The organism is Lysobacter sp. Root983 (assembly GCF_001429345.1).
Taxonomy (GTDB): domain Bacteria; phylum Pseudomonadota; class Gammaproteobacteria; order Xanthomonadales; family Xanthomonadaceae; genus Lysobacter.
The window spans coordinates 691,966-803,820 of record NZ_LMJO01000016.1 but is presented as its reverse complement, the minus strand read 5'-3'; the positions used below and the strand labels follow the sequence as shown (position 1 = coordinate 803,820).

Annotated in this window: 102 protein-coding genes and 2 pseudogenes (2 of these 104 cut by a window edge); 55 read left to right on the top strand and 49 right to left on the bottom strand. The window is 67.8% G+C overall.

All coding sequences use genetic code 11. The annotated features are described in order from the left end of the window. The 3 genes from gpmI to ASE43_RS15750 form a co-directional block, all read left to right on the top strand. Positions 1–1,489 carry the 3' portion of a 2,3-bisphosphoglycerate-independent phosphoglycerate mutase gene (gene gpmI, locus ASE43_RS15760; protein WP_056181199.1) on the top strand. 80 nt of this gene lie to the left of the window's left edge, so 1,489 of the gene's 1,569 nt are visible here — the last part of the coding sequence; its start codon lies beyond the left edge, outside the window; the stop codon is at positions 1,487–1,489. Beyond that, positions 1,489–2,739 (top strand): peptidoglycan DD-metalloendopeptidase family protein, encoded by a 1,251-nt coding sequence (locus tag ASE43_RS15755; RefSeq protein ID WP_057161108.1) that lies wholly within the window; start codon positions 1,489–1,491, stop codon positions 2,737–2,739. The genes gpmI and ASE43_RS15755 overlap by 1 nt, the downstream gene beginning before the upstream one ends. 268 nt (positions 2,740–3,007) lie before the next feature. Then, positions 3,008–4,366 carry a S41 family peptidase gene (locus tag ASE43_RS15750; RefSeq protein ID WP_057161107.1) on the top strand — a complete coding sequence of 453 codons (1,359 nt, stop codon included), beginning with the start codon at positions 3,008–3,010 and terminating at the stop codon, positions 4,364–4,366. A gap of 121 nt (positions 4,367–4,487) precedes the next feature. Here the strand turns inward: ASE43_RS15750 and ASE43_RS15745 are convergent, their stop codons facing one another. From ASE43_RS15745 to ASE43_RS15735, 3 genes are all read right to left on the bottom strand, one after another. Further along, positions 4,488–5,135, bottom strand: coding sequence for a hypothetical protein (locus ASE43_RS15745; protein ID WP_057161106.1), 648 nt, complete (start codon positions 5,133–5,135; stop codon positions 4,488–4,490). A gap of 210 nt (positions 5,136–5,345) precedes the next feature. Beyond that, positions 5,346–5,666 carry a DUF1820 family protein gene (locus ASE43_RS15740; protein WP_055901988.1) on the bottom strand — a complete coding sequence of 107 codons (321 nt, stop codon included), beginning with the start codon at positions 5,664–5,666 and terminating at the stop codon, positions 5,346–5,348. A gap of 142 nt (positions 5,667–5,808) precedes the next feature. Beyond that, entirely contained in the window at positions 5,809–6,501 is a 693-nt protein-coding gene (locus ASE43_RS15735; protein ID WP_056181188.1) for a rhomboid family intramembrane serine protease, read from the bottom strand. A 243-nt stretch (positions 6,502–6,744) separates the two neighbouring features. On the opposite strand from ASE43_RS15735, the gene ASE43_RS15730 reads away from it, so the two are divergent. From ASE43_RS15730 to ASE43_RS15710, 5 genes are all read left to right on the top strand, one after another. After that, the gene (locus ASE43_RS15730) at positions 6,745–8,106 is read left to right on the top strand and encodes a porin (protein WP_057161105.1); all 1,362 of its coding nucleotides are present in this window, start codon (positions 6,745–6,747) and stop codon (positions 8,104–8,106) included. 359 nt (positions 8,107–8,465) lie between these two features. Continuing rightward, positions 8,466–10,124 (top strand): SprB repeat-containing protein, encoded by a 1,659-nt coding sequence (locus tag ASE43_RS15725; RefSeq protein WP_200956272.1) that lies wholly within the window; start codon positions 8,466–8,468, stop codon positions 10,122–10,124. 717 nt (positions 10,125–10,841) lie between these two features. Next, entirely contained in the window at positions 10,842–11,018 is a 177-nt protein-coding gene (locus ASE43_RS22175) for a hypothetical protein (RefSeq protein ID WP_157489488.1), read from the top strand. Between the two features lie 163 nt (positions 11,019–11,181). After that, positions 11,182–11,667 carry a hypothetical protein gene (locus ASE43_RS21925; protein WP_157499982.1) on the top strand — a complete coding sequence of 162 codons (486 nt, stop codon included), beginning with the start codon at positions 11,182–11,184 and terminating at the stop codon, positions 11,665–11,667. 432 nt (positions 11,668–12,099) lie between these two features. Further along, positions 12,100–12,513: a hypothetical protein gene (locus ASE43_RS15710; RefSeq protein ID WP_057161102.1), complete on the top strand. Its 414-nt coding sequence runs from the start codon at positions 12,100–12,102 to the stop codon at positions 12,511–12,513. 172 nt (positions 12,514–12,685) lie between these two features. Here ASE43_RS15710 and putA read toward each other — a convergent pair whose 3' ends face one another. After that, positions 12,686–15,895, bottom strand: coding sequence for a bifunctional proline dehydrogenase/L-glutamate gamma-semialdehyde dehydrogenase PutA (gene putA, locus ASE43_RS15705; protein ID WP_056181172.1), 3,210 nt, complete (start codon positions 15,893–15,895; stop codon positions 12,686–12,688). 455 nt (positions 15,896–16,350) lie between these two features. On the opposite strand from putA, the gene coxB reads away from it, so the two are divergent. The 5 genes from coxB to ASE43_RS15685 all read left to right on the top strand — a co-directional run bounded on the left by coxB (position 16,351) and on the right by ASE43_RS15685 (position 20,764). Next, a complete protein-coding gene (gene coxB, locus ASE43_RS15700) occupies positions 16,351–17,283 on the top strand; it encodes a cytochrome c oxidase subunit II (protein WP_057161101.1) in 933 nt (310 codons plus the stop codon). A gap of 27 nt (positions 17,284–17,310) precedes the next feature. Further along, entirely contained in the window at positions 17,311–18,930 is a 1,620-nt protein-coding gene (ctaD, locus tag ASE43_RS15695) for a cytochrome c oxidase subunit I (RefSeq protein ID WP_056181166.1), read from the top strand. A gap of 150 nt (positions 18,931–19,080) precedes the next feature. Beyond that, positions 19,081–19,227, top strand: a complete 147-nt coding sequence (locus ASE43_RS22380) for a hypothetical protein (protein ID WP_200956271.1) — start codon at positions 19,081–19,083, stop codon at positions 19,225–19,227. After that, positions 19,224–19,829: a cytochrome c oxidase assembly protein gene (locus tag ASE43_RS15690; RefSeq protein ID WP_056181163.1), complete on the top strand. Its 606-nt coding sequence runs from the start codon at positions 19,224–19,226 to the stop codon at positions 19,827–19,829. The genes ASE43_RS22380 and ASE43_RS15690 overlap by 4 nt, the downstream gene beginning before the upstream one ends. 56 nt (positions 19,830–19,885) lie before the next feature. Next, positions 19,886–20,764 (top strand): cytochrome c oxidase subunit 3, encoded by an 879-nt coding sequence (locus tag ASE43_RS15685; RefSeq protein WP_056181161.1) that lies wholly within the window; start codon positions 19,886–19,888, stop codon positions 20,762–20,764. A 127-nt stretch (positions 20,765–20,891) separates the two neighbouring features. On the opposite strand, the gene ASE43_RS15680 is transcribed toward ASE43_RS15685, so the two are convergent. Then, positions 20,892–21,116, bottom strand: a complete 225-nt coding sequence (locus ASE43_RS15680; protein ID WP_057161100.1) for a twin transmembrane helix small protein — start codon at positions 21,114–21,116, stop codon at positions 20,892–20,894. Positions 21,117–21,182: 66 nt separating this feature from the next. Here ASE43_RS15680 and ASE43_RS15675 point away from each other — a divergent pair, with 66 nt between their 5' ends. The 4 genes from ASE43_RS15675 (at position 21,183) to cyoE (ending at position 24,610) form a co-directional block, all read left to right on the top strand. Then, positions 21,183–21,902, top strand: a complete 720-nt coding sequence (locus ASE43_RS15675) for an SURF1 family protein (protein ID WP_057161099.1) — start codon at positions 21,183–21,185, stop codon at positions 21,900–21,902. Beyond that, entirely contained in the window at positions 21,899–22,468 is a 570-nt protein-coding gene (locus tag ASE43_RS15670; RefSeq protein WP_057161098.1) for a hypothetical protein, read from the top strand. The genes ASE43_RS15675 and ASE43_RS15670 overlap by 4 nt, the downstream gene beginning before the upstream one ends. Positions 22,469–22,532: 64 nt before the next feature. Beyond that, positions 22,533–23,681, top strand: a complete 1,149-nt coding sequence (locus ASE43_RS15665; RefSeq protein ID WP_056181148.1) for a COX15/CtaA family protein — start codon at positions 22,533–22,535, stop codon at positions 23,679–23,681. A 2-nt stretch (positions 23,682–23,683) separates the two neighbouring features. Then, positions 23,684–24,610 (top strand): heme o synthase, encoded by a 927-nt coding sequence (gene cyoE / locus ASE43_RS15660; protein ID WP_057161097.1) that lies wholly within the window; start codon positions 23,684–23,686, stop codon positions 24,608–24,610. A gap of 22 nt (positions 24,611–24,632) precedes the next feature. On the opposite strand, the gene ASE43_RS15655 is transcribed toward cyoE, so the two are convergent. Next, positions 24,633–25,523 (bottom strand): PD40 domain-containing protein, encoded by an 891-nt coding sequence (locus tag ASE43_RS15655; protein WP_057161096.1) that lies wholly within the window; start codon positions 25,521–25,523, stop codon positions 24,633–24,635. A 115-nt stretch (positions 25,524–25,638) separates the two neighbouring features. On the opposite strand from ASE43_RS15655, the gene ASE43_RS15650 reads away from it, so the two are divergent. From ASE43_RS15650 to ASE43_RS15640, 3 genes are all read left to right on the top strand, one after another. Beyond that, positions 25,639–26,085 (top strand): RidA family protein, encoded by a 447-nt coding sequence (locus ASE43_RS15650; protein WP_200944023.1) that lies wholly within the window; start codon positions 25,639–25,641, stop codon positions 26,083–26,085. A gap of 130 nt (positions 26,086–26,215) precedes the next feature. Continuing rightward, positions 26,216–27,352 (top strand): membrane dipeptidase, encoded by a 1,137-nt coding sequence (locus ASE43_RS15645; RefSeq protein WP_057161095.1) that lies wholly within the window; start codon positions 26,216–26,218, stop codon positions 27,350–27,352. A gap of 44 nt (positions 27,353–27,396) precedes the next feature. After that, positions 27,397–28,530, top strand: a complete 1,134-nt coding sequence (locus tag ASE43_RS15640) for a membrane dipeptidase (RefSeq protein ID WP_057161094.1) — start codon at positions 27,397–27,399, stop codon at positions 28,528–28,530. A 315-nt stretch (positions 28,531–28,845) separates the two neighbouring features. Here ASE43_RS15640 and ASE43_RS22845 read toward each other — a convergent pair whose 3' ends face one another. From ASE43_RS22845 to rpsU, 5 genes and pseudogenes are all read right to left on the bottom strand, one after another. Beyond that, positions 28,846–29,400, bottom strand: coding sequence for a hypothetical protein (locus ASE43_RS22845; RefSeq protein ID WP_255356397.1), 555 nt, complete (start codon positions 29,398–29,400; stop codon positions 28,846–28,848). Then, positions 29,377–30,615 (bottom strand): annotated as a pseudogene (dnaG, locus tag ASE43_RS15635) (DNA primase); the annotation flags it as partial. The pseudogene dnaG and the gene ASE43_RS22845, both read right to left, overlap by 24 nt. Positions 30,616–30,644: 29 nt before the next feature. After that, positions 30,645–31,037, bottom strand: coding sequence for a hypothetical protein (locus tag ASE43_RS15630; protein WP_056181130.1), 393 nt, complete (start codon positions 31,035–31,037; stop codon positions 30,645–30,647). Positions 31,038–31,043: 6 nt separating this feature from the next. Next, positions 31,044–31,490, bottom strand: a complete 447-nt coding sequence (locus ASE43_RS15625; protein ID WP_057161092.1) for a GatB/YqeY domain-containing protein — start codon at positions 31,488–31,490, stop codon at positions 31,044–31,046. Between the two features lie 213 nt (positions 31,491–31,703). Beyond that, entirely contained in the window at positions 31,704–31,919 is a 216-nt protein-coding gene (rpsU, locus tag ASE43_RS15620; RefSeq protein ID WP_056181125.1) for a 30S ribosomal protein S21, read from the bottom strand. Between the two features lie 125 nt (positions 31,920–32,044). Here rpsU and tsaD point away from each other — a divergent pair, with 125 nt between their 5' ends. The 4 genes from tsaD (at position 32,045) to ASE43_RS15600 (ending at position 35,200) form a co-directional block, all read left to right on the top strand. Then, positions 32,045–33,067, top strand: coding sequence for a tRNA (adenosine(37)-N6)-threonylcarbamoyltransferase complex transferase subunit TsaD (tsaD, locus tag ASE43_RS15615; RefSeq protein WP_056181122.1), 1,023 nt, complete (start codon positions 32,045–32,047; stop codon positions 33,065–33,067). A gap of 235 nt (positions 33,068–33,302) precedes the next feature. Further along, positions 33,303–33,662: a dihydroneopterin aldolase gene (gene folB, locus ASE43_RS15610; RefSeq protein WP_056181119.1), complete on the top strand. Its 360-nt coding sequence runs from the start codon at positions 33,303–33,305 to the stop codon at positions 33,660–33,662. Between the two features lie 58 nt (positions 33,663–33,720). After that, a complete protein-coding gene (folK, locus tag ASE43_RS15605) occupies positions 33,721–34,209 on the top strand; it encodes a 2-amino-4-hydroxy-6-hydroxymethyldihydropteridine diphosphokinase (protein ID WP_056181115.1) in 489 nt (162 codons plus the stop codon). Between the two features lie 160 nt (positions 34,210–34,369). After that, a complete protein-coding gene (locus tag ASE43_RS15600) occupies positions 34,370–35,200 on the top strand; it encodes a DUF6159 family protein (protein WP_056181112.1) in 831 nt (276 codons plus the stop codon). 510 nt (positions 35,201–35,710) lie between these two features. Here ASE43_RS15600 and ASE43_RS15595 read toward each other — a convergent pair. Further along, positions 35,711–36,463 carry a pteridine reductase gene (locus ASE43_RS15595; RefSeq protein ID WP_057161091.1) on the bottom strand — a complete coding sequence of 251 codons (753 nt, stop codon included), beginning with the start codon at positions 36,461–36,463 and terminating at the stop codon, positions 35,711–35,713. Between the two features lie 130 nt (positions 36,464–36,593). On the opposite strand from ASE43_RS15595, the gene ASE43_RS15590 reads away from it, so the two are divergent. From ASE43_RS15590 to ASE43_RS15580, 3 genes are all read left to right on the top strand, one after another. Beyond that, complete coding sequence (locus tag ASE43_RS15590; RefSeq protein ID WP_057161090.1) at positions 36,594–37,808, top strand: SAM-dependent methyltransferase; 1,215 nt, start codon at positions 36,594–36,596, stop codon at positions 37,806–37,808. Beyond that, the gene (locus tag ASE43_RS15585; RefSeq protein ID WP_157489487.1) at positions 37,805–38,245 is read left to right on the top strand and encodes a VanZ family protein; all 441 of its coding nucleotides are present in this window, start codon (positions 37,805–37,807) and stop codon (positions 38,243–38,245) included. Before ASE43_RS15590 ends, ASE43_RS15585 begins: the two co-directional genes overlap by 4 nt. Positions 38,246–38,375: 130 nt before the next feature. Continuing rightward, on the top strand, positions 38,376–40,889 hold the full coding sequence (locus tag ASE43_RS15580; protein ID WP_082576584.1) for a TonB-dependent receptor: 2,514 nt from the start codon (positions 38,376–38,378) through the stop codon (positions 40,887–40,889). A gap of 458 nt (positions 40,890–41,347) precedes the next feature. On the opposite strand, the gene ASE43_RS15575 is transcribed toward ASE43_RS15580, so the two are convergent. The 4 genes from ASE43_RS15575 to ASE43_RS15560 form a co-directional block, all read right to left on the bottom strand. After that, on the bottom strand, positions 41,348–42,568 hold the full coding sequence (locus ASE43_RS15575) for a multifunctional CCA addition/repair protein (RefSeq protein ID WP_057161089.1): 1,221 nt from the start codon (positions 42,566–42,568) through the stop codon (positions 41,348–41,350). Positions 42,569–42,592: 24 nt separating this feature from the next. Beyond that, positions 42,593–42,970 (bottom strand): PH domain-containing protein, encoded by a 378-nt coding sequence (locus tag ASE43_RS15570; protein WP_056181099.1) that lies wholly within the window; start codon positions 42,968–42,970, stop codon positions 42,593–42,595. Positions 42,971–43,470: 500 nt separating this feature from the next. Next, complete coding sequence (locus ASE43_RS22170; protein WP_056181331.1) at positions 43,471–44,391, bottom strand: complex I NDUFA9 subunit family protein; 921 nt, start codon at positions 44,389–44,391, stop codon at positions 43,471–43,473. Next, the gene (locus ASE43_RS15560) at positions 44,388–46,409 is read right to left on the bottom strand and encodes a lytic transglycosylase domain-containing protein (RefSeq protein WP_082607316.1); all 2,022 of its coding nucleotides are present in this window, start codon (positions 46,407–46,409) and stop codon (positions 44,388–44,390) included. Before ASE43_RS15560 ends, ASE43_RS22170 begins: the two co-directional genes overlap by 4 nt. A 176-nt stretch (positions 46,410–46,585) precedes the next feature. Between ASE43_RS15560 and ASE43_RS15555 the strand changes: the two genes are divergently transcribed. Beyond that, positions 46,586–47,386, top strand: a complete 801-nt coding sequence (locus tag ASE43_RS15555; RefSeq protein ID WP_235567251.1) for a sulfite exporter TauE/SafE family protein — start codon at positions 46,586–46,588, stop codon at positions 47,384–47,386. A gap of 333 nt (positions 47,387–47,719) precedes the next feature. Continuing rightward, the gene (locus tag ASE43_RS15550) at positions 47,720–50,617 is read left to right on the top strand and encodes a TonB-dependent receptor (protein ID WP_056181093.1); all 2,898 of its coding nucleotides are present in this window, start codon (positions 47,720–47,722) and stop codon (positions 50,615–50,617) included. A gap of 373 nt (positions 50,618–50,990) precedes the next feature. Here the strand turns inward: ASE43_RS15550 and ASE43_RS15545 are convergent, their stop codons facing one another. From ASE43_RS15545 to ASE43_RS15510, 8 genes are all read right to left on the bottom strand, one after another. After that, positions 50,991–51,446 carry a cupin domain-containing protein gene (locus ASE43_RS15545; RefSeq protein ID WP_082607315.1) on the bottom strand — a complete coding sequence of 152 codons (456 nt, stop codon included), beginning with the start codon at positions 51,444–51,446 and terminating at the stop codon, positions 50,991–50,993. A gap of 21 nt (positions 51,447–51,467) precedes the next feature. After that, positions 51,468–52,226: a 2-dehydro-3-deoxy-D-gluconate 5-dehydrogenase KduD gene (kduD, locus tag ASE43_RS15540; RefSeq protein WP_057161086.1), complete on the bottom strand. Its 759-nt coding sequence runs from the start codon at positions 52,224–52,226 to the stop codon at positions 51,468–51,470. Positions 52,227–52,236: 10 nt separating this feature from the next. Then, complete coding sequence (kduI, locus tag ASE43_RS15535) at positions 52,237–53,082, bottom strand: 5-dehydro-4-deoxy-D-glucuronate isomerase (protein ID WP_057161085.1); 846 nt, start codon at positions 53,080–53,082, stop codon at positions 52,237–52,239. A 174-nt stretch (positions 53,083–53,256) separates the two neighbouring features. Further along, positions 53,257–54,285: a LacI family DNA-binding transcriptional regulator gene (locus ASE43_RS15530; RefSeq protein WP_057161157.1), complete on the bottom strand. Its 1,029-nt coding sequence runs from the start codon at positions 54,283–54,285 to the stop codon at positions 53,257–53,259. A gap of 187 nt (positions 54,286–54,472) precedes the next feature. Beyond that, positions 54,473–55,753, bottom strand: a complete 1,281-nt coding sequence (locus tag ASE43_RS15525; protein ID WP_056181083.1) for a TRAP transporter large permease — start codon at positions 55,751–55,753, stop codon at positions 54,473–54,475. Continuing rightward, positions 55,753–56,268: a TRAP transporter small permease gene (locus ASE43_RS15520; protein ID WP_056181322.1), complete on the bottom strand. Its 516-nt coding sequence runs from the start codon at positions 56,266–56,268 to the stop codon at positions 55,753–55,755. Before ASE43_RS15520 ends, ASE43_RS15525 begins: the two co-directional genes overlap by 1 nt. A 43-nt stretch (positions 56,269–56,311) precedes the next feature. Beyond that, positions 56,312–57,304 carry a TRAP transporter substrate-binding protein gene (locus ASE43_RS15515; protein ID WP_057161084.1) on the bottom strand — a complete coding sequence of 331 codons (993 nt, stop codon included), beginning with the start codon at positions 57,302–57,304 and terminating at the stop codon, positions 56,312–56,314. Beyond that, on the bottom strand, positions 57,301–58,128 hold the full coding sequence (locus ASE43_RS15510) for a fumarylacetoacetate hydrolase family protein (RefSeq protein ID WP_057161083.1): 828 nt from the start codon (positions 58,126–58,128) through the stop codon (positions 57,301–57,303). Before ASE43_RS15510 ends, ASE43_RS15515 begins: the two co-directional genes overlap by 4 nt. A gap of 154 nt (positions 58,129–58,282) precedes the next feature. On the opposite strand from ASE43_RS15510, the gene ASE43_RS15505 reads away from it, so the two are divergent. Next, entirely contained in the window at positions 58,283–59,620 is a 1,338-nt protein-coding gene (locus tag ASE43_RS15505) for a pectate lyase (RefSeq protein ID WP_157499980.1), read from the top strand. Positions 59,621–59,630: 10 nt separating this feature from the next. Here the strand turns inward: ASE43_RS15505 and ASE43_RS15500 are convergent, their stop codons facing one another. The 3 genes from ASE43_RS15500 to ASE43_RS15490 form a co-directional block, all read right to left on the bottom strand. Continuing rightward, complete coding sequence (locus ASE43_RS15500; protein ID WP_082607314.1) at positions 59,631–60,410, bottom strand: rhamnogalacturonan acetylesterase; 780 nt, start codon at positions 60,408–60,410, stop codon at positions 59,631–59,633. An 8-nt stretch (positions 60,411–60,418) separates the two neighbouring features. Further along, the gene (locus tag ASE43_RS15495; RefSeq protein ID WP_057161082.1) at positions 60,419–61,522 is read right to left on the bottom strand and encodes a pectinesterase family protein; all 1,104 of its coding nucleotides are present in this window, start codon (positions 61,520–61,522) and stop codon (positions 60,419–60,421) included. A gap of 103 nt (positions 61,523–61,625) precedes the next feature. Beyond that, positions 61,626–64,442, bottom strand: coding sequence for a TonB-dependent receptor (locus tag ASE43_RS15490; protein WP_057161081.1), 2,817 nt, complete (start codon positions 64,440–64,442; stop codon positions 61,626–61,628). A 190-nt stretch (positions 64,443–64,632) separates the two neighbouring features. On the opposite strand from ASE43_RS15490, the gene ASE43_RS15485 reads away from it, so the two are divergent. Further along, positions 64,633–65,652, top strand: coding sequence for a sugar kinase (locus tag ASE43_RS15485; RefSeq protein WP_057161080.1), 1,020 nt, complete (start codon positions 64,633–64,635; stop codon positions 65,650–65,652). Positions 65,653–65,666: 14 nt separating this feature from the next. Here ASE43_RS15485 and ASE43_RS15480 read toward each other — a convergent pair whose 3' ends face one another. The 5 genes from ASE43_RS15480 to ASE43_RS15460 form a co-directional block, all read right to left on the bottom strand. Then, positions 65,667–66,428: an endonuclease/exonuclease/phosphatase family protein gene (locus ASE43_RS15480; protein ID WP_056181063.1), complete on the bottom strand. Its 762-nt coding sequence runs from the start codon at positions 66,426–66,428 to the stop codon at positions 65,667–65,669. A 22-nt stretch (positions 66,429–66,450) separates the two neighbouring features. Then, on the bottom strand, positions 66,451–67,320 hold the full coding sequence (locus ASE43_RS15475; protein WP_082576579.1) for a thiol:disulfide interchange protein DsbA/DsbL: 870 nt from the start codon (positions 67,318–67,320) through the stop codon (positions 66,451–66,453). 150 nt (positions 67,321–67,470) lie between these two features. Continuing rightward, positions 67,471–68,157, bottom strand: a complete 687-nt coding sequence (locus tag ASE43_RS15470; protein ID WP_057161079.1) for a thiol:disulfide interchange protein DsbA/DsbL — start codon at positions 68,155–68,157, stop codon at positions 67,471–67,473. Positions 68,158–68,315: 158 nt separating this feature from the next. After that, positions 68,316–69,122, bottom strand: coding sequence for a thiol:disulfide interchange protein DsbA/DsbL (locus tag ASE43_RS15465; protein WP_057161078.1), 807 nt, complete (start codon positions 69,120–69,122; stop codon positions 68,316–68,318). A gap of 160 nt (positions 69,123–69,282) precedes the next feature. Further along, positions 69,283–70,155: a c-type cytochrome gene (locus ASE43_RS15460; RefSeq protein ID WP_056181054.1), complete on the bottom strand. Its 873-nt coding sequence runs from the start codon at positions 70,153–70,155 to the stop codon at positions 69,283–69,285. Between the two features lie 186 nt (positions 70,156–70,341). Here ASE43_RS15460 and yihA point away from each other — a divergent pair, with 186 nt between their 5' ends. After that, on the top strand, positions 70,342–70,965 hold the full coding sequence (gene yihA / locus ASE43_RS15455; protein WP_057161077.1) for a ribosome biogenesis GTP-binding protein YihA/YsxC: 624 nt from the start codon (positions 70,342–70,344) through the stop codon (positions 70,963–70,965). A 637-nt stretch (positions 70,966–71,602) separates the two neighbouring features. On the opposite strand, the pseudogene ASE43_RS22690 reads toward yihA, so the two are convergent. From ASE43_RS22690 to ASE43_RS15440, 3 genes and pseudogenes are all read right to left on the bottom strand, one after another. Beyond that, a pseudogene (locus ASE43_RS22690) lies at positions 71,603–71,797 on the bottom strand (DUF2007 domain-containing protein); the annotation flags it as partial. 57 nt (positions 71,798–71,854) lie between these two features. Then, on the bottom strand, positions 71,855–72,772 hold the full coding sequence (locus ASE43_RS15445) for an ABC transporter permease subunit (RefSeq protein WP_056181047.1): 918 nt from the start codon (positions 72,770–72,772) through the stop codon (positions 71,855–71,857). Beyond that, a complete protein-coding gene (locus ASE43_RS15440; RefSeq protein WP_157499978.1) occupies positions 72,769–74,361 on the bottom strand; it encodes a peptide ABC transporter substrate-binding protein in 1,593 nt (530 codons plus the stop codon). The genes ASE43_RS15445 and ASE43_RS15440 overlap by 4 nt, the downstream gene beginning before the upstream one ends. A 212-nt stretch (positions 74,362–74,573) precedes the next feature. On the opposite strand from ASE43_RS15440, the gene ASE43_RS15435 reads away from it, so the two are divergent. Next, a complete protein-coding gene (locus ASE43_RS15435) occupies positions 74,574–75,911 on the top strand; it encodes a glutamate--cysteine ligase (RefSeq protein ID WP_157499293.1) in 1,338 nt (445 codons plus the stop codon). A gap of 354 nt (positions 75,912–76,265) precedes the next feature. Here the strand turns inward: ASE43_RS15435 and ASE43_RS15430 are convergent, their stop codons facing one another. Beyond that, positions 76,266–77,030, bottom strand: coding sequence for a tetratricopeptide repeat protein (locus tag ASE43_RS15430; RefSeq protein ID WP_056181041.1), 765 nt, complete (start codon positions 77,028–77,030; stop codon positions 76,266–76,268). Between the two features lie 174 nt (positions 77,031–77,204). On the opposite strand from ASE43_RS15430, the gene ppc reads away from it, so the two are divergent. The 4 genes from ppc to fghA all read left to right on the top strand — a co-directional run bounded on the left by ppc (position 77,205) and on the right by fghA (position 82,454). Next, positions 77,205–79,943, top strand: coding sequence for a phosphoenolpyruvate carboxylase (gene ppc, locus ASE43_RS15425; RefSeq protein ID WP_057161154.1), 2,739 nt, complete (start codon positions 77,205–77,207; stop codon positions 79,941–79,943). Between the two features lie 214 nt (positions 79,944–80,157). Then, the gene (frmR, locus tag ASE43_RS15420; RefSeq protein ID WP_056181038.1) at positions 80,158–80,433 is read left to right on the top strand and encodes a formaldehyde-responsive transcriptional repressor FrmR; all 276 of its coding nucleotides are present in this window, start codon (positions 80,158–80,160) and stop codon (positions 80,431–80,433) included. A 79-nt stretch (positions 80,434–80,512) separates the two neighbouring features. Next, positions 80,513–81,622 (top strand): S-(hydroxymethyl)glutathione dehydrogenase/class III alcohol dehydrogenase, encoded by a 1,110-nt coding sequence (locus ASE43_RS15415; protein ID WP_057161153.1) that lies wholly within the window; start codon positions 80,513–80,515, stop codon positions 81,620–81,622. A gap of 1 nt (position 81,623) precedes the next feature. After that, positions 81,624–82,454, top strand: a complete 831-nt coding sequence (gene fghA / locus ASE43_RS15410) for an S-formylglutathione hydrolase (RefSeq protein ID WP_056181035.1) — start codon at positions 81,624–81,626, stop codon at positions 82,452–82,454. A 338-nt stretch (positions 82,455–82,792) separates the two neighbouring features. Here fghA and ASE43_RS15405 read toward each other — a convergent pair whose 3' ends face one another. Beyond that, complete coding sequence (locus ASE43_RS15405) at positions 82,793–83,137, bottom strand: hypothetical protein (protein ID WP_057161152.1); 345 nt, start codon at positions 83,135–83,137, stop codon at positions 82,793–82,795. Between the two features lie 236 nt (positions 83,138–83,373). After that, positions 83,374–86,832, bottom strand: a complete 3,459-nt coding sequence (locus ASE43_RS15400; protein WP_082607312.1) for an amidohydrolase family protein — start codon at positions 86,830–86,832, stop codon at positions 83,374–83,376. Between the two features lie 616 nt (positions 86,833–87,448). Here ASE43_RS15400 and ASE43_RS15395 point away from each other — a divergent pair. After that, complete coding sequence (locus tag ASE43_RS15395; RefSeq protein ID WP_057161075.1) at positions 87,449–88,900, top strand: Hsp70 family protein; 1,452 nt, start codon at positions 87,449–87,451, stop codon at positions 88,898–88,900. 225 nt (positions 88,901–89,125) lie between these two features. Here ASE43_RS15395 and ASE43_RS15390 read toward each other — a convergent pair whose 3' ends face one another. The 4 genes from ASE43_RS15390 to ASE43_RS15375 all read right to left on the bottom strand — a co-directional run bounded on the left by ASE43_RS15390 (position 89,126) and on the right by ASE43_RS15375 (position 91,969). Further along, complete coding sequence (locus tag ASE43_RS15390; protein WP_056181030.1) at positions 89,126–90,073, bottom strand: DegV family protein; 948 nt, start codon at positions 90,071–90,073, stop codon at positions 89,126–89,128. A 109-nt stretch (positions 90,074–90,182) separates the two neighbouring features. Further along, positions 90,183–90,812: a 2-hydroxychromene-2-carboxylate isomerase gene (locus tag ASE43_RS15385; RefSeq protein ID WP_057161074.1), complete on the bottom strand. Its 630-nt coding sequence runs from the start codon at positions 90,810–90,812 to the stop codon at positions 90,183–90,185. An 11-nt stretch (positions 90,813–90,823) separates the two neighbouring features. Then, complete coding sequence (locus tag ASE43_RS15380) at positions 90,824–91,228, bottom strand: DUF1761 domain-containing protein (protein WP_056181025.1); 405 nt, start codon at positions 91,226–91,228, stop codon at positions 90,824–90,826. Positions 91,229–91,261: 33 nt separating this feature from the next. Continuing rightward, a complete protein-coding gene (locus tag ASE43_RS15375) occupies positions 91,262–91,969 on the bottom strand; it encodes a hypothetical protein (RefSeq protein ID WP_157499976.1) in 708 nt (235 codons plus the stop codon). A gap of 102 nt (positions 91,970–92,071) precedes the next feature. On the opposite strand from ASE43_RS15375, the gene ASE43_RS15370 reads away from it, so the two are divergent. The 5 genes from ASE43_RS15370 to ASE43_RS15350 all read left to right on the top strand — a co-directional run bounded on the left by ASE43_RS15370 (position 92,072) and on the right by ASE43_RS15350 (position 96,252). Then, positions 92,072–93,721, top strand: a complete 1,650-nt coding sequence (locus ASE43_RS15370; protein WP_082607311.1) for a diguanylate cyclase — start codon at positions 92,072–92,074, stop codon at positions 93,719–93,721. Between the two features lie 699 nt (positions 93,722–94,420). Then, positions 94,421–94,771, top strand: a complete 351-nt coding sequence (locus ASE43_RS15365; RefSeq protein WP_255356393.1) for a S24 family peptidase — start codon at positions 94,421–94,423, stop codon at positions 94,769–94,771. Positions 94,772–94,782: 11 nt separating this feature from the next. Beyond that, complete coding sequence (locus tag ASE43_RS15360; protein WP_057161071.1) at positions 94,783–95,160, top strand: hypothetical protein; 378 nt, start codon at positions 94,783–94,785, stop codon at positions 95,158–95,160. Between the two features lie 89 nt (positions 95,161–95,249). Beyond that, complete coding sequence (locus tag ASE43_RS15355; protein ID WP_056181004.1) at positions 95,250–95,693, top strand: hypothetical protein; 444 nt, start codon at positions 95,250–95,252, stop codon at positions 95,691–95,693. Between the two features lie 40 nt (positions 95,694–95,733). Further along, entirely contained in the window at positions 95,734–96,252 is a 519-nt protein-coding gene (locus ASE43_RS15350) for a hypothetical protein (RefSeq protein ID WP_056181001.1), read from the top strand. A gap of 69 nt (positions 96,253–96,321) precedes the next feature. On the opposite strand, the gene ASE43_RS15345 is transcribed toward ASE43_RS15350, so the two are convergent. Then, positions 96,322–97,770, bottom strand: coding sequence for a serine hydrolase domain-containing protein (locus tag ASE43_RS15345; protein ID WP_057161070.1), 1,449 nt, complete (start codon positions 97,768–97,770; stop codon positions 96,322–96,324). Between the two features lie 337 nt (positions 97,771–98,107). Between ASE43_RS15345 and ASE43_RS15340 the strand changes: the two genes are divergently transcribed. The 3 genes from ASE43_RS15340 to ASE43_RS15330 all read left to right on the top strand — a co-directional run bounded on the left by ASE43_RS15340 (position 98,108) and on the right by ASE43_RS15330 (position 99,761). Continuing rightward, on the top strand, positions 98,108–98,635 hold the full coding sequence (locus ASE43_RS15340) for a hypothetical protein (RefSeq protein ID WP_157499974.1): 528 nt from the start codon (positions 98,108–98,110) through the stop codon (positions 98,633–98,635). Between the two features lie 22 nt (positions 98,636–98,657). Further along, the gene (locus ASE43_RS15335; protein WP_057161068.1) at positions 98,658–99,224 is read left to right on the top strand and encodes a hypothetical protein; all 567 of its coding nucleotides are present in this window, start codon (positions 98,658–98,660) and stop codon (positions 99,222–99,224) included. A 99-nt stretch (positions 99,225–99,323) separates the two neighbouring features. Further along, entirely contained in the window at positions 99,324–99,761 is a 438-nt protein-coding gene (locus tag ASE43_RS15330) for an Hsp70 family protein (RefSeq protein WP_162258800.1), read from the top strand. 6 nt (positions 99,762–99,767) lie between these two features. Here ASE43_RS15330 and ASE43_RS15325 read toward each other — a convergent pair whose 3' ends face one another. Then, positions 99,768–100,442 carry a hypothetical protein gene (locus ASE43_RS15325; RefSeq protein ID WP_157499972.1) on the bottom strand — a complete coding sequence of 225 codons (675 nt, stop codon included), beginning with the start codon at positions 100,440–100,442 and terminating at the stop codon, positions 99,768–99,770. Positions 100,443–100,628: 186 nt separating this feature from the next. Here ASE43_RS15325 and ASE43_RS15320 point away from each other — a divergent pair, with 186 nt between their 5' ends. Next, positions 100,629–100,964: an antibiotic biosynthesis monooxygenase family protein gene (locus ASE43_RS15320; protein WP_057161065.1), complete on the top strand. Its 336-nt coding sequence runs from the start codon at positions 100,629–100,631 to the stop codon at positions 100,962–100,964. 36 nt (positions 100,965–101,000) lie between these two features. Here the strand turns inward: ASE43_RS15320 and ASE43_RS15315 are convergent, their stop codons facing one another. Beyond that, positions 101,001–102,185, bottom strand: a complete 1,185-nt coding sequence (locus tag ASE43_RS15315; protein WP_057161064.1) for an FAD-binding domain — start codon at positions 102,183–102,185, stop codon at positions 101,001–101,003. A gap of 933 nt (positions 102,186–103,118) precedes the next feature. On the opposite strand from ASE43_RS15315, the gene ASE43_RS21915 reads away from it, so the two are divergent. Then, positions 103,119–104,135: an ATP-binding protein gene (locus ASE43_RS21915; RefSeq protein ID WP_157499970.1), complete on the top strand. Its 1,017-nt coding sequence runs from the start codon at positions 103,119–103,121 to the stop codon at positions 104,133–104,135. 215 nt (positions 104,136–104,350) lie between these two features. Here the strand turns inward: ASE43_RS21915 and ASE43_RS21365 are convergent, their stop codons facing one another. Together ASE43_RS21365 and ASE43_RS15305 are read right to left on the bottom strand one after the other, a co-directional pair. After that, entirely contained in the window at positions 104,351–106,075 is a 1,725-nt protein-coding gene (locus ASE43_RS21365) for an AAA family ATPase (protein ID WP_082607309.1), read from the bottom strand. Positions 106,076–106,179: 104 nt separating this feature from the next. Beyond that, positions 106,180–106,419 carry a helix-turn-helix transcriptional regulator gene (locus tag ASE43_RS15305; protein ID WP_057161150.1) on the bottom strand — a complete coding sequence of 80 codons (240 nt, stop codon included), beginning with the start codon at positions 106,417–106,419 and terminating at the stop codon, positions 106,180–106,182. A 161-nt stretch (positions 106,420–106,580) separates the two neighbouring features. Here ASE43_RS15305 and ASE43_RS15300 point away from each other — a divergent pair, with 161 nt between their 5' ends. Continuing rightward, positions 106,581–106,985, top strand: a complete 405-nt coding sequence (locus tag ASE43_RS15300) for a hypothetical protein (RefSeq protein WP_057161062.1) — start codon at positions 106,581–106,583, stop codon at positions 106,983–106,985. Positions 106,986–107,057: 72 nt separating this feature from the next. Here ASE43_RS15300 and ASE43_RS15295 read toward each other — a convergent pair whose 3' ends face one another. Then, positions 107,058–107,354 (bottom strand): hypothetical protein, encoded by a 297-nt coding sequence (locus tag ASE43_RS15295; RefSeq protein WP_057161061.1) that lies wholly within the window; start codon positions 107,352–107,354, stop codon positions 107,058–107,060. Between the two features lie 304 nt (positions 107,355–107,658). Here ASE43_RS15295 and ASE43_RS15290 point away from each other — a divergent pair, with 304 nt between their 5' ends. The 6 genes from ASE43_RS15290 (at position 107,659) to ASE43_RS15265 (ending at position 110,714) form a co-directional block, all read left to right on the top strand. Beyond that, the gene (locus tag ASE43_RS15290) at positions 107,659–108,114 is read left to right on the top strand and encodes a hypothetical protein (RefSeq protein WP_057161060.1); all 456 of its coding nucleotides are present in this window, start codon (positions 107,659–107,661) and stop codon (positions 108,112–108,114) included. A gap of 73 nt (positions 108,115–108,187) precedes the next feature. Continuing rightward, a complete protein-coding gene (locus ASE43_RS15285) occupies positions 108,188–108,772 on the top strand; it encodes a hypothetical protein (protein ID WP_057161059.1) in 585 nt (194 codons plus the stop codon). 118 nt (positions 108,773–108,890) lie between these two features. Then, positions 108,891–109,271 (top strand): VOC family protein, encoded by a 381-nt coding sequence (locus ASE43_RS15280; RefSeq protein ID WP_057161058.1) that lies wholly within the window; start codon positions 108,891–108,893, stop codon positions 109,269–109,271. Between the two features lie 61 nt (positions 109,272–109,332). After that, entirely contained in the window at positions 109,333–109,707 is a 375-nt protein-coding gene (locus tag ASE43_RS15275; RefSeq protein WP_057161057.1) for a VOC family protein, read from the top strand. A 128-nt stretch (positions 109,708–109,835) separates the two neighbouring features. Continuing rightward, positions 109,836–110,267 (top strand): hypothetical protein, encoded by a 432-nt coding sequence (locus ASE43_RS15270; protein ID WP_057161056.1) that lies wholly within the window; start codon positions 109,836–109,838, stop codon positions 110,265–110,267. Between the two features lie 96 nt (positions 110,268–110,363). Next, positions 110,364–110,714 carry a hypothetical protein gene (locus tag ASE43_RS15265; RefSeq protein WP_157499968.1) on the top strand — a complete coding sequence of 117 codons (351 nt, stop codon included), beginning with the start codon at positions 110,364–110,366 and terminating at the stop codon, positions 110,712–110,714. Positions 110,715–110,774: 60 nt separating this feature from the next. Here ASE43_RS15265 and ASE43_RS15260 read toward each other — a convergent pair whose 3' ends face one another. Then, positions 110,775–111,855, bottom strand: the 3' portion of a protein-coding gene (locus ASE43_RS15260) for an amidohydrolase family protein (RefSeq protein ID WP_235568763.1). 209 nt of this gene lie beyond the right edge of the window; the window shows 1,081 of its 1,290 coding nt (coding positions 210–1,290); its start codon lies beyond the right edge, outside the window; its stop codon occupies positions 110,775–110,777.

The window sequence follows — 111,855 nt, the reverse complement described above, 5'->3', positions numbered from 1 at the left end:
CAACGCCCTGGCCCAGGCCGAGCTGCCGCAGTGGCATGCGCTGCTGGCCAGCCAGCCGCACACCCTGATCCATACCGAGGGCCGCCACGTCGGCCTGCCGGACGGCCAGATGGGCAATTCCGAGGTCGGCCACATGAACCTCGGCGCCGGCCGCATCGTGTACCAGGATCTGACCCGGGTCGACGCCGCGATCGAGGACGGCAGCTTTTACGCCAACGACGAGCTGCGCGCGGCCTGCGCCGCGGCCAAGGCTTCCGGCGGGCGCCTGCACGTGATGGGCCTGCTCTCGCCCGGCGGCGTGCACAGCCACGAGCAGCACATCTTCGCGATGCTGGAACTGGCGCGTCGCGAAGGCGTGGCCGAGGTCGCCGTGCACGCCTTCCTCGACGGCCGCGACATGCCGCCCAAGTCGGCCGCGCCCAGCCTGGCGCGCCTGCAGGAGGTCTGCGACCGGGTCGGCAATGCCCGCATCGCCTCGGTCAGCGGCCGCTACTACGCCATGGACCGCGACCAGCGCTGGGACCGCCAGCGCCGCGCCTGGGACGCGATCGTAGAAGCCGCCAGCGATCACCACGCCGGCGACGCCCAGACCGCACTGGCGCAGGCTTACGAACGCGGCGAGACCGACGAGTTCGTCGCGCCGACCGTGATCGACGGCGCGCGCCCGATCCAGGACGGCGACGCGGTGGTGTTCATGAACTTCCGCGCCGATCGCGCGCGCCAGCTCACCGCGGCGTTCGTGGATCCGAATTTCTCAGGTTACGAGCTGCGTCAGCCGCGTCTGTCGCGCTTCGTCTGCCTGACCGAGTACGACGCCAAACTGCCGGCGCCGGTCGCGTTCGCGCCCGACGACCTGCGCCACACCCTCGGCGAGCTGCTGGCCGAGCACGGCCTCACGCAGCTGCGCATCGCCGAGACCGAGAAGTACGCGCACGTGACCTTTTTCTTCAGCGGCGGCCGCGAGGATCCCTACCCGGGCGAGACCCGCATCCTGGTGCCTAGCCCCAAGGTCGCCACCTACGACCTGCAGCCGGAGATGAGCTGCCCGGAAGTCACCGCCAAGCTGGTCGAGGCGATCCGCTCCGGCGCGATCGACGTCGCCATCTGCAACATCGCCAACCCCGACATGGTCGGCCATACCGGCGACCTGGGCGCCGCGATCCAGGCCGCGCAGGCGGTGGACGTGGCGATCGGCGCGATCGCCCAGGCCGTGCGCGACAGCGGCGGCGCGCTGCTGATCACCGCCGACCACGGCAACCTCGAAATGATGCGCGACCCATCCACCGGCCAGCCGCACACCGCCCATACCGTCGGCCCGGTGCCGCTGGTCTACCTGGGCCCGCGCCGCGCCAGCCTGCGCAGCGGAGGCGCCTTGCGCGATGTCGCGCCGACCATCCTCGACCTGCTCGGCCTGCCGCAGCCGGACGAGATGACCGGCAAGAGCCTGTTGGTTTCGGACGGCGCGATCGAAGGCGGGTCGGTCGCCTGATGCCGTCCTTGCGCGCGTTCGCCGTGGCGCTGCTGCTGTCGCTGCTGGCCTGCGCGCCGGCGGCGGCGCAGAACAGCAGCCGCGATGCCGAACGCAAGCTCGAACGCATCAAGAGCGAACTCAAATCGGTCGCCGACGAGCGCCGCAAACTCGAAGGCCAGCGCGGCGCCGCCTCGCGCGAACTGCGCGAGGTCGACGAAAAGGTCGGGCAATCCAACCGCAGCCTGCGCGAGACCGAGCAGCGCCTGGCGCGCGAGCAATCCTCGTTGGCGCAGCTGCAGCAGCGGCGCGAAACCTTATTGGGGACTCTGGGCGCCAAGCGCGAGGAGCTCGCGCAGCTGCTGCGCGCCGCCTACGCCCAAGGCGGCGATGCGCCGCTGAAGGTGATGCTGGCCCAGGACAAGGTCGCCGACGCCAATCGCATGCTCGCCTACCACGGCTACGTGCAGCGCGACCGCGCGCGCCGGATCGAACAACTGCGCGGCGAACTGGCCGAACTCGACGCGGTCGAGCGCGACATCGCGACGCGCCGGTCCGAACTCGATAGCGCGCGCAAGCAGCAGCGCGCGCAGCTGGGCCAGCTGCAGAACGACCGCCAAAGCCGCGCGGTCGTGGTCGAGCAGATCAACCGCAAATACCAGGACCGCAGCAGCCGCGAACGCGCGCTAGGCCGCGACGCCAAGGGGCTGGAGGATCTGCTGAAGAAACTGCGCCAGGCCGCCGCGCGCGCCGAGGCCCAGCGCAAGGCCGCCGCCGTGGCCAAGGCCGCGCGCGAGGCCCGCGAAGCGCGTGCCGCCCAGAACAGCGGCAAGCCCGCGGGCAGCACGCCCACGCGCAAGCCGGTGGTGGTCGCCAGCGCGGCGCCGCTGCAGGTCGGCGGGCTGGGCTGGCCGGTCTCGGGCGCGCTGCTGGCCGGCTACGGCGGCACCATGCCCGACGGGCGCGGCAGCGAAGGCCTGCTGATCGGCGCCAGCGCCGGCGCCACGGTCAAGGCGGTCGGCGACGGCCAGGTGGTCTACGCCGAATGGATGACCGGCTACGGCCTGCTGCTGATCGTCGACCACGGCAACGGCTACATGAGCCTGTACGCCCACAACGACGCCCTGCTGCGCAACGTCGGCGACCGCGTCAAACGCGGCGACCCGGTCGCCACCGTCGGCAGCTCCGGCGGCAACGGCCGCCCGGCGCTGTACTTCGAGTTGCGCCGCAACGGCCAGCCGGTGAATCCGGCGACCTGGTTGCGGCGCTGAGGGGAAGGGCAAATCCCCCTTAATCCCTCTTTTGAAAAGGGGGGAGACCGGCCGGGCGGCCCTGCTTTCTCCCCCTTTGGAAAGGGGATTAAGGGGGATTTGCTTCACCCGTCACCCGCCCCGCCACATGGCGCCTGAATGCGTCCGCCGGGCGTTAACGAAAGCTTCCCGCCGCCCTGCCTAACGTGTTCCTATTCGAACCACACGCCGCGACCGAACCTCGATCGCGCCGCGCGGTCCAACCGGTATCCGTTACGGAGTTCCATGCATGCGCCTGCGTCATCCGCTGTCCTCCCGTCCTGGCCTGACGCGAGCCCTGCTGCTGGGGCTGGCGCTGGCCGGCGCGGCCCTGCCCGTCGCGGCGCAGGAACCGCCCGCGCCCGCCGAGGCCAAACCGGCCAAGGCCGAGGCCAAGGACGACAAGTCCGAGTCCAAGGTGCCGCTGGACGAGATCCGCCGCTACGTCGCGGTCTACAACGCGGTCAAGCAGGCCTATGTCGAACCGGTCGACGACCGCAAGCTGATGCACTCGGCGATACGCGGCCTGTTGTTCGATCTCGACCCGCACAGCGTCTACCTCGATAAGGTCGCCGCCGACGATTTCGACGAGCAGGCGCGCGGCGCCTACGACGGCATCGGCGTCGAACTGCAGCGCCAGCCCGACGGCACGCTGCGGGTGATTTCGCCGATCGACGACACCCCGGCCGCGCGCGCCGGCATCAAGGCCGGCGACCTGATCATCGCCATCGACGGCAAGCCGTTCAAGGCCGACGAAGGCGACAGCTCCGGGCCGCTGCGCGGCGCGCCCGGCAGCAAGGTCGTGCTGAGCATCGTGCGCGCCGGACGCGACAAGCCTTTCGACGTGACCGTGGCGCGCGAGACCATCCGCGTCGCCAGCGTGCGCAGCCGCATGCTCGAGCCCGGTTACGGCTACGCGCGCATCAGCGCCTTCCAGGCCGACACCGCCGCCGATTTCGAAACCCAGATCGAGAAGCTCAAGACCCAGGCCGGCGGCAAGCTCAGCGGTCTGGTGATCGACCTGCGCAGCAACCCCGGCGGCCTGCTGACCTCGGCGGTGCAGATCGCCGACGACTTGCTGGAGAAGGGTAAGATCGTCAGCACGCGCGGCCGCATCGCGATCAGCGACGCCGAGTTCGGCGCCACCCCGGGCGACCGCATCGACGGCGCGCCGGTGGTGGTGCTGGTGGACGCCGGTTCGGCCAGCGCCTCGGAAGTGCTGGCCGGCGCGCTGCGCGACAACGGCCGCGCGCGCGTGGTCGGCAGCCGCACTTTCGGCAAGGGCTCGGTGCAGACCGTGCTGCCCTTGGACAACGGCGATTCGGTCAAGCTGACCACCGCGCGCTACTACACGCCCAGCGGCAAATCGATCCAGGCCCTGGGCATCGTGCCCGACGTCGCCCTGCATCCGGCCAAGGAAGCGGCCAACGGCGGCCGCACCAGCTACAGCGAAGCCAGCCTGCCGGGCCATCTGCGCGGCGACGTCGACGACGCGCCGGGCACCAACGCCGGCGAAGTGCTGGAAGGCGACGCGCCTATCGCGGCCGCGCTGGCGGAGCTGAAAAAGCCGGTGGTGGCCAAGGCCGACGACGGCGCTACCAAGCGCTGAGCGCGGCGCGCCGGGCTCAGCGATCCGGCGCCAACCCGTCCGCACCAAACCCGACGACGCCCGGCCGCAAGCCGGGCGTCTTCGCATCCGGTCGCATCGTTTCGCGACGCACGCGCAGGTTTCAATCCAGCGGATCGAAGAACACGCGCATCAGCCGGTAGTGCTGGTCGCCGGGATCGTCGCGAAAACGTTTGTGTTCGCGATAGCGCAAGTGCTCGCCGGACAGTCCGCGTCGCGCCATGACCGCGCGGGCGGCGCCTTCGTAGTCGTCGCCGTCGTCGCGATGCCAGTAGCGCACCTCCTGATGCGCGAACGCAATCTCCAGGTCGATCTCGAACGGCATGTCCTCGCCATAGCGTTCGTCCCAGTTGGCCTCGGCCAGGCCGCGCCAGTGCAGGGCGAAGCGCGCGCCGCGGCGCGCACCCAGGCGCAGTTCGCTGCGCGGCAGGCTCAGATGCGAACACAGATACAGGCTAGGCAGGCTGTCGCCTACCGCGTCGTCGCGCTCCAGTTCGAAGCTGTAGGCGAAGCCCTCTAGCTGGCGCCAATCGTCGATCCGCGCCGGCATGATCTCGTCGTAGAAATGCGGCTGCAGATCCTGCTGGACCTCGCCTTGGCCGAAGCGCTGCGCACTGCCGTGCACATCGATCGACCAGCGGGCCTCGCCGCTGGCGTCGTCGTACAGCCAACCGGCGATTTGCGCGCGCTCGGCGGCGAAGCTCAGATCCTTGAGCCGTATCGTGCCGCTGGCTGATTCGTCGTGGCTCATCGTCGCGCGCTGCGTAGGGCCCGGAAAGCAGCCTAGCATCGCAGCGGCGTGTGTCGCCGCGCGTCAGCGGCGCCGCGGATGGATAGGCGGCGCACTCATGAATGAGTGGATTTCATGCGCATTTGAGGCGCGAAATAGGCATCGAGACGGTGGGCAATGCCGCGCGCCAACGATGTGCGCACGCGCTTACGCTGCGCGTAGGCGCCTGCGTCAGCGCGGTTTCGCCGGCAGCGGGAACGGCGTCACCACCTTCTCGCCGGTCGCCGCGTCGCGGATAGCCGACTGGCCTTTGCGCTCCACTTCCTCGATGCGCACGATGCTGTGCATCGGCAGGTGCAGCATGCGGGTGTTGCCGAACTCGTCGCGCAGGCGCTCCTCGGTCGGATCCACCACCAGGCCTTCGTGCACGTCGAACACCAGTTCGCCGACTTCGGTGAAGCCCCACAGCGCGCCCGAGGCCACGTGCCGCGCGTACAGCTCGTAGACCTTGCCGGCGTTGAGGAAGGTGACTTTGTAGAGCGTTTTGGCCATGGGGCAGGGATTCGGGATTGGGGATTCGGGATTCGCAAAAGCGTGAGCGAGCGCGTGCTTCTAAGCTTGGGGGGCGAGTACCGAAACTCAACTGCGCAGTACCGACCTGCTGTGTCGAATCCCTAATCCCCAATCTCGGCCTTCAGAAGCCGCGGCGGCGCCTCATCCGTCGCGCGATGCCCGCGCGCGCGATCAGCGCGAACGCGCCGCCGAAGGCGAAGCCGGCCAGATGCGCCGACCACGCGACCGCGCCGAAGGCCGGGCCGATGAAGGTGAAGACCACCTGCAGCAGCGCCCAGACGCCGATCAGCAGCGGCGCCGGCACCTTCACGAACTGCAGGAACAGCCCCAGCGGCACCACCACCCCGAGCTTGGCGCCCGGAAATAGCGCCAGGTAGGCGCCGATCAGGGCCGAGACCGCGCCGCTGGCGCCGATGATCAACCGGTCCGGCGTGCCGATCGCGATCACCGCGGCCAGGTTGGCGACCGCGCCGCCGCACAGGAACAGGGCCAGGAACCGCCACGGCCCCATCGTCCGCTCCGCCGGCAGGCCGAAGATCAGCAGGAACACCAGGTTGCCCAGCAGGTGGGCCCAGTCGGCGTGCAGGAACAAGGCGCTGAACAGGCGCAGGCCGCTGCCGTCGCGGATCGCGTGCCACCAGGCCTCGGGGGTGGCCAGGCCGCCCGACAGTGCGCCCCATTCCAGCATCAGGCGGCGTTCGTCGGTGTCCGGCAGCAGGGCCGAGCCGATGAAGCACAGCCACAGCACCGCGAACAGCAGGGGGGTGGCCCAGCGCAGGGGTGCCTTTTCGCGGGAGGGGATGGCGATGAACATCGGTTTGGGGCGTCGCGGATTCAGGTCCGGCCGGTACGAACAGGGGGGAACCGGCACGGCATGAGGCCAAAAACGGTAGCGGTGGAACTGGGACCTATTGTTAGCTTTCAGTTAACGGCCGCGCTATAGTGCATACGGCGTCGTACGTCGGGAGGGGCTTTCCGGCGGTGCGAGCTCCAGCCAGATCGGAGCCGCTCGGACGGCCGAGGAATACCAAAAAATACTCCAATGGAGACTACACGCATGCAACACGCACACCGCTATACGCGCCTGACCGCCCTCGCGCTGGGCATCACCGGCGCCCTGGCTTTGGGCCAGGTCCACGCTTCGGGCTTCCAGCTCAAGGAAAACAGCGTCAAGGCCATGGGTCGCGCGTTCGCCGGTTCCGGCGTGGCCGCTGGCGACTCCTCCGTCGTCGCCAACAACCCGGCAGCGATGACCCAGTTCGAAGGCACCACCTTCCAGGCCGACGTCACCGTCATCGACCTCAACGCCAAGTTCAGCGGCGGCGGTTACGACCTGCTCGGCCGTCCGCTCACCGGCGGCGACGGCGGCGAAGCCGGCGACGTCACCCCGGTTCCGGCGATGTCGATCATCCACAAGTTCGATAACGGCCTGGCCGTGGGCGCCATGGTCAGCGCGCCGTTCGGTCTGAAGACCGAGTACAAGCCCGGCTGGGTCGGCCGCTACTACGCCGCCAAGTCCGAACTCAAGACCGTCGACCTGACCCTGTCGGCCGCGTTCGACCTGGTGCCTGACCACCTGTCGGTCGGCGGCGGCATCATCTGGGAGAAGGCCGAGGCTGAGCTGTCGAAGTCGGTCGATTTCGGCACGATCCTGTTCGGCCAGCTGCCGCCGGCGGCTCGTCCGACCGCGCCGGCGTTCGCGCGTCCGCAGGGCTCGGATGGCTTCGCCAAGGTCGAAGGCGACGACACCGGCCTGGGCTGGGTCATCGGCGTCAACTTCCGCCCGAACGACAAGCTGGCGATCGGCCTGTCGCACCGTTCGGAAATCGATCACGAGCTGAGCGGCACCGTCGACTGGACCGTTCCGGCCGCCGTGGCCGGTGGCCCGCTCGGTGCCACGCCGCTGTTCAAGGACGGCAAGGCCCTGGCCAAGCTGACCACCCCGTCGGTCACCACCGTCAGCGTCGAGTACAAGTTCAACGACCAGTTCTCGCTGCTGGCCGACTACTCCGAGACCGATTGGTCGTCGCTGCAGGAAATCCGCATCGACTTCGCCAACCCGGACGCGGATTCGGTCGAGCACTTCGGCTGGGATACCACGCGCTTCATGTCGCTGGGCGGCGAGTACAAGCTCAACGACGCCTGGACCCTGCGCGCCGGTTACGCCTACGACGAAACCCCGACCACCTACGCCACGCGCACCCCGCGCCTGCCGGATGAAGACCGTCGCTGGTACTCCATCGGCGCCACCTGGAACTTCAGCGAGAACCTCGAGCTGAACTTCTCCTACGTGCGCATCGAGCCGGACACCCCGCAGATCGGCATCGTCACCCCGCCGGCCCAGGGCGGCCAGCGCCTGTTCGGTTCCTACAGCAGCGACGTGAACCTGTTCGGCGTTTCGGCGCAGTACCACTTCTGATCCACGGTACGACGCGTTATTCGAAAAGCCCCGCTTCGGCGGGGCTTTTTTATGCCTTTTGTGTGCCATTTCGGTGAGGCCGCAGACAGCGCTCCGCGAAACCGATTGACAGCGGGGCACGCGAGTGGACAGATGGACGCGATGCGCGCGACGGCACACAAAGCCCGTCGCGGGGCGCAGGGCCTGCGCGGACCGATGCAGGCAGCCCTTCCGCATCATGAACTCGCCTGCCTCGGCAGGTGCCTTGATGGATTAAGGAGACACCGATGCACCCTGTGAACCGTTCCGCGCCGTCCGCTGCCAAAGCGGGTGGCGCTCTCTCGTCGCGCCTGTCCTTGCGCTGGTGTTCGATTCTGTTGTTGTTCCTTGCCGCCGTGCTCGCCAGCGGTGTCGCGTCCGCGCAGGCCTGGTTGCTGACGCCGGCCGAACGCAAGACCTATCTGCAGCACTACGCGCCGGTGATCATGCAGCGCGCCGAGGAAAGCAGCAGCAAGAAGGGCCGCGACTGGATTTCGAACTACGACTTCGATCGCGACGGCAATTTCGCCAACAACCGCTACACCTGGCCCAACCTGCTGTCGCAGTACATCGCCGCCTCGGCCGCGGGCACCGGCGCCTATTCGAACTGGCGCATCCGCCCGACCCTGTATTCGTCGGTGATCGAGTACATGGACGGCAACAGCAAGGCCCTGGTGCTGCTGTACCACGTCTATCACCCGGTCGATAAGAAGGCCAACGAGATCCACGACTGGGAACGCATCGAAGTCGTGGTGCGCGGCGTGACCGGCACACCGGGCGCGGGCGGCGAGTACGTGGGCCACGTCACCATCACCAGTCACAAAGACCATGTGATGCGCAGCTACGGCAGCTCCGACCTGAATTTCATGCAGGTCGCCGGCGGCAAGCACGTGATGATCTGGCAGGCCGACGAGGACAACACCGAACTCGGCACGCACGGTCACGAACTGCATTTCGTGCAGGACGCCTACAGCACCATCGCCGCGCGCCGCACCGCCAACAACTCGGCCGAAGTCGAAGTCACCAACGACGACGACAAGTCGGTGCACTACGTGTGGGTGCCGGAGACCTCCAACGCCGCGGTCACCGCCTGGGGCGCCAGCAGCATCAACTACGGCAACGCCAACGCGCTGGCCGCCGGCCGCGACGACACGGTGTCGTGGTCGCTGGTGAAGCGGATCACCTACGAACTGCAGGACCTGGCCGACGTGTTCGGCGGACAGTGGTCGGGCGCCAACTGGTCGATCAACTGGAATTCGGGCCAGACCGCCGACATCCTGCTCGACACGCCGATCACCGACGAGTTGGGCCAGGTCGAAGTGCCGGTCGGTCTGCAACGTTTCTACGTGCTGTCGCGCGATACCTCCAGTTCCAGCCTGACCGACGGCCGCGACGGCGTGCTCGGCAAGGATTGGCTGTGGGGCGCGTACTCGGCCGAGACCAATGCCGACACCATCTCCGGTTCCGACAAGCTCGGCGGCTACAGCGGCGCCGGCCGCGACAGCTACAACCGCAACCGCGCCGACGCCAGCGGCGACTACGCGTCCTTGAACGCCTATTGGCGCCAGCACGATCTGCTGGTGCACTCCGGCGGCATCGACACGCGCGAGAACTACGAAGCCGGCCAGTGGCTGCTCAACGGTTGGGAGCTGCCGCAGAACGGCGGTTATGACGGCCGCTGGGCGCAGCTGTACGACGATCGCGTGGCCTATGAGCCGCTGGGTCCGCTGATCGTGATCATGCCGGCCTCGGCGCGCGGTTGCGGCGACTCGTGGAGCGTCACCGCCACCGTCAACGGCGGCCTGCCGCCGTATACCTACAGCTGGAGCAACGTGATCTGGTACTCGCCCGACGGACGCACCGCCGAAGTCGGCAGCGGCCAGAGCGCGACCCTGGTGGTCGGCAGCGCGGACGGTCAGAGCGCCACGCGCAGCTTCTTCAACATGGCCAGCTGCCCGGGCGGTGGTGGCGGCGGCGGCGGTGGGAATCCGATTCCCTAAGTCTTGCCGCCGCAATGGATCGCGGTGATCGATCACCGCGATTTCACGAGCCCCGCTGACGCGGGGCTCTTTAGTAGATTCGCGCGCGGGTCCCAAGGCATCGGAAGTGAAAGCGCCAGGCTGCGCACCATTTCTCAGACCGTGTTCCTGGCTTGCGTGGCGGCGTTCTCGATCGGCGCGCTGGGCACCCTCCCTGGGCGCAAGTTCGCTGCGCCTGGGGCAACGTCGCCGGCGGCTGATTGATCGACGTGGCCGCGGCTCGCCACTGGCGGTGGCGGCCGCGAGCGGTGTTCTGTGCGGCAGGTTTGGTCAGCGCAATGGGATCGTTCGGTCTGACTCGCGGTTCCAGGCTCCAGGCGCAGGCATCGACCTGAGCGCGACTTGCAGTCCGTCCCAGGCGCCCTCATTTTCGCGAAGCGCCGGCTGGCATCAGGCCGGATCGAGTTGGCGTCGCTTGGCCCGCGGACCGGCATGGGCGCGAACATGCCATTGATGCATCGGTCGGTATGACGCGCACTACCGAAGGCTTTCCGCGCGGAGTACAAAGCAAGTGAGCGGCCTCACTCACTCTATCGCGGGGACGAATCTATGCGTGGCGTTGGATCTGCCCTGGGTGCTTTGCTTATTGGCGCGGTAGTGGGGGCCTATGTGGCGACCGAGCGTGGCAGTTCGCAGGAAGCCATTCTCATGGGGGCCGGCGTAGGAGGAGCCTGTGGCTTGGTGTTCTTCGGCTGTGGCGGAATCCTCGGGTGTGCGCTTTCGGCAATCAAAGTGTTGCGAAAAGACGCATCCATCGACCAGCTGAGGATGTGGCTTGAAGGCTATCTGGCGATGGGGATATCGCTCGCGCTTGGCGTCGTCGCCCTTGCCGCCGTATTCTTTTTCTGGGTGTGAGCACGCTGCTTCGCAGTTCAGGGCTGCGGGTGCCGGCAGGCGTTGAGGCCGCCCAGGCTCCTGGTGTACCGGCCGTAGTCCCGAAGGGCGAATGGCTGAAGATGTCTCGGGACGACTGCGTGGCGCCGTTGCAGGAACTCGATGCCCTCAGGAATGAGTTTCCATGAAGACCTCCATTGTTCTGGTCGTTCTTGCGGGTCTAGGTATGGCGGGTGGGTGCTCAAGGGTCTTCGGTTACGAAGAAGTGCTTTCGGAGACCTACGCCACATACTCCGAGGCAGCGACGAAGCGAGCCTTCGAGTCGGGCTGGCTTCCAAAGGAAATGCCGCGGTCTGCCCGGAGCATCGTTGAGGTGCACAATGTCGACACCGGGGAGCTGTGGTTGCGATTCCGATATGGCAGTGGAGATATCGCGGGGCTGCTCGCGAATTGCGCGGCGCGACCCGCGCCGGATCTTCCGGATCGCAGAAGGACACAGCGGAACGCGCCATGGTGGCCGGAGTACTTGGCGAAGGACTCGCAGGGGCCGTCACCTATGCCGCTCGGCCTCTACTCGTGCCCGAAAATGAGCCATGCGGGCTCCACCTATCCGGCAGGAATAGCGGTCGACCGCGAGACGGAAACCGTTTGGTACTGGATTACCAGGTAATCCTGCCCAGCTGCGTTGCCGTACAGAGGTCTCCGGCGAAGTAGGCCCGGTTGTTTTGACGGGAGATCGAACGATGGCGTGCAAAGCCCGATAGCGGCTTGTTAGCCCCTACAAGAGCAGCCCCGCATTCGCGGGATACGCTGGAGGGGCATGGAGCAACCAAATCTGACTAGGTGGCGAACCCATTGGTCTGCGCCGGGGCGGTCACCTCTATTTTGTCCATAACGATCATTTGGGGCGGCTGGAGTGGGGCGCCGATGCGACGCAGGGGTGCCGAGGGGCTCTATTTTCGCGTTCCTCCGTTACCGGCGGCCCCCAAGTTGCTCACTATTCCGAAGGCGGGTTGTCTCTCTCCTTCGACGCGAGTAAGTCTGTAGATGCGATGATTTACGGCGGCTTGGATCTCGGCTGGCGGTTTGTGGGAGGAGGGCCATGAAACTTGTAGCCTGCGTGTTGGCGTTCTTGCTGGGCACGTGGTTCTCGGCGAGCTTCCTTGGAGCCGAGCACGTCGACATCCGCCTCCCGGCCGAAAGGCTCTGGGTTCTTTGCGGCTACGCATTGGCGACCGCAATGGCCTTCGCGACGATTGAGGAATTCATCAGGAGGGTAGCGCCAGGCGTTCGTTACGGCTGGCTCACGGCAACCATTGTTCTTCTGGCTTTCTTCTTTCTTGGGGTGTCGGTTGCTCGGCTGGCTTATCTCTCCGTTCAAAGCGAGGCTGCCTCCATTGATGCCGTAGCGGTTGGCTTCTTTCTGGGGTCGTTTTTCTTGGCCATTGGCGTCGCTCTGCCAAAGATCGTGATGGCGGTGTTCAAGATCCGCAGGGCGCGCAAGAAGGGGGCGTAAGCAATCGGACTGCGCGGTATCCCGCGGATGCATACTCCAAGCGACAACGAGGTGCGAGCGCGTTCGATAGGGGCTGCGATTCACGGAGCGGTGTGACCCGCGTTCGCTTAACCCCAAAAACCAACAGCCCCGCATTCGCGGGGCTGTCGGTTCTGCGGGATGCCGTACGCGATCAGTCGCCCAGCGTCAGCAGCGACGCGTTGCCGCCGGCCGCCGTGGTGTTGACGGTGATCGTCTTCTCGGTGGTGAAGCGCGGCAGGTAGTGCGGGCCGCCGGCCTTGGGGCCGGTGCCGGACAGGTTCTGGCCGCCGAAGGGCTGCACGCCGACCACCGCGCCGATCTGGTTGCGGTTGACGTAGCAGTTGCCGACCTTGACCCGCGCGGCGATGCGTTCGATGGTCTCGTCGATGCGCGAGTGGATGCCCAGGGTCAGGCCGTAGCCGGTGGCGTTGATCGCGTCGATCACCGCGTCGAGCTGGTCGCCCTTCCAGCGGATCACGTGCAGGACCGGGCCGAAGACTTCCTTGTGCAGCTGGTCCAGCGACTTCAGCGCGTAGGCGCGCGGGGCGAAGTAGCTGCCGTGGGCGCTGTCGGCGTCGAGCGCGACTTCGGCGATCTTGGTCGCTTCCTGGTCCATGCGCGCGGCATGGTCGTTGAGCATCTTCAGCGCGTCTTCGTCGATCACCGGGCCGACGTCGGTGGAGAGCAGGCCGGGGTCGCCGACCTTCAGCTCGGCCATCGCGCCGGCCAGCATCGAGGTCACCTTGTCGGCGATGTCTTCCTGCACGAACAGCACGCGCGCAGCCGAGCAGCGCTGGCCGGCGGACGTGAAGGCCGAGCCGATCGCGTCCTTGACCAGTTGTTCCGGCAGCGAGGAGGAGTCGGCGATCAGCGCGTTCTGGCCGCCGGTCTCGGCGATCAGCACGCCGATCGCGGCGTCGCGCGCGGCCAGGGCGCGGTTGATCGCGCGCGCGGTGTCGGTGGAGCCGGTGAAGGCCACGCCGGCCACGCGCGGGTCGCGGGTGAGCGCGGCGCCGACGGTGGCGCCGTCGCCGGGCAGGAACTGCAACACCGCTTCCGGCACGCCGGCTTCGTGCAGCAGCTTCACCGCGTAGTAGCCGATCAGGTTGGTCTGCTCGGCCGGCTTGGCGATCACGCTGTTGCCGGCGGCCAGCGCGGCCGCGATCTGACCGGCGAAGATCGCCAGCGGGAAGTTCCAGGGGCTGATGCAGACGAACACGCCGCGGCCGGACAGGTGCAGGGTGTTGGACTCGCCGGTGGGGCCCGGCAGCGCCTCGGGCGCGAACAGCTTGCGCGCCTGCTGGCCGTAGTAGCGCAGGAAGTCGACCGCCTCGCGCACTTCCGCGACGCCGTCGGGGATGGTCTTGCCGGCTTCCTTGGTGCACAGCGCGATGTAAGCGGGCATGCGCTGTTCGAGCAGGTCGGCGGCGTGTTCGAGGATCGCGGCGCGGCTGGCGGCCGGCGTCGTATCCCAGGCTTCTTGCGCTGCGACCGCGTTCTTCAGCGCCAGCTCGACGGTGGCGGCGTCGGCGGCGCGCCACTGGCCCACGGTCTCGCGGCGGTCGGCCGGGTTGGTCACGGCGATGTCGGGGCCGGCGGCGTTGGCGCCCGGCACCAGCGGCGCGGCGCGCCAGTCGCCCACGGCGGCGTTGACCTGCTCGGCCAGGGACTGCAGTTGCTGATCGTTGGCGAGGTTGACGCCCATGGAATTGGTCCTCTCGAAACCGTAGCTGCGGTACAGGTCGACCGGCAGCGGAATGCGCGGGTGGGGGATGCTGGCGAACGCGGACACGGTTTCGACCGGGTCGCGGATCAGTTCGTCGATCGCGATGTCTTCGTCGGTGATGCGGTTGACGAAGCTGGAGTTGGCGCCGTTCTCGAGCAGGCGCCGCACCAGGTAGGGCAGCAGGTCCTCGTGCGAGCCGACCGGCGCGTACACGCGGCAGGGCACGTCCAGGCGGTCGGCGGGCACGACTTCGGCGTAGAGGTCGTCGCCCATGCCGTGCAGCTTCTGGAACTCGAACGCGCGCCCGGCGGCCATGCGGTGCACGGTGGCGATGGTCTGGGCGTTGTGGGTGGCGAACATCGGATAGATCGCGTCGCTGGCTTCGAGCATGCGGCGCGCGTTGGCCAGGTAGGACACGTCGGTGTTGGGCTTGCGCGTGAACACCGGATAGCCGAGCTGGCCGTCGACCTGGGCGCGCTTGACCTCGCTGTCCCAATAGGCGCCCTTGACCAGGCGCACCGGGATGCGGCGGCCGGTGCGGCGGGCCAGGTCGGCCAGGAAGTCGATCACCTCCGGCGCGCGCTTCTGGTAGGCCTGCACGGCCAGGCCGTAGCCCTGCCAGCCGTCCAGCGACTTGTCTGCGTAGGCCGCGGCGATCACGTCCAGCGACATTTCCAGGCGGTCGGCTTCCTCGGCGTCGATGGTGAAGCCGATGCCGTAGCGCTTGGCCAGCTGCGCCAGTTCCAGCACGCGCGGGGTGAGTTCGGCGAACACGCGCTCGCGCTTGGCGTGCTCGTAGCGCGGGTGCAGCGCCGACAGCTTGACCGAGATGCTGGGCGCGGCGAACACGTCGTGCTGCAGGTAGTGGCCGCCGGGCCCGCTCTTGCCGATCGCGTGGATCGCCTGGCGGTAGGCCTCCAGGTAGCGCAGCGCGTCCTTGGTGGTCAGCGCGCCTTCGCCCAGCATGTCGAAGGAATAGCGGTAACTGGCGTTGTCGCCCTTCTTGGAGCGCGACAGCGCCTCGTCGATGGTGCGGCCCATCACGAACTGGTGGCCCATGATGCGCATGGCCTGGCGCACGGCCAGGCGGATCACCGGCTCGCCGACGCGGCCGATCAGGCGCTTGAAGGCGTTATGGACGTCGCGCTTGGTGTGGTCGGCCAGATCGACCAGGTGGCCGGTCAGCATCAGGCCCCAGGTCGAGGCGTTGACCAGGACCGAGTCGGACTGGCCCAGGTGGCGCTTCCAGTCGGCCTCGCCGAGCTTGTCGCGGATCAGCTTGTCGGCGGTGTCCTGGTCCGGGATGCGCAGCAGCGCCTCGGCCACGCACATCAACAGCACGCCCTCCTCGCTACCCAGGTCGTACTGGCGCATGAAGGCTTCGATCGCGCCCTGGTCCTGGGCGCGGGTGCGGACCCGCGCGACCAGGTCGGCGGCGGTGGCCTGCGCGGCCTGGCGGTCGCTCTCGGGCAGGCGGGCCTGTTCGAGCAGGCGCCCCACGTGTTGGGCCTCGTCGCGGACCCAGGCGGCGGTGATCGCCGCGCGCGGGCCGGCCGGGACCGGGGGGAGTTCGGGGCTGATCAGCGCGCGCGGCGGCGGGCCGTCGGCGGCGTCGGAGGAGGAGTCGATGGTCATTCGGACCGCAGCGCAGCGGAGGGGAGCCGCTTAGTTTAGAGCTTTCGGTCCAATCCGGACTGTCGTAAGCCGGCGTCCGGCGTTGCGGCCCGCGCATCGGAGCGCCGGGCGGCCCCGAATCGGGCCGAATGGAGCCGGTCGCCGCGCTGTCGGCGTCGGCCGGAGCGGCGGTCGGCAGGGCCCGCACAGCCCCCGGCGACGGTCGCTCCGGGCCGTTCGCGCAAGGCCCGCAGCGCGTGCGTGAACGCCTCGCGGGTTGCCGCAGAGCGGGTCGGAGGCTACCATTTCGCGGATTATCCGTAGCGCCGTCACCGGCGTGATGGGCCCTGGACGGGGCTCGCCAGCCACCTCCTTCCGGACGGTCCCCCGCGCCAGCATCTGGCCGGGCCGGTGCCGGGAGGGGCAGCCCGCGGAGCAGACAACGCAACCTTCTACGATTTTCGGGGCTCGAACTGATGAAAGCCGGTCGTTTCAAGCAGTGGGCAGTGGGTGTCGCCGCGATGGCGGTGCCGGTCCTTGCATTTGCTCAGGCGGCCGATCCCAAGCCGTGGCAGTTGAACATGGGCCGTGGCGTCACCGCGCAGTCGGTCAACGCCTACGAAGCGCACATGATGGCGCTGTGGATCTGCGTGGCGATCGGCATCCTGGTGTTCGGCGCGATGGCCGTGGCGATGTTCAAGTTCCGCCACTCCAAGGGCGCGGTGCCGGATAAGGACTTCACCCACAGCACCAAGCTGGAAATCATCTGGACCGTGGTCCCGGTGGTGCTGCTGGTGGCGATGGCGTTCCCGGCGACCAGCAAGCTCATCAAGATGTACGACACCCGCGAGTCGAAGATGACCATCAAGGTCACCGGCTACCAGTGGATGTGGAAGTACGACTACCTGGGCGAGAACGTCTCGTTCACCAGCCGCCTGGACCGCAAGAGCGACGCGCTGCGCCAGAGCAAGAAGACCGTCACCCAGGCCGACCACGAGCATTACCTGCTCGACGTCGACAACGTCCTGGTGCTGCCGACCGATACCAAGATCCGCTTCGTGATCACCGCCGACGACGTCATCCACGCGTGGTGGGTGCCGGCGCTGGGCTGGAAGCAGGACGCGATCCCGGGCATCGTCAACGAAGCCTGGACCGAGATCAAAGAGCCGGGCGTGTACCGCGGCCAGTGCGCCGAACTGTGCGGCAAGGACCACGGCTTCATGCCGATCGTCGTGCGCGCCGTGCCCAAGGCCGAGTACCAGCAGTGGCTCGCCGAGCAGAAGGCCAAGAACGCTCCGGCCGCGGCGCCCGCCGCCGCCCCGGCTGCGCCGGCCGAAGCCGCCCCGGCGCCCGCGACGGCCGGCACCCCGAACTCCGACGCCACGACCGCTCCCGCGGTCGCCGGTTGATCGTCAAAGCATTCCTAGAGGTAGGCCATGGCAGCCACGCACCCCGTCGCCGATCATCACGATGATCATCACGCCCACCAGCAGGGCTTCATCGAGCGTTGGTTCTTCTCGACCAACCACAAAGACATCGGCACGCTGTACCTGATCTTCAGCTTCGTGATGTTCATCATCGGCGCGGGCATGTCGGTGATCATCCGCGCCGAACTGGCGACCCCGGGCCTGCAGCTGGTCAGGCCCGAGTTCTTCAACCAGATGACCACCATGCACGCGCTGGTGATGATCTTCGGCGGCGTGATGCCGGCCTTCGTCGGCCTGGCCAACTGGATGATCCCGCTGCAGATCGGCGCGCCGGACATGGCGCTGCCGCGCATGAACAACTGGTCTTTCTGGATCCTGCCGTTCGCCTTCAGCCTGCTGCTGATGACGTTGTTCCTGCCGGGCGGCGCACCGGCCGGCGGCTGGACCCTGTACCCGCCGCTGTCGCTGCAGGGCGGCAACAACGTCGCCTTCACGATCTTCGCCATCCACATGATGGGCATCAGCTCGATCATGGGCGCGATCAACGTGATCGCGACCGTGCTCAACATGCGCGCGCCGGGCATCGACCTGCTGAAGATGCCGATCTTCTGCTGGACCTGGCTGATCACCGCCTTCCTGCTGATCGCGGTGATGCCGGTGCTCGCCGGCGCCGTGACCATGCTGCTGACCGACAAGTTCTTCGCCACCTCGTTCTTCAACGCGGCCGGCGGCGGCGACCCGGTGATGTTCCAGCACATCTTCTGGTTCTTCGGTCACCCCGAGGTCTACATCATGATCCTGCCGGCGTTCGGCGTGGTCTCGGAGATCATCCCGACCTTCAGCCGCAAGCCGCTGTTCGGCTACCAGGCGATGGTGTACGCGACCGCCTCGATCGCCTTCCTCTCGTTCATCGTGTGGGCCCACCACATGTTCACCGTCGGCATGCCGCTGGGTGGCGAGATCTACTTCATGTTCGCGACCATGCTGATCGCGGTGCCGACCGGCGTGAAGGTGTTCAACTGGGTCACCACCATGTGGCGCGGTTCGATCAGCTTCGAATCGCCGATGCTGTGGGCGATCGCGTTCGTGATCCTGTTCACCATCGGCGGCTTCTCGGGCCTGATGCTCGCGATCGTGCCGGCCGACTTCCAGTACCACGACACTTACTTCGTGGTCGCGCACTTCCACTACGTGCTGGTGACCGGCGCGCTGTTCTCGATCATCGCCGCGGTCTACTACTGGTGGCCGAAGTGGACCGGCCGCATGTACAACGAGACCGCCGCCAAGTTCCATTTCTGGTGGACGATCGTGTTCGTCAACCTGCTGTTCTTCCCGCAGCACTTCCTGGGCCTGGCCGGTATGCCGCGCCGCATCCCGGACTACAACGTGGTGTTCGCGGACTGGAACCTGATCAGCTCGATCGGCGCCTTCGGCATGTTCCTGACCCCGTTCATGATGCTGGGCATCCTGTGGCACTCGAAGAAGTACGGCGCCAAGGCCGAAGCGCGTTCGTGGGAAGGCGCCAAGGGCCTGGAGTGGACCCTGTCGAGCCCGCCGCCGCACCACAGCTTCAGCACGCCGCCGGTGATTCGCGATGGCGACCTGGCGCATGGCGACATCACTCATTGAGGCTTACGCCGCAGTAAGAAGCTCGGAGAACATTGCTTCGGATTGATACGGATTGCATCCCACAACCCCGCCTACTCCGCTGCGCGGAGCAGGCCGCCCCCTTAACTTAAGGGGGCTCCAAGGGCTGGCGATTCGGAGCATAGGAAACGTATGAACAAGACGCCTGACAACTCGGATATCGCAGCGCGCCGCAAGAGCGCGCGGCGCACCGCGTTGTGGGCGGCGGCGATCGCGGTGACGGTGTACGTGTTGTTCATCCTTAGCGGCGTGATGTCGAGCGGTGTGATTTCGAAATGAGCGCCGGCAGCGACGACCGCGGCAAGAAGAACACCGCCGGGCTGGTGAAGCTGGTGCTGGTGGCGCTGGCCGCGTTCGCCTTCACCTTCACCCTGGTGCCGCTGTATCGCATCGCCTGCGAGAAGGTGTTCGGCATCCGCCTGGAGCGCACCGCCGCCGAAGACGTGGGCCAGGCCCAGGACCAGGCCAAGGGTGCGCGTACCGTCACCGTGCAGTTCGACGGCGGCGTCAACTCCAAGCTGCCGTGGTCGTTCCATCCCAACCAGGTCACCATGCAGGTGCGCCCGGGCGAGCAGTACGAAACCACCTACTACGCGCACAACGACAGCGACCGCACCATCGTCGGCAGCGCCGTGCCCTCGGTCGCGCCCGCGCGCGCCTCGGGCTATTTCAGCAAGACCGAATGCTTCTGCTTCACCGCGCAGACCCTGGCGGCGGGCGAGAAGCGCGACATGCCGGTGCGTTTCATCGTCGACCCCAATCTGCCGGCCGACGTCAACACGATCACGCTGTCGTATACCTTCTTCAAGAACGATGTGCTCACTGCGCGACAGCAGGGCTCGACGGCCAAGACGCCGGCGTCGCCGCTGTCGGCGCCGTGATCCCGGTTTCGCCGCGCACGCCCCTTCATCAGTACCGAACCTAACGGAACGCCGCCATGGCCCAAGCACACACGCCAGACGCCAACACCTACTTCGTGCCGCACAGCAGCCGCTGGCCGTTCCTCGGTTCGATCGCCCTGTTCACCACGATGATCGGCATCGCCAGCTGGCTCAACGAAGTCAGCTGGGGCAAGCCCACCTTCTTCGTCGGCCTGGCCCTGATGTGCGGCGTGCTGTTCGGCTGGTTCGGCGACGTGATCCGCGAATCGGTGCGTGGCCACTACAACCGCCAGGTCGATATCTCGTTCCGCATGGGGATGATGTGGTTCATCTTCTCCGAAGTGATGTTCTTCGCGGCCTTCTTCGGCGCGCTGTTCTACGCCCGCCAGTTCGCGTTGCCGTGGCTCAGCGGCGTCGGCGACGGCGTGATGACCAACAGCCTGCTGTGGAGCGGTTACGCCGCCGGTTGGCCGACCAACGGCCCGGGCGCCGTCGGTGGCGTGTTCGAGACCATCCCGGCCTGGGGCCTGCCGCTGCTCAACACCATGATCCTGCTGACCTCGGGCATCACCGTGACCATCGCGCACCACGCGCTGAAGGCCGGTCACCGCAAGCAGCTGCTGGTGTTCCTGGGCCTGACCGTGGCCCTGGGCTGCCTGTTCCTGTTCTACCAGGCCGAGGAATACATCCACGCCTACAAGGAGCTGAACCTGACCCTGGGTTCGGGCATCTACGGTTCGACCTTCTTCATGCTCACCGGCTTCCACGGCGCGCACGTGACGCTGGGCACCCTGATGCTGGCGATCATCTGGTTCCGCTGCCTGAAGGGCCATTTCGACAAGGACAACCACTTCGCGTTCGAGGCGGTGGCCTGGTACTGGCACTTCGTCGACGTGGTCTGGCTGGGCCTGTTCCTGTTCGTCTACGTGCTTTAACAGCCGGGATTCGGGAGTAGGGATTCGGGATTCGCAAGGGCGAAGCTCGAATTCCTAGGCCAAAGCAAAAAGCGACGGGCCTGCCGTCGCTTTTGCTTTTAGCGAATCCCGAATCCCAAATCTCGAATCACGGATTTCGGCCGATACCGTGCGGCTGGATCCAGCCCATCTTGATCGACAGGATGATGATCAGGATCAGCGCGACGGACAGCGCGATGCGGCGGGTCAGCGCGTTCACCGTGCGCTTGCTCTGCCCCTTGTCCACGAGCATGTAATAGAGGCCGGCGCCCAGGTTCCAGAGAATGACGACCAGGAACGCAATGATCAGCAGGGTCTTGAGCGAGTCGTTCATGGCGGCCTCCGGCGGCGCGCGCGATACCGCGAAAGCCGGATTATCGCAGTCCGGCCGGAGGATGTCGTGAGCCGTCGGCGCAACCTGATCGTGGGCTGGACGCTGGCGCTGCTGACCATCGCGGCGTTCGTCAACCTGGGCCTGTGGCAGTCGCGGCGCGCGGTCGAGAAGCAGGCCATGCTCGACGCCTCGGCGCGCGTGCTGGGCGAACGCCGGCCGGGTTCGTTGGCGCTGGCTGCCGATCCGTCTCGCCGCCGCGACTACGACTGGGCCGCCGGCCGCGGCGCGTTCGACGCGCGCGGCGCCCTGCTGCTGGACAACCAGCAGCGCAACGGCCGCGCCGGCGTGCGCGTCTACCGCGTGTTCGTGCCCGAGCAGGGCGCACCGCTGCTGGTCGACCTGGGTTGGCTGGCGCTGGACGGCCAGCGCCGTTTCCCCAGCATCCCGCGCCCCGAGGGCGGTCTGGAGCTGCGCGGCCTGCTCGCGCCGCCGCCCTCGACCGGCATCGCGCTGGGGCCCGCGCTGGGCCGCCAAGGCGAGGGCTGGCTGCTGACCCGCGTCGATACCGAGGCGATCGGCGCCGGCATCGGCCTGTCGGTGCCGCTGGCGCCGCGCGTGCTGCGCCTGGATCCGGCCTTGAAGCTGGGCTACGAGCGCGACCTGGAATTGCTCGCCAACACCCTGCCGCCGGAACAGCACCGTGGCTATGCGCTGCAGTGGTTCGCGCTGGCCGCGGCGGTGCTGGCCACCGCCTTGATACTCACTTTCCGGAAGTCCCGTCGATGAACGTTCCTCCCACCGACGCCAAGCGCAATCGCAATCGCGTGATGCTGCTGGCGATCTTCGCGCTGTTCTTCGGCAGCATGCTGGTCGCCGGCGCCCTGCGTTTCTCCGGTTGGCGCCCGCACGGCATGAAGAACCACGGCGAGCTGCTGCAGCCGCCGGGCGACCTGCGCCAGGTCGTGCCGCGCCTGGCCGACGGCAAGCCCTACGAGTGGCGTCCGGCCGAGCGCCTGTGGCGCATCGCGCTGGCGCCGCCGGCCGAGTGCACCGCCGCTTGCGTCAAGCTCGCGCGCGACCTCGACACCGTCTGGCAGCTGTTCGGCAAGGATGCGGATCAGGTCCACATACTGTGGATCGGCCAGCCGCCCGCGGGCGCTGCGCATCCGACCGCGCTGCGCATCGTGCAGCCCTCGCCGCAACTGCGCACCGGCCTGCCGCGCCTGGACGATCCCAAGGGCGTGCCGGTCTATGTGATCGACCCGAACGGCTTCGTGATTCTGCGCTACGCTCCCGGCTTCGATCCGGCCGACCTGCGCGAAGACCTGTCCCGGCTGCTGAAACTGATGTGACCCGGCCGCGGGTCGCTACAGCGACCGCGCCCTGTCGCCACCGAGTCAACCGCAAGAGTTCCGCATGAACGTGACGTTCAAACCGACCTGGTACCGCAACTTCCACCGCATCGCCTGGCTGGCGGTCGCGCTCGCGCTGTGCGTGATCGTGTTCGGCGCGTTCGTGCGCCTGTCCAACGCCGGTCTGAGCTGCCCCGATTGGCCGACCTGCTACGGGCGCGCCGCGTGGCCGACGGCCGCGCACGAGGCCAGCGATCATGTCGCCACCGCGATCCGTCCGGTCGAGGTGCACAAGGCCTGGCGCGAACAGTTCCACCGCATGATCGCCGGTCTGCTCGGCGTGCTGACCCTGACCCTGGCGCTGCTGGCCGCGCGCCGGCGTCGTTACGGCGTGGCTCAGGTGATCGTGGCCGCTGTGCTGGTTGCGGTCTCGATTCCGCTGTACATGAAGGGCCAGCACGTCGCCGCGTCGGTGCTGGCCGCATTGGGCGAAGCGATCCTGCTGATCGCCGCGCTGCGCTGGAACAACAGCGACTTGTCGCGCGTGGCCGCGCTGACCCTGGCGGTGATCGTGTTCCAGGCCCTGCTGGGCATGTGGACCGTGACCTGGCTGCTCAAGCCCATCGTGGTCATGGGCCATCTGCTCGGCGGCTTGCTGACTTTCTCGCTGCTGCTGTGGATGGCCTGGCGCGCGACCGATCTGCCGATCCGTCTGGCCGAGGCGGTCACGGTGCGCAAGCTGGTGATCCTGGGCATCGTCCTGCTCGGCGTGCAGATCGCGCTGGGCGGCTGGACCAGCGCCAACTACGCCGCGCTGGCCTGCGGCAACGATTTCCCGACCTGCGTCGGCCAGTGGTGGCCCAAGCACGACGTGCGCGAGGCCTTCGTGCTGTGGCGCGGCATCGGCGTGGACTACGAAGGCGGCATCCTCGACGGCGAGGCGCGCATCGCGATCCAACTCGCCCACCGCGCGATGGCGATGCTGGTGTTCGTGTACCTGCTGGGCCTGGCGGTGAAGCTGCTGCGCACGCCGGGCATGCTCGGCTGGGGCACGCTGCTCGCGCTGCTGACCCTGGCCCAGGTCGGTCTGGGCATCGCCAACGTCAAGCTCGGCCTGCCGCTGACGGTCGCGGTGCTGCACAACGCCGGCGCGGTGCTGTTGCTGTTCGTGCTGGTGTCCCTGCTGGCGCGCCTGCGCGCGCCGGAGCACTGAGCATGGCCGCCGCCCACGCCAGCCTGCGCCAGTACTGGTCGTTGACCAAGCCGCGCGTGGTCGCGCTGATCGTCTTCACCGCCCTGGTCGGGATGCTGCTCGCGGTCGACGGCGTGCCCACCGGCGCGGAGACCTTGCGCGGGCTGCTCGGCTTCCTCGGCATCTGGTTGGCCGCGTCCAGCGCGGCGGCGATCAACCAATTGCTGGACTCGCGCATCGACGCCAAGATGGCGCGCACCTCGTGGCGTCCCATCGTCGCCGGCCAGATCACCCCGAGCCAGGCGCTGGTGTTCGCGCTGATCCTGGCCGCGCTGTCGATGGCGATCCTGATCCTGTGGGTGAACACGCTGACGGCGGTGCTCACCTTCGCTTCGCTGATCGGTTACGCGGTGATCTACACCGTCTTCCTCAAGCGCGCGACCCCGCAGAACATCGTGATCGGCGGCATCGCCGGCGCGGCGCCGCCGGCGCTGGGCTGGGCCTCGATCACCGGCACCCTCGACCCGCACGCACTGCTGCTGGTGCTGATCATCTTCGTGTGGACGCCGCCGCACTTCTGGGCGCTGGCGATCTTCCGTCGCGAGGACTACGCGCGCGCGATGGTGCCGATGCTGCCGGTCACCCACGGCGTGCAGTACACGCGCTGGCAGATCCTGTTCTACACCGTGCTGCTGGTGGCAGTGACCGTGCTGCCCTGGGCGACCGGCATGAGCGGTCTGTTCTATCTCGGCGGCGCGCTGGTGCTGGGTGCGGTGTTCCTGGGCTACGCCTGGAAGCTGATGAACCCGCCGGACGAGCTGTACGCGATGAAGGTGTTCAACTACTCCATCGTCTACCTGATGGCGCTGTTCGCGTTCTTGCTGGTCGACCATTGGCTGCTGCCGCTGATGCAGCCGGGGCCGTTGTTCGAATTGCAGCCGGTGGCTTAAAGCCGGCGCGTATAGCTCGGCCTCAGCCGCCGCAGCGCGGCGGCCAATTCGTGTCCACGGTCGGCTGCAGGTCGACCAGGAACAGTTCTCCGGAATCGCGCTCGTTGGCGACCTGGCCGAACAGCACCCGATCGCCCTTGGGCGAGAACAAGGGCCCGACCTGGAACACGTCCTCGCGCGCGGGCACGCGTCCGCGCGCGACCCAGCCTTTGCCTGTGCGCGCGAACCGGTACAGGTGCGAACGCCCATCGCCGCGCTGCCCGACCAGGATCAACTGGTCCTCGTCGCGCGATACCTCGACTTCGTACTCCTGTTCGGCGGTGCTGATCGGCGGGCCGACCAGGCTCACGTCCCAGCCGCCGTCGTTGCGCAGCCGGCCCTCGTAGATGTCGGTCAGGCCCGGCCCGCCGGGGCGCGAGGACCCGAAGTACAACCGGCCGCTCGCGGTCTCGCGCGGCAGCAGTTCCGATTCGGGCGAGTTCACCGGCGCCGGCAGGCGCTGCGGCGCCGACCACGCGCCGCTGGCATCGCGCCGCACCATCCAGATATCCAAGTCGTCGGCGTTCGCACCCTGGCGCGAGGACACGTAGTACAGGCGCTGGCCGTCGTGGCTGACAAAGGGGTCGGCCTCCTGCGCGTCCGGCGGGCCGGCGAAGGGCGGCGGCAGCGGCGCGCTCCAGCCACCGGGCTCGCAGCGCGACATCAGCAGGCGGTAGCGGCCGAAGGCGCGGTCGCTGCGCATGAAGTAGAGCTCGCGGCCGTCGGGCGTGAACGTAGGCGTGGATTCGTACTGGTCGCTGGCGATCGCGGCGGGCGTCCACTGCCGCGCCTGCGGGTGTGGCTCGCCGGCATGGCAGGACAGCGGGAGCAGAGGAAGCAGGCACCAGCCCAGGCGGGGGAACGCTCGTCGCATCGCGGCATGCTCGGGCGGTTCGGCTGCGCCCCGGTAATCCCAGGCTAGCGCGCCTCTACCGGTAAAACAAGTTTTAACGGTTATGATCGCGACCTATGCGAAACGAGGGCGGGCGATGGACAGGAGAGGCTTCTGCGCGATCGGTCTGGCGCTGCCGCTGACGACGACGCCGGCCGCAGACGGCAAAATGGAGCGGCGCAGCTACGCCGTCGCCGACGGCACCTACGCCCAGGCCGCGGAGATACGCGAGCCGAGGCGGCTGCTGTTCGTGAGCGGGCAGGTGCCGGCCGACGCCGAGGGCGAGGTGCCGGCGGGATTCCGCGATCAATGCGCGCTGGCCTGGCGCAACGTCGGCGCCCAGCTCGAGGCCGCGGGCATGGCCTACGAACACCTGGTCAAGGTCACGGTCTATCTGGCCAGGCGCGAGGATCGCGAGCTCGCGCGCGAGGTCCGTCAGCAGGTGCTGGGCCGTCTAGCGCATCCGCCTGCCTTAACCGTGGTCGTGGTTGAGATCTACGACGGCGCCTGGCTGCTGGAGATCGAGGCGATCGCGGCGGCGTGATCGGCGGTCGCGCCCGGGCAGGCGCCGCCCCGGCGCGGTTCCGTCTCCCGAGCGGGCGATGCGTTGAATCGGTCAATCGCGGAGCCGTGGACTGGGCTAGAGTCTGCGCGACGCACCACGGAGGGCAGGCATGATCGATCGACGCACGTTCATCGGCGCCGCGGGACTGGCCGCATTGGCCGCCGCCAGCAATCCCGTATTCGCCGCCGCGGCCGCGCCGCCGCGCTGGAAACCGTATCGCGACACCCTCGCGATCGACGCGCTAGGCGGCAGCGAGCTGTTCTACATCAAACCCGACGACCCGGCCGTGCCCAATGCCGTGCAGGCGCTGCGCGAATGCGGGCTCAGCGGCATCATGGCCAGCGTCGCGCCGCAGGGCCGCTTCTGGTACACCGACCAGGCTTACGCCGAAACCAAACAGCGCGTCGAGGACTGGAAGGCGGTGATCGCACGCCATCCCGACGTGATGATGCTGGTGCGCGATGCCGCCGATCTCAAGCGCGCCCAGCGCGAGCGCCGGGTCGGCATCATCTTCACCTTCCAGGGCACCGAGCCGCTGGGCGAGGACGTCGACCGTATCGCCCAGTTCCGCGAACAGGGCCTGCGCGTGCTGCAACTCACCCACAACCGTCGCAACCTGGTCGGCGACGGCTGCATGGAGCCGGGCAACGCCGGGCTGAGCAATTTCGGCCATCAGGTGGTCGAGCGGCTCAACGCCGAAAAGATCGTGGTCGATCTGGCCCATGGCGCGCCACGTACCATCCGCGAAGGCATCCTGGCCTCGAAGGCGCCGGTGTTGATCGGACACACCGGTTGCCGGGCCCTGTCCGACGTGCCGCGCATGGTCTACGACGCCGAGCTCAAGCTGCTGGCCGACCGCGGCGGCGTCGCCGGCATCATGTTCTGGCCCTACCTGCGCGCGCAGGGCCAGCAGACCTCGGCCGACATCATCCGCCACATCGAGCACGCGCTGAAGGTCTGCGGCGAGGACCATGTCGGCATCGGCACCGATCTCAACCTGACCGCGGTCGACATCACGCCCGAGTACGTGAAAGACAACACCGAGATGATCAAGGGCATGATCGGCGACGGCATCTTCGAAAAGGGACGCGATCCCAACCTGTTCCTGTTCGCGCCCGACCTCAACACCGCCGACCGCTTCGAGACCTTGGCCGGCATGCTGTCGGCGCGCGGGCATTCCGACGCGCGCATCGCCAAGATCCTGGGCGGAAACTTCGCGCGGGTGATGACCGAAGTCTGGGGCTGATCGATCGCGGCGATCGCCGCGATCCCACCAATGGAGAGCACTGCATGGCAAATAGACGCGAGTTCCTGATCGGCGCCGGCGCCCTGGCGTTGGCGAGTTGGGCCAAGGGCGCGCATGGGCTGACGCCGCCGGCGCCGCTGCCGACCTGGGCGCCCTACGCCAGGACCTTCGCGCTGGACGCCTGCGGCACGATCGGGCGCCAGGACCATCAGCCCGACGCTATGCTCAGCGCCGAGGAGCTGGCCGACCTGCGCGAATCCGGCCTGAGCGCTCTGCAGATCACGGTGGCGCCGGTAGGCCACTACCTCAACGCCTTCGAAGAGACCATGGGCCAGATCGCGTTCTGGGACGCGGAGCTGGCCGCGCACCCCGAGCAACTGCTGTCGTTGCGCGACGCGGCCGACCTGCAGCGCGCACGCGATGAGAACAAGACCGGCCTGATCTACAACTTCCAGGACACCACGCCCTTCGGCGAGGATCTCGATCGCGTGGGCGTGTTCCATCAGCTTGGCGTGCGCTCGGTGCAGCTGACCTACAACCTGCGCAACCTTGTCGGCGACGGCTGCCTGGAGCCGGCCAATGCCGGCCTGAGCAAGTTCGGTCGTCAGCTGATCGAAGCGCTCAATCAGAAGAAGATGGTGGTCGACCTCGCCCACAGCGGCCAGCGCACCGCGCTGGAGGCGATCGCGGCTTCGAAGTCGCCGGCGGTCATCAGCCACACCGGCTGCGCCGCGTTGGCCGCGTTGCCGCGCAACAAGACCGACGCCGAACTGCGCGCGGTCGCCGAGCGCGGCGGCGTGGTCGGGATCTACTTGATGCCGTTCCTGCGCACCCAGGGCCAGCCGATGGCGGCCGACCTGATCGCGCATCTGGAGCACGCGGTGAACGTCTGCGGCGAGGACCATGTCGGCATCGGCACCGACGGCACCGTGTCGGCGACCCAGCTGACCGCGCAGTACAAGGCCGAGCATCGCAAGTTCATCGCCGAGCGCCGCGCCAAGGGCATCTCGGCGCCGGGCGAGGCGGATGACGTGTATCTGATCCTGCCCGACCTCAACCATCCGCGCCGCTTCGAAACCCTGGGCGCGATGCTGTCGGCGCGCGGGCACTCGGACGCGCGCATCGGCAAGATCCTGGGCGGCAACTTCAAGCGGGTGATGAGCGAAGTCTGGGGTTGAGCCCTGGGCTACGGCCGAGGACGTCGACGCGATCGAGAGCCTCGACGTAGGGTGTGGTGAGCGCAAGCGAACCGCACCGTCGCGCGGGTGCGTGGCATGGCGATGGTGCGGTTGTCACCGCACCCTACGGAGCCGTTGCCGTCATTCCCGCGAAGGCGGACTCCCCCTTACGGAACAACCAGTAGGGTGTGGTGAGCGCTAGCGAACCGCACCGTCGCGCGAGTACGAGGCATGGCGATGGCGCGGTTGTCACCGCACCCTACGGATGCGGTGGGCGCATCACGCGCATCACGCGATGCGCCGCACCCGCTCCACTCAGAGCGCCGGCCCCGAATACCCCGCGATCTGCGCGCGCAGCGCGCGCGCGTCCTGCAGCAGGCGCGCGGTTTCGGCGCGCTCCTCCATGCTCAACGCCGAGGGCCCGAGTTCGCGCAACTTGTCGGCGATCTCGGCCTGGCGCTGTTCCACCGCCTGCAACTCGAGCTGGCTCATGGTGCCGAGGAAATAGCGATTGATGACCTGCTCGTCGCCGACGAAGCTGCTGGCGGCGAGCTTCTGCAGCGCCTTGGCTTCCTCGCGTTCGGCGAAGTGTTCGATCAGCGCGCCGGTGTTGATGTCCGGGCGCGCGGCGATCAGTTCGACGATCTCGGTCAGCAGCTCCACGCCATTCTGGCGCAGCGCGGAGAAGCGGTAGGGCGACTGCAGTTCCAGCGCCAGCGCGGGCTGCTGCAACAGCAGTTCTATCGCCGCGCGCACCAGCGAGCGCTTCTGCGTCGGCGCGCCGGCGCGCGCGCGCTGCGCGGGTACGTGGGTCTCGGGCGCGCTCGCGCGCGCGCCGACGCCGGTGAGTTCGGTCAGGCGCTGGCGCATCAGGTCGCCGAAGGCGCCGTCGGGAATCTGCGCCAGCAGCGGCTTGGCGCGCTCGGCCAGGCGGCCCTTGCCTTCCAGCGTGCCCAGGTTGACGTCGGCGGCCAACGAGTCGAACAGGAACTGCGACAGCGGCGTGGCCTCGCGCAGACGCCGGTCGAAGCCCTCCGCGCCTTCCTTGCGCACCAGCGAATCCGGGTCCTCGCCCTCGGGCAGGAACAGGAAGAAGGCCTGGCGGCCGTCCTTCATGCGCGGCAGCACCGATTCCACCGCCTTCCAGGCCGCGCCGCGGCCGGCGCGGTCGCCGTCGAAACAGAAATACACGTCGGCCGCGTTGCGGAACAGCAGCTCGGCGTGGTCGGGCGTGGTCGCGGTACCCAGGGTGGCCACCGCGGTGTCGACGCCGTGTTGGAACAGCGCGACCACGTCCATGTAACCCTCGACCACGATCAGGCGCGGGATCTTGTTGTGGGCCTGGCGGACCTGCCACAGGCCGTAGAGTTCGCGACCCTTGTGGAACAGCTGGGTCTCGGGCGAGTTGAGGTACTTGGGCCCGTCTTCCTTGTCCAGCACGCGCCCGCCGAAGGCGATGGTGCGGCCGCGGCGGTCGTGGATCGGGAACATCACCCGGTCGCGGAACTTGTCGTAGACGCGGCCGCTGTCGTTCTTGGAGAACAGGCCGGCGCGCTCCAGCAGCTTCATGCGGCGCTCGTCGGTGCCCAGCGCGTCGCGCAGTGCGTTGAAGCCGTCGGGCGCATAGCCGATGCCGAAGCGTTCGCGGATGTCGGCGCTGACGCCGCGGCTGTCGAGATAGCCCTGGGCCTTGCCGCTGATGCCGTACTGCTTCTGGAAGAAACGCGAGGCCGCTTCGACCGCGGCGTAGAGATCGCGGCTGTCGGAATCCTCGTTGCGCTGCTGGGTGTCGCGCGGCACTTCCACGCCGACGCGCTTGGCCAGCTCCTCGACCGCGTCGAGGAACTCGAGGCGGTCGTAGTTCATCAGGAAGCTGATCGCGGTGCCGTGCGCGCCGCAGCCGAAGCAGTGATAGAACTGCTTGGTCGGCGAGACCGTGAACGAGGGCGAGCGCTCGTCGTGGAACGGGCACCGCGCCGAGTATTCCTTGCCTTGGCGCTTCAACGGGATGCGCGCGCCTATCAGCTCGACGATGTCGGAGCGGGCGAGGAGGTCGTCGATGAAGGCGTCGGGGATGCGGGCCATCGGAGGGCTAGGATGCCATGAGCCGGGGGCTAGGCGGGCTCGCCGTGGAATGGCTCGGCGACGATCTGTTGCAGGTCTTCGTACACGATGTAGCCGGGGCGATCGGCCATGACCATCTCGACCGAATGGCCCCGCTCCCAGAGCAGCGTCGCGACGGCCCGCATGCGGTCGACGGCCGGCGTGGCTTCGGCTTTCAGCCAGGAAACGCCATGGGTGTTCTTGTGGGACACGTTACGTTTCCGCGCGAAACGATCCGGTACCGGAAGATTCAACTCCAGCCAACGCAGATGTTCGCCGAGCTGCGCATGTTCCCATTCTGTGAGCTCGCCGGAACGGAGTTGCTCGTAGGCGAGCGTCAGCAGGCCAGTCGCTTGCCCGGTGCGCCAGTCGCGCGCCGGGATGACGAACCGCAGGAAAGGCATCGCACCTCAGCCGGCCAAGCGCTTCTTAACCAGCGCCGACACCTGGCCCATATCGGCCTGGCCGGCGAGCTTGGCCTTGAGCGGGCCCATCAGCTTGCCCATGTCGGCCGGGCCGGTGGCGCCGGTCTCGGCGATGGCGGCTTCGATCGCGGCCAGGATCTCGGCCTCGCCCAGCTTGGCCGGCACGTAGCGCTCGATCACCACGATCTCGTCGCGTTCGACCGCGGCCAGGTCCTCGCGCGCGGCGGCTTCGTACTGGCCGACCGAGTCGCGGCGCTGCTTGACCATCTTGTCGAGCACGGCGATCACGGCGGTGTCGTCCAGCTCGATGCGCTCGTCGACTTCCTTTTGCTTGATCGCGGCGTTGATCAGGCGGATCACGCCCAGGCTCTGCTTGTCGCCGCTCTTCATCGCGGCCTTCATGTCGTCGGTGAGTCGTTGCTTGAGGCTCATAAGGGCAGGGATTCGAGATTGGGGATTCGGGATTGGCAAAAGCGCGGATCGAAGGTGCGCAGGGTGGCTTCAGGGGGCTTTTACGAATCCCGAATCCCGAATATCCAATCCCGGCTGCAAACGCAAAAAGCCGGCGGCGCAGGGCGCGGCCGGCTCCTTGGTCATCCCTCGCTGGCCCCGTCCGCGGACGGTGGGGCTGCGCGGGATGCGCGATCAGTACAAGCGCTTGCGCTTGGTGACGTCGCGGCCGACGCGGCGCGCCTGACGCTTCACCGCGGCAGCGGCCTTGCGCTTACGCTCCTGGGTGGGCTTCTCGTAGAACTCGCGCTTGCGGGTTTCGGCCAGAACACCGGCCTTCTCGCAGGTGCGCTTGAAGCGGCGCAGGGCAAACTCAAAGGGCTCGTTTTCGCGGACTTTGACGCTGGGCATACGTAATCTCGGATTCGGGGACCGGCCCGTACAGACCGGGCGAGCCGTGCATTATAGCGGCGGCCCTACGGAAGGTGCAACATAGCCCCCATGAAGGCGAAAGACCCCCAACAGCAGGCCCGCCGATGAAGGTTCTGGGCATCGAAACCAGCTGCGACGAGACCGGTGTGGCGGTGTACGACACCGAAACCGGGCTGCGCGCGCACGCTCTATATAGCCAGATCGCGCTGCATGCGGAGTATGGCGGCGTGGTCCCCGAACTGGCCAGCCGCGACCACGTGCGCAAGCTGCTGCCGCTGATCCGCCAGACCCTGGATGAATCCGGGCTGCAGGTCGCGGACCTGGACGGGGTGGCCTACACCGCCGGCCCCGGCCTGGTCGGGGCCCTGCTGGTCGGGGCCGGGGTGGCGCGCTCGCTGGCCTGGGCCCTGGACCTGCCCGCGGTCGCGGTCCACCACATGGAGGGCCACCTGCTGGCGCCGCTGATGGAGGACGACCCGCTCGGGCGCCCACAGCCGCCGTTCGTGGCCCTGCTGGTGTCCGGCGGCCATACCCAACTGGTCGCGGTCGAGGCCATCGGCCGCTACCGCCTGCTCGGCGAGACCCTGGACGACGCCGCCGGCGAGGCCTTCGACAAGACCGCCAAGCTCATGGGCCTGCCCTACCCGGGCGGGCCGCAGCTGGCCGCTCTGGCCGAGCGCGGCCGGCCCGGCCAGTACAAGTTCTCGCGGCCGATGACCGACCGGCCCGGCCTGGACTTCAGTTTCAGCGGCCTCAAGACCCAGGTCCTGCTGACTTGGCGCGACAGCGACCAGAGCGAGCAGACCATGGCCGACATCGCGCGCGGTTTCGAGGACGCGGTGGTCGAGACCCTGGCGATCAAATGCGAGCGCGCGCTGGACGCGGCCGGCTGCGACACCCTGGTGGTCGCCGGCGGCGTCGGCGCCAACAAGCGCCTGCGCGCGCGGCTGGCGCAGATGGCCGAGCGCCGCGGCGGCCGGGTCGCGTTCCCGCGTCCGGCGTTCTGCACCGACAACGGCGCGATGATCGCCTACGCCGGCGCGTTGCGGCTGATGGCCGGGCAGCGCGAGGATGCCTCGGTGATGGTGACGCCGCGCTGGGATATGGCGCAGTTGCCGGCGGTTTGAGAGCCGGGAATCGAGAATGGGGAATCGGGAGTGGTTAAGGGCAGGGGGTTCGCTTGCCTTGTCGGTTCGCCACCATCGGCGCTTGCGCTAAAGTCACTGGATTCCCGTCCGGCCGAAGGCCGACCTGTCCTGAGCTAGTCGTTGGGCGGGGATGACGGTACTGGAGCGGCGAGGCGGTTCATGCTGCGGCGCTCCTCAACGATTCCCTATTTCCGATTCCCTATTCCCGGCGCTTATGGACCACGTCTTCATCGAAGGCCTCGAGATCGAGGCGCTGATCGGCATCTACGACTGGGAGCGGCGCATCCGCCAGCCGCTGGTGTTCGACCTGGAAATGTCGTTCGACAACCGCATCCCGGCCGCGAGCGACGCGATCGAGGACACCTTGAACTACAAGGCGGTCAGCAAACGCATCATCGAGTACGTGTCGCAGTCCGACTTCGGCCTGGTCGAAACCCTGGCCGAGCGTGTGGCGGCCATCGTGATCGAGGAGTTCGGCGTGCGCCGGGTCAGGCTCAAGCTCAGCAAGCCCGGCGCGGTGCGCGGCGCGCGCGCGGTCGGTGTGTCGATCGTGCGCGAGCGCGCCGGCGGCTGAGCCGCGGCGCCACTTCCTCTTTCCGCCCCGCCGCCGGCCGGGCGTACCGGATACAGCGATGGGTAAGGCTTACCTCAGTCTCGGCAGCAACCTCGATGCCGCGACCCACCTGCGCGGCGCGATCGCCGCATTGCGCGAGCGCTTCGGCGAGGTGGTGCTGTCGCCGGTCTACCGCACGCGCGCGGTCGGCTTCGACGGCGCCGATTTCTACAACAGCGCCGCCATCGTCGACAGCGAGCTCGAACCACAAGACCTCAACGACTGGCTGCACGCCCTGGAAGACCGCCACGGCCGCGACCGCAGCGGGCCGCGCTACAGCGACCGCACCCTGGACATCGACCTGGTGCTCTACGACCAGCGCGTGCTCGAAGGCCCGGGCAACCTGCGCATCCCGCGCCCGGAACTCAAGCACGCCTTCGTGCTGCGCCCGCTGGCGGACATCGCGCCGGAGGTGGTGGTGCCGGGCGTCGGCCGCAGCCTGGGCGAGCTGTGGCGCGAGCATCCGGATTACGCGCAGCCGGCGGTGGTGGCCGACATCGGCGACTGAGCGGCGCGCCGAAGCGCGCTCGCCGGCGGTCACATTCTTCGCCTCGCCCGGGTCTGTATCGGGGAGCGAGCGCGCCGCCGGTCGGCGCAGGCTCGCCAGCGCTTGCGATGCGCCGGGTTTGGCCTGAGCATGCGTCCATTCATCCAAGGGGGATCGCACGATGTTCGAAAAGTTTTCGCGTAGCTGGGGCCTGGTCAAGGCGAGCGCGGGCGTGTTGCGCTCGGACAAGGAACTGATGCTGTTCCCGGTCCTGTCCGGCGCGGCCACGCTGTTGGTGCTGGCGACCTTCCTGGTGCCGATGTTCGCGCTGCGCCTGTTCGAGAACGGCGTTGGCGTGGGCGGGATCGTGTTCGGTTTCCTGTTCTATTTTTGCCAGTACAGCGTGATCATCTTCTTCAACTGCGCCCTGGTCGGCGCGGCCATGATCCGCCTCGACGGCGGCGACCCGACCCTGCGCGACGGCTTCGACGCGGCCAAGTCGCGCCTGCCCTCGATCCTAGGCTACGCCGCGATCGCCGCGACGGTGGGTCTGATCCTGCAGTCGCTGAAGGACCGCGACAACAACTTCATCGTGCGCATGATCGGCTCCGGCCTGGGCGCGGCCTGGACCCTGGCCACCTTCATGGTGGTGCCGGTGCTGGTGAGCCAGAACGTGGGCCCGATCGACGCGCTCAAGCGCAGCATCGGCCTGCTCAAGCAGACCTGGGGCGAGAACGCGATCGGCAACGTCGGCATCGGCGCGGCGTTCGGCCTGATCACCTTCGCGGTGATCGCGGTGGGCGCGCTGCTGGCCTTCGCGGCGGCGCAGGTCTCGGTCGCTCTGGCGATCGCGGTGGGCGCGGTGTTCCTGATCGCGGTGCTGCTGCTGGGCGTGTACCAGGCCGCGCTGAGCGGCATCTACTCGGCCGCGCTGTACCGCTATGCGACCGAGGGCGAAGCGCCGGAGGCGTTCCGCGCGCTGGAGCTGCAGTCGGCGTTTCAGGCCAAGTAATGGGCCTATAGCCTCTCTCTCGCTGGCGGGAGAGAGGCTGGGGTGAGGGCCGCCGCGGGMGTGTGGCTCCACCTTCAGTCGCTGCCCTCATCCGCCCTTCGGGCACCTTCTCCCGCAAGCGGGAGAAGGGAAATGCGAAGAAGGGCGTGAGGATAGCCCCTCTCCCGCTGGCGGGAGAGRGGYTGGGGTGAGGGCCGCCGCGGGCGTGTGGCTCCGCCTTCAGTCGTTGCCCTCATCCGCCCTTCGGGCACCTTCTCAGCCTTGCACTCCCTTCGGTCGCCGCAAGCGGGAGAAGGGAAGTGCGAAGAAGGGCGTGAGGATAGCCCCTCTCCCGCTGGCGGGAGAGGGGTTGGGGTGAGGGCCGCCGCGGGCGTATAGCTCCAACCTCAGTCGCTGCCCTCATCCGCCCTTCGGGCACCTTCTCAGCCTTGCACTCCCTTCGGTCGCCGCAAGCGGGAGAAGGGAGTGCGAAGAAGGGCGTGAAGAATGGAGAGTCGAAGGCTTTGCGCCTCACTCCCCCAGCAAGCGCCCGCCATCCACCCGCAGTACCTGCCCGGTGGTATAGCGCGCCTCGCGCAACAGCCAGCGCACCGCTTCGGCGATTTCCTCGGCGCTGCCGGTGCGGCCCAGCGGCGTGCGCGCCAGCATCGCCGCCTTGGCCGCCTCGTCCTTGGCGCCCTCGGCTTCCGGCCACAGGATCGCGCCTGGCGCGACCGCGTTCACTCGCACCTCCGGCGCCAGCTCCAGCGCGAGCGCGCGCGTGGCCATGACCAGCGCGGCCTTGGCCATGCAATACAGGCTGTGATCGCGCAGCGGGCGCTCGGCGTAGATGTCGGCCAGGTTCACGATCGCGCCGCGCGCGGCCTTCAGGTGCGGCGCCGCGGCCTGCGCCAGGAAGAACGGCGCGCGTGCGTTGCTGGCGAACATCGCGTCCCATTGCGCGGGCGTGGCGCTGCCGATCGGCGTGGGCGCGAAGCCCGAGGCGTTGTTGACCAGGGCGTCGAGCCGGCCGTAACGGCCGACGGTGCGCGCGATCAGTTCCGGCAGGCGGTCGAATTCGGCCAGGTCGGCCTGCAGCGTCAGCGTGCTGCCCGGCCGTGCGGCTTCGAGCTCGGCCGCGAGCGCGGCCATGGCCTCGCCCGAGCCGCGGTAGTGCAGGGCCAGGTCGTAGCCGTCGGCATGCAGCGCGCGCGCGATCGCGGCGCCGATGCGCTTGGCGCTGCCGGTGATCAGGGCGACGGGTGCGGCGGGAGTGGCGGGCATGGCGTGTCTAGGGCCTCAGTAACGAGTGCAGAGTAACGAGTAACTGGTGAATAGCGGTGGCTCCACTCGTTACTCGTTACTCTGCACGCGTTCCTTATACTGCAGGCCGCCCGCCGCGCCTCCGCCCGCTATGTCCGATCCCACCCCGAACGACCCCCGCCGCGAAGCCGCGACACTGCCCGCGCCGGGGCAGGACGCGCTGGAGCACAGCGCGCGCCTGGAGGCGTTGATCCGCGAGCAGATCGGGGTCAACGAGGGCGCGATCCCGTTTTCGCGTTACATGGAGCTGGCCCTGTACGCGCCTGGCCTGGGCTATTACAGCGCAGGCGCGCGCAAGTTCGGCGACGACGGCGATTTCGTGACCGCGCCCGAGATCGGGCCGGTGTTCGCCGCCTGCGTGGCCGAGGCGGTCGCGCCGGTGCTGCGCCAGATCGGGCCGAGCGCGCGCATGCTCGAGTTGGGCGGCGGTACCGGCGCCTTCGCCGAGGTCGCGATCAAGCGCCTGCTGGAACTGGACGCATTGCCCGATCGCTACGCCATCCTCGAACCCAGCGCCGAGCTGCGCCATCGCCAGCGCGAACGCCTGCAGCAACGCCTGACGCCGCCGCTGTTCGAGTTGGTGGAATGGCTGGACGGACCGTTTCCGGAAGACTGGGACGGCGTGCTGTTCGCCAACGAGGTCATCGACGCCCTGCCGACGCCGCGCTTCGCGATCCGCAACGGCGAGGTCTATGAGGAAAACATCGTGATCGACGGCGACGGTTTCGCGCGCGAACTGCGCGAGGCCGACGCCTTCCTCGGTAACGCCGTACGCCAGGTCGAACGCCGGCTGGGGCGGGAGTTCGAAGAGGGCTACCGCTCCGAGCTGCTGCCGCAGCTGCCGTACTGGATCCAGGCGGTGTCCGGCGGCATGCGCGCGGGCGCGATGCTGTTCGTCGATTACGGCTACGCGCGCGCCGAGTACTACGCGCCCGAGCGCAGCGACGGCACCCTGCGCGCGTTCTACCGCCATCGCATGCATCACGATCCGCTGCTGTGGCCGGGCCTGCAGGACATCACCGCCTCGGTGGACTTCACCGCTCTGGCCGAGGCCGGGGTCGCCGCCGGTTTCGACTTCGCCGGATACTGCTCGCAGGCCAGCTTCCTGCTCGGCAACGGCCTGGCCGGCGTGCTCGAACGCATCGACGCGATCGCCGATCCGGCCGAACGCCAACGTCGCCACAACGAGATCAAGCGCCTGACCCTGCCTAGCGAAATGGGCGAACGTTTCCAGGTCATGGGCTTCGAGAAGGACGTTGAATTCGGCGTGGCGTTTCTGGCCGGCGATCTGAGCCACCGCCTGTGAGGGCGCGCGCGGGCGACGCAGCCAAGGGGCCGTGGCTGCGTCCGTTCCATACCCCGCGGCGCTGGCTGGCCCTGGGCGCGGCGGGCGTGCTGGCGGTGATCGCGGTGTCCCTGCTGCCGGCGGGCGATCTGCCGCCGTCGCCGTTCGCCGGCTCCGACAAGGTCGGTCATTTCCTCACCTACGCCGCGCTGTCGGCCTACGCCGGCATGCTGTTCGCGCGCATGCGCCCGCAGGCATTGAGCGCGGCCGCCCTGATCGTGCTCGGAGTGGCCCTGGAATACGCCCAAGCTGCGCTCACCGACAGCCGCATGGGCGACAGCCGCGACGCCCTCGCCAACGCCCTGGGCGCCTTGGCCGGGTTGGCCTCGGCTTCGACCCCGCTTGCGCACGTTTTGCAGCGCATGGACGCACGCCTCGCCAATATTCGTTCGTCATAATGTGACAAGTGCCGCAAAGCCAAAGTCGGCACAGTCACGCGACGTATTGCGCAAAGGTTAAGAACTTGTGAATCTCGGGCCGGACTTCCGGGAAGTCCGTCCCCCGAACCTTATTCGCAAGGAAACGACCATGTCCGCAGTGCACCGCAACCGATTGGCGCTGGCCGTGGCCGCCGCCATGGCCGCCAGCGCCATCGCCCCCGTCTACGCCCAAACCGCAGCGCCGGCTCCCGCTGAGGACACCGCCACCACGCTGGACACCGTCCAGGTCACCGGCTCGCGCGTGCGCGGCCGTACCGCCGAGGACACCGCCGCGCCGGTCGACGTGATCGGCCGCGAAGAAATCAACGCCACCGGCGCGCTCGAGGTCGGCCAGATCCTGCAGATGCTGGAGCCCTCGTTCAACTTCTCGCGCACCTTCGTCAGCGACGGCACCGACATCCTGCGCCCGGCCACGCTGCGCGCGCTGGGTCCGGACCAGGTGCTGGTGCTGGTCAACGGCAAGCGCCGTCATCAGCAGGCGCTGGTCAACGTGCAGCAGACCATCGGCCGCGGCTCGGCCGGTACCGACATCAACGCGATCCCGGTCTCGGCGATCGAGCGCATCGAAGTGCTGCGCGACGGCGCCGCCGCCCAGTACGGTTCGGATGCGATCGCGGGCGTGATCAACATCATCCTCAAGCGCCAGACCGACCACACCGAGCTGTCGATCGAGGGCTCGCAGTACTACGCCGGCGACGGCGAGATGCTGCACGGTTCGGTCAACACCGGCTTCAAGCTCGGCGCCGACGGCTTCATCAACCTCTCGGCCGAAGCGCGCAACCGCAACGAGACCAACCGCGCCGGCCCCGACAGCCTGCGCACCAATCCGCCGCGCGTGACCCAGCGCCTGGGCGACGCCGACGCCAAGGACTACTACCTGTGGCTCAACGCCGGCCTGCCGGTGGGCAAGGGCGAGCTGTACTGGTTCGGCGGCATCTCGCGGCGCGAAGGCGATTCCTCCGGCTTCTTCCGCAGCGCCGGCGACAACCGCACGGTGCCGGCGCTGTACCCCAACGGCTTCCTGCCCAACATCCTGACCACGGTCGACGACGCCTCGCTGGCGGTGGGCTACAAGGCGCCGATCGGCGAGAACTGGGATTGGGATGTCTCGATCAACCACGGCCGCAGCAAGTTCGGCTTCGAAGAGGCCAACTCGGTCAACGTGAGCTGGTGGTACGAACCGCGCGATCCGGCCAACCCGGCCGCAGGCATCTACGCCGCCTCGCCGACCACCGCCAAGACCGGCACGCTCAAGTACGACCAGACCACGTTCAATCTGGATTTCCGCGGCAGCGTCGACGGCTTCAACGACAACCGCCTGTACCTGGCCACCGGTTTCGAATGGCGCCAGGACAACTACGCGATCGAAGCCGGCGACCCGGTCTCGTACATGTACGGCCGCACCAACAACCCGGCCATCGTCATTCGCGGCCAGACCGGCGACATCGCGGCGGGCGGCATCCAGGGCTTCCCCGGCTTCACCCCGGGCACCGAGGTCGACGAAGGCCGCCACAGCATGGCGCTGTACTTCGACGCCGAGACCAACCTGAGCGAGCGCTTCCTGCTTGGCGGCGCGGTGCGCTTCGAGGACTACTCCGACTTCGGCAACACCACCACCGGCAAGCTGTCGGCGCGCTTCAACGCGACCGAAACCTTCGCCGTGCGCGGCACCCTGTCCACCGGCTTCCGCGCGCCGGGCGTGCAGCAGCAGTACTACAACCAGGTCTCGACCAACCTCAACCCCGACGGCACCCTCACCGACACCCTGACCGCGCGTCAGGACAGCGCGGTCACCCGCGCGCTGGGCGTGGCGCCGCTGAAGGAAGAGACCTCGCGCAGCGGCTCGGTGGGCATGGTGTTCAAGCCCAACGAGCGCTTCTCGCTGAGCGCCGACCTGTTCCGCATCGACATCGACGACCGCATCATCTTCTCCGGCGTGATCGCGCCCGAGTCGGTCGGCACCGATGGCCAGCCCTGCACGGCCAACAACAGCAACTGCCCGATCGCCGGCGCGCTGGCGCCGTTCCGGGTCGGTCAGGCGCAGTTCTTCACCAACGCCATCGACACCCGCACCACCGGCCTGGACATCGTCGCCAACCACAACACCGAGTTCGCCAGCGGCAGCAACCTGACCCTGACCGCGCTGGTGCACTTCAACAAGACCGAGGTGCGCGAGATCCATTCGAACTCGCCGATCCTGGCCCCGGGTCAGCTGTTCGACGCCGCCCAGATCACCCTGGTCGAGCGCGGCCAGCCGCGCGCGCACCACGTGTTGCAGAGCGTGTACGAAACCGGCCCATGGACGATCACCGGCCGCGCCAACTACTACGGTTCGGTCACCGGCGAGTTCTTCGCGCCGGAACAGACCTGGGGCGGCAAGACCCTGTTCGACCTGGCGGTGCGCTACTCGTTCACCGACGACCTGCACCTGACCGTCGGCGGCAACAACATCTTCGACCAGTACCCGGACAAGTGGTCGGTCGGCGCCGACAACCCGGGCGTGAACCCGTTCCCGTCGCTGGGCTTCAAGTACGGCTGGGAAACCATGCCGTTCGGCATGAACGGCGGCAGCTACTACGTGCGCCTGGACTATCGCTTCTGATTCGCTACACCGATGGAGTGGTAGGAACGCCGGGCGGCCGCGAGGCCGCCCGGCGTTTCGTTTTTTGGGGCTGGGCTGGCATGGCCGCTCCCGTGGAAAGCGGAGTCGGCAGGGCGCGGTGGAAACGGCGCGAGCCGCGACTCGGTGTTCGGCGTGCGTTGTTGGTTTCGTCGTGGGTGCGATTTCGCGGTCGCGGCTTGCGCCGCTCCTACAGGCAGTGATCGGAAGAGACGTGGGTAGGGGCGAGCGATGTTCGGCGTGCGATGCGCGTGCGCTGTGGGAGCGGCGTAAGCCGCGATTGGGCTGCGGCGATGACGCGAGTTTCGCGACGAGTGCGGGGCATTCATCGCGGCTTACGCCGCTCCCACAGAAAACAGAAAGCAGAGTTGGCAGGGCCGGGTAGGAGCGGCGGGGGCGGCGTTACCTAGTGGTAGCGCCAGGGTAGGCGGCGAACCGGCCTACTTGCCGTTCACGACGGCGATCGCGGCGATACGCGCGCGGCGCAGGGCTTCGCCGACTTCGGGGCCGCTGCGGCCCGCGGCGATGTCGGAGGCGCGCACCGCGAGCGCGGCGTCCAGGGCGTCGCGCAGGCGCTGCCCTTGTGGGTATTCGACCTCGGACAGGCCGGTGCGGCCGCGCTTGTCGGCTTCGCAGACCAGGCTCAGGCGGCGCACGCGCTCGGGTTGGCGGAAACCGTCGCAGCGCGCGATCAGCTCGTACACCGTGGCCGCGCGCAGTTCGTCGTAGCGATGCACGTTGAGATGCTCGCGGCAGGCGGCTTCGGCGAGCTGGCGATATTCGGTCGGCACCTTCAGGCGCTCGTTGAGCGCGCGCAAGGGCTCCAGCCCCGCACGCTCGTGACCGTGATGCTTGGGCAGCGCCTCGCTCGGCGTCAGCGCCTTGCCCAGATCGTGGGTGAGCGCGGCATAGCCGATCAGATCGTCGCCCGGCGCCAGCCGCGCGGCCATGTCGCAGACCAGCTCGGTATGCAGGCCGCTGTCGACCTCGGGGTGGTACTGCGCGGGCTGCGGCACGCCGTACAACGCGTCCACTTCCGGCAGCACCGCGCCCAGCGCGCCGGCCGCGCGCAGGGTGTGCAGGAAGGCCGAGGGCCGTTCGCTGGCGAGCGCGCGCCGCAGTTCCTGCCACACGCGTTCGGGCACCAGTTCGGCGAGCTCGCCGGACTCGGCCATGTGCCGCATCAAGGCGGTGGTTTCGGGCGCGACACTGAAGCCCAGGGCGGCGAAGCGCGCCATGAAACGCGCCGCGCGCAGCACCCGCAGCGGATCCTCGACGAAGGCCGGGCCGACGTGGCGCAGCACGCGCGCTTCCAGATCGCGCGCGCCGCCGTAGGGGTCGACCAGCGCGCCGTCCTCGTCCTGGGCGATGGCGTTGATGGTGAAGTCGCGCCGGCCCAGGTCTTCCTCCAGCGACACCGACGGGTCGGCGTCCACGACGAAGCCGCGATAGCCGCGCCCGGATTTGCGTTCGGTGCGCGCGAGTGCGTATTCCTCGCCGGTGTCCGGATGCAGGAACACCGGGAAGTCGCGCCCGACCGGCTTGTAGCCGGCTTCGAGCATCGCCTGCGCAGTGGCGCCGACCACCACGTAGTCGCGATCGCCCGGCGTCCGTCCGAGCAGGCGATCGCGGACCGCGCCGCCGACCAGATAGGTCTTCATCTCATCGCCGCCGAACGCGCGCGTTCAGCGCGGCGAGTTCTGCGCCAGCAGCGCGATGATGTCCTCGGCGCCGCTGCTGCGGCCGAGGTGGCGCACGATCGGCGCCGGCTGGCCCGAGACCCAGACCCGCAGTTCGGATTCGAGATCGAAATGGCCGGCGGTTTCCAGCGAGAACATCACGATGCTGCGATAGGGCAGGCTGAGGAACTCGGTCTTGCGGCCGGTCACGCCCTGCTTGTCGACCAGGATCAGGCGCCGGTCGGTGAACACGATCAGGTCGCGGATCTCGCCGAACGCGCGCTGCACGGTCTCGCCGGGCGCGAGCAGGGGCATGAAGTCTTCGGCGATCTTGTCGACCGGCTTGTCGCCGGCGTGGCCGAGCAGGGTGTCGAGCAGGCCCATGGCGGCGTTCCTGTGTGGGGTGAACACCGATGCTAAGGCTTGTTGGGCGATGGGGCGAGTGGCGCGACGTGGCGGAGGCCATGGTGGCCTTCTCTTTTGCTCGTCATTTCCGCCTGCGCGGGAATGACGAGCAAAGATGCCGGCGTCGCCGGCCGTAGGATGCGGTAAGCCGCAGGCGCACCGCATCGAACGTCGCTACGGCTACCGTGTCGATGCGGTTGTCACCGCATCCTACAAAGCCCGGACAGTCGCTGCGTACCGCGCTTCAGGCCGTAGGATGCGGTAAGCCACAGACGCACCGCATCGAACCTCGCTACGGCTACCGTGTCGATGCGGTTGTCACCGCATCCTACAAAGCCCGGACATTCGCTGCGGGCCGCACTTCAGGCCGTGGGATGCGGTAAGCCGCAGGCGCACCGCATCGAACGTCGCTACGGCTACCGCGTCGATGCGATTGCCACCGCGTCCTGCAGTCCGGCTGTTCGCTGCGCAGCGCGGCCTCAGTCGGCCGCCGGCTCCAAGCCGAGGATCTCGCGCAGACGCGGTGCCACCGGCGTCGCGGCGATGCCGAGCTTGGGCAGGCCGTTGTCGGCGCTGACCGAGTCGGTCTGCAGCGAACGCCAGTTGTCGCGGCTGATCGGCTTGCCCGGCAGGTGTTCGCCGATGCCGGCCTGCAGGCGGCCCAAGGCCTGCGGCAACGGGATCACCGCGCGCAGGCGGCCGCGCGCGCGGGCGGTCAGGCGCACCAGCTCGGCCAGGGTGTAGACGTCGGGGCCGACCAGGTCGTAGCTGTGGCCGATGCTGCCGCCGTCGGCGAGCGCGCGTGCATAGGCCTGGACCACGTCGCCCACCCAGACCGGTTGGAAGCGCGCCTCGGCGCGGCCGATCGGCAGCGCCGGCGCGAAACGCAGCAACTGGTCGAAGCGGCAGAACAGGCCGTCGCCGGGGCCGGCGATGACCGAGGGCCGGAACAGGGTCCAGTCCAGGCCGGACGCGCGCACGCGCTGCTCGGCACGGCCGCGCGCCTGCAGGTAATGGCTGTCGCCGCTGCCGGCACCGAGCGCGCTCATCTGCAGCAGGCGGCGCACGCCCATCTCGCGCATGGCTTCGATCAGGGACTCGAGCTGGCCCACGTACACGCGTTCGAAGCCGCTGCCGTCGTCGCCGCGTTCGTTGAGGATGCCGATCAGGTTGACCACCGCGTCGGCGTCGTCGAGCACCGCGCGCAGGAAACCCGCGTCGTGCACGTCGCCCTCGATCAGGCTGGAGTCGCGCGGCAGCAGCGCGCGCTTGGCCGGATCGCCGCCGCGGCTGAGCACGGTCAGGCGATGGCCGTCGCGCAACAGGCGCGCGACCAGGCGCCGGCCGACGAAGCCGGTGCCGCCGAGCACGACGACGTGGCGCCGCGCCGCGGTGTTCACGGCGACTTGGCCGCCGGCGCGGCGGCCAGCGGACACACGAAACGCTTGCGCGGCGCGTCGATGCGGCCGCGCATGCGGTCGGTCATGTTCATCGCGTCGCCGTTGAGGCGCCAGTCGTAGATCACGCTGAAGGCCAGCACGCGCGCCACGTACTCGCGCGTTTCCTTGTAGCTGATGGTCTCGATCCAGAAGTCCGCGTCCATGCCCGGGCGCTGCGACTGCCAGCGCGCCAGCGGCGCCGGGCCGGCGTTGTAGCCGGCCATGGCGAAGTAGGGCTGGCCGCCGTACTTGTCCAGCAGCTCGCGCAGGTAGGCGGTGCCGAGGATGATGTTGGTGTCGGAGTCGTACAGCGTGGCCGCGCCGCCCCAGGGCAGGCCCAGGCGCTTGGACACGTTGGCGCCGGTGGCCGGCACCACCTGCATCAGGCCCATGGCGTTGGCGCCGGAGCGGGCGTTGGGATCGAACACGCTCTCGGCGCGGATCTCGGCCGCGACCCAGGCCGGGTCGAGGTTGTTCTTGGCCGACTCGCGCCGGATCGTGGCGTCGTGGTGCAGCGGGAAGCGCAGGTTGTACAGGCGCAGCTCTTCGGGATTGCCCTTGCCCAGCGAGAACACCGCGCGGTCGAACCAGCCGTGGCTCTGCGCGACTTCGACCGCGATGCGGCGCTGGTCGTTGTCGAAACGCGACAGCGCATCGTCCCACTCGCGCACCGCCCAGGATTTGCGCTCGATCTTGTACAAGCCCATCGCGCGCAGCACCGCCGGATCGCGCGCGATCGTCGCCTTGGCGGCGGCGCTGTCGTTGGGGATCAGCGGGCACAGCGCGTAGGGCTGGCCGATGCGGTCGGCGGCGAGGAAGCCGTGGAACTCGGGCTTGCGCGCGGCCTCGCGGTACAGGCGGTCGGCGCCGGCCTTGTCGCCGGCGCGTTCGGTCAGGCGCGCCTCGAAATACTGCCAACGCGAGTCGCCGCGCTGCTTGGCGCCCATCTTGCGGATCGCGGCCAGCGCGCCGGCCCAATCCGAGCGCGCCATCGCCTCGCGCGCGCGCCACTCGTGCAGGCGTTCGTCGTAGGACACGGCAGGCACGGCATTGAGGCGCTGGGCGGACTCGGGCCCGTACGAGGCCACCGTCCACAGCGCGGTCTGGTACAGCACGCGGCCGCGGTCTTCGTCGCTGAAGCCCAGCGCGCTGGCGTACTTGGGCAGTTGCGCTTCGGCCGCGGCCGGTGCCGACTTGCCCAGGCGCGCCAGGCCGTAGGAGGCCATGCGTCGGCTGCGTTCGGTCTTGGGCCAGCTCAGCGCGCGCTCGTTGACGCCATCGATGAAGGCGGCGTAATCGTTGGCCTGGGCCTGTTGATCGGCGGGCAGGCCGCGCGCGGCGCTGCGCATCACCGCCGTCAGCCCTTCCGCGGCGGCGGCGTCGATGCGCTGCCAGCGCAGGGTATCGTCGAGCCCGCCCTGGGCCGCGAGCAGCGCCATCGGCGCGTCGCATTCGTTGGGCAGGGCCTTGCCGCTGGCGCTCCATACCGCCTGCGCGTCGCGCGTCCATTGCGCGTCGGCGCGGCGCAGGGCCTGGCGCGCGCTGAGTTCGGCGCAGCGCAGCGCGGTGTTCTTGACCAGTTCGGGCTTCCAGGCCGCAAGGAAGGCCGGCCAGTCCTCGCGGCGTGCGCTGGCGGCCAGCCAGATCTCGCGGAAGGCGCCGCCGGCGGCCTGGTCGCCGTAGCGGGCGAGGAAGTTTTGCGCCTGCGCGTTGGACAGCGAATCGATATTGCGGCGCAGGCCGGCGTACTCGATCCAGCCGTACAGCGGATGGCGGGCGAGATCGGCGTATTGGGCGGCATCGAAGCTGCCGTTTTCGGCGGCTTCGAGCGCGGTGCGCACGCGCGGCAGCAGCGGATCGGCGATGGGCGCGGGCACGCTGGCGACGGCCGGCGGCGCGGCCGTGGTCTGCGCGCAGGCGGCGGTGGCGAGGGTGGCCGCGAGCGCGGCGAACAACAGGGGGAGAGGGCGTGGGAGCATGAGCCGGACTATAGCCCAGCGACGATGAATCTCCGGCGTGAAGGCGACCCGTCGGGCAGGCGCGCGTCGTAGGATGTGACGAGCGCAACGCGAATCGCGACGCGCATCGCTCGCCTCGCGACGATGCGGTTCGCCGGCGGCTGCCGCATCCTACTCAAGCAACGCAAGGAGACGCCGTGACGATCGCTTGGCTGGTATTTCTGCTACTCGGAGCGGTCGCCGGCGTGCTCGCCGGATTGCTCGGCGTCGGCGGCGGTCTGGTGCTGGTCGCGGCGCTGTCGTGGCTGGCGCCCTGGGTCGGCGTGCCGCAGGAAGCGGCGATGCACACCGCGCTGGCCAGTTCGCTGGCCAGCATCGTATTGACCGCGGCAGCGTCGGCGCGCGCGCATGCCAAGCGCGGCAGCGTGCTTTGGCCGACCGTGGCCTGGATGGTGCCGGGCCTGCTGATCGGCGGCTGGTTCGGCAGCATGGTCGCGGTGCGCATCGACGACGATCTGCTGCGCTACATCGTCGCCGGCTACTGCCTGATCGCCGCCGCGCAGCTGCTGTTCGGCAAGAACCGCGCGGCCGTGGCCGACCACGAGCCGCCGCCGCGCGGGGTGGCCATGAGCGCGGCCGGGGTCGGCATCGGCGCGGTTTCGGCGGTGGTCGGGATCGGTGGCGGCAGCATGACCGTGCCCCTGCTGGTCTGGCGCGGGATCGCGCCGGTGCGCGCGGTCGGCACCTCCTCGGCCTGCGGGGTCGCGATCGGCCTGGCCTCGGCGGTGGGCTACGCCCTGCACGCCCCGCCCGGGGCCCTGCCGCACCACGCGATCGGCTACGTCTACCTGCCGGCCGCGATCGGCGTGGCGATCGCCTCGGTGCTGGCCGCGCCCTACGGCACACGATTGGCACACCGATTGAGTGGTGCGACCCTGAAGCGGGTGTTCGCGGCCTTCCTGGTGGTGGTGGCGGTGAGCCTGCTGCTGGGCGGCTGAGCCGCGATTCGCGGGCCGGGCGGTGGGTGGGCGCGGGGGGCCGGCGCCCGCCGGAACAGGCAGGGCCGCGCCCGAGGCGGTGGGCCGTGGGAGCGGCCCTGGCGCTCGTCTGATCGCCAGCTGAACATGTAACTGATTGATTTTTATTAAATCGACTGCCTGAACGGGCGGCCTAGCGGTGTCCTGCGTCGCGAAATCGGCAATTCGCGGCGACACAGGGTACTTTGCCGCTTGTGGCGGATTCACGAATTGTTTACAACCTCGTGACGCCAGGGAACAGGGGCCCGGCGCCCAAAACAAAACACAGCCACGTCTTAACTTAGGGAGAGAGAGATGAAGCCGTTGCGCCGCCAGTCCTTGGCGAAAGCCATCCAGTTGTCGTTGCTGATCAGCCTGCCCGGCCTCGCCGCCGCACAGGACGCCGCCCCCGCCCCCTCGGCCACTACCTTGGACACGGTGACGGTCACGGGTACCCGCATCAAACAGACCAACGCGGTCACCGCCCAGCCGGTGTTCGTGCTCGATCGCCAGAAGCTCGAGAAGACCGGCGTGCAGACCGTCGGCGAAGTGCTGCAGCAGCTCACCGCCGGCGGCAAGGCGCTCAACGCCAAGTTCAACTCCTCGGGCAACTTCGGCTATCCGCCGGACGGCGGCGGCATCGGCGCCGGCTCGGCCCAGGTCGACCTGCGCAACCTCGGTTCGCAGCGCGTGCTGGTGCTGGTCGACGGCATCCGCTGGGTCAACGAATCCTCCGCATCGGGCGTCAGCGGCAGCGCCGACGTCAACACCATCCCGCTGGCGATCGTCGAGCGCATCGAAGTGCTGGAAGACGGCGCCTCGGCGATCTACGGCTCCGACGCCATCGCGGGCGTGGTCAACATCATCACCCGTCGCAAGCTGGACGGCGCCGAAGTCCACGCCTATTTCGGCCAGTGGGGCGACGGCGGCGACACCACCGAAGCCAGCATGACTCTGGGCGGCGCCGGCGAGCGCTGGTCGGCCGTGTTCGGCGCCAGCTACTTCGAACAGAAGGCGATCAGCTCCGGCAGCTGGAAGCAGTCGTCCGAGCCGGTACCCGGCGGCGGTCTGGCCGCGGGCAGCTCGGGCATTCCGCAGGGCCGCTTCACCTTCTGCGATCCCAGCCGTCCGGTCACCGGCGTCGGCGGTTGCGACGCGGCGGGCGACAACTGGTACGACATCACCCTCAATAACGGCACCACCGTGCCGGTGTTCGATCCGAACAACCCCAACGGCGGCACCTACCACGGCTTCAGCGGCGCCGACCGCTTCAACTTCGCGCCGTTCAACCTGCTGCTGACCCCGAGCAAGCGCAAGGCGCTGTTCACCAGCCTCAACTACGACCTGACCGAAAACACCCGGTTGCACGTGAAGGCGCTGTACAACAACCGCACCTCGACCAACCAGGCCGCGCCGGAACCGATCTTCGTCGGTCCCTTCGCCGGCACCGGCGGCATCGCCGACACGGTGATCGTGCACGCCAACAATCCGTACAACCCGTTCGGCATCACCCTGGACCCGGCCACCAACTTCGGTTGGGTGACCAAGCGCCCGATCGAGGTCGGCCCGCGCATCTTCGAGCAGGACGTCGACACCACTTACTTCAACATCGGCCTGGACGGCGTGTTCGATATCGGCGAGCGCGGCTTCGGCTGGGACGCCAACTACGTGCACTCGGAGAACAAGGCCGAGCAGACCTTCCGCAACGGCTACAACGTCGCCAAGATCAAGCTCGCCCTGGGCGATCCGGCGGTGTGCGCGGCGGTGCCGGGCTGCGTGCCGCTGGACCTGTTCGGCGGTCAGGCGCGTCCGATGACGCAGGCCATGATCGACTGGATCCGCACCAAGCAGATCGACTCGAGCAAGCAGGTGCTGGACCTGTTCTCGGCCAACATCACCGGCGATCTGTTCGACATCGGCGATCGCGCCGCCGGCTTTGCGGCCGGCGTCGAGCACCGCCGTTACCGCGGCGAGTTCAACCCCGATCCGCTGCGTCAGACCGGCGAATCGCAGGACTCGTTCGCCGCGCCGGTGAACGCCAACTACGACGTCAGCGAAATCTATACCGAGTTCAACTTCCCGGTGTTGTCGACCTTGGACATCACCGCTGCGATCCGCTACTCGGACTACTCGACCTTCGGTGGCGCCACCACCGGCAAGGCCGGTTTCCGCTGGCAGCCGATCGAGGACCTGGTGATCCGCGGTACCTACTCGCAGGGCTTCCGCGCCCCCAACCTGGGCGAGCTGTACGGCCTGACCCAGTTCGGCGCCAGCCTGGTCGACCCCTGCGGTCCGACCGGCGGCGGCGGCCCGGCCCCGCAGTACGTGGCCGGCTGTAACGCGCAGGGCGTGCCGCCCGGCTTCGAGCAGGCCAACACCCAGATCACCACCTTCACCGGCGGTAATCCGAACCTGGATCCGGAAGAGTCCGACAGCTACACCGTCGGCCTGGTCTACAGCCCGAGCTGGGCCGAAGGCCTGTCGTGGTCGAGCAAGCTCGACCTCGAGCTGAACTACTACCACCACAAGATCGACGGCGCGATCCAGGCGCGCGATCTGCAGGCGTTGCTCAACGCGTGCTTGGCCAGCGGCGGTACCACCCCGTCGGTGTGCTCGCCGTTCTCGCGCGCGGCCAGCGGCAACCTCAACCCGCCCAACAACTTCCTCAGCAACCTGGGTAGCGTCAAGACCGACGGCGTCGACATCAAGGTCAACTGGGCCAGCCCGGATTGGAGCTGGGGCCGTCTGACCGCGGGTCTGCAGTCGACCTTCGTCAACGACTACAAGGCGGTGGACATCGACGGCAACGTCTCCCAGCGCAAGGTCGGCGTGGAAGTGGCCGACAGCGCGATTCCGGAGTGGCAGACCAACCTGCAGTTGGGTTGGAACAAGGGCGACTTCGACGCCAGCTGGAACGTGCGCTACATCGCCTCGGTCGACGAGGATTGCGGCAACTCGGTCTACGCCGGTCCCAAGCCGGGCTGCTTGAACCCGCAGAACGTCAACACCCTGGGTTCGGTGACCTATCACGACATCCAGTTCGGCTGGAAGAACGCGTTCACGCTGGAAGGCCTGAAGCTGTCGGCCGGCGCCAACAACGTGTTCGGCAAGGACCCGCCGGTGTGCGTGACCTGCTCGCTCAACGGTTACGACGCGGGCACCTACGACCTGCCGGGCACCTTCTGGTACGTCAGCGCCGATTACCGTTTCTGATTCAACGTTCGACTTAGTAACGCGACGGCCGGCGATGCGAATCGCCGGCCGTTTCGTTTGTGGGGAGCGACCTCGTACACGTAGTCCCAAGGCTTGCAGGGCTGGGATGCCGGCGCTCTATCGCTGTGGGAGCGGCGTAAGCCGCGATAAGCGCACGGCCATGACGATGCTTACGCCGCGAGCGCGCGGCCGCATCGCGGCTTACGCCGCTCCCACAGAAAGCGGGAGGCCGCCTGCTCCCTGTAGGAGCGGCACACGCCGCGACCCGGAATTCGGCGTGCGCCGTTGGTTTCGTCGTAGCCGCGGCTTCGCGGTCGCGGCGTGTGCCGCTCCTACAGGGCCGCGGGGCCAGCTACTTCACGGCATGGGGCGATCAGCAACCGGCGGGCTGGACGCGGCGGTAGACCACCACGATCACCAGATCCTGCTCGCCTAGCTGTTTCAAGCCGTGCGTGCTGCCCTTGCGGGTCAGGATGGCGTCGCCGGGGCCGACTTCGCGGCGGGCCTCGTCCAGCATCAGTTCGCCGCGGCCACTGAGCACGTAATAGATCTCGTCCTTGTCGTTGCGGTGCTCGCCGATGCTGGCGCCGCGATGCAGCGCGCGCTGGCGGAACACCAGGTCGAAATCCGCGGCCTGCTCGAAGAAGGGATAGGCGGTGGTGCGGCCCTGGCCTTCATGCGGGCCGGGCTGCTCCACGGCCAGATCGCGAGCCTGTTCGACATAGGAGCCGCTGCGTGGCGCGCAAGCTGGCGATGCCGCCTGCGCAACGCCGACGCACCAGGCGAACGCGAGCAGGCAAACGAGTTGCGACCAGCGTTGCTTCCTCATGCCGACACCCTCCGCTAACGCTCAGCGCGCGAGCCAGCCGCCATCGACGGGCAGGATCGCGCCGTGCACGTAGTCGGCCGCGCGACTGGCCAGAAACACCGCGGCGCCGCCAAGATCGGAGGGATCGCCCCAACGTCCGGCCGGAATCCGCGCCAGGATCTCGCGGTTGCGGCCCTCGTCGGCGCGCAGCTGGGCGGTGTTGTCGGTGGCCATGTAGCCGGGCGCGATCGCATTGACGTTGACGCCCTTGCCGGCCCATTCGTTGGCGAGCAGACGGGTGATGCCGGCCAGGCCGGATTTGCTGGCGGTATACGAGGGCACGCGGATGCCGCCCTGGAACGACAGCATCGAGGCGATGTTGATGATCTTGCCGCCGCCGGCCGCGATCATGCGCCGGCCCACCGCCTGGGCCAGGAAGAACGCGCTCTTGAGATTGACGTCGATCACCGCATCCCAATCGGCCTCGCTGAAATCGACCGCGTCGGCGCGCCGGATCAGACCGGCGTTGTTGACCAGGATGTCGACCGAACCGAGTTGCGCGACCGATTCCTCGACGATGCCCGCGATCGGCGCCAGCGTCGACAGATCGGCTTCGATCGCGTGGAAGCGCCGGCCCAGCGCGCGCACGTGGCGGCCGGTGTCGGTGGCCGCGCCGGTGCTGACCGCGACGATGTCGGCGCCGGCCGCGGCCAGCGCCAGGGCCAGCCCTTGGCCGAGGCCGCGATTGCCGCCGGTGACCAGGGCGACGCGACCGCTGAGATCGAACGGCGAAACGTTCATGCGCGCGGCCTCACTTGAGTTGGCACAGATCGAGCTGGTGCATGTCGGTGTAGTCCAGGTTCTCGCCGCCCATGGCCCAGATGAAGCAGTAATTGCGCGTGCCCGAGCCCATGTGGATCGACCACGGCGGCGACACCACGGCCTCGTCGTTGCGGATCACCAGGTGGCGCATGTCGGCCGGTTCGCCCATGAAGTGCATCACGCTCTGGTCGCCGAGATCGAAATAGAAATAGACCTCGGAGCGACGGTCGTGCAGATGCGGCGGCATGGTGTTCCAGACGCTGCCGGTCTTGAGCACGGTCAGGCCCAGCAGCAGCTGGCAGGACTGGCAGGTGGCCGGCACGATGTACTGGTAGATGGTGCGTTCGTTCGAGGTCTCCAGCGCGCCGCGTTCCAGCGGCACCGCCTTGTCGATCGAGATGTGCACGGTCTCGTAGCGCGCGTGCGCGGGCGTGGAGGCCAGGTAGAACTTGGCCGGGTGCGTGGCGTCGTCGGAGGCGAACTCGACCTGGGCGCTGCCCATCGGCACGTACAGGCCGTCCTTGGGCTGCAGCGCATACGCCTGGCCGTCGACGGTGACCGTACCGGCGCCCGCGCCGACGTTGACCACGCCCAGCTCGCGCCGGGCCAGGAAGGGCTGGCCGGCGGCCGAGGCCGGTTCGGCCTGCGCCGGCAGCGCCACCGGCGCGCCCACGGGCGCGGCGCCGCCGATCACGAAGCGCTCGTTGTGCGAGTAGTTGAGACGGACTTCGCCGGGCGCGAACAGCTCGCCGATCAGGTAGCGGTCGCGCAATTGCTCGTTGCTGGCCCCGGCCATCATGTCGGGATGGGTGGCGTGGTAGGTCTTGCGGAACATCGGGCCTCCGGAAAGCGCATGCCTGCGTTGCCGCCCGCGGCGGCTGATCCGGGGATCATAACGGGGTTTTGGTAACCGGTGTCAAAATGCCGTACACGAAGCCCCGGGCATGCGCGGGCGGCCGCGTCGTAACGCGATTCGGAAGCTGGATTCGGGCCGCCCGCCGGCGGCGGGTCAGGCCGGCGGGCGCTGGCTGGAGTCGCGCACCACCAGGTGCGGGGTGACCGAGACCGGCTCGGCGGGGGCGTCGCCGTCCTCGGGTTCCGGCGCCAACAGCATCTGCGCGGCCTGGCGGCCGAGGTCGCGGATCGGCGAGTGGATGGTGCTCAGGGCCGGCCACAGTTGGGTCGCCAGCGGGCTGTCGTCGTAGCCCACCACCGACAGATCGGCCGGAATCGACAGGCCGCGTCGCATCGCGGCCTTGTACACGCCAGCGGCCATCTCGTCGTTGCAGGCGAAGATGGCGGTCGGGCGCGGCGACTTCGCCAGCAAGTACTCGGCGCCGGCGACGCCGGACTCGAAGGTGTAGCCGCCCTCGAACACGTAGTCCTCGGCCAGCTCGATGCCGCGCTGGGACAGGCCGTGGCGGAAGCCGCCGCCGCGTTCGATCGAGGAGCGGTAGCGGCGCGGGCCGGTGATCAGGCCGAGCTGCCGATGGCCCAGCGACTGCAGGTAGTTGGCGGCTTCGACGCCGGCCAGGCGGTCCTGGGTGTGCAGCATGTTGGCCGGCTCGTCCAGCGGGATCGAGGCGATGCGCACGTAGCGCACGTCGATTTCGCGCAGGGCCGCGGCCAGCTGGTCGTCCTCGGATACGCGCGGAATCAGGATCACGCCGTGCAGCTTCTGCTGCAGCGCGAAGCGGCGGATGCCGTCGATGTAGTCTTCGCGATGGCTGTCGCAGGGGTGCACGACCAGCTCGTAGCCGGAATCGCGCAGGGCGTCGAGCGCGCCGTACTGCATGTTGACGATGTACTGCGCGGTCGGGTTGTCGTAGACCAGCCCGATCAGGAACGAGCGCCGAAACGCCAGCCCGCGCGCCTGCGGATCGGGCGCGTAGCCCAGCTGTTTCATCAGCGACTGAATCTTCTCGCGCGTGTCCGGGCGCACCAGCGGCGAGTTGTTGATCACCCGCGACACCGTCTTCTTCGACACCGCCGCCAGGCGCGCGATGTCGTTGATGGTGGCCTTGCCCGGTGCCGGCATCCGCGGCGACGCGGCCTCGCCTGCGGCCGCATCGGCGGAACGGGCGCTGCGCGGTCCGCGGCGCGAGCCGCGCGGGGGGGCAGGATTCATGGCGGCTCGGCGACGGGGAAACGAGCCGGTGCGGACACCGGGGCTGAGCCGATTCTAGCCGCCTGCGCCGGCGATGTCCCCGGTGGACATCGCGTGCCTACTTCAACAGCGCCGGCAGCCACAGCGACAGCTGCGGCACGAAGGTCACCACCAGCAGCACCGCCAGCGCGGCCAGCCAGAACGGCCAGATCGTGCGCAGGGTCTCGCCTATGCTGATCTTGCCGATCGCCGTGCCCACGAACAGCACCGAGCCCAGCGGCGGCGAGATCAGGCTGATGCCGCCCTTGAGAATCAGGATCACGCCGAAGTGCACCGGGTCGACGCCGATCGCCTTGGCCAGCGGCAGGAAGATCGGCGTGCAGATGATGATCATCGGCGCCAGGTCCATGAAGGTGCCCAGCACCAGCAGGATCAGGATCATCAGCAACAGCAGCAGGTTCTTGTCGGTGGTCAGCGAGGTCAAGGCCTCGACCGCGGCGGTGGGCACTTGCAGATAGGCCAGCAGCCAGCCGAACGAGGCCGCCGAGGCGATCACGAACAGGATCATGCCGGTGGTGCGCGCGGCGCCGGTGACGGTCTCCAGGAAATCGCGCCAGCGCAGATTGCGATAGACCAGCGCGGTCACCAGCAGCGCGTAGACCACGGCGATGGCCGCGCTTTCGACCGCGGTGAAGATGCCGGCGCGGATGCCGACGAAGATCAGGGCCACCAGCAACAAGCCCGGCAGCGCGGCGACGAAACGGCGCAGCACGATGCCGAAGCCGGGGAAGGGCTCGACCGCGTAGCCGCGCCGGCGCGCGATCACCCAGCAGGTCGCCATCAGGGTGACCGTCATCAGCAGCGCCGGAACGATGCCGGCGGCGAACAGGTCGGCGATGGAGATGCTGCCGCCGGCCGAGGCCGAGTACAGAATCAGGTTATGCGAGGGCGGCACCAGCAGCGCGACCATGGATGCGGTCATGGTCACGTTGACGGCGAAGTCGCGGTCGAAGCCGCGCTTGACCATCTGCGGGATCATCGCGCCGCCGATCGCCGAGACGTCGGCGATGGCCGAGCCGGACACGCCGCCGAAGAACAGCGAGGACAGCACGCTGACCTGGCCCAGGCCGCCGCGCAGATGCCCGACCAGGGCCGACGCCAAGCCGATCAGGCGTTCGGAGATGCCGCCGCGCAGCATGATTTCGCCGGCGAAGATGAAAAGCGGAATCGCGATCAGCGATGCCGAGCCGGCGCCGGCCGCGGTCTGCTGCACTACCACGATCGGCGGCAGGCCGATGCAGATCAGGGTCGCCAATGCGGCCGAGGACAGGGCGTAGGCCACCGGCACGCCGACGATCAGCAGCACGGCGAACACGCCGAAAAGTATCGCGACTTCCATCAGGCGCTCCGGTGGGGGTCGGTGAGCGGCGCGGTCAGGGCCGCGACCATGCGTTGCAACGCGAACACCGCCATCAGCGCGCCGCCCAGCGCCATCGGCGCGTACACCGCGCTCTGCGGCAGCGGTGCGCCGGCCATGGGGATGTCCAGTCCGTCCAGCAGCAGTTCCCCGCCCCACACCGCCAGTACCGCGCCGATGCTGGCGATCACCAGGTTGGAGAACGCGAGCAGCCAGCGCCGCACGGCCGGGCGCGAGCGGTGGACCAGGATGAAGAAGCCGAAGTGCGAGCCGCGGTGCACGCCGGCGGCGGCGCCGAAACTCATGGCGGTGTTCAGCAGCAGCAGCGCGACCGGCTCGGTCCAGCCCGGCGAATCGTTGAGCACGTAGCGCGCGAACACCTGCAGGGCCTGCACCGCGACCATGCCGACCAGAGCGGCGCCGGCGATGGCGACCGCGATGCCGGCCAGCCGATCCAGCGCGCCGCGCGGCGCGGTCCGGTCCTGCTGGTGTTCGATGTCCGCGTTCGCGGCGAGGGGAGCGTCTGCCACGGGATCTGCCTCAGGCCAGGGAACGGATGCGGCGGTACAGGGATTCGATCGCCGGGTTGCGGTGGTAGTCGTCCAGCAGCGGCTGCACCGCGGCGCGGAACGCGGGCAGGTCGCAGTCGTTGATGCGCACGCCGCCGGCGACCACCGCCGCGCGCGCCACCGCTTCGGATTCGTCCCACAAGCTGCGCATCACCGCCACCGAGCGGCGCGCGATGTCCAGCAGCAGGGCGCGGTCGTCGGCGCGCAGCGAATCGAAACTGCGTCGCGACATCAGCAGCACGTCCGGCGCGTAGGAATGCTGGGTCTGCGACCAGTAGCGCGCGGCCTCGAACTGGCGGCTGGAGTGGTAGCTGCGCAGATTGTTTTCGGCGCCGTCGATCAGATGCGTCTGCAGCGCCGAGAACACTTCGCCGTAGGCCAGCGGGGTCGGATTGCCGCCGAGCAGGCGGATCATGCGCATGAAGATGTCCGAGGCCGGCACGCGGAACTTCAGGCCGTGCATGTCGGCCGGGGTGCGGATCGGGCGGCGCACGTTGTAGAAGCAGCGCGCGCCGCAGTCGTAGATCGCCAGGCCGACCAGCTCGCGGCGGTCGAAGTCGCGCAGCACGGCCGCGCCGACTTCGCCGTCCAGCGCGCGGCGCAGGTGCGCGACCGAGTCGAACACATAGGGCAGCGACAGCGCCTGGGTCAGCGGGAAGGCGTTGTTGAGCGCGCCGCTGTAGACGCGGGTGATGTCGATCGCGCCGAAGCGCGCCATGTCGATCGCCTCGGACTCGCGACCGAGCTGGCCGGAGTGGTACAGACGCAGGCGCAGGCGGCCGTCGGTGGCGCGCTCGAGCTCGCGCCCGATCCACTGCACCGCGGCCACGGTCGGGTAGTCCTTGACGTGCACGTCGGTAGCGGTGAGCAAGCGGCTGCCGTCGCCCGCGCGCAATCCGGCCGAGGTCGCGGCCAGCGCGCAGGCTGCGCCGAGGCCGCCCAAGACTTGGCGACGAGTGGTCATGCCGGCTCCCCGCTTGCGCGCACCGCCTCGCAGTGCAACTGGCCCCAGCGCCCGAACGAGATCATCGCGCGTTGTCCGGCCAGGATGTCGTGGATGCCGGTGGCCGCGCCGGTGGTGACCAGCATGCCGGCCTTGAGCGGATAGCCGCGGCGCGCGCAACGCGACAAGGCGAACGCCAGCGCGGCGAGCAGGCCGCCGGCGATCGAACCCGCGCCGCCGCGTCCGACCGAGGTGTCGTCGATAAAGGTTTCGCAGCGCAGGTCGGCGTCGGCCAGTGCGCGCCAATCCGGAATCTCCGGGCCGACGACCAGGCCTGCGTTGTTGCCGAAGTCCGAGACCACGATAGGCGGGCCCAGGGTGTTGATGTCGGGCAGCGGACTGCCGGCCAGCTCGATCCCGATCAGCAGGGCCTCGACCAGATCCGCGGCCTGCTCGTGGTCGAACTCGGTGCGGCCTGCGGGCGCGTCGCGGCCGAGCCGGAACACGAACTCGGCCTCGACCGCGGCGAAGCCGCCCTCGATCACCTCGAAGCGCGCCGTTTGTCCACCGGTGGCGGTCTGAACCGCGTTGGCGAAGATCGGGCCGACCAGGCGCTCCTCGCCCAGCCGGGTTTCCCAGGCCGGCGGGATGCGCCCGACCTTCCAGCCCGCGATCGGCTGCGGCCACTGGCCGATGGCTCGGTCCTGGATCGCGTAGCCCTGATCCAGCGTGGCCGGCAGCGGACCGGGGTAGTCGGGCAGCGCGCGCGCGCCGCGGCGTGCCGCGACCAGCCGGTGGGCGATCGCGGCGCCTGCGCTGCCGTCGTCGATGGTCGGTGTCTGCATGCCGGATCGGGTCCCCTGCGGCGTTTCCTGTCCGGAACTGTTGTATAGGAAACCGGTGTCATTGACAATCCAAGCTAGACTCCATGCAGCGGAAGGGGACTGATCGATGATCCAGCGGGCAGGGTGGGACGGCGCGGCGAAGACGGCGCGGAACGTGGGGGGACGCGGGCTGCGCTGGCTGGCCGTCGGCCTGCTCGGCCTGGCCTGCGCCGGCGTACCGGCCGCCGAAAAGCCGGCCGCCGATGGCGGCGCACTCGCCTTCCCGGGCGCGCAGGGCTGGGCCGCGCACACGCCCGGCGGCCGTGGCGGCCGCATCATCCGGGTCACCACCCTGGCCGCGAACGGGCCGGGCTCCTTCGCCGAAGCGGTGGCCGCGAGCGGGCCGCGCATCGTGGTGTTCGAGGTCGGCGGTGTGATCGACCTGCAGCGCCAGGAACTACGCATCGCCGAACCCTATCTCACCGTCGCCGGACAGACCGCGCCGCAACCGGGCGTCACCTTCATCCGCGGCGGTTTGATCATCGCTACCCACGACGTGGTCGTGCGGCATATCCGGGTGCGCCCGGGCGAAGCCGGCGCGGCCAAGATGGCCGGTCCGGATTTCGACGCCATCACCACCGTGCGCGGTGCGCGCGACGTGATCGTCGACCATTGCTCGCTGACCTGGGCCACCGACGAGAATCTGTCCGCCTCCAGCACCCGCTTTCACGGCGAAAGCGAGAAAGACTGGATGGAGAACGCCTCGCGCCGCATCACCTTCAGCAACAACCTGCTCGCCGAGGGCTTGTCCAACGCTACTCACGTCAAGGGCGAGCACTCCAAGGGCTCGCTGATCCACGATCACGTCAACGAGGTGCTGATCGTCGGCAACCTCTACGCGCACAACTACGAGCGCAATCCGCTGTTCAAGGGCGGCGCGCGCGGCCAGGTCATCAACAACCTGATCTACAACCCCGGCCAGCGCGCGCTGCACTACAACCTGATCGCCGAGGAATGGCTGGGCCACCCCTATTCGACCGGGCAGATGGTCGCGCGCGGCAACGTGATGCGCGCCGGCCCTTCGACCGAGGAGCTCGCGTTCTTCATGGTCGGCGGCTCCGGCGATGTCGAGTACTACGCTGAGGACAACCTCGCCGTCGACCGCCTCGGCCGTCCCTTGCCCCAGCAGGGGCGCTACACCACCACGCCGCTGCGCGTGATCCAGCCCGCCCAGGCGCCGCCGCTGCCGTTCGGCGTGCGCCTGCTGCCGTCGGCGCAGGTGCAGGACGCGGTGATCGCGCAGGCGGGCGCGCGGCCCTGGGACCGCGACGACATCGACCGGCGCATCCTGGCCGACACCATCGAAGGGCGCGGCAAGATCATCGACAGCGAAAGTCAGGTCGGCGGCTATCCGCGGCACGCGCCGACGCATCAGGCCTTCGTGCCCGAAGACTGGGACCTGGCGACGATGGAGCCGCTCAAACCGCTGCCGCGGCGCGCGCCCTTGAAGTGAGGCGCGCCGCTTACGGCGCCGCGTCGTCGTCCTTGCGTAAGCGCGAAGCCAGCGCCAGGTCGGTTGCGCGCAGCGCGGCGGCGAACTCGATCGCGATGCGGCGCGCGCCCAGCGGCGAGAAGTGGGTGTTGTCCTCGACGCCCTGCGGATAGTTGCGATGGGCGCCGGGCGCCAGCTGCAGGAACAGCCGTCGCGAGCCCTCCACGCCCGCCTCCTGCAGCACGGCCTGACTGCGCCGCTCCATATCGATCAGGGCCACGTGCTCGCGCGCGGCCAGCGCGCGCACCCGGCCCGGGTACTCGCCGTGGCTGTCCTGCACGCGGCCTTCGCTGTCGTAGCGACGGCGCGCCACCGGCGTAAGCAGGATCGGGGTGGCGCCGCGCGCGCGGACCTCGGCGACGAAGCGCGCGAGGTTGCGCTCGTAGTCGGGCAAGGGCGTGTAGCGGTCGGGCTTGTCGACCGACTCGTCGTTGTGGCCGAACTGGATCAGCACCCAATCGCCCGCACGCAGGCCGTCCAGCAGCGCCTGCCAACGGCCCTCTTCGATGAAGGTGCGTGTGCTGCGGCCGTTCTTCGCATGATTGACCACGCGCACGCTGCCCGCGCGGAAGCGCGCGGCCAGTGGCTCGCCCCAACCGGTTTCCGGACGCTTCTCCGGCAGTTTCCCGGCCAGGGTCGAGTCGCCGGCGAGGTGGATCGTGGGCACCGGCGAGGATGCGGCCAGCGCGCTCATGGACAGTGCCAGAGCCCAGGCGCACAAGCCCAGCAGCAAGCCAAGGCGCACGCGCATCGGCGCCCTCACAGCGACGGCTCCCAGCCGGCCAGCACGAGCTCGCGACGATGGCGCGCGAGCGCGGTGCGATCGAGCTGGCGCCGGCCCGGCGAGCGCGCCGCGCCCGGGCCGCGGCTGTCGTACTCGTACAAGCGCGCCGCTTCCGGCGCCAGCATCGTGCGCGCGCCGTCGCGTGCGGTGTAGCCCATCGCATCCCATCCGCGCGGATCAACGTGCGCATCCATCCAGCACGACAGATAGACGGCGGCGCCGACCGCATCGGGGTCGCCGTACTTGCCGTCGGGAAAATTGCGACCCGGACGCCACGCCCGCCCCAGCGCGACGCTGGCGTCGGCCACTTCGGCATCGCGGCTCAGCCGGCAGCGCAGAAAGCTCAGTCCATAAGCCTGCGCGCTGGGCGTGCAGGGCACCGCGACATAGCCCTGGCGCTCCTTGCCGGGCCGGAAGCGCGAATGCAGTACGCAGTCCTCGAACCAGGCGTTGCCGCCGCCGAACACGAAGTCGACGCTGCCGGCGATGCGGCAACGGCGGAACAGGCTGCGCCCGGCATCGACGAACAAGGTGTCCTGGTGCCCATGCAGATCGACCTCGTGCAGCACGCTGCGTTCGGCACCCGCGTCCAGCATCAAGGCCACCGCCTGCGCGCCGTTGGGGCCGATCGGTTCGAACTTCGGCGCGTTCAGATTGCCCACGTAGTCGAAATCGTTGCGAATGCTCAGGCGCTCGGCGCGGAAATCCGGCGCGCACACGATCACGCTGGCGCAGCCCCAGGTGCCCCAGGGCTCGCCGTCTGGACGCGCCATGCCGGCGGCGGCGTCGTAGCTCAGCACGCAACCGGCGCGATCCTCGCCGATCAGGTGGATGTTCGGTTTGTCGATCACCAGTTTCTCGCGCCACAGACCGCGATCGATGCGGATGCGGAACGGCCGGCGCCCGTGCGCGGGCGCGGCGGCCACTGCGGCGCCGACACTGGGGTAGACCGGCACGCCGGCGTCCGCGCCCGGCGCGCGCGACACGCGCGCGTCCCAGCGCTCGCCCGCGCGCGCGGGTCCGGCGAGCAAGGCGCCGCCGGCGAGCAGCGAACCGGCAAGGAAGTCGCGACGGTGCATGCGATGCGCTCCAAAAAAAAAAGCGCCGCGAGGTGCGGAACCGTCGAGGGCGGCGGCTCCGCACCCGCGCGGCGCGGGTGCAACTAGTGCGGCGCTGCGGACCTCACAGCTTGTAGCGGATGCCCAGGAAGTACTGGCGGCCGGTGTGGTGGTAGACCGAGGCGCGGTCGCCGACCGAATCCACCCACTGGTCGTTGTACTCGTCGGTGAGATTCAGGCCTTCAAGCGTCAGCTCGATGCGGTCGTTGAGCTTCCACGACGCCGACATGTCGAGGGTGGTGGTGGCCTTGGTGCCTTCGACGTCGTTGTTGTTGCGGCCCGGCACCGTGGTCAGGTAGTCGTCGCGATAGGACGCCGACACGCGCGCGCCGAAACGCTCGCCTTCGTAGTAGAGCGTGGCGTTGTAGGCGTTCTTGGACAGGCCGACCAGGTCGGTCTTCAGCGACGACGCGCCGGTCGAGGTCACGTACTGGATCTTGGAATCGACGTAGGTGTAGTTGAGCTGCACGCCGAAGTCCTGCCAGAACCCTTCCGGCAGGAAGGTGAAGGGCTGTTGATAGCTGACTTCGAAACCCTGCAGGCTGCCGCCGGGCGTGTTGACCGGGATGTTGAACTGGAAATCGTCGGTGGGCTGCGCGCCGGTGCCCGCGAGCAGGCTGTCGGGCAGGCCGGAGGTGTTGTACGGACGGGTTTCGCGCGAGGTCTGCACGAAGGTGTCGATGTCCTTGTAGAACAAGCCCAGGCCCAGCAGCGCCTCGTCGGCGAAGTACCACTCGAAGCTCAGGTCGTAGGTCTTGGCGCGGAACGGTTCCAGCAGCGGATTGCCGCCGTTGACCGTGCGCGCGCCGCCGCTGACGTTGACGGTGACGCCGGGGGTGAGATTGCCCAGGCCTGGACGCGACATCACCTTGGCCGCGCCGAAGCGGACCAGGAAATCCGGGGTGAGGTCGGCGACCAGATTCAAGGACGGCAGGGTGTCGTCGTAGCTGCGCTGCACCGTGGTCTGCACCGGCACGCCGCCGACGATGGCGTAGCCGGTCGAGGTCTGCTTGGTGTCGACCTGGCGCACGCCGATGTTGCCGCTGATCGGGATCGAGCCGATCTGGGTGTTGAAGTCGCCTTGCAGGTAGAAACCCTGGTCGCGCTCGGTGACGCTGCGGTTGTTGCCCAGTACCGCGGCGACCTTGTCGCTGACGCTGAAGATGCCGGTGTTGCTGTACAGGCCGAACACGCGGTTGAAGGCGTCGATGTCCGGGATCAGCCAGACCGAATCGTTGCCCGAGCCGACCCGGGTGTTCTCCAGGCCGATCAGCGAGGTCAGATCGGCCAGGGTGGTGCCGGCCGGCAGCGCCGGCGTGACCAGCTCCGAGGCGCGGCGGAACTCCCGGCTTTGGAAGGTGTACTCCTTGAACTGCGCGCCGCCCTTGAGCTTGAACGAGGGCGCGAGGTTCCAGGCGAAGTCGAGCTGGGCGGTGTCGTAGGTGTTGCTGGCGAACTGCGGACGCAGACGGACCTCGGAAATGCCGTTGACGAAGGTCCACTGGCTGGGATCGGTGACGTCGAAACCGTTGTCGATCACCGGCAGGCGATCGTTGCCGCGGTAGTCGTAGCTGTAACCCTGCACGTTCTGGCGATCCAGGGTGATCGTGGTCTGGATCGGGTTGTCGAACTCGGACTTGGCGCGGCCGACTTGGGCGTGCAGTTTGACGTCGTCGGTGAGCTCGTGGTCGGCGTAGAAACTGAACTGGGTGAACTTGGTGCTGAGCTCGTCGTAACGCGCTTCCGAACGCACGTCGACGTTGTTGAAGCGGCCGTAGACCAGGTTGCCGTTGGCGTCGACCTGACCGTCCAGCACCACGGTCTGCGGCTTGCCGGTGCCGGTGCGGCTGAACGACACCGCCTCGATGAAGTTCTCGGTGCGGGTGGCGTCGAACTTGGCGTACAGCAGGTCCAGGCCGACATCGGTGCGGTCGCTGACCTTCCATTGCAGCGCGCCGGTCACGCCCAGGCGCTGCTGGTCGTGTTCGAGCACGCCGTAGCGCGGAATGCGCGGATGGAACACGCCGGCGCCGCGCGCGGCCGCGAACGGCGAGGCCGCGCTGAAGCCGCCGCTGCTGGGGCCGTTGTCCCAGCGCACCGTGCTGTGGCCTTCCTCGACCAGGCGGCGGTCGGTGTAGGCCACCGACAACAGCGCGCCGAAGCGGCCGTCGCCCCAGGTGTTGCTGATCAGCGCCGAAGCGCGCGGATCGGTGTCGCCGGACAGATCGTTGTAGCCGACCTGGCCGCCGGCGACGAAGGTGAAACCGTCGTAGTCGAACGGGCGCGCGGTCTGCAGATCCACCGTCGCGCCCAGCGAGCCTTCTTCCACTTCGGCCGATGCGGTCTTGCGCACCTTGAGGCTGTTGAACAGTTCCGAGGCGAACACGTTGAAGTCGAAGCCGCGGCCGCGATTGGCGCCGCCGGAACTGTCGGTGCCGCCGGTGGTGGTCAGCGCCTCCATGCCGTTGATGCGCACGCGGGTGAAGTCGGGGCCCAGGCCGCGCACCGAGATCTGCCGGCCTTCGCCGGCATCGCGCGCGATCGACACGCCCGGAATGCGCTGCAGCGATTCGGCCAGGTTCAGATCGGGAAAATCGGCGATGTCCTCGGCGACGATGGCGTCGACCACGCCGACTTCGCCGCGCTTGATGTCCAAGGCCCGCTCCAGGCTGCCGCGGAAGCCGGTGACGGTGACCCCTTCCAGGTCCTTGGCCTCGTCGCTGGCGGCTGCGGCGGTGCTGCTGTCTTGCGGCGGCGTGGCCGCGGGCGGCGCCGCGGCCTGTTGCGCGAACCCGACCGCCGGCGCCATCTGCAGCGCCAGGGCGATGGCGCCTGCCAGAACGGTAACCGGTGTCTTTTTTGCCGCGCGTTGCGATTGCATCAGGATCCCCTCCCAAAGTGGTCCGACGGCTGTAAAGCGCTTATTGACTAGCTTGTAGCGCTTGCTATGGTGTCCCGGACGGCAAAATGACACCGCTGGTCAAAACCCTAGCAAAAGCTCGGGCCAACATCATGCTGCGGTGCGCAAAAGGCCATACAAGGGGCGGATCGGCCCGGGGCTGGGAGGCGGAATGAGTCAACGCATAGTGTGTTTCGGCGAAGTGCTGCTGCGCCTGGGGGCGCCCGGCCACGAGCGTCTGTTGCAGTCGCCGGCGCTGCAGGTCCACGTCGGCGGCGCGGAAGCCAACGTGGCCGTGGCCCTGGCCCGCTACGGCCACGAGGCGGCGGTGGTCGGCCGGATCGCCGACAACGCCCTGGGCGCCGCGGCCGTCGCCGAGCTGCGCCGCCACGGCGTCGACACCCGCGCGCTGCAAGCCGGGCCCGGACGCATGGGCCTGTACTTCCTGGAAACCGGCGCCGGCCACCGGCCCAGTAGCGTGCTCTACGACCGCGCCGATTCGGCGTTCGCGCGCGCGGATGCGCAGGCCTACGACTGGCCGGCGCTGTTGCAAGGCGCGCATTGGCTGCACCTGTCCGGCGTGACCCCGGCCCTGGGCCAGGCCTGCGCCGATACCGCGATCGCGGCCGCGCGCGCGGCGCGTCGCGCCGGCGTGCGGGTGAGCTTCGACGGCAACTTCCGCGGCAAGCTGTGGCAGGCCTGGAACGGCGACGCCGCCGCCCTCCTGCGCGAATTGATGGCGCAGGCCGACTGGATCTTCGCCGACCACCGCGACATCGCCATCGCCTTGGGCGTCGAGCCCGCGAGCGACGATGCCGAGGCGCGCTTCGCCGCCGCCGCGCGCGCGGCCTTCGCCGCCTTCCCGCAACTGCAGCGCGTGGCCAGCACCGTGCGCGTGCAGCACAGCGTCGACCGCCAATCGCTGTCGGCCCGGTCGCTGGATCGCGACGGCACCGCCGCGCGCACGCCGGTGTGCGAGCTCAGCGCGATCGTCGACCGCATCGGCACCGGCGACGCCTTCGCCGCCGGCGTGCTGCATGGCGCGCTGGCCGGCCTGGATGCGCAGGACAGTTTGCTGTTCGGTTGGGGCGCGGCCTGCCTCAAACACTCGGTGCCGGGCGACTTCGCCCTGTTCGACGCCCAGGACGTGCGGGCCTTCGTCGCCCAGGACGGCTACCACGTGCGGCGTTGAGGCCGGCGCCACGCTCAGCGCAGCGCGTGATCCGGTACTTCCAGTTCCAGCGACAGCGCCAGATGATCGGACTGCGCGGCCGGCACGGCGCGCGCCGACGAACAGCTCAGGCCGTCGCCGATCAGGATGTGGTCGATCGCGCGTTGCGGGCGCCAGCTGGGGAAGGTCGGCAGCGCCGCTTCCGGCGGCTGCAGGCGCGTGCGCTGGAACAGCGTGCGCATTTCCGGTTGGTCGATCGAGCAATTGAAATCGCCCATCAGCACCGCGTGCGGGTGGTCGTGCAGCAGTTCGGCGATGAAGGCCAGCTGCGAGGCGCGCGAGCCCGCGCCCAGCGACAGGTGCGCGACCGCGACGGTGAGCGCGTCGTCGTGATCGCCGAAGTGCGCCATCAGCACGCCGCGGCCCTTGACCCGGCCGGGCAGCGGATGGTCGATGACTTCGCGCGGTTCCAGCTTGCTGAGCAGGCCGTTGGCGCTCGAGGCGACGCTGCCGACCCGGCGATTGGGCTGGTGGCTCCAATAGTCGAAGCCGGCGCGCTGGGCCAGGTAGTGGGTCTGGTTGGTGAAGCCCGAACGCAGGCTGCCCGGGTCGCTTTCGTTGAGGCCGACGATGTCGTGCTCGCCGGCCAACTGGGCGATGGTGTCGAGGCTGCCGCGCTTGTTGCCGGCGGGCAGCACGTGCGACCAGCTGCGGGTCGCGTAATCGCTGTAGCGGCGCGTGCTGGACCCGGCCTGGATATTGGCGCTAAGCAGGCGCAGTCGTCGGCGCGTATCCATACCGGCCGGGTCCATGAGCGAATTACTGCGCGGCAGCCGCGGCCGGGCCGGTGGTGGCCGGAGCGTTGCCTTCGGCGGCCGGAGCGGCGCCGCCGCCGGCGCGCTTGGCGCGTTCCTGCGCGACCAGGTGGTCGGTGATGCGCAGCATGTCCTCGAAATTCTTGCCGATCACGCGGTACTTGCCGTCGACCACGATGTTGGGCGTGGACTCGACGCCGCTGCGGGTCAGGAAGGTTTCGGCGCGCTTGAGCTTGGCGTCGATCGCGAAGCTGGCGTAGGTGCTTTCGAACTGCTGCTTGTTGGCGCCGAACTTGGCGTAGAACTCGGCGAAGTCGACCGGCTTGACGCCGTTGACCGGCAGGCTGCGATCCAGGTGCACGGCGCGGAACATGGCCTCGTGGCTGCGGCCGACCAGACCCATCGACTCGGCGGTGTAGAAGGCCTTGGCGTAGGGCACCCAGTAGCCGCCGAACGGCGCGGCGACCGGGACGAAATTGACGTCGGCGGTCTGCTTGCCGCGCCAGGACACGACCAGCGGTTCGAACTCGGCGCAATGCGGGCAGGTGTAACCGAACACTTCGACCACTTCGATCTTGCCGGCGCTGGGCGCGTACGGCGTGCCGCCCGGGATCTCGACGTAGTCGGTGCCCGCGACCGGCGCAGGGCCGCTGGGCGGCGTGGCGACCGCGGCCGGTGCGATCTCGGCGGCGGCCGGCGCGGCTTCGGCGGTCGGCGTCGGCACCGCGTTGGCCGGGGTGGCGGCGGCGCTGGGCGCGGCGGCGGTGTCGGCGGCGGGAGCGGCGGCCTCCTGCTGCTGGGTGCAGGCGGCCAGCGCGAACAGCGCGGCGAACAGGATGGGGTAGCGGTGCGACGGGGCCAGGCGCGGGGTCATGGATCGAATCTCCACAAAACGGTCGGATCGGATTGGCGGCGCGCGCGCGGTAGAACCGTCGCGACACCGGGGGATGCGTCGGCCGTCAGGATAACGGCCGGCGCGCTGAACGCGGAGTGTAGGCGAGGCGGCGCGGACGGCCGTCGCGCATCAACGCTTGCTCTTGCCGCGGCTGCGTTCCTGCGCGACCAACTGGTCGGTGATGCGCAGCACGTCCTCAAGGCTGTTGCCGCCGGTCACGCGGTACTTGCCGGCGACGATGAAGGTCGGCGTGCCTTCGACGCCGCTGCGGGTCAGGAAGTCGCGCGTGGCCTCGAGCTTGGCCTCGATCGGCTTGCTGTCCATGGCCGCGGCGAACTTGTCGGCGTCGGCGCCGTAGCGCGCATAGAAGCTCGCGATCTCCTGCGAGGACGCATTGCTGATCGGCAGGCTGCGCTCTTCATGCAGGGCCTTGAACACGGCCTCGTGGGTCTTGGCGACCAGGCCCATGGACTGGGCGGTGTAATAGGCCTTGGCGTAGGGCTGCCAATAGCCGCCGAACGGCGCGGCCACCGGTACGAAGCTCACGTCCTTGGGCAGCTTGGCCTTCCAGGCGTCGATCGCCGGCTGCGCGTGCGCGCAATGCGGGCAGGTGTAGCCGAACACCTCGACCACCTCGATCTTGCCGGGCACCGGCGCGTAGGGGCGCCCGCCTTCGATCAGCTCGTAATCGCGGCCCGCTTCCAGCGCGGGCGCGGCGCTCTTGCCGGCGGCCGACGCGGCCAGCGGCAGCAGCGCGCTCAGGGCCAGGGTGGCGAGGGTCGTGAACAGTCGGGACGGCGTAGTGCGTGGGGTCATCGCAGGGTCTCGCGGCGATCGGGCGGGAGTGGGCCGCGTCAGCGGCGGCGTCCGGACAAAAAAAGACGCCGGCGTTAAGCATAACGGCCGGCGTCTCGAACCAGGAGTATCGGGTGTGACCGACGTCGCGGGCGGAAGTTCCGGCGCCGTGGCGGGCGTCAACGCGGGCGCGCGGCGCGCTCCTGCGCAACCAAAGTGTCGGTAATACGCAGCATGTCCTCAAAACTGGTGCCGATCACCCGGTATTTTCCGTTAACGATCAAGGTCGGGGTCTGGCTGACGCCGCTGCGCATCATGAATTGCTTGCCACGGTTGACCTTGGCGATGGTGGCGAAGCTGTTCATGGCCGCCACGAATTGCTGCGGATTGGCGCCGTAGCGGCCGTAAAAGCGGCCGATCGCGGCATCGTCGGGCTTGTCGCCTTCGCCGGGCATGCTCTGCTCGAGGTGGATGGCGCGGATCAGGGCGTCGTGGCTGCGTGCGACCAGGCCCATCGAATCGGCGACGTAGTAGGCGCGGGCGTAAGGGTCCCACTCCGGGCCGAACGGCGCCGGCACATAGGTCAGGTGCACGTCCGCGCCCTGTTTGGCCTTCCAGGCGTTGACCAGGGGCTGGAACTGCGCGCAGGCGGGGCAGACGTAGCCGAACACCTCGACCACCTCGATCTTGCCGGGCACCGGCGCGAACGGCTGGCCGCCCTCGATCAGCTCGTAATCGGTGCCTTTGACCAAACCGCTCTCGGCGGGCGCAGGGGGCGGCGGGCTTGCCGGGGCCGGGGACGCGGCGGCATCGGTGGGCGCGGCGGCTGCGGCTTCGGCCGACACCGCCGGTTCGCCTTCGACCGCGGGTTCGGCGGCGGTTGCGGCGGCCGGCGTCGCGGCGGACTGCGCGGGCGCGGCCTCGGGCTTGCAGGCGCCCAGGCTCAGCAGCGCGATCAGGAGCAGGGCAAGGCGGGTCTGGGGCATGGGTCGGCTCCGGGCCGGATCGTGGCCGGCCCGGGTGGGCCGCATCGGCGCCCACGATAAAAGAAATCGCGGCGGCCGTATGCGGTCGCGCGCAAACGAAAACGCCGGCCAGGGGCCGGCGTTTAGGCTCGGGACGCGGCGGCTGCCGCGTGCCCTGGGCTCAGGCGCCGGCGGCCGGCTTGGCCGCGTCGTCCTTGGCCGGCGCCGCCGGAGCGGGCGCGGCCGGCGCCGGTGCTGCGGCGGGCGCCGCGGCGGCCGGAGCGGCCGGCGCATCGGCCGCGGCGAAGTCCTCGGCGCGGTCGTGCAGGCCCTGCAGGTAGCTGGACAGCGCGCCGATTTCCTCGTCGCTGAGGTTCTTGGCCACGCCCGCCATCACGTTGAACAGGTGCGGATCGCGCTGGGTGGTGGTGCCGGCGCGGTACTCCTCCAGACGACGCTGCGAGTACGCGGCCTGCTGACCGGCGATGTGCGGGTAGGCCGGGCCCGGGTTGCCGGCGCCGCCGGGACCGTGGCAGGCCATGCACGCCGGGATGCCGCGCGCCTTGTCGCCGGCCAGGAACAGCTGCTGGCCGACTTCGAAGAACTTCTTGTCCTTGTTCGGACCCGTCGCGATCACGGTGTCGTCGGCCACGCCGGCGCCGGACTTCTGGGTCGCGAAGTAGGCGCCCAGGTCGCGTGCGTCCTGCGCGGTCAGCGCATCGGCGTACGGCTTCATCGCCGCGGCCATGCCGGTGTTGCGCTCGCCGCTCTTGAACAGCGCGATCTGGTGGGCGATGTAGCGCTCGCTCTGGCCGGCCAGGCGCGGGTACTGCGGATCGGTCGGATTGCCGTCGAGGCCGTGGCAGGCCGCGCAGGTGCCCGCCTTGGTGGCGCCCGCCTTGACGTCGCCCCACGAGGCCGGCTTCTCGACCAGCGGCGCGGCCTGGACCGGCTCCTTGTCGGGGATCGGCGTGATCGTGGGCTGGGCGTAGGCGACGGCGACGGCCGCCAGAACGGTCAGACCGACGATGCCTAGGACGCGGGCTTGGCTCATGTAGCTGGGCTCCGAAACACTGGGATGGCGGGCCGCGATGCGGTCGCCGGAACCTCGGAATTATCGTCGCGGGGGCAGGGCGGGTCAACGCGAATCGGTGCCCGCGAGCCGTTCGGCACGGCCTTTCGGGCCGAAAACACGGCCCGCGACGGGCGTTGGGCACCGTTGCCGTGCGATCCTAGCGGCATGGTCAATCCCCTCGCCCGCGCCCGCTACCTGTTGGCGGCGCACACGCCCAAGCAGCTACCGCCCGACGGCGGCTTCGAAGTCGCCTTCGCCGGCCGCTCCAACGCCGGCAAGTCCAGCGCCCTCAACGCCATGTGCCAGCAGAACGCGCTGGCGCGGGTGTCCAAGACGCCCGGACGTACCCAGCAGCTGGTCTTTTTCGATATTCCGCCCAGCACCGACCGCTACCTGGTCGACCTGCCCGGCTACGGCTACGCCAAGGTCCCGCAGGACCTGCAGGCGCACTGGCAGGCCTTCATCGACCAGTACTTCCAGACCCGCCAGGCCCTGCGCGGCCTGGTGGTGGTGATGGACATCCGCCATCCGCTCAAGGACTACGACCGCCAGATGCTGGGCTACGCGGTGTCGCGCGGCCTGCCCGCGCACGCGCTGCTGACCAAGGCCGACAAGTTCGGCCGCGGCCAGCAAACCCAGGCCCTGCTGGCGGTGCGCAAGGATCTGTTCTCGTCCTATGGCAATTCGGTCAGCGTGCAGACCTTCTCCGGCGAGTCCAAGCAGGGCGTGGACGAAGCGCGCGCGGTGGTCGGCGGCTGGCTGGGACTGACCGCGCCCGCCACCGCCTGAGTCGGCGTCAGGGCGCGATCGGCGCCGCGCTCACGATTTCCCCGCGCGCGTCGTAGCGGCGCGCGGTATCGAGCTTGCCGTCGCCGTCGCTGTCGAATTCGCCGCGGCTCGGCACGAGGCGTTCGTAGACCACGCGCTTGATCACATCGCCGCGGGCGTTGAGCCATTCTTCGCGCGCGAGCACGGTGTGTTCGGCCTGCACGCGGTAGTCCGGCTTGCCGTCGCCGTCCGTGTCGATGGTCGTGCCGAGCCAACCCCGCGCATCGTAGAGCTGGTTGGTTTCCATGTAGCCATCGAAGTTGTCGTCCAGCTCAAGCCCCGAGAGACGGCCGTTCTTTCCGTAACTGGCGATCTCGTCGTCTTGCCCGTCGTGATTGCGGTCGTTCTCGGTGCGCACGAGCTGGCCGTCCTCGTAGATCGAACGCTGGTCGGTCGCTCCGTCGCGATTGACATCGTCGGCCAGGACGTCGACGCGGGTACGCATCGCGTTCCAGGTCAGGGCGGCGCCGAACGCGGCGCCGAGCAGGGCCGCGACCAGCACCGGCGCCCAGCTACGCCTTTGCGGCGTCGCCGCGGCGACCTCGGCGGGCGCGGCGCCCTCGTCCTCGTCGTCCGGCGGCACCGGCATGCTTTCCCATTCGCGCACCACTTCCCGCGCCCGCGCTTCGTGCTCGTCGGCCACCGACACCGTCACCAGTCCGCTCATCGGCAACTCGCCGGCGCCGCCTTCCAGCAGGCCGCCGTTGACGAAGGCGGTCATGCCTTCGTGCTCCAGCAGCTGGCGCACCAGGTGCGCGTCGGTGGAATGCGCGGCGCGGTAGACGATTTTCATGAGGATCCTTTGGGCGATACGAGGGCTGCAGGTCGCGGAGCGAGTCTTACGGCGAGGCTAGTTCGTTTCCGCCAAACGCGGGTCCATGGCCGCGCGCAAGGCATCGACCAGGGCGTTGATCGCCACGATCAGCGCGCCCACCACCAGCACCACGCCCAGCACCAGGGTGTAGTCGCGGTTGAGCGCGCCCTGGACGAAGTAGCGGCCCATGCCGGGGATGCCGAACACCTGCTCGACCACGGCCGAGCCGGTGACTACGTTGATCAGCGCCGGCGACAGCCAGGCCGCGACCGGCAGCAGGGCGGGCTTCATCGCATGCGCCAACAGCAGACGGGTTTCGGACAAGCCGCGCGCACGCGCGGCCTTTAGGTAGTCGGCCGACAAGGTCTCCAGCAGCGAGGCGCGGGTGAGGCGCGCGCAGTAGGCGATGTTGGGCAAGGCCAGCGCGATCACCGGCAACACCACGTGGCTCCAGCCGCCCCAGCCGCCGGCCGGCAGCCAGTGCAGGCTTACCGCGAACAGCAGCACCAGCAGCGGCGCGGCGACGAACTTGGGAATCGCCAGCCCAAGGCCGGCCGCGAACATCAGCACGCGGTCGGTCCAGCGCCCGGCACGCAAGGCGGCCCAGGTGCCCAGCGGGATGCCCAGGATCAAGGCGAGCAATAGCGCGAGACCGCCGTTGAGCATCGACACCGGCAGCGCGCTGGCGATCAGTTGGGTCACGCGGTAGTCGGGGTATTGGAACGAAGGCCCGAGGTCGCCGCGCACCACATCGCCCAGCCAGGCCGCGTACTGCGCGGGCAGGGGGCGATCGAGCCGGTACTGCGCCGCGAGCGCGGCCTGCACCTCCGGCGGCGCCGCCTTCTCGGTGTCGAAGGGTCCGCCGGGCGCGGCGCGCAGCAACACGAAGCACAGCGTCGCCAGCAGCCACAGCGTGAGCACGGCTTCGAACAAGCGCGAGGCCCAGCGCTTCATGGCGTCGCCTCCAGGCTCAGCCAACGACTCGCGTGCCGGTCCAACGCATTGGATTCGTAGCCGCGCACGCGCTCGCCGACCAGATGCTTGGACGTGTAGTAGTACAGCGGGATCACCGCATCGGCGTTCAGCAGCCGGGTCTCGGCCGCGTGCAGCCAGGCGTTGCGCGCGGCCTCGCTCTTGGCCGCGTCGGCGCGCGCGAGGCGTTCGCGGAAGCCGGCGTCGTCGTAGCCGCTCCAGTTCAGGGGCCCGTCGCTGCCGAACGCGGCCAGGAAGTTGCGCGCATCGGGCACGTCGCCGATCCAGCCGCCGCGAAACACCTGGGTGATCGCGCGTTGGCGGCGGTTCTGCACGAACACCTTCCATTCCTCGTTGCGCAGGCGCACCTGCACGCCCAGGGTCTGGCGCCACATCGCCGCCACCGCCAACGCCAGCCGACGGTGCGGGGTGGAGGTGTTGTAGCGCAGCTCGATCACCAGCGGTTGAGCGTCCGAATAGCCGGCCGCGCGGTACAGCGCGCGCGCCTGGGCTTCGCGCTGGGCCTGGCTCAAGCCGGCCCAGGGCGCCGACGCCGGCGTGTAGCCCGCGATGCCCGGCGGCACGATGCCGTAGGCCGGCGTCTCGCCCAGGCCGGTGACGTGGCGGGTGAGCTTGTCGCGATCGATCGCCAGCGCCAGCGCTTGACGTAATTGCGGGGCGTCGCGCAGCGGCGGCCGGGTCAGGTTCATGCCCAACCAGAACGCGCCCAGGTAGGGCGACAGGCGCAGGCGTTCGCCGAAGCGCGCGCGCAGCGCGGCCAGCGGCTGCGGCGGCACCACCTCGGTAATGTCCAGATCGCCGGCGGCGAAGCGCTGCAGTTCCGCGGCCGCGTCCTCGGTCACGTGGTAGCGCACCTGCGCGATCGCGACCCGGGCCGCGTCGTGGAAGCGCGGATTGCGCTGCACCAGCAGGTTCGCCTGCGGCGTCCACGCCGCGAGCGTGTAGGCGCCGTTCGACACCAGCCGCCCGGGCCGGGTGTGCTGCGCACCGTGGCGTTCGACCGCGGGCAGGTAGACCGGGAACGCGATCGGCAGGGTCAGCAGCGCGGGCAACGACGCGCTGCGCTGCAGGCGGAACACCACCGTGCGCGCGTCCGGCGCCGACACGCCCAGCGCGCTGGGCGGCAGCCGCCCGGCCTGCACCGCCTGGGCGTTCTCCAGGGCGTCGAACAATTCGCCGAACGGCGCCGCGGTCGCCGGTTCGAACGCGCGCCGGAAGCTGGCGACGATCTGCGGCGCGTCCAGGATCTCGCCGTTGCTCCAGCGCAGGTCGGGGCGCAGCGCGAAGGTCCAGGTGCGGCCGTCGGCCGACACCGTCCAGCGCTGCGCCATGCCCGGCACCAGACGGCCGTGCGCATCTTCGGTGACCAGGCCCTCGTAGAGGTCGCGCAGCACGTTGCCGCAGGCCACCTCCTGACAGCGGTGCGCATCCAGCGTGCTCGGCTCGGGGCCGTTGCCGCGCTCCAGGGTCTGGGCAGGCACGGTCAGCGGCATCAGCGCCAGTAGCAGGGCCGAACCATAGCGTTGCAGGACGGACGTTGTTCGGCGCAAGGCGAGGGCTACACTGCCAGGGTCTGGTGATTGTAGGTCAGTGGCCGCATATCCCCGGAAACGGTACGGGCCGGAGCGTCGCAGGACGCCAGGGCCTTCCGCGCGTCGCAACGGCGGCGCGCGAGCAAGGCATCCCGCCTTGCAGCGGGGTGTCGACGAACGAGGTGCGCGTGTCCGGTCCCAGCCAGGTCAAGGATGTCCCGATTCCGCCGATGGCCAGCGGCGGTCGCACCGCGCTGATCGAGTATCTCGCGTCCGGCGTGCGCCACGACGACGACTGGAAGATCGGCACCGAGCACGAGAAGTTCGGTTACCGCACCGACGACCTGCGCCCGCCCACTTTCGACGGCGAGCGCGGCATCGAAGCCCTGCTCAAGGGTCTGACCCAGTTCGGTTGGGCGCCGGTGGAGGAGCACGGTCGGGTGATCGCGCTGACCCGCGACGAAGCCTCGGTGTCGCTGGAACCGGCCGGACAGCTGGAGCTGTCGGGCGCGCCGCTGGCGACCCTGCACGACACCTGTTGCGAGGCCGCCCAGCACCTGCGCGAAGTGCGCGCGGTCGCCGAGCCGATGGGGCTGGGCTTCCTCGGCATGGGCTTCCAGCCCAAGTGGCGCCGCGACGAAATGCCGTGGATGCCCAAGGGCCGCTACAAGATCATGCGCGAGTACATGCCCAAGGTCGGCAGCCTGGGCCTGGACATGATGACCCGCACCAGCACCGTGCAGGTCAACCTGGACGTGCGCGACGAAGCCGACATGGTGAAGAAGTTCCGCGTGTCGCTGGCCTTGCAGCCGATCGCGACCGCGCTGTTCGCCGATTCGCCGTTCACCGAGGGCAAGCCCAACGGCTATCTGTCCTACCGCTCGCACATCTGGACCGACACCGACCGCGACCGCACCGGCCTGCTCGATTTCGTGTTCGAGGACGGTTTCGGTTACGAGCGCTACGTCGATTATCTGCTCGACGTGCCGATGTACTTCGTCTACCGCGACGGCCGCTACATCGATGCCGCCGGCCAGTCGTTCCGCGACTACATGGACGCCAAGCTGCCGGCCTATCCCGACCAGCGACCGACTCTGAAGGACTGGGCCGACCACACCACCACCGCTTTCCCGGAAGTGCGTCTGAAGAAGTACCTGGAGATGCGCGGCGCCGACTCCGGCCCCTGGAACCGCATCTGCGCCTTGTCGGCGTTCTGGGTCGGTCTGCTGTACGACGCCAGCGCGCTCGACGCCGCCTGGGACCTGGTGCTGGACTTCACGCCCGAGGAGCGCCACGCCCTGCGCGACGGCGTGCCCAAGCACGCGCTGCAGTTGCCGTTCCGCGACGGCAAGGTGCTGGATCTGGCCCGCCGCGCGCTGGAGATTTCCGCGCACGGCCTGCGCCGGCGCGGCAAGCTCAACGGCAACGGCGCCGACGAATCGATCTACCTGGACCCGCTGCTGGAGTTCGTCGAACGCGGCCAGACCCCGGCCGAGCGCAAGCTGGAACTGTTCCACGGCGCCTGGGGCGGCAGCGTGGATCCGGTGTTCAGCGAGTTCGCTTACTGAATTTGGACTCGATTGCGGTGCGCCTTCGGCTTACCGCATCCTACTTAGGCTGAGGGAGCCGCTCTTTCTAGTCATTGCCGCGCCGTCGTCGCAGGCTGAGGGAGCCGCTCTTTCTAGTCATTGCCGCGCCGTCGTTGCAATATCTTGGCCGTCTGCTTTGGCTCGTCATTCCCGCGAAGGCGGGAATCCAGTGACTTGATTGAGTTCCGGCGTATCGCGTCGTTGAATCGAAGCCGATTCCTGCATTGGACCTTTGCACAGCGGCGAACCACCGCGCTGAAGGCACTGGATTCCCGCTTTCGCGGGAATGACGGCAAAGGCAGCAACAGCAACAGCAACAGCAGGCGGCGCGCCTCAGCCCGCCGGCCCGGTCATCAGCTGCTTAGATAACTGCTTGAGCTGATCCAGCGCCGGCTTGTTGATACGCCGCGCGTAAACCGGCAAACGCTTCGCCTTGGCCAACGCACGCTCGCACAGCGCACGCGCGGATTCCTGCTCGCCCCAGCCGACCAGGGCCTGCGCGTAGTAGGCATGCGCGTCGAAACCGCTGCTGTAGCCGACCAGCGCTTCGAACTCCTCGCGCGCCTTGGCGCGATCGCCCTCGGCCGCGACCGCGCGCGCATAGGTGAGGTGACCGTCCAGCGAGCGGAACTCCGGCCGGCGCCTGATCAACTCGTCCAGCATCTCGCGCGCGCGCCGCGCGTGGCCGCATTCCAGCAGCGCCCGCGCCAGCCGTACCTGGATGTCCGGATCGTCGGCATGGATGCCTTTGAGCGCGGACTCGTAATGCGTGGCCGCTTCCGAGGCGCGGCCGCTGGCGAGCAGGGCATCGGCCAGGCGCAGGCGGCGGTCGGTGGTGGGCGAATCCTCAAACGCGTCCTGCGCCTCGCGCAATTCGCGGGTCGGATCCAGCGCGCGCTTGACCCCGCCGACCAGGGCGCGGCCATGGCGGCTGTAGCGCATCTCCGGCAGCCAGATCGTCAGCGCGTAAATCACGCTGCCCAGCAGCGGAAACATGAAAAGGATGCCCAGCCAATAACGCTCCTGCCCACTGCGCACCGCGTGTACGGCGAAGAACAGCGCCACCAGCACGTGGACGCCCAAACCCAGGAACGGCATACGGTCTCCCCCGACCGGTAATAGAAGAATAGTGTCGGGCGCCGCCGGGCTTCTGGCTAGCGCGTCCGCGGGTGCGGAATATGTGCCGCAGATCGTTACGAATGCAACCAAATCGATCGCATCGAAATTGCTGCAACGCACAAGTTGCTGATATAGCCTAGCCGCATGAATGTCATGACCGACACCAGCGACGAACCCCTGCGCGCGGTCGATTTCGCGCCCACCGATGCCCTGCTGCGCGAAGACGTCAAAATTCTCGGCGCCCTGGTCGGCGAGATCCTGGCCGAGCAGCGCGGCCCCGGCTTTCTCGACGCGGTCGAGCGCCTGCGCCGCGCCGCGATCCGGCGCCGCGAGTCCGACCGCCCGATCGCCGCGCTGGCCGATGCGCTGGCCGACATCGACCTGGAGCAGGCCTCCGACCTGGTGCGCGCCTTCGCCACCTATTTCCAGGCGGTCAACCTGGCCGAGCGCGTGCACCGCATCCGCCGCCGCCGCGACTACGAGCGCAGCGGCGCGGCCGCGCAGCCCGGCGGCTTGCGCGACGTGCTGCTGGCGCTGTCGCACGAAGGCGTCGGCGCCGCCGAGCTGGCCGAACTGCTGCCGCGCCTGCGCATCGAGCCGGTGTTCACCGCCCACCCCACCGAAGCGGTGCGGCGCGCGCTGCTGGAAAAGGAGCGCCAGATCGTCGGCTGCCTGGTCGCCGACATCGACCGCGGCCGCACCCCGCCGGAGCGCCGCGCCGACCGCGAGCGCATCCGCCTGGCCCTGACCGCCAGCTGGCAGACCGCCGAAGCGCCCGCGGCCAAGCCCAGCGTGGCCGACGAGTTCGAGCACGTCGGCTTCTACCTGTCCGACGTGCTCTATCGCGTACTGCCGGTCTTCTACGAAATGTTCGAGGAAGCGCTGCGCGAAGCCTATGGCGACACGCCGGTGCTGCCCGACGTGCTCGGCTTCGGCACCTGGGTCGGCGGCGACATGGACGGCAACCCCAACGTCGGCGCCGACACCGTCGCCGCGACCCTGGCCGGGCAGCGCGCGCTGGTGCTGCGCGCGTATCGGCGCGATCTGGATGCGCTGGGCGAACTGCTGAGCCAGTCGGTGACGCGGGTGAAGGTCGACGAAGCCGTGCTCGCGCGGGTCGAGGATTACAGCTACCTGCTGCCCAAGGCCGCCGCCGCGCTCAAGCCGCGCCACGCCGACATGCCGTACCGCAACCTGCTCAGTCTGATGTCGGCGCGCCTGCAGGCCACCGCCGACGAGAGCGTGCACGGCTATCCCGACGTGGGCGCCTTCCTGGCCGACATCGCCGCCATCGAGGACAGTCTCAACGCCAATCAGGGCGGCCACGCCGGCGGCTTCGCGGTGCGCCGTCTGCGCCGCCGCGCCGAATGCTTCGGCTTCCATCTGGCCAGCCTGGATCTGCGCCAGGACTCGGCCACCCACGACGCCGCGCTGGCCGCCCTGCTGGGCGATGCGGATTGGGAAACGCGCGCGCCGGCCGAGCGCGCGCAGCGCCTGCATGCCCTGCTCGACGGCAGCGCGCCGCCGCGCAGCGACGGCAACGGCGCCGCGCGCGCCAGCCTGGACGTGTTCCGCGCGGTCGCGCGTCTGCGCCCACGCTACGGCGAGCGCGCGTTCGGGCCCTACATCGTCAGCATGAGCCGCAGCGCCGCCGACGCCCTGGCCGTACTCGCGCTGGCGCGCACCGCCGGTTGCGTGGACGCGGCCGGACGCGTGCCGCTGGACGTGGCGCCGCTGTTCGAAACCGTCGACGATCTGGACGCCGCCGCCGACACCCTGCGCGCGCTGTTCGCCGACCCGGTCTACCGCGCCCATCTGGATGCGCGCGGCGGCCGCCAGGTGGTGATGCTGGGCTATTCCGACAGCGCCAAGGACGGCGGCATGCTGGCCTCGCGCTGGGCGCTGCAGCAGACCCAGGTCGCGCTGACCGCGCTGGCTCACGACAGCGGCGTGCGCATCGCCTTCTTCCACGGCCGCGGCGGTTCGATCAGCCGCGGCGGCGGCAAGACCGAGCGCGCGGTGATCGCCGCGCCGCGCGGTTCGGTCGACGGCTTCCTGCGCTTGACCGAGCAGGGCGAGGTGATCCATCGCAAGTACGGCATCCGCGCGATCGCCCTGCGCAATCTGGAACAGACCACCGGCGCTGTGCTGCGCGCGACCCTGCGCCCGCGCCCGCCCGAACCGCGCGAAGCGGGTTGGCGCGCGATCGCCTCCGAGCTGGCCCTGGCCGCGCGCGCGCACTACCGCGCGTTGGTGCACGAGGACGCGTTGTTCCCGGCCTACTTCCGTGCCGCTACGCCGATCGATGTGATCGAACGCCTGCGCATCGGGTCGCGCCCGGCCAAGCGCGCGGGCGCCGGCGATATCGGCTCGCTGCGTGCGATCCCCTGGGTGTTCGCCTGGTCGCAGAACCGCGCCGGCCTGACCGCCTGGTACGGCGTCGGCACCGCGCTGGAGCAGGCGCTCGCGCGCCACGGCCGCGAGACTCTGGCCGAAATGGCTCGCGATTGGCCGTTCTTCACCACGCTGATCGACGATTTGGAAATGGTGCTGGCCAAGTCCGACCCGGCGATCTTCGAGCGCTACTCGCTGCTGGCCGCGGCCCTGCCGGAAGGCGATCTGCATGCGCGCTTTCATCCGGGTATCGCCGCCGAGTTCCAGCGCACGCGCGAGGCGGTGCTGGCGATCAAGGGCAGTCGCGAGCTGCTGGTGGGCGATCACCGCCTGCGCCAGTCGATCCGCCTGCGCAATCCCTACGTCGATCCGATCAGCCTGCTCCAGGTCGATCTGCTGGCGCGCTGGCGCGCTGCCGGTCGCCCCGATGACGCCCTGCAGCAGGCGCTGGTGGCGACCGTCAACGGCATCGCGGCCGGCGTGCAGAACACCGGCTGAGCGCGCCGAGTAGCTGCGCGCGCTCTAAAAGCAAATCCCCCCTAGCCCCCCTTTTTCAAAGGGGGGAATCGTGGTGTGTCCGGCGCTAATCGGCGCCCCCTTTGAGAAGGGGGCGAGCGCCCGGCAGAACTTCAGCGCGGGGATACGCGCCCTTCTGCGCGCGGCCTTTGATACTATCCCCCAGTATCCAGCGCTCGTCGTCCGAGGCCATGCCATGCCCCATTCTCCGGCAGAGAAAAAGCGCGTCCTTACCCGCGTGCGTCGCATCAAGGGCCAGACCGAGGCCCTGGAGCGCGCGCTGGAGCAGGGCAGCGAATGCGCGGCCGTGCTGCAGCAGATCGCCGCGATCCGCGGCGCGATCAACGGCCTGATGTCGGAAGTGCTGGAAAGCCATATCCGCGAGGAGCTCGGCCAGGCCGTGTCCTCGCAAAAAAACCGCAGCGCCAGCATCGACGAAGTCGCCGCGCTGGTGCGCTCGTATCTGAAATGAGTCCGTTCCCACGCAACCCGCGGCGCCGCATCGCGTCGCCGCCCGCAAACGCAGGAGTGTCATCCCCATGAGCCGGGTCATCAAAAGTCGCGCCGCCGTTGCCTTCGCCGCCGGACAGCCCTTGCAGGTCGTCGAGATCGACGTCGAGCCGCCGCGCAAGGGCGAGGTGCTGGTGCGCATCGTCGCCACCGGCGTCTGCCACACCGATGCCTTTACCCTCAGCGGCAACGATCCCGAAGGCCTGTTTCCGGCCGTGCTCGGCCACGAGGGCGGCGGCGTGGTGGTCGAAGTCGGCGAAGGCGTCACCAGCGTCAAGCCCGGCGACCACGTGATCCCGCTGTACACGGCCGAATGCCGGCAGTGCAAATTCTGCCTGTCGGGCAAGACCAATCTTTGCCAGGCCGTGCGCGCCACCCAGGGCCGCGGCGTGATGCCCGACGGCACCTCGCGTTTCAGCTACAACGGCCAGCCCATCCATCACTACATGGGCTGCAGCACCTTCAGCGAATACACCGTGGTGGCGGAGATCTCGCTGGCGGTGGTGAACCCCGAGGCCGCGCTGGAGAAGGTCTGCCTGCTCGGCTGCGGCGTGACCACCGGCATCGGCGCGGTCCACAACACCGCCAAGGTCCAGCCCGGCGACACCGTCGCGGTGTTCGGCCTGGGCGGCATCGGCCTGGCGGTGATCCAGGGTGCGGTGCAAGCCAAGGCCGGCCGCATCATCGGCATCGACACCAATCCCGGCAAGTTCGCGCTGGCCAAGCAGATGGGCGCGACCGATTGCGTGGACCCGACCGAACATGCGCGCCCGATCCAGGAGGTGCTGGTGGAGATGACCGACGGCGGCGTGGATTACAGTTTCGAATGCATCGGCAACGTCCACGTGATGCGTTCGGCGCTGGAGTGCTGCCACAAGGGCTGGGGCGAGTCGGTGATCATCGGCGTCGCCGGCGCGGGCCAGGAAATCAGCACGCGTCCGTTCCAGCTGGTGACCGGCCGGGTCTGGCGCGGCTCGGCCTTCGGCGGCGTCAAGGGACGCACGCAGTTGCCGGGCATGGTCGAGCAGGCCATGAAGGGCGAGATCGACCTGGATCCCTTCATCACCCACACCCTGCCGCTGGAACGCATCAACGAAGCCTTCGACCTGATGCACGAGGGCAAGTCGATCCGCACCGTGATCCACTACTGACATGCAGCGCAGCGAAGCCCACGCCAGCCACGGCGGCCGCCAGGAAGTCTGGCAGCACGATTCCAGCGCGCTCGGTTGCAGCATGCGCTATGCGGTCTACCTGCCGCCGCAGGCGCAGCACCAGGCTTGCCCGGTGCTGTACTGGCTGTCGGGCCTGACCTGCAGCGAGCAGAACTTCATCACCAAGGCCGGCGCGCAGCGTTACGCCGCCGAGCATGGTCTGATCCTGGTCGTGCCCGACACCAGCCCGCGCGGCGCCGACGTGGCCGATGCCGACGGCTACGACCTCGGCCAGGGCGCCGGCTTCTACCTCAACGCCACCCGCGAGCCCTGGGCCAAGCACTACCGCATGTACGACTACGTGGTCGAGGAATTGCCGGCGCTGGTCGATGCGCACTTCCCGACCACCAGCGCGCGAGGCATCAGCGGGCATTCGATGGGCGGGCACGGCGCGCTCACCATCGCCCTCAAGAACCCCGGCCGCTATCGCAGCGTGTCGGCGTTCTCGCCGATCGTTGCGCCCTCGCAGGTGCCTTGGGGCGAGAAGGCCTTCGCCGCCTACCTGGGCGAAGACCGCGAAGCCTGGCGCGAATGGGACGCGACCGAGCTGATCGCGCAGGCACGCGAGCGCCTGCCGCTGCTGGTCGATCAGGGCGAGGCCGACGAGTTCCTGGCCACGCAACTGAAACCCGAACGGCTACGCGCGGCCTGCGAGAAGGCGGGCCATCCGTTGCAACTGCGCCTGCGGCCGGGCTACGACCATAGCTACTACTTCATCGCCAGCTTCATCGGCGAGCACATCGCGCATCACGCGGCGGCATTGCGGGGGTAAGCGAAGCTGGTAGCGGGGGCGGGATTTGAACCTGCGACGTCCGCGAAGCAAATCCCCCTCAATCCCCCTTTTTCAAAGGGGGAAGACAAGCGGCGGCGCGGTTCGCTCCCGTCAAGGTGCAGTTCCCCTTTCGAGCCGCTGTTCCCCCTTCGATGTGCAGTTCCCCTTTCGAGGCGCTGTTCCCCCTTCGATGTGCAGTTCCCCTTTCGAGGCGCTGCTCCCCCTTCGATGTGCAGTTCCCCTTTCGAGGCGCTGTTTCCCCTTCGATGTACAGTTCCCCCCTTTGAAAAAGGGGGGCTAGGGGGGATTTGCTTTTGAGCCTGCCAAGCCCCAGCCCCTCAAGCCGCCGTCACATCCCGCAGCTCCCACCCCGTGCCCGCCAGCAAACGCATGCGGTGCTTGAGCACAGTGCCGGGAATGGTCGAGGTCAACACCAGATCGATATGCAGATCGTCCTGCTGGCCGTCGACGGTGGCGCTGGGATCGGTGGCGCCGAGGCTGGCGTCGACCTCGTCCGGATCGGGCTGCAGCGCGCGCCAGCGTTCGAACAGGCGATCGTTCCGCAAGGCATCCTGCAATTGCTCGGCGAAGCCCTCGGCGCTGACCGCGGAGAACGACAACGAGGGCTCGCTACCGCGCGCGCGCTCGGCGTCGGGAAGGCTGAGGTAATAACGGGTGGCCATCATGGCGTCTCGTGCGGGAACTGACCCTAGCCTAGGACGGCGAACATGCGTGGTTTGTGAACGGCATGCGTCGAATCCGCGGCGTTGCGACGGCGGTCCGCCTGGGGCGGGTTTAGGCCCGCCCAGGCGCCCGCGTGCGGCGGGCCCGGACGATCCCGCCCCGGGCTCCGGCGCAAGCCTGTTCCCGGCGCGACGGCCCGACGCCACGGGCGCCGCGCCGCCGCACGGGTCCGGCCTCAGTCCTCGTGCACGTGCGCGCCATGCCCCTTCGGGCAATGGCAGACCGCGGTCGGGCCGAATTCGACGCCGAAAGTCTGGCCGTCGCGATGGCGCTGCCAATAGAAGTTCGGCGCCTTCTCTGCGCGGTTGCCGATCTCGGCCATGTCGGCGTCTACGTCGAACAGGCGGCCGTCGACCATCACATAGCGGGTGTCGGCGGTGGCGCGGATGTTCTGCAGCGGGTTGTCGTTCAACACCACCAGATCGGCCTGCTTGCCGGTTTCCAGCGAGCCCAGCTGCTTGGACAGGCCGAGCAGATCGGCACCGTCGATGGTCGCCGCGCGCAGCGCCTCGAAGTTGCTGAAGCCGCCCTGGGTCAACGACCAGATCTCCCAGTTCGGCGACAGGCCCTGCAACTGGCCGTGGCCGCCGATCTGGATCTTGATGCCGGCGTCGCGCATCTTCTTGGCCGACTTGGCGACCTCGATATGCCAGTAGTCCCAGTCCGGCGCGATCTCGCGCCGGATCGAGCGCGCGTCCAGGGTCTCGCGCGGGAAGAAGCGGTTGAGCTTCTTGTCTTCCCAGACGTTATCGCGCGCGTACCACCAGTACTCGCCCGAGGTGCCGCCGTAGCTCACCACCAGGGTCGGGGTGTTGCGCACGTCGGTCTGGCGCCACAGCTCGATCACGTCCTTGTACAGCGGCGCCACCGGCAGGTTGTGTTCGACGCTGGTCACGCCGTCCAGCACCATGGTCATGTTGTGGTGGAAGGTCGAACCGCCCTCCTCGACCACCAGCATGCCCAGCTCGCGCGCGGCCTGGTCGATCTGCTGGCGCTGTTCGCGGCGCGGCTGGTTGTAGCTCTTGACCGAGAACGCGCCGTTGGCCTTCATCCGGCGCAGGTGGCTGCGCGCGTCCTCCAGCGAGTTGACCACGGCTTTGAAGTCGCCGTCGGCGCCGTACAGGATGGTGCCGGTGGAGAACACGCGCGGGCCGACCATGCGCCCGGTCTTGACCAGCTCGGCTTCGGAGAACACGAACTCGGTGGTGGCCGAGGGATCGTGCATGGTGGTCACGCCGAAGGCGAGGTTGGTGTAGTAGGCCCAGTTCTGCTGCGGCACCACGCCCTGGCCGAAATGCGCGGCGTGCGCGTGCACGTCGACGTAGCCCGGCACGATGGTCTTGCCGCTGGCGTCGATGCTGCGCGCACCGGCGGGGATGCTCACCGAGGCCGAGGGCCCGACCGCGACGATGGTGTCGCCACGGACCACCACGGTGCCGTCCTCGATCACTTCCTGGGTCTTCTCGGCATCGCGCATGGTGACGATGCGCGCATGGGTGAAGGCGACCGTGTCCTTGGGCGCGTCCACGGCCACGCTCAGGCCGACCGCGATGCCGCCCTCGTTGCTGGGCTTGGGCAGTTCCTTGGGCGCGCCGGGCAGGAAGGCGAAGCTCTGGCGCAGATCGCGCGAGTAGTAGCGGTCGCCGACCATCCAATGCAGCGATTCGGAGTCCGCGCTCCAATGCAGATAGCTGCCGACGTCGGCGCTGACCTGGGTGACCGGCATGGCCTTGCTGTCCTTGGACAGCTCCACCGCGGTGCCGGTGGCGACCAGCGGTGCGACGTAGGCGTTGAACAGCTCGGTGAAGGCGATCCAGTTGCCGTCCGGGCTGATGCTGACCGAGTCGACGTACTTCAGGCTGTAGACCTCGCGCGCGTCCTCGCCGTGCAAGCCGACCGACATCAGCTTCTTCTTCAGGCCGCCGCCGGTGAGGTAGTACACGCGCGTGCCGTCGGCGCTGAACTGCGGGGACTCGCCGCTCTCGGCCACGCGCACCGCCGCGCCGCCGTCGGCCGCCATCACGTAGACGCCCTGATCGCGCGACCACAGGCTGCCGGTGAGCCCGCCGCCGCCGCTCTTGCTGTAGACGATGCGGCGGCCGTCGGGCGAGAAGCGCGGGCTGTAGTAGAAGCCCGGTTCGCGGCTGAGCTTGCGCGCGCCGCCGCCGCTGGCGTCGGCCACGTAGATCGCGGTCAGGTCCTGATCGGACCAGGTGGTGTACAGCAGCTTGCGGCCGTCGGCGCTGAAGCTGGGCTGGTACTCGTAATGGCTGTCGTCGCGGGTCAGGCGCTCGGGCGTGCCGTCGGGCAGGCGCTTGCGCCACAGATGACCGACGGCGTGGAAGATCAGGGTCTTGCCGTCGGCGCTGGTGGCGACATCGCGGATCATCTTGGGCGAGAAGCGGCCTTCGTCCAGGGTCTGCTCGAAGCGCAACGGCGCGGTCACGGTCTGATCGACCTGGGCGGTGAACGGGACGTTGCTGGCCTTGCCGCTGGCCATGTCCACGCGCCACAGCTTGCCCTGGCCCCAGATCACCACCGCGCGCGAGTCCGGCGTCCAGTCGAAGTTCGCGTAGGGGCCGAAGATCGCCCAGGCCTCCTGCTGATCGTGCGAGAGACCGTCCCAGACCGGACGCACTTCGCCGCTGGCCAGGTCCATCACGTGCAGCACGGATTTGTCGCGCACGCGCTTCACGAACGCCAGCGACTTGCCGTCGGGCGAGGGCTGCGGCCGCACCGCGCCGCCGGCGGTGGAGATCAGGGTTTCGCTCTTGCCGGTCTGGCGGTCCAGACGCTTGATCGCGTAGATCGTGTCGTGGACGTTCTTGTTGTACTGGAACGAAGGACCGCCGGTGACGTCCTCGGAGTAATAGACGTAGCGGCCGTCCGGCGAGACCGCCGGTTCGCCCAGGTCCTGCTGGTCGTTCTTCTGCTTGGTCAGCTGCAGGCCGCCGCCGCCGGAGGCGTGGTACAGCCACAGCTCGCCGGCGCCCAGCGAGCGTTCGCCGGTGAAGTGCTTGCGCCCGATCAAATAGCGCCCGTCGGGCGTCCAGGCCGGGTTGTTGAGCAGGCGGAAGTCTTCCTTGCTTACCTGGACCGGATTGCTGCCGTCGGTACGGATGCGCCACAGGTTGTTGCCGCCGCCGCGGTCGGAGGTGAAAGCCAGCTCGCGGCCATCGGGCGAATAGCGCGGCTGCACGTCCCAGGCCGGGCCGCTGGTCACGCGCTGGGCGGCGCCGCCGCCGATGGGCAGGCGATACAGATCGCCCAGCAGCGAGAACGCGAGCTCGCGCCCGTCCGGCGAGACGTCCACGTCCATCCACGTGCCCTCGTCGGTCTCGAAGCGCACGCTCTTGGTTGGGCCGTGCGCGGCCGACACGTCCCACTTCTTCTCGTCCTTGGCTTCGCCGGGCTTGCTCGCGCCCTTGGCGGTCTGGGCCGATGCGCGCGCCGGATCGTTGCCGGCCGGGTCCAGGGCATCCTGCTCCAATTGATCGCGCGGCTTGTCGGCCTTGTCCTTGTCCTGCGGCGCGGGTTGCGGCGCCGGCTGCGGCGACGGCGGGTTCTGGGCGAGCGCCGGTGTGGCGGCGAGGGCGCTGGCGAGCGCGAGGACGAGCAGGCGGTGGCTGGGCATCGGGTCGGGTTCGGTTGGACGAGGTCCGAGCCTAACCCGCGCGGCGGCGCCGGCCCTGGGTCGAAAGTCGTGTGCGGGGCGTTGCGGGCCGCAAAAGCAAATCCCCCTCGATCCCCCTTTTGCAAAGGGGGAGGCTTAAAGCAAAGGTTCGAAGCCCGCGTCGTTACGAATCGGAAGGCGCACCACTCCCCTTTCAGAGTCGCACCGCTCCCCTTTCAGAAGGCGCACTGCTCCCCCCTTAGAGGGCGCACCGTACCCCCTTCAGACGCGCCGCTCCCCCTTCAGAAGGCGCACTGTTCCCCCTTTAGAAAGCGCACAGTTCCCCCCTTTGAAAAAGGGGGGCTAGGGGGGATTTGCTTTTCGAACACGCCAGGCTGCATCGCCACGTGATGCCGGCATGACGCGACGCTTTCATCGCCTCACGACCCACCAGGCCGGGCCCAGGGCGCAGCGAGAGGTCCTCCGACACGCGATTTACGCCATCCGACGCCCGCTTGCGCCGCGCAGGCGCCGCGGACGGCGCGGCTCCGCCTAGCGAATCGAGACCCGCGCGATTCAGGCCACGACCGCGCGCAGCGAGTATCCTTGCGCGCCGCAAACCAGTCCCCGTGGCGTTATGAAGATCGGCATCGATTTCGGCACCAGCTACTCCGCCGCCGCGGTGGTGATCGACGGCGCGGTGCGCACCGTCCACTTCGGTGACGAGCAGCAGTTCCGCACCACGGTGTATTTCCCCGAGGCCGTGCCCGACGCGAATCAGTTCGAGCTGACCGACGCGCTCGAAGCCGAGGTCGATGCCCTGGTGCGCAGCGCCCGCGCGCAGCAGACCCGTGCCGCGAGCGAGGCCGTGGCCGCGCGCCGCGAGCAGGCCGCGCGCTTGCCCGTCGATCAGCGCGAGGCGGCGCTGGCGCTGATTTCCGCGCCCGTGCAGCGCAGCGACACCGACCTGCGCCGCGATGCGATCCGCGCGGTGCGCCGGCACTGGCTGGAACAACAGGTACGCGAAGCGCGCGCCTCGGCGGCATCCTTGCAGAACGCGGTGTACGGCGAAGAGGCGGTCGAGGCCTATCTCGCCGAAGGCTTCGGCAATCTGGTGCAGTCGCCCAAATCGATGCTGGGCTATCAACTGGCGCCGAATGTGCGCCAGACCATCGTCGGCATCGCCGGCTACATCCTCGAACACATCCGCCTCAGCGCCAGTCAACAGCTAGGCGCCAATGTGCGCTCGGCCGTGCTCGGCCGGCCGGTGCAGTTCCGCAGTTCGATGGGGGCGGCCGGCGGCGACCAGGCGCTGGCGATCCTGACCGAAGCCGCGGCCGGCGCCGGATTCGACGAGGTCAGCTTTCTCGAAGAGCCGGTCGCCGCGGCGCTGGGCTACCACGCGCAAAGCGCGCACCGGCATCGCACCCTGGTGGTCGATATCGGCGGCGGTACCACCGACATCACCCTGGCCGAGGTCGGCGGCGCCGAGGAGCCGCTGGTGCTGGGGTCCTGGGGCATCGCGCGCGGCGGCGTCGACGTGGATCTGTCGCTCAGTCTGTCGCGCTTCATGCCGCTGTTCGGCAGAGGCGCCACGCGAGTGCCGGCGCATCACTTCGTCGAAGCCGCGACCGTGCACGATGTGGTGCGCCAACGCGATTTCCAGCGCCGCGACAGCTACCGCGAAGTCGCGGCGCCGTTCGGCCCGCGCCTGATCGCCCTGCAGCAAGGCGGCAACACCACGCGCCTGAGCCGGGCGGTGGAGTCGGCCAAGATCGTCTTGAGCGCGCACGACGATCACCGCGCCGAACTGGACTACATCGAGCCCGCGCTGGCGCTCGCGACCGGCGCGCAACACCTCGCTCAAGCGGCGGAGCCGTTTCTGGGCTTCTTGTCCGAATTGCTGCGCGAGGTCGGGGAAGAAATCGGCGAGCCGCCCGCGGCGGTGTTCCTGACCGGCGGCATGTCGCGCGCGCCGTATGTGCGCGAGGCGGTGCAGCGCTGTTTCCCCAGCGCGCGCCTGGTCGCGGGCGATCCTTCCCTGGGCGTGGTATCGGGCTTGGCGTTCGCGGCGGCTCGGGCGGCTTGATCGGCCAGCCACGACGGTCGCGCGGCGATAGCGGGCGCGGCGTTGTGGGCCGCAAGAAGCAAATCCCCCTCAATCCCCCTTTTTCAAAGGGGGAGGCTCACAGCAAACGTTCGAAGGCAGCGTCGTTTCGAATCTGACGACCTGCCTTTCCCCCCTTTGAAAAAGGGGGGCTAGGGGGGATTTGCTTTTAGCGCAGACAGGCGTCGACGCCCGAAACACCGCGCCTCAATCCTCGAACTTGCTCCCACCCTCGGCCGCAAAACCCGCCGCCACACCGCCCTTGCCGATGTTGACCATGCTGGTCAGGCTCATCACCGCCTCGAACAGCTCGACGTTGTGATCGCGGCAGGTGTCGCGCAGGCGCTCGTAGCCGGGCAGGGTGCGCATCTCCTCAAGCTCGCCGCCATAGCTCAGGCACATGGTCGGCGTCATCAGCCCGTCGCGCACGCGCTTGCCGCAGTAGTCGAACAACTTCTGCGTCGCGGCTTCGAAGCCCTTGATCTTGGCCACCGGCCCGGTCTCGCCGCGGTTGCAGTGCAGCACCGGCTTGATGTCGAGCATCGTGCCCAGGGTGGCGCTGAGCAGGCTCACGCTGCGGTCGCCGCGCACGCGGGTGCGCGCGCGGATGTAGTTCAGGTCGCGCGGAATCAGATAGCCCTGGGTGTGCAGGGCCAGGTTCTCCAGGCGCGCGCGGATCTTCGGCGCGCCCTCGCCGGCGTCGCGCAGGCGCACCGCCTCGACCGGCAGGATGCCCTGGGCGGCGAACAGGTTTTGCGAATCGATCACCCGCAGCGCGAACGGCGTGTTGTTGCCGGCGGCCATGCGCACCGGCTTGTAATCGTTGAGGATGGCGAAGCTGGCCTGGTTGGCGTTGTCGTAGATCGGGCTGCGCGTTTTCGTGATCGTCATGCAGAACACGTAGTCGTAGTCGATCGCCAACTGGCTCACGAACAAGTCGCGCACCTGCTGCACCGTAAACGGGGTGGTCTCGGCCTCGAAGCCGCGTTCGGCCAGGTGCGTCTGCAGGAAGTGCAGGGTGGCTTCGGGGTTGCGATGGTCGGTCAGTACCGCCTCGCCGATCCGCACCGTGACCGGCAGCAGATGGATATCGTGCTGCTGCAGGTACTCCAACGGCAGATCGCAAGCCGAATCGACGACGAGTCCGATGCGCATAGTCCCCCCCCGGGTGTTGGGCGCCAAGACATTTCGAATTGTGACCGGCAGCATACCCGGCATGCGACAAGGCCGTGTCTACGGCCCTGAACGGAGGTCCCGGGGTCGTTCAGGCTTGGCGCCGCACCGCCACAGGCAAGGTGCCCACGCGCTGCATTTCGGGGTCGGCGAGCACCGCCGGGTCGCGCAGCGCGGCCAGGGCGAAGTCGTGGGCGTCGTTGCCCCAGAACATGCCGCCGTCGAACGCCAGGGTGGGCACGCCGTACACCCCGGCCGCGATCGCGGCCTCGGTGTTGGCGCGCAGCGCGGCCTTGGTGGCCTCGCTGCCGATATCGTCCGGCGCCACGCCCAGCGCGGCCGCCAGCGGCGCCAGCGCTTCGACGCTGTCGCCGGCATGGCCTTCGCGCCACAGCCAGTCGAACACCGCGTCGACCGCCTCCGGCGTGCTGCCGGCGGCCACGCACAGGCGCAGCGCGGGCAGCGGGTTGAACGGATGCGCGGGCGGAAAACGCAGCGGCACGCCTTCCTGGCGCGACTGCCACAGTACGTGGCGGTAGGTGAACTCGCGTTTGCCCGGAATCTCGGCCGGGCCCTTCTGGCCGCACGCGGCCAGCACCGCGCCGAACACCACCGGCACCGGTCGCAATGTCGCGGTCGCCGGCGGCAGCGCTTTCACCTTCTGCCAGGCCAGATAGGAGAACGGGGAAATGAAATCGAAGTACCAGTCGATGACGGTCATGGGCCTGCTCCTCAGCGCCACGCGCCCAGGATCACCCCGTACAGGATGAACTGGAGGATGTGGTAGCCGCTGTCGATCATCCACAGCTTGAGGCTGCGCTGGGCGAAGGCGTAGTTGATGCCGAAGCTCATCGCCACGAAGAACAAGCCGACCACGAAGCCCACCCCGAAGCCGTCCGCCGCGCCGGCGCCGGTGGGCAGCAGCACGGTGAAGATCAGCGCCGACAGCAGGCTGCACACGAAGGCGATCGCGAAGATCCGCGCCGGGTGCCGCGGCGCCGAATCGGGATCGATCCCGGCCTCACGGCACCAGGCCTTCTTGAACAAGGGCCCATACCAGATCCCGCCTAGCAGGAATGCGGACGCGGCCGCGGCGATCACCGCCAGCCAGTTGAAGTCGATGGTCGGGAGGGTCATGCCTGGGAACTCCGGAGCAGGGACGAGACGGCTTCAGCAGCCGACGGATTCGTAGGTGGATACCGCGTGCAGCAGCTCGCCGTCCCTGGCGCGCGACGACAGGAACAGCGTCGGTCGCGAAACGTTGTAATGGTCGGTGGTATCGAAGATCAGGTCGAGCTTGCCGTCGCGGTCGAGGTCGCCGGCGAACAGCAGTTGCGGCGTGGCGTCGTCGCCGAGCAGGACGATGTCGACCTCGCGCCGGGCGTCCACCCGCATCAGCGCCTGTTCGACGCCGCCGGCCCCGACCAGCACCACCGCGCAGCGCGCGACCGGCGGATCGCCGCGCATGGGCGGGCATTGCGTGCGGATGCGATAGTCCCGGCCGGCGAACTCGAGCCGGTAGCTCGGCAGTGCGCCGTCCTGGCTGCGTTCGGGGATGCGCGCCGGGGTCACCTTGCCCGCGGCCAGGCCGCTGCCGCGCAGGTAGGCCAGGACCTGGGCGCCCTCGGCGTCCGGGTCCGGTTCCAGCGCCGACGACACGCGCCGGCCGCTGGTCTGGCCGGGCTCGTCCAGGATCGGGTCTTCGACCGCCCGCACCCGCAGCCGGGTCGCGGTCAGCGAAGCCGCGTCCGCGGTGGCGCGCAGGGCCAGCCAGGTTTCGCCGTCGTGCGCGACCGGCTCGTCGCCATGGAACTGCCCGGGCGGTTGCAGCGCGATCGCGGCGGCCAGCAGCAGCGGCGGCAATGACAACGATGGCATCTGGGGCGTCCTGCGGTCCGGTCGAACGCCGCCAGCATACGTCGCGCGGGGGCTTGTGGCGCGCGGCGACCGGGCCGACACTGGCGCGGACGCGGGGAGCCGATGAAACGAGTCTGGATCGCGGCCTGTCTGGTGCTGTGCAGTGTCTGCGTGCAGGCGTGGGCCGCCGGCATCGTGCGCGTCGAACGCCTGACCCAGCCCCCGCCTGCCTCGTTCGAGACCCTGCGCGCGCTGCCCGACACGGCCTATACCGCGCAGTCCGGCCCGCCCCAGCTCACCGGCGCTCAGGACGGCCGCGGCTGGTGGCGCCTGCGTCCGGAGTCCTCGGAAGAGCCGCGCGTACTGCTGGTCTATCACCCCTTCAGCGCCCGCGTCACCGTGCTGGCGCCGCCCGACTACCGCGCGCGCAGCGCCACCATCTTCGATCCCGGCACCCAGGTCAGCCATTCGCGGCGCGCGCTGGCGTTTCCGCTGAGCGCGGCCGGCCCGGTCTACGTGCGCGTCGAGGGCGCGCGCTATCCCCTGCAGATCGCGGTGCGTTCCAGCGAGGACTACGCGGTCGAGGACCACCGCCACGTGCGCGTGCTCTGGCTCAGCATGGGCATCCTGGTCGGCGTGTCGCTGGTGGTGCTGCTGTTCTGGACCCAACTGCGCGAGCGCGTGTACCTGCTGTTCTCGGCCAGCATGATGCTGCAGCTGCTGTACGTGCTGTGCGCCTACGGCGACGCCTACACGCTGCCGGTGCTGGCCTGGCTGGGCCGTTTCGGCGTGGCCGGCATCTGGTTCGTCGCCACCTCCTCCACCATCGTCACCGTGCTGTTCCTGATCGAGTTCGCCGACCTGCGCCCGCGCGCGCCGTGGCTGACGCGCGCGCTGCTGGTCGTGGGCGCGTGGCTGCCGCTGGCGCTGCTGATCGGCCTGGTCTCGCCGTGGCCGGTCAGCAAGGCCTGGTTCCCGCCGCTGGGCAACGGCCTGCTGATGCTGGCCAACGTGCTGGCGGTGGTCGCCCTGGCCACGGTCTGGCTGCGCGGCGGCCGCCACGCCGGCTTCGTACTGATCGCATGGGTCCCCCTGGTCACAGTATCGACCGCGCGCGCGATGCAGCTCAGCGCCGGCGTGCCGCTGACCTCGCTGCTGGAATACGGCCTGCCGGTGATGCAGGCCTTCGCCGCCGTGGTCCTGGTATTGGGCCTGGCCGATCGCATGCTCACCTTCCGCCGCGAACGCGACGTCGCCCAGCTGCACGCCGAACACGACGCCCTGACCGGCGTGCTCAACCGCGCCGGCATCATCACCCGCCTCAACCGCGCGGTGGTCGAGGCGCGGCGCAAGCGCCAGCCGCTGTCGGTGCTGTTCCTGGACCTGGACCACTTCAAGGCCATCAACGACACCTACGGCCACCCCATCGGCGACGCCTGCCTGTGCGCGGTCACCGAGAGCATCCATTCTGAAACCATGCCGCTCTACCAGCTCGGCCGCATCGGCGGCGAAGAATTCCTGCTGCTGCTGCCCGGCGTAGGCGACGCGGTCGCGCGCGACACCGCCGAACAGATCCGCCGCAAGGTCGAGCGCCGCTGCCGCGAGGTCAAGGGCGTCCCGGTCGCGCTCACCCTCAGCATCGGCGTGGTCGAGTGCGGCCCGGAAGACAGCGCCGCCACCTTGATCCAGCGCGCCGACGCGGCCATGTACCGCGCCAAGCACGAGGGGCGTAACCGGGTGGTGTTGTTGGATACGCAGACCAACGCGGTGTAGGGTGCCGCGATGCCGGAATCCGACACTCTCTGTCTTTTGCTCGCTCCGCTAATCCTGCCAACGACCTTGCTCGCCTGGATCGGCTGTCGGCGAATGGTTGAACAGGGTGACAATGGCGAATCCCAAACGATCGATGGCAGTCCAGCGCGTCGGCGTGTGTCCACTTGGTAACAGTGCACTTGGGCTGAGACTATGTCGTACCTCGATCAGCGCCAGGTGTCCGGCAGCATGAATAACCAGTTCGATTTGTCGGACCAATGGCGGGACTATCGAAGCCGAGCGCGATGGTTCGCATGGCTTATAGTCTCAGGATTTCCCATGGCCGCACTAGTAGCGCTATCGCTGACGCGTCCAACTTTAAAGTTGATCATGCTGGGCGCTGCGCTGTTGTGGCTGGTTGGGCTCATTGTCGCTGCGGTGCGCTTGCAGTTCTTTCCTTGTCCGAATTGCGGTCGCCCATTCGCATTCAAGTATCTCAATGACATTCCGACTCTGGTAAAGGCGTGCAGACATTGCGGGTTGGAGAAATGGCAGCATTGATCAACGGCGGGGCCAATAGAAGCCAAATGTCGACATTGGCCGCACTGCACAAAATGAATCTTATGGCCGCCTCCGTCTACGGGCTGGTCAGTTTCTGGGTGTGCTCGTCCTATCAACTCTGGGGCACGCATCCGGTGGGGCACGCATTCCCCGCAGCCAGTGCCGCCACTTCGGCGATCTGGCGCCTGCACTGCTGCAACTGGGTATTTCAGGTGGAGTGCATGTATCGCCAAACTCAAGAACGGAAAGACGGTGGCGCTCCGCCCGCGCGGCGGCTCGATGACGGGAAAGATCGAATCGGGGCAGCTGTGCACAGTCGAGCCGATCGCGGACCTCTCGGCCTTGAACGTGGGAGACATCGTGCTGTGCAAGGTGAACGGAAACGAATACCTCCACCTCGTCAAAGCCATCCAGGGACAGAGGTTTCAGATCGGCAACAACCGTGGCTTCATTAATGGCTGGATCGGGCCCAGCGCGATCTACGGCATTTGCACGAGAGTCGAGGCCTGAGCCCGGCCGCCATGACAGCGCCCGATGAAAGCTCCAACATCTACGCGGCGCCCTCCGCGCGTCCCCTCGAGGACCCGGGAAAGCCGTTCCGATATCGCTTCTGGTTGACGAGCTTGCTTTCCAGCGTGGCGATGCCTGTTGTCTGGTACGTTTTTCTGACATCGTCGCCTTCTGTCTGGGGAGCCGCCCTTCTGCTCCTGGGGTGCTGGCTGATTCCGGTGTTCTGGATTCTGCTCCCGCAGATCCGACAGCCGGACGGATTTGCAGGGATCACCTCCGGGCGATTCATCGGCGTGTCCGCTGCCTATCTGGCGGTCGCGTTCGTCGCAAACTGCGTGCTACTGATCGGCCTCATGTACCTCGGGGCCCTCCTGTTCGGAGTGGATTAAGCCCGCCCGCAGTCGCCCGCTTCGCTTGTGTTTGTCGTGTGTGAGGACCGACACTGTGGATGCCTTGGACAGGTTTGGGGGTGGGCTGCATGAAGAAGCTCTTGCTGCTCATGACGTTCGCCGCATCCGCGACCGTCGCTCAGGCGCAAGACGCACGACCTGCCGCGACGGCCGAGTATCAGGCATGTCTCGAAGAGTCCGAGCAGGCTCGAAAGGAATGCTCCTTCGGCGGTTGCGGCAACATCCTGGGCGCCTGCTACGAACGGCAGATCGCCGTACTCGAGCAGGACAGCGCACGGGTTGCCGAGCGCGTCCAAGGTGCGGCATGCGCCGAATCCGCCGAAAAAGTTGTCGCGGAGTTCAGTGGGCTTGAGGCTAGCTTGACCAAGCTTCGGCAGTTCGACGGCACCTGGCCGGGGTTCGAGCTTCGCGTCGAACTGGCGGAGGCAAAGAACCAATCGCTGAAACTGCTGGCTTCCGAATGCACAGAGCCTAAGCAGCCCAGCGCGCCGGTACGCGAAGAGGAAAGATGAGTCGTATATCGATGGGGATGGGATGAAGCGATACTGGTCAATGCTGATGCTGCTATGCACGCTCCTGTCGGTGGGCTGCTCGTCGGCGCAAGACGGCTTTGTCCCCAGGGCGCCGCTACGTCACCTTGCGCTGACGTTCGACAAGAGCCAATGGACGACGGCCATCGAAGGCGCCGGTGCGGAAGACTCCACTCGGTTGATGATCCTGGACCGAGCGCGCGGTGTGGTCGTGGGCGTTACCGAGTTCGAAAGCTTCAAACCCACTCGGATGCAATCGGTGCTTGCGCGGCAACTGAGCGATGGGTTGCGCATCGAGTTCAATAGCGTCGTGCCGGCCGATCCTGATTTGCCGGCGCAGGCGCTGGCGCTCCCTGCCGACTGGACCTGCGACCATCACGTCGTCACCAAGCGTCCCGGCTCTGAAACGCGCGCTTACACCAGCTGTGCGCGCTCGACCATGACCTGGTTCGCCAACCTGATCGTCATCACGCCGGTGGATGCCACGGAGGCCGAGATCGAGGCGGCGAATGCAGTGCTGAAGAGCATACGCACGGACTAGTTTCTAGTATCGGATGTTGCGCCGATAGGGGGCGACACCGCTACGTCTTTCCGCGCCCCGGGCGTAGCGCTATCGCGCTTCGCCTGCCTTTGCCCGCCCGGCGAGTCGATGCGCCTTCTCGTACAGCGCCTTCGCCTTGTGCTGGTCGCCCTTGGCGGCATGCGCTTCGGCCAAGCTGTCCCAGGTGTTGGGCGAGTTCGGAAAGAGCACGGTGTTCAGTTCGAACACGCGCAGCGCGGAATCGATACCCAAGTTCTCCCGAACGGAATAGCCCGCTGTGTTGATGGCGCGCTCCAGCTCGGCATCGTTCAGTAGATGCTGGGCGCGGATCGATCCAGCCTGTGCCTGCGCATCGTCTTTGACCGGCGCTTGCAAGGAGTAGCGTACCAGCGCCTCCGACAAGGTCTCCGTCGGGAACTGCTTCGGCGCCACCACCGCCATCGCGCTGCCCACCAGCACGCGCGACCAGACGTTGCGCACGCTGCCGTTGGTCAGGTAGGCGAATACGTAAACATCGCCGTCCAGCGAGCCCTGAAACAGCACGCGCACCCGCACGCGCGTGCCGCCGTCGTGTCCGACCTGTCGATAGGTGCCGCTCTCGCCGTACTCCCACCCGGCCGCGAACCCGCCGCGTCGCCCGTTGGCCAGCGTGCGCGGCTGCCAGAGCCGGCGCAGCGTGGCTTTGCCCACCAGCTCGCCCGAGGTCACCGCTTTCAAGAACCGGCCAAGATCGTCCAACGTGAGGTACAGCCCGGCGTGGCCGTGGGCATAGTCCGGCCAGTCGATATCCTGCTCCGGTACCAGGCGCCCGTCCTTGCCGACGTAGCTGCGCACTACGCCTTGCGTGGGTAGCGCAGCCGGGCTCAGCCAGGTGTGCCCCAGTTGCAGCTTGCGCACGATGCGCTCATCGGCGATCTGCGCGTACGGCTTACCGTAATGGGCCTCCAGCAGCGCGGTCAGCACCAGAAAGTTGCTCTGCGTGTAGCGCGTGTCGGTGCCGGTGGCGAACTGCAGGGGCGTATCGGCCAGCGACGCGAACACCGCCGGCAAATCTCCGGGAAACGCCATGGCGGTTGAGGCCGCCCCGTCCTGCCGTTGAGCGAAGTACTCCGGTACGCCAGAGGTGTGGTCCAGGAACTCGCGCATGCGAATGGCCTGCCAAGTTTTCGGCAGGCCGGGTACGTAGGCGCTGGCGGGCCTGTCCAAGTCCACCTGACCCTGCTCGACCAACTGCATGATCAAAATGCTGGCGAACAACTTGCTTAGCGAGTAGGCGGCGAACACGTGATCGGCCGTGACCCGCTCATGGCGCTCGACGTCGGCCTCGCCATCCGCGCCGCAGAACAACACCTCCCCATTGTGCGCGACCAGCAGGGCCTGCCCGGCGATGCCGTAGCGCTGTCGATTGACCTCCATCTGCCGGGTCAGCGCGGCGGACAGCGCCTCGTCCGCGAAGGCCGCGCCCGGTAACAGCAAGGCCAGCGCGAGCAGCATCGTCAGGGTGCGCCTGAAGGTCATCCTATCTCCCATAGTGGTGAAGCGTCCCGGCGATCGTGGCGGCATCGCTGCGCGCGCCACCTGGACACCATCGCGACCATTAGCTTGCCCGATAGACGAAGAGTTTCCTTGCTTGAAGCCCACCGGTTCAGCGCATTGTCCCCAAGGCGGAGCGGCGGAATCGCTTGCCCGGTCGCGGAGGTAGGTCCGACAATCGTCCGACGGCTATCCAAGGGGGACGGATGCGTATCCACAGCGTCGAGATCTATTTCGGCTGGGCCGACCGCGCGAACATGCGCCGTCCAGACCGCCAGGCCCTGGCATGCCTGTTGTTTCGCGACAGCTTAGGAGATGGCCGATGACCGCAAATCTGACCGCATGCCGACGTCCGTTGCCAGATCCCGGTCGACCCCAGTCATGCAGGGTGGCGATAGCGATACTGGCGATGGGGCTGGCATCGTGCGCTTCCACGCCGCGGCTCAACGACCCCGCGATGTGCGAGCAACTGGACGCCTGGGCAAGCGCCGTCGCCGCGAACAGCGTCAGTACCGTCAGGCTAAGCCGCGGCGGCACCTGGATGGTCGACCATTACAAGACTTGCGAACACAGCGACGACGATGCCGCGCGAAGATTCTGCAGTTGGGCGATGGAGTATGCGTCCACCGAGTTTATGGAGGTAAACATCAATAGGGCCCTAAGTTGCCTGCAGGGCCAACGAATCGCGGGTCCCGTCGGAAACACGGGTGTTGAGTCCTGGTCGGGCAAGACTTCGTTCTACAGTCCCCAGTTGGCAGCCGACAACCTCTCCGTCGATATGGAGTACTTCATGGACAATTCCAAGGATGACCGGGTGGACTTCCTCCAGATCACCCTTGGGGTCAAGTAGCTGGCCCAACCTTGGAGAGCCGATGACGTACTCGAAAGCTGTGTGGGTGCTGTCGCTGGCGAGCATGTGCAGCATCGCGGCGTTTGCGGCGCGGCCGACGATGCTGAAACAGCTGCTGGCCATGGGCGCCTTCCTTGTGGCCGGTCTTCTGTTCTTGATCTGTCTGGGATGGGCGCTGACGCGCGAGAAGGGTCGGCGCCTGAGGGCAGCCATCGTTCCGGCGGCGGTGCTGGCGGTTGTACCGATCGGCATCGAACTCGGGCATGCGATCCGCGACTGGCAATTCCAGCGCGACCTGCCGCGCTACCAGGCTGCGGCCGCCTGGGCCTCGAGTTTGGCGGTGCCTGGCGAGACGGTGACCGTGCTGCCTCCCCCAGCAGCGTATGCGGACCTGACCTACGGGGTGCACATTACTCAGAACGAGACCTGCGGCTTAGTGGTGGACTTCTTCTGGGGCGGCGGCTTTCCGGTCAAACACACGGTCCGTCGCTACATTGCCGACCCTACGTCGATGCAGCGTAAGCCGTGCAGGGAGGGGTGGAGGCGGGGTCGGCAGCGGGCGGAAGGGTGGTTCGAGCTTGCGGATTGATCCGATGCCTAGTGCAATCAGTAAATCCGATCCGTCTAACCGGTCATTCGAGTCGATGCAGCTTCGCGCCTCGGTCAATTCATGTTCCAGGAGGCGATAGTGAAGTACGCGATCGGTCTGCTGGCTTTGTGCCTTTCCGGCTGTCTCCACACCGAGAGTGCGTCGATTCTCGTGGAGCCGGCCTCGGCTATGTTGGTGGAGGGCAAGATCCTCCGAGAGTCCGTGGGCGTCGAGACGCTCGGCGGAGTATTTACGCCGTTGCTGACCAAGGGCTGCGAGATTCCCTGCTCGCGATCCGAAACCTTCAGCACGGCGGAGGATGGCCAGAGCCAGATCCTCGTGCGCCTCTATCGTGGCAATACCCGTATGGTCAAAACAGCTCGATCTTTGGGGGAATTTCAGATTACGGGCTTTGCACCAGCGCGACCTGGAGAGCCTGCAATCGCCGTGAAGTTCGAGGTCGATGCCGGCGGGTTCACGCTCTCGGCAACGGATATCAAGGATAGCTCCCGGCTGTCCATTACTCGGATCGAGTAGGGTCAATCAGTCGTCGAACCCCTTGGGCAGCGCCAACCCCGAGGATCCGGCCACCACCTTGCGCAGGCTGGACACGGCCGCCGACGACAAGGAGCGTTCCGCCAGCATCGCCGGGACCTTGCCGCCGAAGTCAGTCAGCGACACGTAAGTCAGGCGCGTCCCCGCGCCCGTGGGCGTCATGACCCACTCGCCACGCGAGCGCAGCGCGATGCAGTCGGCCGATGGCTTCTTGCCTACGTAGTCCAGGGATACGAACTTCACCCGGATCTCGCCATTGCCCGGCGCGTGCCGTTCGAAGCGCATGGAGTAGCAGCGCTCGCTGGTGACCGGCGTGCTCAGCACGTCCGACCACACGGTCACGTCCCGCCCGCGCTGGACGAAGCTGCGGCGGATGTTCTTGTTCTTCTCATCCAGGTATTTCCCGAACAGGTAGTCCGCGATGGCCTCCGGCGACGCCTTCAACAAGGTGCTGATACGCAGCTCTTCGAAGCGTGCCCCCGGAATACGCCGGCTCTCTATGCGGATGCCGTCCTTCTCCTTGGTCAGCTGCCATTGCTGTGCCCGCGCCTCGCCGGCCAACCAGCTCACGCCGGGCAGTAAGAGCAGGCACGCAAGGCTCCGGGTCATCCCACGAGGCGCTTTCGGTGCCCGTCGCGCGATTCGAATGCGGAATGAATCCATGGCGGTCTCGCGGCGCTTGAGCGGTTCCGGCGATTCGATGCCAATCCCATGACAGGGGCAAGACAGTCGATGGCTCCCGCTCGGGGCGCGGAGGACAATGACGCCGCTCCCTGTTCCGGCTACCTTTCGCTCATGGGCTTTGGGCAGGCATCCCCTGCCGCCGACCAACCCTCGTGGAATCAACGCATGAGCAACGACAACCCCGCCTTCTGCGCCATCTACCGTTGGCGCCTGCACCCAGGGACCGAGCAGACCTTTGTCGAGGCCTGGTCGCGGGTGACGCAACTGCTGCGGGCCGAACGCGGCTCGCTCGGCTCGCGCCTGCATCGCGGGCCGGACGATCTTTGGTACAGCTACACGCAGTGGCCGTCGGCAGCGGCGAGGGCCGAAGGGCTGGCGCGTGAATCGGTGGATGTGGAGGCCTGGGCGCGGATGCGCGCGTGCATCGCCGAGAGTCTGCCTGAGGTGATCCTGGAGCCAGTAGCGGATTTCCTGGCGCCGCTGCCTAAGGGCGATGCCTAGCGGCACGCGGCCGCGATGGGCAGTCGGCGCTGGGCGTCAGATCCCGTACTCCGGCAATGCCAACTCGTCGTGGAAGTAGCGCCCCATCAGAATCTTCGGGAAGACCGGGAGGCGCATCAGCAGCGTGGCGTAGTCGCGAGCGCGCACGCCCAGTGCCGTTCTGGGGACGAATGAGGCTGCCAGGCTTTCCGCGAGCTTCTGCTTGCGCGCGACGACCGCCATCAGGCGCGCCTGGTACTGCGCGATGGCCGCAGCGGTGTCGCCGCTGTGCCGATGCAGCTCGCCCGCCAACACGTAGGCCTGCGCCAGCGCGAAGCCTGCCCCCTCGCCCGCGATCAGGGACGGGCAGGCCGCGGCGTCGCCGATCAAGGCCACCCGGCCTTCGGCCCAGGCGTCCATGCGGATCTGGCTGATGCTGTCGAAGTAGACGTCGTCCGCCCGCTCCAGCGCCGTGACGATGGCATCCGATTCCCAGCCGATGCCGGTGAGCGCACCGGTCAACGCCGCCTTGCGCTCGACAGCGTTGGTCGGAGCACGCCCCGGCAAGTGCTCGTCCCGCAGCAATACGAAGAACAGCATGCGATCGTCGCGCAGCGGGAAGCGGGCCACGTACCGGCCGGGCGCGGTGTACGCCACGTAGGTGTTCCCGCTGCGGGGTCGGTAGCCGGCGACCTCGAACGACGCGACATGGCAGCCCATCGGATACTCGAACCGGTCGTCAGGCCCGAACACCACCTGGCGTACGCGCGAGTGCAGACCGTCCGCGCCTATCACCAGGTCGACCTCCCGCGGCGCCGCATGCTCGAACCCGACACGCACCCGCGCCCCGTCATCGTCGATCGCGGTGATGCTGTCGCCGAACAGCGTCTCCACCCGGTCCTCTAAGGCGCCGTAGATGGTCGCGGCAATGTCGTATCGCGCCAGCGTGGCCATGCGCCCCTTGGCCAGCTTCAACAACACGCTGGAAGGGTAACCGCCCCGCGTGCGCCCCGACCGGTCCACCATGCGCAGCTCGTCGGAGTGGTGCTGCAGTTCGAGCAGCCCCGGCAGCAGCCCCATCCGTTCCAGCGCGTCATAGCCGATGCCCCACAGGTTCACCACGAACCCGCCGGTGCGGAGTGCGGGCGCCCGCTCGACCAGCAACACCTCGTGGCCCAGCTTGCTCAGCCAGTAGGCGAGCGCTATACCGGCAATGCCGGCGCCGTTGATGGCGACTTTCATTGATGCCTTATCTCTGTGCGCCTAGTGAGATTTCGCAGACCATTCTAGGAAAGTGCACTCTGGTCCTTGTTCTCGGGGCAATAGTATGGACTGAGGGTATATGCTCGCCTGAAGCCGCGCCGGGGAAAGTTCGAACAAGGCGGACGGCCCCGGGGGCGCCTAATCCGCGCGTTGGCCACTCTATCTAGACGAATTCTATGGCACTTATCCCATGTCGTGAATGTGGCAAGACCATAAGCAGCGAAGCTGTGGCGTGCCCTCAATGCGGCGCACCGCCTCAGCCTATCTTGACTGCGCCCACCTCTACGCCCCCACCGGTGCCAGTTGAAGTCAAGCGAGGTGGTGAGGAAGAGATTCTGCATTCGGACAACTTGGCGACTGTCACGACTTCGAGGGTGATCATTCGAGGGACGACATATGCCCTTCGCAACATCACCTCTGTTCGGATGACCGTAACGTCTCCCAACACATCGTTTCCGACCATCCTGATTTTGCTAGGCGTATTTCTTCTACTCCCAGCATTGTTTGCTTTCACGAGCTCAACGAGCGCTGGCTTCACCACGCTGTTCTTTGCCCTAGTGGCTATTGGTATCGGTGTTCTTGTACTAAAAGGCAAGAAAGCGATCTATCACGTGTCTATTGCGAGTTCGTCTGGTGAGGTCAATGCATTGAGCTCGTTTGACAGAGCGTACATCGAGCAAGTCGTGCATAGCATCAACAAGGCTATCGTTCAGTATCGATAGAAGCGATTGAAGGTAACTCAAGAAGGTGACTTCAAAGGAGGGTCAGAGTGCACTTTCGCGAAGAGTCTTGGAAAAGTGAGCTCTGACCCCTGTTTCGAAGGTTGCGCCGGTGTGAAGCGCGAATTTTCCGTGAGAGCCGGCGGTAAGCGGTTGAACTCTGCTTCCTGTCACTAATTCTGGAGGGGTCGACATGTCACGTGCTCGCGATCTGTTCGAAAGAGTGCGGCTTGAGGGAATTGCAGCAATCAACGCCATGCTCGCTGATCGTGTCGCAGAGGAGCTATTTCTAGACTTCAAGAAGTCCGGAGACGACGGTGGCGGAAAGGTCTTGCATACGAGCGATAACAAGAACCTGTCGAAGGCAATTTCAGGATTTGGAAACAGCTCGGGCGGGGTCATTGTTTGGGGGATTGAATGCGCTCCACAGCCTGACGGAGCCGACGTTGCGGCAACCATGCACCCATTGCGCGATGCTCAAGCTTTTCGTTCGCGCTTAGAGTCTGCGATCTCAAGGCTAACGGTCCCTCCTCATGACGGAGTTGAGAATCTGACCGTTCCAGACGGCGACGAAGCGCGGGGCTATGTGATTACATTGATACCGCAGTCTTCACGGGCGCCACTCCGCGCTGAGGCCCCAGGATTGAGGACCTACTACATGCGGGCGGGCTCGTCCTTTGAAGTGGTCCCTCATGATGCTCTGGCAGGCTTGTTCGGCCGCCCCCCGAGAGGGAAGTTGACGCTCCAGTTTGTTTCGCTTCCGGCGCGCCGCCCTCGAGATCAACAAGATCAAAGGATGGTGCTTGCGTTTACGCTTGCGGTCGCAAACATCGGTGCGATTCTCGCAGAGAAGGTGTATGTATCGGTGTGGTGGGGCGACAGTGGTGCTGCCGGAGTTAGAGTCTCACAAAAAAACGAAGCGTTCCCGATCCGGACTACCTCCTTTCCGGGAGCCCAAGCGGTTGCTTCTGAAGGAGTGTACTTAGCGCCAGATTCGGTGGGCGAGGTGCTCGATTGCGTGATTACTGTTCCGGATAACCCGGAGACTGACATCTCCATTCGCGTGACAATCGGCGCCCGGAACGTGGAGCCTGAAATTACATGGATCCAAGCCACTGCAGCGATGTTGGTTGCTGCTGTAGAGAGGAGTCAGCAAGGGCCGTACGCGACGTCCGATGTACTGATAGTTTCGAGCAGTCCGGGCGATTGATTCCAGCGACGAGAGCCTTAGCCATCAGGCAGTTGAAACGATCGAATTTCTCGATCTGCCTATCTTGGCGCTAGATCTCAACGTCGGTCAATTTCGTAACAACGATGTCGAAGCCACTTGCGGCACGGCGACGAAAGTTCTTGCCAAGGGAGAGTCAGAGTGAACTTTCGCGAAGCATTCTGGATAGGTGCACTCTGATCCCTATTTTCAACAAGCTAGTCATTCCACTTGCGAATGGTGCTGACAAGATCATTCATCCTATCTAGCCAATCGAATCGCTCGCTCATGTTCTCGATGGTCATGTGTGGGGAGCACTTCAGGGCCAGTTCTACCTTGTCGATGGAGCCAAGCCCGAGCTTCTTCTCGATGTAAGACTGGCCCTTCTGGGTTTTTGAAGTGGATGGGAAGATCGCTTCATACTTGTCTGGGTCGAGAATTTCAGTCATCCCTAGCGCCGCTCCGATAACGGAGCCGGGCAAGTATGTTTCGATCTCCTTACCTGCAGTGATCCACAAGGTGCTATCCGGCACTGCTTTGAGAGCCTCTTTGGCTTTGAGTACACGAGGCTTGAGGGTTGATCCCTTTGCGGATCGATCGCTGTCACAGATGAGAGCCACGTTGTGGTTGAGAGGGATTAGGTTCACTAGCTCATCTTCACAATCGTTTGGGGCGCTGAATCCTACGCGAGCTAACAAGGATCCACCGTAGAAGGCGCAAGCGTAGTCGCGCCCTTCAATCAGTTCGCCATGCGAGAAAAGGTGTATCCAATGATTGAGGTAGATGGCATCCGACGGACCTTCTACCCATACAATTCCATTGGCTTGCAGAATGTCGGAGGCCTTGGCGCCAAGATCTCCGATTAGACCGGTTTTCTCAAAATGTCCGTTGATGGTTTGAGTAGTCGCGTGACTGCCATTGTGAGTGACGCGGACAATTTGCGCGTGATCGACGCGGCTGAATAGGTCGAGAGTCGCGCTGGAATGAGTCGTAAGGAAGATCATGCAGTCGTTATCTTGTGCGAAGTTGTCGATGTACCTCAAAAGTCGACGCAGCAAGGCTGGGTGCAAGTTGTTCTCTAGTTCTTCGAACGCATAGACGTAACTTCTGATCGGCCTATTTTCCATGTCGGGAACGATCAGGAGATTGAGAAGGACCAATATGATCGTCTTCAGTCCACTCCCTGAGCTACTCAGTGGTATCAATCCCTTACGTTCTTCGCCAAGAAAGATTTCCCATTTCGTATCTTCGAATCCAGGATCATCGTGATGCTGAATTTGTATCTCGGTGAAGGTTCCGTCAGGCCCAAAAATTGCATTCAGAGCTGAGAGAAGCTCATGCTGTATCTTCTTTCTACGGGAGCCTACATCTTTCGCGCTCGTAATATATCTGCGGACGATGTCTGTCGCACCTGTGCCATCGGAGGAGAGCCTCAATGCGTCACTCGGCGCTTCTCGGCGAATGTCGCGATCGGCAAGTAGATGTCTAAAATCTCTCCCTTTCAGCGGTAGCTCAATATCAATAGCTGCCAGTTGAAGCCTCAGCAAAGCTTCTTCTTCAACTCCATAGCGGAGCGGAACTGCTGTATCGACTATTGAGAGATTCCGGACCGCTACGTCAGGCTCTAAAGTCCATTCCAGGGTCGCGTTTGCGTAGTGTGCTCCATGGTCCCGCCAATGGTTTCCTGGGAGGCTGGCTCCCATGCCGTCCGCGAAGTAGCTACGCAACTTGTTCTCGTCAATAGAGCCTGTGCATCTCAACCCAGCTTTCGTAACCTGAGAAAAATCTGAGCCGTGGCACAGTGCACGAACAAGGTTGAGTAGTAGCGATTTGCCGGTGTTGTTTCGACCGATAACGACATTAATCTTCGTGAATTTGTCGAAGCCGCACCAGTCTCCACTGAAACAGCGGTTGTCTTTGATTTTGATGCCAGTTATTGGCATGCGGCCTCCATTCCGTTCGAGAGAGAGACTTGTCCTGCAAGCGCTAATGCCAGGCAGGTAACTAGTTGGGTAACTGAAAGAGCTGTGGAGTTATTGAGCTGTTGTTACACCGATTTCTCGAATCGCCGGACGAAAGCAGTGAGGGTTGTGTCGAAGATGGCGCAGTACTCGCGGAGCTGAATCAGATCGAGACGGCGAGTGCCGTTCTCGATGTCGCTGATATGCGATTGCGACCGCCCCAACGCTTGCGCCACATCCGCTTGCAACATCCCAGACGCTAGCCGCATCTCTTTAAGCAACTTGGTAAGAACTTCGTTCTCGTGCTGATGAATTGACTTGGGCATGGGCATGGCCGGAAAGCAGTAGGCCACACGGAAGCTATATCGACTTTCCTGATATCGGAAAAGTAGATATAGTCGACTTGTGTGGCAGGGTGCCCGGGGCTTTGGCTGGTACATCCGGCCGGGCGCTGCCCGAGACTTCACCGCCAGCAAGGACCGCAGTCATGACCGTCCCCGACCAGTTCACCCTCTCGCCCGACCTGCTCCTACAGCTCTGGCCCGCCCCGAGCGACCCCACCACCGATGCCATCGCCCTGGCCGCGCTAGGCCCCGAACGGCTGGACCGCTTGTGCCTGCACGCCACCGACCGGACACAACGGGCGATGGAGGACGCGCGCGGCTTGTTGGAGGTCGCTCTTGAAACGTTGGAGTTGCAGCTATCGGCCGACCATCAGCGCCGGCTGCTGGAGCGGGCCGACGACGAGCTGGCCGCGGCGCTGTGTTGGGGCGCCTTGGCGGCCAATGCGCGCTTCTGCCGGGAGCAGCCGGAACTGATGCGGCAGCTGGGCGCGGCGGCGGATGAGGTGCGCTCGGGTCGCACGGGCAAACGCCAGCGGGGCGCGGCATAGGGTGCGGCGCACCGAGGCGAATCCGCCGCCGCTACATCGCAGCGGCGGAGTGTCGCTAACGAGGGCTTGGGGTCAGAGCTCCGGTTCCGGGTCGCCGCCCCAGAACGGACAGCGGATGATCTCGACCGTCACATGGGCCGAGGTCACGCCCCGGTCCAGAAACGGCGGCGATCCGGGCGGGCAGTTTTCGTAAGCCCTGAGGCCCACCACTTCGGTCTTGGCCGCGGTCGAGTAGTAGGTGGCCAACGTGGTGTAGCCATAGGCCGGGTAGGGCAGGGCCCACGCGGCCAGCGAGACCAACATGCCCAACGTCGCTGCGGCGCCGAGCATCCATAGCCGGCGGTGGCCGGTTCGCTTCTGCGTCTTCATGCGCTCTCTTCTCCTTGAGATGTACGGCTTGGGGAGCCGGCCGTACTTCGGCCGTGCGTGCCTGCCGGGTTCCGGCGCGATCCGCGCTTGGCCAGTATCGGCCGCTTCCGATCCGCTATTCAATTTGCCGCAATGCCTCAGACGAGTGTTGCCTTGCGACCGAAGATAAATAGCGGCGATACCGTGTGCGAAACGTTAGAGTTGCAGTTGCTGGCCGATGACCTCGGTTGCTGTCACTACTACGGCTGTGTCCGCGCACTGCAATGGGCGCTTGACCGGATATTCGGCTGCTGGAGTTCAAGGAATGAATGAGCTGATCGCCACGCTAGGGTCGAAGCCGGAGGCACCCGAGACGGCGTTTACCTTGGCGCCCTATTCATTGGCGGCGCATACGCAGGCGCCGTTGGAAGCAGGCATGGCGGCGGTTCGCTATCTGAGCGCGATAGCTCACGGCATTCAGCTGCAGCTGGATGCGCGCGGCACGATTCAAACCATCTTTCTGCACGGTGCCGGCAAGGACGATTTCAGTCAGTACGGCGGCGCGCTCGGGCACGGCCTTACGTTCGCGTCGTCGCGTGCTGAAGTGGAAGCGGTGCTGGGTGCGCCGGATCGCGGGGCTTCGCCGGGGCGGACTTTGCTGGGCGCGCACGGCGGTTGGTTGCGCTACGACCACCCGACGCATTCCGTACACTTCAGTTTCGATGCGGCGGGTGGGCTGGCGTTGGTGACGATCCTGACGGCGGAGGCGCGGCCGAAATGACGCCGGAGAAGAAAGTTCATCCGTCCAGACGGGTGCAGATGCAAACGCGGTCGGGCTTGGGTGTTCGGCGCTCATGACGACATCTCGTGAGATCGAGTGCAGAGAGTTCGACTGGTTCGCGTTCGATCGCGACGGAAGTTTCGCGCTGTTCGCCACCGCGGGCTGCGGCGTGGTGCCGGATTCGGTGCGCGCCTCGGTGGGATCGCACGATGCGATCAGCGAGGCCGTGGAGGTGACGGGCTGGGGAAGCTCGGCGGTCTGGCAGAGCTATGCCCGGGTCGGCTTGTACGCCTACGACTGGTCGGATGCGGAAGGGCGCTATGTCCGAGTAGCGGAGCCGACCGCGCCGCTGTCTCCGGCGTTGGCGACGCGCCTGGCGGCCTGCCCGGACTTGCTTGAATTGGATTTGCGTTTTGCGCAAGCAGCCGGGATAGAGTGGGTAGAGGGCGGATCGCCCATTGCTCTGGCCGAACTGCCTGCGCCGCGTGTGGGGGGCGAGGGCCATAAGTCGGTCGCGGGCGCGGAGGCGTCCATGAGTCGCCTTACGATCTGGTTCTCGATTGCCCTGGTGGTGCTGGCCGCTGCGCTGGTATACGTGCAGTCGTGGCCCGTCGATCCGATGGGTCCGGTGGGTGCGGCTGGACCGGGGCGCTGCTGATGGGCAACATCCGGTTCCGGTACGCCATCCTCGGCGTACCGCCTTCTTGGAACCGTTGCTTGGGTCTGGTTCGTTCTCAACGCCAAGGAAACACGTCCAGGTCTCCGCGAGGCGATCGATGACTCAGCTATCGGCAGCCGCGGTGATGTTCGTGGACAACGTCGACAGGATCTCCGCGTTCTACAGAGGCGTTGCGGCCATGACGGTCGTGCATGCGGACGATGAACACGTGGTCTTGGAGGCGGCGGGCTTCCAGCTGATCGTCCACGCCATTCGGTATTCCGATGCAGGCGAGACGACCACTTATCCGCTCCGCGAAGACGGCTGCATCAAGCTGTGCTTGCCGGTTTCCGACATCGATACCGCACGTTCGATGGCCGTCGGGCTGGGGGGCGAGCTATGGCCGCCAGAACGTGAATGGCAGGCGCGCGGCGTGCGGGTGTGCGACGGGCGGGACCCCGAGGGCAATGTGTTCCAGCTGCGGCAGAGCGTGTCCTAGCGTTTCGCTTAAGCACCATCCCATGCGCGGCTCGGTCGCGCCCGACCTAAGGCCGGTCCCAATGCTGCATCACCTCTCCATCGCCGTTTCCGATCTGCGCAAGGCTGGCACCTTCTACGACGCCGCACTCGGCGCCTTAGGCTATCGACGCGTGTTCGAGGACGACACCGCCATCGGCTACGGGCTGGTGGATGGCGAGGATCAGCTGTGTCTGAAGCTGCGGCCCGGTTCGGCGGCGCCGGGTCCCGGGTTTCATGTGGCGTTCGCGGCGCCGTCGCGTTCGGCGGTGGATCGGTTTCATGCGCAGGCCTTGGCGGTCGCGGGGACCGATAACGGCAAGCCCGGTCTGCGTCCGGACTATGGGCCTCACTACTACGCGGCGTTTCTGATCGATCCGGATGGGCACGCTATCGAGGCGGTCATCAACCACGCGTAATCGGCACCGATACGCTATCGCGTGAGCCCCGGAAAGCCACATGCGCATCGCCGCGGAAGACTGGCATGATGGCTGAAACTAGCGCGCGCGCCGTCTAGTGGCGTGCCTCAGCACCTGTGGTCGGTGACATGGTCAATCTCACGACGAACCAGCGCAAGAACTTGGTCATTGCCGCTGCCACTGTGCTGGTTATTGGGTTTAGCACCTGGATCAGCTTGGACCCAAAACAGTACTTCTTCTACGGCGATGAAGACAGGGCGCAATGGGAGCATCCGACGGGCCATTTCCTGATCTTTTGCGGCTTCTATTTGCTTGAAGCCCTTTTTTTGGCGAAGGTCATAAAGCTTGGGGCCCGCCTGTGGCCTCGCATCTTGCTCGCGGCGGTGCTGTTCTTGCCTTGGGCTGCGTTCTCGTCGTTCTTCGCCCTACACGCGCCGGGGTACACGATGGTCCATATCCTGTGGACATGGCTGATTTCGGCAGCGCTGGTGCTCATCTTTGCCGGATCGGCGGTGCGGCACTTGTTCAATAGCTTTCGAGGCCGCCAGGGCGGCGTTTAGCGAAGATGTCCTAGCTAGGTTCTGGTCGAGACTTCTTCAGTACTACAGGGGATCGCAATGCTTGTCAGATGCTGCTTGCTCGTGGTGCTAGTGGGGATGAGCGCTCCATCGGCGATCGCTCGCGGGAAGGCCTTCCCTGCCCTCGACCCTGCCAGTTGGGAAGGAGATCTCTACCGCTTTGTCCAGCCCACGCCGGACTGCAGGGGCGGTACGGTCGAGCAACTCGGAAAGCGTATGGAAGTCTCTGAGCCGTACCTGGCGGAGGCGTTCGAAAAGGCTTACGCCACGACGATCCCTTTCAAACGCGAACTCGCGCCTATGGATCGGATTCATTCCTTCAGTTTTCGATCCGAGCAGGCCGGGACGCCCTATTGGGGCTTCGACGGTTATCTGGTGGCACGTGGCGGATGTGTCATCCACGCCGAGATCACGAACTACGACAACTAAGGTGGAAGCACCTTGGCGCATGCGCAGCGAGCCGCATCGCGGCCCGCTGCGCCCTATCGCTTATCGCCCCGACGGCGCCGGATACGCGCGCGGCAAACCATTCTCCGGACGCAGGTAGCGGTCGCGCAGTTCGGTCTGGCGGCTGCGCATTTCGATGGCGCGGCCGTTCATCCATACCTGCAGGGCGACGCTGCTGACTTCCAGCGGGTCGCCGCTCCACAGCACCAGGTCGGCGCGATGGCCGGGGGCGATGCTGCCGAGTTCGGCGGACACGCCCAAGGCTTCGGCCGGCACGCGGGTGAGGCCGGCCAGGCCGTCTTCCCAGGGCAGACCGGCGGCGACGGCGTTGCCGGCGAGTTGGCGGACCTTGCGCGCGTTGTGCGAGGCGTCGCCGCTTTGGCTGAAGCCGACGGCGACACCCGCGGCGCGCAGGCGCGCGGCGTTTTCCATGCTCGCGCCGATCTGGTCGAAGTCGCCTGGCAGATTGGCCAGCGGGTCGACGAACACCGGCACCTTGGCCGCGGCCAATTGCGGTGCGAGCTTCCACGCCTCGGCGCCGCCGGCGATGGCGATGCGCACGCCGTGGCGCGACGACCAGCGCAGCAGCTGGCGGATGTCGGCGGCGCGGTCCACGCCCACCATCACCCGGCCGCCGCCGTCGAGGTAGCGCGCCAGCGTGGCGCGCCCGGCCGGCGTGAGCAGGGCGGCGTTGGCGTCGGGGCCGATGCGGCCGCGCGCTTCGGCGATCAACTGATCCAGGATCATCCACTGCGCCGCGCGCGAGTTGCCGCTGAGGCCGGAGGCGTCGCCGCCCAGCTTCACGAACAGCACGCGTGCGCCGGTCGGGTCGGGGCCGCCGTCCAGGCGCATCACGCCGCCTTGGCCGGCCACGATCGAGCCGCCGGTGGCGGTGCCCGCGCCCAGTAGGGTCCAGCCGATGCCTTCGATGCGGGTGACCGGGATCAGCACCGACTCCGGGTTGTAGGCCAGGGTCACGTCGAACTCCGGACGCACCGTCATCTGCTTGGTGTCGGCGCCCAGGGCCAGGGTTTCGTCGACGGTGGATTTCTCGCCGGAGACTTCCTCCAGGCCGATCTCGGTGATGCCGCCGAACAGCGTGGGCGTGAGCGGGCGGCCCTCG

Coding starts and splice junctions, on each gene's coding strand:
- ASE43_RS15755 (WP_057161108.1), top strand. CDS start 1,489: ATGCCGTCCTTGCGCGCGTTCGCCGTGGCGCTGCTGCTGTCGCTGCTG.
- ASE43_RS15750 (WP_057161107.1), top strand. CDS start 3,008: ATGCGCCTGCGTCATCCGCTGTCCTCCCGTCCTGGCCTGACGCGAGCC.
- ASE43_RS15745 (WP_057161106.1), bottom strand. CDS start 5,135: ATGAGCCACGACGAATCAGCCAGCGGCACGATACGGCTCAAGGATCTG.
- ASE43_RS15740 (WP_055901988.1), bottom strand. CDS start 5,666: ATGGCCAAAACGCTCTACAAAGTCACCTTCCTCAACGCCGGCAAGGTC.
- ASE43_RS15735 (WP_056181188.1), bottom strand. CDS start 6,501: ATGTTCATCGCCATCCCCTCCCGCGAAAAGGCACCCCTGCGCTGGGCC.
- ASE43_RS15730 (WP_057161105.1), top strand. CDS start 6,745: ATGCAACACGCACACCGCTATACGCGCCTGACCGCCCTCGCGCTGGGC.
- ASE43_RS21925 (WP_157499982.1), top strand. CDS start 11,182: ATGAAGACCTCCATTGTTCTGGTCGTTCTTGCGGGTCTAGGTATGGCG.
- ASE43_RS15710 (WP_057161102.1), top strand. CDS start 12,100: ATGAAACTTGTAGCCTGCGTGTTGGCGTTCTTGCTGGGCACGTGGTTC.
- putA (WP_056181172.1), bottom strand. CDS start 15,895: ATGACCATCGACTCCTCCTCCGACGCCGCCGACGGCCCGCCGCCGCGC.
- coxB (WP_057161101.1), top strand. CDS start 16,351: ATGAAAGCCGGTCGTTTCAAGCAGTGGGCAGTGGGTGTCGCCGCGATG.
- ctaD (WP_056181166.1), top strand. CDS start 17,311: ATGGCAGCCACGCACCCCGTCGCCGATCATCACGATGATCATCACGCC.
- ASE43_RS22380 (WP_200956271.1), top strand. CDS start 19,081: ATGAACAAGACGCCTGACAACTCGGATATCGCAGCGCGCCGCAAGAGC.
- ASE43_RS15690 (WP_056181163.1), top strand. CDS start 19,224: ATGAGCGCCGGCAGCGACGACCGCGGCAAGAAGAACACCGCCGGGCTG.
- ASE43_RS15685 (WP_056181161.1), top strand. CDS start 19,886: ATGGCCCAAGCACACACGCCAGACGCCAACACCTACTTCGTGCCGCAC.
- ASE43_RS15680 (WP_057161100.1), bottom strand. CDS start 21,116: ATGAACGACTCGCTCAAGACCCTGCTGATCATTGCGTTCCTGGTCGTC.
- ASE43_RS15670 (WP_057161098.1), top strand. CDS start 21,899: ATGAACGTTCCTCCCACCGACGCCAAGCGCAATCGCAATCGCGTGATG.
- ASE43_RS15665 (WP_056181148.1), top strand. CDS start 22,533: ATGAACGTGACGTTCAAACCGACCTGGTACCGCAACTTCCACCGCATC.
- cyoE (WP_057161097.1), top strand. CDS start 23,684: ATGGCCGCCGCCCACGCCAGCCTGCGCCAGTACTGGTCGTTGACCAAG.
- ASE43_RS15655 (WP_057161096.1), bottom strand. CDS start 25,523: ATGCGACGAGCGTTCCCCCGCCTGGGCTGGTGCCTGCTTCCTCTGCTC.
- ASE43_RS15650 (WP_200944023.1), top strand. CDS start 25,639: ATGGACAGGAGAGGCTTCTGCGCGATCGGTCTGGCGCTGCCGCTGACG.
- ASE43_RS15645 (WP_057161095.1), top strand. CDS start 26,216: ATGATCGATCGACGCACGTTCATCGGCGCCGCGGGACTGGCCGCATTG.
- ASE43_RS15640 (WP_057161094.1), top strand. CDS start 27,397: ATGGCAAATAGACGCGAGTTCCTGATCGGCGCCGGCGCCCTGGCGTTG.
- ASE43_RS22845 (WP_255356397.1), bottom strand. CDS start 29,400: ATGCGCCAGCGCCTGACCGAACTCACCGGCGTCGGCGCGCGCGCGAGC.
- ASE43_RS15630 (WP_056181130.1), bottom strand. CDS start 31,037: ATGCCTTTCCTGCGGTTCGTCATCCCGGCGCGCGACTGGCGCACCGGG.
- ASE43_RS15625 (WP_057161092.1), bottom strand. CDS start 31,490: ATGAGCCTCAAGCAACGACTCACCGACGACATGAAGGCCGCGATGAAG.
- rpsU (WP_056181125.1), bottom strand. CDS start 31,919: ATGCCCAGCGTCAAAGTCCGCGAAAACGAGCCCTTTGAGTTTGCCCTG.
- tsaD (WP_056181122.1), top strand. CDS start 32,045: ATGAAGGTTCTGGGCATCGAAACCAGCTGCGACGAGACCGGTGTGGCG.
- folB (WP_056181119.1), top strand. CDS start 33,303: ATGGACCACGTCTTCATCGAAGGCCTCGAGATCGAGGCGCTGATCGGC.
- folK (WP_056181115.1), top strand. CDS start 33,721: ATGGGTAAGGCTTACCTCAGTCTCGGCAGCAACCTCGATGCCGCGACC.
- ASE43_RS15600 (WP_056181112.1), top strand. CDS start 34,370: ATGTTCGAAAAGTTTTCGCGTAGCTGGGGCCTGGTCAAGGCGAGCGCG.
- ASE43_RS15595 (WP_057161091.1), bottom strand. CDS start 36,463: ATGCCCGCCACTCCCGCCGCACCCGTCGCCCTGATCACCGGCAGCGCC.
- ASE43_RS15590 (WP_057161090.1), top strand. CDS start 36,594: ATGTCCGATCCCACCCCGAACGACCCCCGCCGCGAAGCCGCGACACTG.
- ASE43_RS15580 (WP_082576584.1), top strand. CDS start 38,376: ATGTCCGCAGTGCACCGCAACCGATTGGCGCTGGCCGTGGCCGCCGCC.
- ASE43_RS15575 (WP_057161089.1), bottom strand. CDS start 42,568: ATGAAGACCTATCTGGTCGGCGGCGCGGTCCGCGATCGCCTGCTCGGA.
- ASE43_RS15570 (WP_056181099.1), bottom strand. CDS start 42,970: ATGGGCCTGCTCGACACCCTGCTCGGCCACGCCGGCGACAAGCCGGTC.
- ASE43_RS15560 (WP_082607316.1), bottom strand. CDS start 46,409: ATGCTCCCACGCCCTCTCCCCCTGTTGTTCGCCGCGCTCGCGGCCACC.
- ASE43_RS15550 (WP_056181093.1), top strand. CDS start 47,720: ATGAAGCCGTTGCGCCGCCAGTCCTTGGCGAAAGCCATCCAGTTGTCG.
- ASE43_RS15545 (WP_082607315.1), bottom strand. CDS start 51,446: ATGAGGAAGCAACGCTGGTCGCAACTCGTTTGCCTGCTCGCGTTCGCC.
- kduD (WP_057161086.1), bottom strand. CDS start 52,226: ATGAACGTTTCGCCGTTCGATCTCAGCGGTCGCGTCGCCCTGGTCACC.
- kduI (WP_057161085.1), bottom strand. CDS start 53,082: ATGTTCCGCAAGACCTACCACGCCACCCATCCCGACATGATGGCCGGG.
- ASE43_RS15530 (WP_057161157.1), bottom strand. CDS start 54,285: ATGCCGGCACCGGGCAAGGCCACCATCAACGACATCGCGCGCCTGGCG.
- ASE43_RS15525 (WP_056181083.1), bottom strand. CDS start 55,753: ATGGAAGTCGCGATACTTTTCGGCGTGTTCGCCGTGCTGCTGATCGTC.
- ASE43_RS15515 (WP_057161084.1), bottom strand. CDS start 57,304: ATGACCACTCGTCGCCAAGTCTTGGGCGGCCTCGGCGCAGCCTGCGCG.
- ASE43_RS15510 (WP_057161083.1), bottom strand. CDS start 58,128: ATGCAGACACCGACCATCGACGACGGCAGCGCAGGCGCCGCGATCGCC.
- ASE43_RS15500 (WP_082607314.1), bottom strand. CDS start 60,410: ATGCGCGTGCGCCTTGGCTTGCTGCTGGGCTTGTGCGCCTGGGCTCTG.
- ASE43_RS15495 (WP_057161082.1), bottom strand. CDS start 61,522: ATGCACCGTCGCGACTTCCTTGCCGGTTCGCTGCTCGCCGGCGGCGCC.
- ASE43_RS15490 (WP_057161081.1), bottom strand. CDS start 64,442: ATGCAATCGCAACGCGCGGCAAAAAAGACACCGGTTACCGTTCTGGCA.
- ASE43_RS15485 (WP_057161080.1), top strand. CDS start 64,633: ATGAGTCAACGCATAGTGTGTTTCGGCGAAGTGCTGCTGCGCCTGGGG.
- ASE43_RS15480 (WP_056181063.1), bottom strand. CDS start 66,428: ATGGATACGCGCCGACGACTGCGCCTGCTTAGCGCCAATATCCAGGCC.
- ASE43_RS15475 (WP_082576579.1), bottom strand. CDS start 67,320: ATGACCCCGCGCCTGGCCCCGTCGCACCGCTACCCCATCCTGTTCGCC.
- ASE43_RS15470 (WP_057161079.1), bottom strand. CDS start 68,157: ATGACCCCACGCACTACGCCGTCCCGACTGTTCACGACCCTCGCCACC.
- ASE43_RS15465 (WP_057161078.1), bottom strand. CDS start 69,122: ATGCCCCAGACCCGCCTTGCCCTGCTCCTGATCGCGCTGCTGAGCCTG.
- ASE43_RS15460 (WP_056181054.1), bottom strand. CDS start 70,155: ATGAGCCAAGCCCGCGTCCTAGGCATCGTCGGTCTGACCGTTCTGGCG.
- yihA (WP_057161077.1), top strand. CDS start 70,342: ATGGTCAATCCCCTCGCCCGCGCCCGCTACCTGTTGGCGGCGCACACG.
- ASE43_RS15445 (WP_056181047.1), bottom strand. CDS start 72,772: ATGAAGCGCTGGGCCTCGCGCTTGTTCGAAGCCGTGCTCACGCTGTGG.
- ASE43_RS15435 (WP_157499293.1), top strand. CDS start 74,574: ATGGCCAGCGGCGGTCGCACCGCGCTGATCGAGTATCTCGCGTCCGGC.
- ASE43_RS15430 (WP_056181041.1), bottom strand. CDS start 77,030: ATGCCGTTCCTGGGTTTGGGCGTCCACGTGCTGGTGGCGCTGTTCTTC.
- ppc (WP_057161154.1), top strand. CDS start 77,205: ATGACCGACACCAGCGACGAACCCCTGCGCGCGGTCGATTTCGCGCCC.
- frmR (WP_056181038.1), top strand. CDS start 80,158: ATGCCCCATTCTCCGGCAGAGAAAAAGCGCGTCCTTACCCGCGTGCGT.
- fghA (WP_056181035.1), top strand. CDS start 81,624: ATGCAGCGCAGCGAAGCCCACGCCAGCCACGGCGGCCGCCAGGAAGTC.
- ASE43_RS15405 (WP_057161152.1), bottom strand. CDS start 83,137: ATGGCCACCCGTTATTACCTCAGCCTTCCCGACGCCGAGCGCGCGCGC.
- ASE43_RS15400 (WP_082607312.1), bottom strand. CDS start 86,832: ATGCCCAGCCACCGCCTGCTCGTCCTCGCGCTCGCCAGCGCCCTCGCC.
- ASE43_RS15395 (WP_057161075.1), top strand. CDS start 87,449: ATGAAGATCGGCATCGATTTCGGCACCAGCTACTCCGCCGCCGCGGTG.
- ASE43_RS15390 (WP_056181030.1), bottom strand. CDS start 90,073: ATGCGCATCGGACTCGTCGTCGATTCGGCTTGCGATCTGCCGTTGGAG.
- ASE43_RS15385 (WP_057161074.1), bottom strand. CDS start 90,812: ATGACCGTCATCGACTGGTACTTCGATTTCATTTCCCCGTTCTCCTAT.
- ASE43_RS15380 (WP_056181025.1), bottom strand. CDS start 91,228: ATGACCCTCCCGACCATCGACTTCAACTGGCTGGCGGTGATCGCCGCG.
- ASE43_RS15375 (WP_157499976.1), bottom strand. CDS start 91,969: ATGCCATCGTTGTCATTGCCGCCGCTGCTGCTGGCCGCCGCGATCGCG.
- ASE43_RS15370 (WP_082607311.1), top strand. CDS start 92,072: ATGAAACGAGTCTGGATCGCGGCCTGTCTGGTGCTGTGCAGTGTCTGC.
- ASE43_RS15360 (WP_057161071.1), top strand. CDS start 94,783: ATGACAGCGCCCGATGAAAGCTCCAACATCTACGCGGCGCCCTCCGCG.
- ASE43_RS15355 (WP_056181004.1), top strand. CDS start 95,250: ATGAAGAAGCTCTTGCTGCTCATGACGTTCGCCGCATCCGCGACCGTC.
- ASE43_RS15350 (WP_056181001.1), top strand. CDS start 95,734: ATGCTGATGCTGCTATGCACGCTCCTGTCGGTGGGCTGCTCGTCGGCG.
- ASE43_RS15345 (WP_057161070.1), bottom strand. CDS start 97,770: ATGACCTTCAGGCGCACCCTGACGATGCTGCTCGCGCTGGCCTTGCTG.
- ASE43_RS15340 (WP_157499974.1), top strand. CDS start 98,108: ATGACCGCAAATCTGACCGCATGCCGACGTCCGTTGCCAGATCCCGGT.
- ASE43_RS15335 (WP_057161068.1), top strand. CDS start 98,658: ATGACGTACTCGAAAGCTGTGTGGGTGCTGTCGCTGGCGAGCATGTGC.
- ASE43_RS15325 (WP_157499972.1), bottom strand. CDS start 100,442: ATGGATTCATTCCGCATTCGAATCGCGCGACGGGCACCGAAAGCGCCT.
- ASE43_RS15320 (WP_057161065.1), top strand. CDS start 100,629: ATGAGCAACGACAACCCCGCCTTCTGCGCCATCTACCGTTGGCGCCTG.
- ASE43_RS15315 (WP_057161064.1), bottom strand. CDS start 102,185: ATGAAAGTCGCCATCAACGGCGCCGGCATTGCCGGTATAGCGCTCGCC.
- ASE43_RS21915 (WP_157499970.1), top strand. CDS start 103,119: ATGTCACGTGCTCGCGATCTGTTCGAAAGAGTGCGGCTTGAGGGAATT.
- ASE43_RS21365 (WP_082607309.1), bottom strand. CDS start 106,075: ATGCCAATAACTGGCATCAAAATCAAAGACAACCGCTGTTTCAGTGGA.
- ASE43_RS15305 (WP_057161150.1), bottom strand. CDS start 106,419: ATGCCCAAGTCAATTCATCAGCACGAGAACGAAGTTCTTACCAAGTTG.
- ASE43_RS15300 (WP_057161062.1), top strand. CDS start 106,581: ATGACCGTCCCCGACCAGTTCACCCTCTCGCCCGACCTGCTCCTACAG.
- ASE43_RS15295 (WP_057161061.1), bottom strand. CDS start 107,354: ATGAAGACGCAGAAGCGAACCGGCCACCGCCGGCTATGGATGCTCGGC.
- ASE43_RS15290 (WP_057161060.1), top strand. CDS start 107,659: ATGAATGAGCTGATCGCCACGCTAGGGTCGAAGCCGGAGGCACCCGAG.
- ASE43_RS15285 (WP_057161059.1), top strand. CDS start 108,188: ATGACGACATCTCGTGAGATCGAGTGCAGAGAGTTCGACTGGTTCGCG.
- ASE43_RS15280 (WP_057161058.1), top strand. CDS start 108,891: ATGACTCAGCTATCGGCAGCCGCGGTGATGTTCGTGGACAACGTCGAC.
- ASE43_RS15275 (WP_057161057.1), top strand. CDS start 109,333: ATGCTGCATCACCTCTCCATCGCCGTTTCCGATCTGCGCAAGGCTGGC.
- ASE43_RS15270 (WP_057161056.1), top strand. CDS start 109,836: ATGGTCAATCTCACGACGAACCAGCGCAAGAACTTGGTCATTGCCGCT.
- ASE43_RS15265 (WP_157499968.1), top strand. CDS start 110,364: ATGAGCGCTCCATCGGCGATCGCTCGCGGGAAGGCCTTCCCTGCCCTC.